The organism is Bradyrhizobium sp. GCM10028915 (assembly GCF_042666195.1).
Classification (GTDB): Bacteria; Pseudomonadota; Alphaproteobacteria; order Rhizobiales; family Xanthobacteraceae; genus Bradyrhizobium; species Bradyrhizobium canariense_D.
Genome location: NZ_JBHTFN010000071.1, coordinates 54065 through 165591 on the forward strand (window position 1 = coordinate 54065; position 111527 = coordinate 165591).

At 64.3% G+C, this 111527-nt stretch carries 107 protein-coding genes, 2 tRNA genes and 1 pseudogene (2 of these 110 running past the window's edge); 59 read left to right on the plus strand and 51 right to left on the minus strand.

The features are described from left to right. Both serA and ACFQX9_RS35885 read left to right on the plus strand, forming a co-directional pair. Nucleotides 1-783, plus strand: the final stretch of a protein-coding gene (serA, locus tag ACFQX9_RS35880) for a phosphoglycerate dehydrogenase (protein WP_247337608.1). It extends 807 nt beyond the left edge of the window; the window shows 783 of its 1590 coding nt (coding positions 808-1590); its start codon lies beyond the left edge, outside the window; the stop codon is at nucleotides 781-783. A gap of 151 nt (nucleotides 784-934) precedes the next feature. Further along, nucleotides 935-2107 carry a thiolase family protein gene (locus ACFQX9_RS35885; protein ID WP_377791876.1) on the plus strand — a complete coding sequence of 391 codons (1173 nt, stop codon included), beginning with the start codon at nucleotides 935-937 and terminating at the stop codon, nucleotides 2105-2107. Nucleotides 2108-2194: 87 nt separating this feature from the next. On the opposite strand, the gene ACFQX9_RS35890 is transcribed toward ACFQX9_RS35885, so the two are convergent. From ACFQX9_RS35890 to ACFQX9_RS35900, 3 genes are all read right to left on the minus strand, one after another. Next, nucleotides 2195-3100, minus strand: a complete 906-nt coding sequence (locus tag ACFQX9_RS35890) for a hypothetical protein (RefSeq protein ID WP_377791877.1) — start codon at nucleotides 3098-3100, stop codon at nucleotides 2195-2197. A gap of 570 nt (nucleotides 3101-3670) precedes the next feature. Then, the gene (locus ACFQX9_RS35895; protein WP_377791878.1) at nucleotides 3671-3898 is read right to left on the minus strand and encodes a hypothetical protein; all 228 of its coding nucleotides are present in this window, start codon (nucleotides 3896-3898) and stop codon (nucleotides 3671-3673) included. 42 nt (nucleotides 3899-3940) lie between these two features. Further along, a complete protein-coding gene (locus ACFQX9_RS35900; RefSeq protein ID WP_018453567.1) occupies nucleotides 3941-4129 on the minus strand; it encodes a hypothetical protein in 189 nt (62 codons plus the stop codon). Between the two features lie 151 nt (nucleotides 4130-4280). On the opposite strand from ACFQX9_RS35900, the gene ACFQX9_RS35905 reads away from it, so the two are divergent. Together ACFQX9_RS35905 and ACFQX9_RS35910 are read left to right on the plus strand one after the other, a co-directional pair. Further along, nucleotides 4281-5222, plus strand: a complete 942-nt coding sequence (locus ACFQX9_RS35905; RefSeq protein ID WP_377791879.1) for a BTAD domain-containing putative transcriptional regulator — start codon at nucleotides 4281-4283, stop codon at nucleotides 5220-5222. Then, entirely contained in the window at nucleotides 5108-6283 is a 1176-nt protein-coding gene (locus ACFQX9_RS35910) for a hypothetical protein (RefSeq protein ID WP_377791881.1), read from the plus strand. Before ACFQX9_RS35905 ends, ACFQX9_RS35910 begins: the two co-directional genes overlap by 115 nt. Before the next feature lie 3 nt (nucleotides 6284-6286). On the opposite strand, the gene ACFQX9_RS35915 is transcribed toward ACFQX9_RS35910, so the two are convergent. Continuing rightward, nucleotides 6287-6781 (minus strand): MAPEG family protein, encoded by a 495-nt coding sequence (locus ACFQX9_RS35915; protein WP_143273320.1) that lies wholly within the window; start codon nucleotides 6779-6781, stop codon nucleotides 6287-6289. Between the two features lie 90 nt (nucleotides 6782-6871). Here ACFQX9_RS35915 and ACFQX9_RS35920 point away from each other — a divergent pair. Next, a pseudogene (locus ACFQX9_RS35920) lies at nucleotides 6872-7018 on the plus strand (acetyl-CoA C-acyltransferase); the annotation flags it as partial. A 90-nt stretch (nucleotides 7019-7108) separates the two neighbouring features. On the opposite strand, the gene ACFQX9_RS35925 reads toward ACFQX9_RS35920, so the two are convergent. Then, a complete protein-coding gene (locus ACFQX9_RS35925; protein ID WP_377791882.1) occupies nucleotides 7109-8152 on the minus strand; it encodes an AI-2E family transporter in 1044 nt (347 codons plus the stop codon). Between the two features lie 316 nt (nucleotides 8153-8468). After that, nucleotides 8469-11879, minus strand: coding sequence for a PAS domain-containing protein (locus tag ACFQX9_RS35930; RefSeq protein ID WP_377791883.1), 3411 nt, complete (start codon nucleotides 11877-11879; stop codon nucleotides 8469-8471). Between the two features lie 523 nt (nucleotides 11880-12402). Between ACFQX9_RS35930 and ACFQX9_RS35935 the strand changes: the two genes are divergently transcribed. Both ACFQX9_RS35935 and ACFQX9_RS35940 read left to right on the plus strand, forming a co-directional pair. Further along, nucleotides 12403-12834, plus strand: a complete 432-nt coding sequence (locus ACFQX9_RS35935) for a phasin (protein WP_018453573.1) — start codon at nucleotides 12403-12405, stop codon at nucleotides 12832-12834. Nucleotides 12835-13028: 194 nt separating this feature from the next. Further along, nucleotides 13029-13105: transfer RNA gene (locus ACFQX9_RS35940), tRNA-His, on the plus strand. Between the two features lie 282 nt (nucleotides 13106-13387). Here ACFQX9_RS35940 and ACFQX9_RS35945 read toward each other — a convergent pair. Continuing rightward, complete coding sequence (locus tag ACFQX9_RS35945) at nucleotides 13388-14551, minus strand: Shedu immune nuclease family protein (protein ID WP_377791884.1); 1164 nt, start codon at nucleotides 14549-14551, stop codon at nucleotides 13388-13390. Nucleotides 14552-15061: 510 nt separating this feature from the next. Between ACFQX9_RS35945 and ACFQX9_RS35950 the strand changes: the two genes are divergently transcribed. The 3 genes from ACFQX9_RS35950 to tenA (ACFQX9_RS35960) all read left to right on the plus strand — a co-directional run bounded on the left by ACFQX9_RS35950 (nucleotide 15062) and on the right by tenA (ACFQX9_RS35960) (nucleotide 16904). After that, complete coding sequence (locus ACFQX9_RS35950) at nucleotides 15062-15358, plus strand: DUF4238 domain-containing protein (RefSeq protein ID WP_377791885.1); 297 nt, start codon at nucleotides 15062-15064, stop codon at nucleotides 15356-15358. A gap of 20 nt (nucleotides 15359-15378) precedes the next feature. Next, nucleotides 15379-16023 carry a hypothetical protein gene (locus tag ACFQX9_RS35955; protein WP_377791886.1) on the plus strand — a complete coding sequence of 215 codons (645 nt, stop codon included), beginning with the start codon at nucleotides 15379-15381 and terminating at the stop codon, nucleotides 16021-16023. A gap of 206 nt (nucleotides 16024-16229) precedes the next feature. Beyond that, nucleotides 16230-16904 (plus strand): thiaminase II, encoded by a 675-nt coding sequence (gene tenA, locus ACFQX9_RS35960; RefSeq protein WP_377791887.1) that lies wholly within the window; start codon nucleotides 16230-16232, stop codon nucleotides 16902-16904. Between the two features lie 108 nt (nucleotides 16905-17012). On the opposite strand, the gene ACFQX9_RS35965 is transcribed toward tenA (ACFQX9_RS35960), so the two are convergent. Beyond that, the gene (locus tag ACFQX9_RS35965) at nucleotides 17013-17417 is read right to left on the minus strand and encodes a nuclear transport factor 2 family protein (RefSeq protein ID WP_377791888.1); all 405 of its coding nucleotides are present in this window, start codon (nucleotides 17415-17417) and stop codon (nucleotides 17013-17015) included. A 490-nt stretch (nucleotides 17418-17907) separates the two neighbouring features. On the opposite strand from ACFQX9_RS35965, the gene tenA (ACFQX9_RS35970) reads away from it, so the two are divergent. Beyond that, a complete protein-coding gene (tenA, locus tag ACFQX9_RS35970; RefSeq protein WP_377791889.1) occupies nucleotides 17908-18582 on the plus strand; it encodes a thiaminase II in 675 nt (224 codons plus the stop codon). A 215-nt stretch (nucleotides 18583-18797) separates the two neighbouring features. On the opposite strand, the gene ACFQX9_RS35975 is transcribed toward tenA (ACFQX9_RS35970), so the two are convergent. The 4 genes from ACFQX9_RS35975 to ACFQX9_RS35990 form a co-directional block, all read right to left on the minus strand. Beyond that, the gene (locus tag ACFQX9_RS35975; RefSeq protein WP_085354353.1) at nucleotides 18798-19868 is read right to left on the minus strand and encodes a hypothetical protein; all 1071 of its coding nucleotides are present in this window, start codon (nucleotides 19866-19868) and stop codon (nucleotides 18798-18800) included. Nucleotides 19869-20105: 237 nt separating this feature from the next. Then, nucleotides 20106-21044, minus strand: coding sequence for an AEC family transporter (locus tag ACFQX9_RS35980; protein WP_377791891.1), 939 nt, complete (start codon nucleotides 21042-21044; stop codon nucleotides 20106-20108). 6 nt (nucleotides 21045-21050) lie between these two features. Beyond that, the gene (locus ACFQX9_RS35985) at nucleotides 21051-21980 is read right to left on the minus strand and encodes an HpcH/HpaI aldolase/citrate lyase family protein (RefSeq protein ID WP_377791892.1); all 930 of its coding nucleotides are present in this window, start codon (nucleotides 21978-21980) and stop codon (nucleotides 21051-21053) included. Next, complete coding sequence (locus ACFQX9_RS35990) at nucleotides 21977-23143, minus strand: CaiB/BaiF CoA transferase family protein (RefSeq protein ID WP_377791893.1); 1167 nt, start codon at nucleotides 23141-23143, stop codon at nucleotides 21977-21979. The genes ACFQX9_RS35985 and ACFQX9_RS35990 overlap by 4 nt, the downstream gene beginning before the upstream one ends. A gap of 323 nt (nucleotides 23144-23466) precedes the next feature. On the opposite strand from ACFQX9_RS35990, the gene ACFQX9_RS35995 reads away from it, so the two are divergent. Beyond that, nucleotides 23467-23841, plus strand: coding sequence for a hypothetical protein (locus ACFQX9_RS35995; protein ID WP_085348773.1), 375 nt, complete (start codon nucleotides 23467-23469; stop codon nucleotides 23839-23841). Between the two features lie 459 nt (nucleotides 23842-24300). After that, a complete protein-coding gene (locus ACFQX9_RS36000) occupies nucleotides 24301-24978 on the plus strand; it encodes a ParA family protein (RefSeq protein ID WP_007596685.1) in 678 nt (225 codons plus the stop codon). Nucleotides 24979-25107: 129 nt separating this feature from the next. Here the strand turns inward: ACFQX9_RS36000 and ACFQX9_RS36005 are convergent, their stop codons facing one another. From ACFQX9_RS36005 to trxB, 5 genes are all read right to left on the minus strand, one after another. Then, nucleotides 25108-25287, minus strand: a complete 180-nt coding sequence (locus ACFQX9_RS36005) for a hypothetical protein (protein WP_204512335.1) — start codon at nucleotides 25285-25287, stop codon at nucleotides 25108-25110. 96 nt (nucleotides 25288-25383) lie between these two features. Continuing rightward, a complete protein-coding gene (locus tag ACFQX9_RS36010) occupies nucleotides 25384-25530 on the minus strand; it encodes a hypothetical protein (protein ID WP_166517545.1) in 147 nt (48 codons plus the stop codon). 178 nt (nucleotides 25531-25708) lie between these two features. After that, entirely contained in the window at nucleotides 25709-26617 is a 909-nt protein-coding gene (locus ACFQX9_RS36015; protein ID WP_204512334.1) for a 4-hydroxy-tetrahydrodipicolinate synthase, read from the minus strand. Nucleotides 26618-27079: 462 nt separating this feature from the next. Next, the gene (locus ACFQX9_RS36020) at nucleotides 27080-28003 is read right to left on the minus strand and encodes a LysR family transcriptional regulator (RefSeq protein ID WP_007614700.1); all 924 of its coding nucleotides are present in this window, start codon (nucleotides 28001-28003) and stop codon (nucleotides 27080-27082) included. A gap of 5 nt (nucleotides 28004-28008) precedes the next feature. Then, nucleotides 28009-28974, minus strand: coding sequence for a thioredoxin-disulfide reductase (trxB, locus tag ACFQX9_RS36025; protein WP_377791894.1), 966 nt, complete (start codon nucleotides 28972-28974; stop codon nucleotides 28009-28011). 264 nt (nucleotides 28975-29238) lie between these two features. Here trxB and ACFQX9_RS36030 point away from each other — a divergent pair, with 264 nt between their 5' ends. Continuing rightward, a complete protein-coding gene (locus ACFQX9_RS36030) occupies nucleotides 29239-29718 on the plus strand; it encodes an Lrp/AsnC family transcriptional regulator (protein ID WP_007596676.1) in 480 nt (159 codons plus the stop codon). A 117-nt stretch (nucleotides 29719-29835) separates the two neighbouring features. Here the strand turns inward: ACFQX9_RS36030 and greA are convergent, their stop codons facing one another. The 3 genes from greA to ACFQX9_RS36045 form a co-directional block, all read right to left on the minus strand. Then, nucleotides 29836-30309, minus strand: a complete 474-nt coding sequence (gene greA / locus ACFQX9_RS36035) for a transcription elongation factor GreA (RefSeq protein ID WP_007596674.1) — start codon at nucleotides 30307-30309, stop codon at nucleotides 29836-29838. A gap of 212 nt (nucleotides 30310-30521) precedes the next feature. Continuing rightward, on the minus strand, nucleotides 30522-33986 hold the full coding sequence (carB, locus tag ACFQX9_RS36040) for a carbamoyl-phosphate synthase large subunit (RefSeq protein WP_085348771.1): 3465 nt from the start codon (nucleotides 33984-33986) through the stop codon (nucleotides 30522-30524). Between the two features lie 144 nt (nucleotides 33987-34130). Continuing rightward, complete coding sequence (locus ACFQX9_RS36045; RefSeq protein ID WP_377791895.1) at nucleotides 34131-35300, minus strand: MFS transporter; 1170 nt, start codon at nucleotides 35298-35300, stop codon at nucleotides 34131-34133. Between the two features lie 113 nt (nucleotides 35301-35413). Here ACFQX9_RS36045 and ACFQX9_RS36050 point away from each other — a divergent pair, with 113 nt between their 5' ends. Beyond that, entirely contained in the window at nucleotides 35414-35785 is a 372-nt protein-coding gene (locus ACFQX9_RS36050; protein WP_063993885.1) for a helix-turn-helix transcriptional regulator, read from the plus strand. Nucleotides 35786-36048: 263 nt separating this feature from the next. Here the strand turns inward: ACFQX9_RS36050 and ACFQX9_RS36055 are convergent, their stop codons facing one another. Further along, a complete protein-coding gene (locus ACFQX9_RS36055) occupies nucleotides 36049-36750 on the minus strand; it encodes a class I SAM-dependent methyltransferase (RefSeq protein WP_085360537.1) in 702 nt (233 codons plus the stop codon). A gap of 113 nt (nucleotides 36751-36863) precedes the next feature. On the opposite strand from ACFQX9_RS36055, the gene ACFQX9_RS36060 reads away from it, so the two are divergent. Continuing rightward, nucleotides 36864-37388 carry a Dps family protein gene (locus tag ACFQX9_RS36060; protein WP_377791896.1) on the plus strand — a complete coding sequence of 175 codons (525 nt, stop codon included), beginning with the start codon at nucleotides 36864-36866 and terminating at the stop codon, nucleotides 37386-37388. A 125-nt stretch (nucleotides 37389-37513) separates the two neighbouring features. On the opposite strand, the gene ACFQX9_RS36065 is transcribed toward ACFQX9_RS36060, so the two are convergent. Together ACFQX9_RS36065 and carA are read right to left on the minus strand one after the other, a co-directional pair. Further along, a complete protein-coding gene (locus ACFQX9_RS36065) occupies nucleotides 37514-38035 on the minus strand; it encodes a hypothetical protein (protein ID WP_377791897.1) in 522 nt (173 codons plus the stop codon). A 165-nt stretch (nucleotides 38036-38200) separates the two neighbouring features. Beyond that, nucleotides 38201-39391: a glutamine-hydrolyzing carbamoyl-phosphate synthase small subunit gene (gene carA, locus ACFQX9_RS36070; protein WP_026232561.1), complete on the minus strand. Its 1191-nt coding sequence runs from the start codon at nucleotides 39389-39391 to the stop codon at nucleotides 38201-38203. A gap of 146 nt (nucleotides 39392-39537) precedes the next feature. Here carA and ACFQX9_RS36075 point away from each other — a divergent pair, with 146 nt between their 5' ends. The 6 genes from ACFQX9_RS36075 (at nucleotide 39538) to ACFQX9_RS36100 (ending at nucleotide 44792) form a co-directional block, all read left to right on the plus strand. After that, nucleotides 39538-40266, plus strand: coding sequence for an alpha/beta fold hydrolase (locus ACFQX9_RS36075; RefSeq protein ID WP_085360533.1), 729 nt, complete (start codon nucleotides 39538-39540; stop codon nucleotides 40264-40266). Between the two features lie 33 nt (nucleotides 40267-40299). Further along, entirely contained in the window at nucleotides 40300-40755 is a 456-nt protein-coding gene (locus ACFQX9_RS36080) for a GatB/YqeY domain-containing protein (protein WP_018453597.1), read from the plus strand. 160 nt (nucleotides 40756-40915) lie between these two features. Beyond that, on the plus strand, nucleotides 40916-42052 hold the full coding sequence (locus tag ACFQX9_RS36085; protein WP_377792035.1) for an epoxide hydrolase family protein: 1137 nt from the start codon (nucleotides 40916-40918) through the stop codon (nucleotides 42050-42052). A gap of 127 nt (nucleotides 42053-42179) precedes the next feature. Continuing rightward, entirely contained in the window at nucleotides 42180-43790 is a 1611-nt protein-coding gene (locus tag ACFQX9_RS36090) for an acyl-CoA synthetase (protein ID WP_204512330.1), read from the plus strand. 9 nt (nucleotides 43791-43799) lie between these two features. Then, the gene (locus ACFQX9_RS36095) at nucleotides 43800-44267 is read left to right on the plus strand and encodes a MarR family winged helix-turn-helix transcriptional regulator (protein ID WP_018453600.1); all 468 of its coding nucleotides are present in this window, start codon (nucleotides 43800-43802) and stop codon (nucleotides 44265-44267) included. Between the two features lie 81 nt (nucleotides 44268-44348). Beyond that, nucleotides 44349-44792 (plus strand): hypothetical protein, encoded by a 444-nt coding sequence (locus tag ACFQX9_RS36100; RefSeq protein ID WP_018453601.1) that lies wholly within the window; start codon nucleotides 44349-44351, stop codon nucleotides 44790-44792. Here the strand turns inward: ACFQX9_RS36100 and ACFQX9_RS36105 are convergent, their stop codons facing one another. Continuing rightward, complete coding sequence (locus ACFQX9_RS36105) at nucleotides 44793-47021, minus strand: ATP-binding protein (RefSeq protein WP_377791899.1); 2229 nt, start codon at nucleotides 47019-47021, stop codon at nucleotides 44793-44795. Nucleotides 47022-47329: 308 nt separating this feature from the next. On the opposite strand from ACFQX9_RS36105, the gene ACFQX9_RS36110 reads away from it, so the two are divergent. After that, nucleotides 47330-48103 carry a DUF2189 domain-containing protein gene (locus ACFQX9_RS36110; protein ID WP_377791901.1) on the plus strand — a complete coding sequence of 258 codons (774 nt, stop codon included), beginning with the start codon at nucleotides 47330-47332 and terminating at the stop codon, nucleotides 48101-48103. A 27-nt stretch (nucleotides 48104-48130) separates the two neighbouring features. On the opposite strand, the gene ACFQX9_RS36115 is transcribed toward ACFQX9_RS36110, so the two are convergent. After that, on the minus strand, nucleotides 48131-48322 hold the full coding sequence (locus ACFQX9_RS36115) for a hypothetical protein (protein ID WP_377791902.1): 192 nt from the start codon (nucleotides 48320-48322) through the stop codon (nucleotides 48131-48133). After that, nucleotides 48322-49128 carry a transglutaminase family protein gene (locus ACFQX9_RS36120; protein ID WP_085349611.1) on the minus strand — a complete coding sequence of 269 codons (807 nt, stop codon included), beginning with the start codon at nucleotides 49126-49128 and terminating at the stop codon, nucleotides 48322-48324. The genes ACFQX9_RS36115 and ACFQX9_RS36120 overlap by 1 nt, the downstream gene beginning before the upstream one ends. A gap of 360 nt (nucleotides 49129-49488) precedes the next feature. Between ACFQX9_RS36120 and ACFQX9_RS36125 the strand changes: the two genes are divergently transcribed. After that, entirely contained in the window at nucleotides 49489-49713 is a 225-nt protein-coding gene (locus tag ACFQX9_RS36125; protein WP_007614662.1) for a hypothetical protein, read from the plus strand. Nucleotides 49714-49731: 18 nt separating this feature from the next. On the opposite strand, the gene ACFQX9_RS36130 is transcribed toward ACFQX9_RS36125, so the two are convergent. Genes ACFQX9_RS36130 through ACFQX9_RS36140 form a run of 3 tightly spaced genes read right to left on the minus strand, consistent with a single transcriptional unit; the run spans nucleotide 49732 to nucleotide 51018 of the window. Then, a complete protein-coding gene (locus ACFQX9_RS36130) occupies nucleotides 49732-50244 on the minus strand; it encodes an SRPBCC family protein (protein WP_377791904.1) in 513 nt (170 codons plus the stop codon). Further along, nucleotides 50241-50711, minus strand: coding sequence for an SRPBCC family protein (locus ACFQX9_RS36135; RefSeq protein WP_377791906.1), 471 nt, complete (start codon nucleotides 50709-50711; stop codon nucleotides 50241-50243). The genes ACFQX9_RS36130 and ACFQX9_RS36135 overlap by 4 nt, the downstream gene beginning before the upstream one ends. Further along, nucleotides 50704-51018: a helix-turn-helix transcriptional regulator gene (locus ACFQX9_RS36140; RefSeq protein ID WP_007614659.1), complete on the minus strand. Its 315-nt coding sequence runs from the start codon at nucleotides 51016-51018 to the stop codon at nucleotides 50704-50706. Before ACFQX9_RS36140 ends, ACFQX9_RS36135 begins: the two co-directional genes overlap by 8 nt. A gap of 111 nt (nucleotides 51019-51129) precedes the next feature. On the opposite strand from ACFQX9_RS36140, the gene ACFQX9_RS36145 reads away from it, so the two are divergent. Then, nucleotides 51130-51750, plus strand: a complete 621-nt coding sequence (locus tag ACFQX9_RS36145; RefSeq protein ID WP_085384410.1) for a LysE family translocator — start codon at nucleotides 51130-51132, stop codon at nucleotides 51748-51750. A gap of 11 nt (nucleotides 51751-51761) precedes the next feature. Here ACFQX9_RS36145 and ACFQX9_RS36150 read toward each other — a convergent pair whose 3' ends face one another. Beyond that, nucleotides 51762-52568 carry an N-formylglutamate amidohydrolase gene (locus tag ACFQX9_RS36150; protein WP_085360521.1) on the minus strand — a complete coding sequence of 269 codons (807 nt, stop codon included), beginning with the start codon at nucleotides 52566-52568 and terminating at the stop codon, nucleotides 51762-51764. A gap of 91 nt (nucleotides 52569-52659) precedes the next feature. Here ACFQX9_RS36150 and ACFQX9_RS36155 point away from each other — a divergent pair, with 91 nt between their 5' ends. Further along, nucleotides 52660-53571 carry a transglutaminase family protein gene (locus tag ACFQX9_RS36155; RefSeq protein ID WP_018453611.1) on the plus strand — a complete coding sequence of 304 codons (912 nt, stop codon included), beginning with the start codon at nucleotides 52660-52662 and terminating at the stop codon, nucleotides 53569-53571. Nucleotides 53572-53616: 45 nt separating this feature from the next. Further along, nucleotides 53617-54015: a gamma-glutamylcyclotransferase gene (locus tag ACFQX9_RS36160; protein ID WP_377791907.1), complete on the plus strand. Its 399-nt coding sequence runs from the start codon at nucleotides 53617-53619 to the stop codon at nucleotides 54013-54015. On the opposite strand, the gene ACFQX9_RS36165 is transcribed toward ACFQX9_RS36160, so the two are convergent. Beyond that, a complete protein-coding gene (locus ACFQX9_RS36165; protein WP_204512324.1) occupies nucleotides 54012-54575 on the minus strand; it encodes a chlorite dismutase family protein in 564 nt (187 codons plus the stop codon). The two genes, ACFQX9_RS36160 and ACFQX9_RS36165, sit on opposite strands and share 4 nt — an antisense overlap. Before the next feature lie 161 nt (nucleotides 54576-54736). Here ACFQX9_RS36165 and dnaG point away from each other — a divergent pair, with 161 nt between their 5' ends. From dnaG to ACFQX9_RS36180, 3 genes are all read left to right on the plus strand, one after another. Continuing rightward, the gene (dnaG, locus tag ACFQX9_RS36170) at nucleotides 54737-56749 is read left to right on the plus strand and encodes a DNA primase (RefSeq protein ID WP_247296168.1); all 2013 of its coding nucleotides are present in this window, start codon (nucleotides 54737-54739) and stop codon (nucleotides 56747-56749) included. A 377-nt stretch (nucleotides 56750-57126) separates the two neighbouring features. Continuing rightward, a complete protein-coding gene (gene rpoD, locus ACFQX9_RS36175) occupies nucleotides 57127-59277 on the plus strand; it encodes an RNA polymerase sigma factor RpoD (RefSeq protein WP_247296166.1) in 2151 nt (716 codons plus the stop codon). Between the two features lie 207 nt (nucleotides 59278-59484). Then, complete coding sequence (locus ACFQX9_RS36180; protein ID WP_377792036.1) at nucleotides 59485-59865, plus strand: thiol-disulfide oxidoreductase DCC family protein; 381 nt, start codon at nucleotides 59485-59487, stop codon at nucleotides 59863-59865. A gap of 18 nt (nucleotides 59866-59883) precedes the next feature. Here ACFQX9_RS36180 and ACFQX9_RS36185 read toward each other — a convergent pair whose 3' ends face one another. Next, nucleotides 59884-60120 carry a hypothetical protein gene (locus ACFQX9_RS36185; protein WP_007614643.1) on the minus strand — a complete coding sequence of 79 codons (237 nt, stop codon included), beginning with the start codon at nucleotides 60118-60120 and terminating at the stop codon, nucleotides 59884-59886. A 503-nt stretch (nucleotides 60121-60623) separates the two neighbouring features. Between ACFQX9_RS36185 and ACFQX9_RS36190 the strand changes: the two genes are divergently transcribed. After that, the gene (locus tag ACFQX9_RS36190) at nucleotides 60624-61430 is read left to right on the plus strand and encodes a lytic murein transglycosylase (protein ID WP_018453618.1); all 807 of its coding nucleotides are present in this window, start codon (nucleotides 60624-60626) and stop codon (nucleotides 61428-61430) included. Nucleotides 61431-61625: 195 nt separating this feature from the next. On the opposite strand, the gene ACFQX9_RS36195 is transcribed toward ACFQX9_RS36190, so the two are convergent. Continuing rightward, nucleotides 61626-62459, minus strand: coding sequence for an SDR family NAD(P)-dependent oxidoreductase (locus tag ACFQX9_RS36195; protein WP_377791909.1), 834 nt, complete (start codon nucleotides 62457-62459; stop codon nucleotides 61626-61628). Nucleotides 62460-62589: 130 nt separating this feature from the next. Here ACFQX9_RS36195 and ACFQX9_RS36200 point away from each other — a divergent pair, with 130 nt between their 5' ends. The 4 genes from ACFQX9_RS36200 (at nucleotide 62590) to ACFQX9_RS36215 (ending at nucleotide 66071) form a co-directional block, all read left to right on the plus strand. Continuing rightward, nucleotides 62590-62964 (plus strand): response regulator, encoded by a 375-nt coding sequence (locus tag ACFQX9_RS36200; RefSeq protein WP_018453620.1) that lies wholly within the window; start codon nucleotides 62590-62592, stop codon nucleotides 62962-62964. 56 nt (nucleotides 62965-63020) lie between these two features. Continuing rightward, nucleotides 63021-63632 carry a LysE family translocator gene (locus tag ACFQX9_RS36205; RefSeq protein WP_007596605.1) on the plus strand — a complete coding sequence of 204 codons (612 nt, stop codon included), beginning with the start codon at nucleotides 63021-63023 and terminating at the stop codon, nucleotides 63630-63632. A 566-nt stretch (nucleotides 63633-64198) separates the two neighbouring features. Further along, nucleotides 64199-65410, plus strand: a complete 1212-nt coding sequence (locus ACFQX9_RS36210; protein WP_377791910.1) for a GGDEF domain-containing protein — start codon at nucleotides 64199-64201, stop codon at nucleotides 65408-65410. A 34-nt stretch (nucleotides 65411-65444) separates the two neighbouring features. Continuing rightward, nucleotides 65445-66071, plus strand: a complete 627-nt coding sequence (locus tag ACFQX9_RS36215) for a peptidoglycan recognition family protein (RefSeq protein WP_085349601.1) — start codon at nucleotides 65445-65447, stop codon at nucleotides 66069-66071. A gap of 184 nt (nucleotides 66072-66255) precedes the next feature. On the opposite strand, the gene ACFQX9_RS36220 is transcribed toward ACFQX9_RS36215, so the two are convergent. The 3 genes from ACFQX9_RS36220 to ACFQX9_RS36230 all read right to left on the minus strand — a co-directional run bounded on the left by ACFQX9_RS36220 (nucleotide 66256) and on the right by ACFQX9_RS36230 (nucleotide 69018). Next, entirely contained in the window at nucleotides 66256-66597 is a 342-nt protein-coding gene (locus ACFQX9_RS36220) for a hypothetical protein (RefSeq protein ID WP_377791911.1), read from the minus strand. 296 nt (nucleotides 66598-66893) lie between these two features. Beyond that, nucleotides 66894-67793 (minus strand): RNA polymerase sigma factor RpoH, encoded by a 900-nt coding sequence (rpoH, locus tag ACFQX9_RS36225; RefSeq protein ID WP_007596598.1) that lies wholly within the window; start codon nucleotides 67791-67793, stop codon nucleotides 66894-66896. Between the two features lie 217 nt (nucleotides 67794-68010). Further along, a complete protein-coding gene (locus ACFQX9_RS36230) occupies nucleotides 68011-69018 on the minus strand; it encodes an RluA family pseudouridine synthase (RefSeq protein WP_026232566.1) in 1008 nt (335 codons plus the stop codon). On the opposite strand from ACFQX9_RS36230, the gene ACFQX9_RS36235 reads away from it, so the two are divergent. The 3 genes from ACFQX9_RS36235 to ACFQX9_RS36245 all read left to right on the plus strand — a co-directional run bounded on the left by ACFQX9_RS36235 (nucleotide 69017) and on the right by ACFQX9_RS36245 (nucleotide 70254). Continuing rightward, entirely contained in the window at nucleotides 69017-69361 is a 345-nt protein-coding gene (locus ACFQX9_RS36235) for a hypothetical protein (protein ID WP_018453628.1), read from the plus strand. The two genes, ACFQX9_RS36230 and ACFQX9_RS36235, sit on opposite strands and share 2 nt — an antisense overlap. Nucleotides 69362-69584: 223 nt before the next feature. Next, nucleotides 69585-69659 (plus strand) — tRNA-Glu (locus ACFQX9_RS36240). A 61-nt stretch (nucleotides 69660-69720) separates the two neighbouring features. Then, nucleotides 69721-70254, plus strand: a complete 534-nt coding sequence (locus ACFQX9_RS36245) for a 2'-5' RNA ligase family protein (protein WP_085349596.1) — start codon at nucleotides 69721-69723, stop codon at nucleotides 70252-70254. A gap of 62 nt (nucleotides 70255-70316) precedes the next feature. Here ACFQX9_RS36245 and ACFQX9_RS36250 read toward each other — a convergent pair whose 3' ends face one another. After that, nucleotides 70317-71270 (minus strand): alpha/beta hydrolase, encoded by a 954-nt coding sequence (locus ACFQX9_RS36250; RefSeq protein ID WP_085384409.1) that lies wholly within the window; start codon nucleotides 71268-71270, stop codon nucleotides 70317-70319. 992 nt (nucleotides 71271-72262) lie between these two features. On the opposite strand from ACFQX9_RS36250, the gene ACFQX9_RS36255 reads away from it, so the two are divergent. Together ACFQX9_RS36255 and ACFQX9_RS36260 are read left to right on the plus strand one after the other, a co-directional pair. Then, nucleotides 72263-73753 (plus strand): amidohydrolase family protein, encoded by a 1491-nt coding sequence (locus ACFQX9_RS36255; RefSeq protein ID WP_377791912.1) that lies wholly within the window; start codon nucleotides 72263-72265, stop codon nucleotides 73751-73753. Nucleotides 73754-73756: 3 nt separating this feature from the next. Then, nucleotides 73757-74722, plus strand: a complete 966-nt coding sequence (locus ACFQX9_RS36260; protein WP_085349593.1) for a GTP-binding protein — start codon at nucleotides 73757-73759, stop codon at nucleotides 74720-74722. A 10-nt stretch (nucleotides 74723-74732) separates the two neighbouring features. Here the strand turns inward: ACFQX9_RS36260 and ACFQX9_RS36265 are convergent, their stop codons facing one another. Continuing rightward, nucleotides 74733-75110, minus strand: a complete 378-nt coding sequence (locus ACFQX9_RS36265) for a tautomerase family protein (protein ID WP_377791913.1) — start codon at nucleotides 75108-75110, stop codon at nucleotides 74733-74735. A gap of 110 nt (nucleotides 75111-75220) precedes the next feature. Here ACFQX9_RS36265 and ACFQX9_RS36270 point away from each other — a divergent pair, with 110 nt between their 5' ends. Next, nucleotides 75221-75820: a TetR/AcrR family transcriptional regulator gene (locus ACFQX9_RS36270; RefSeq protein ID WP_094183489.1), complete on the plus strand. Its 600-nt coding sequence runs from the start codon at nucleotides 75221-75223 to the stop codon at nucleotides 75818-75820. Nucleotides 75821-75823: 3 nt separating this feature from the next. Here the strand turns inward: ACFQX9_RS36270 and ACFQX9_RS36275 are convergent, their stop codons facing one another. After that, nucleotides 75824-76297, minus strand: a complete 474-nt coding sequence (locus ACFQX9_RS36275) for a hypothetical protein (RefSeq protein ID WP_018453635.1) — start codon at nucleotides 76295-76297, stop codon at nucleotides 75824-75826. A 12-nt stretch (nucleotides 76298-76309) separates the two neighbouring features. Beyond that, a complete protein-coding gene (locus ACFQX9_RS36280) occupies nucleotides 76310-76660 on the minus strand; it encodes a hypothetical protein (protein ID WP_018453636.1) in 351 nt (116 codons plus the stop codon). Nucleotides 76661-77100: 440 nt separating this feature from the next. Between ACFQX9_RS36280 and ACFQX9_RS36285 the strand changes: the two genes are divergently transcribed. The 4 genes from ACFQX9_RS36285 to ACFQX9_RS36300 all read left to right on the plus strand — a co-directional run bounded on the left by ACFQX9_RS36285 (nucleotide 77101) and on the right by ACFQX9_RS36300 (nucleotide 84870). After that, nucleotides 77101-78783 (plus strand): methyl-accepting chemotaxis protein, encoded by a 1683-nt coding sequence (locus ACFQX9_RS36285; protein ID WP_085349591.1) that lies wholly within the window; start codon nucleotides 77101-77103, stop codon nucleotides 78781-78783. A gap of 12 nt (nucleotides 78784-78795) precedes the next feature. Then, on the plus strand, nucleotides 78796-79461 hold the full coding sequence (locus ACFQX9_RS36290) for an aspartate/glutamate racemase family protein (RefSeq protein WP_377791914.1): 666 nt from the start codon (nucleotides 78796-78798) through the stop codon (nucleotides 79459-79461). Nucleotides 79462-79583: 122 nt separating this feature from the next. Continuing rightward, on the plus strand, nucleotides 79584-82883 hold the full coding sequence (locus ACFQX9_RS36295) for a carboxyl transferase domain-containing protein (RefSeq protein WP_085349589.1): 3300 nt from the start codon (nucleotides 79584-79586) through the stop codon (nucleotides 82881-82883). Nucleotides 82884-82992: 109 nt separating this feature from the next. Further along, nucleotides 82993-84870, plus strand: a complete 1878-nt coding sequence (locus tag ACFQX9_RS36300) for a sigma-54-dependent Fis family transcriptional regulator (protein WP_018453640.1) — start codon at nucleotides 82993-82995, stop codon at nucleotides 84868-84870. A 190-nt stretch (nucleotides 84871-85060) separates the two neighbouring features. On the opposite strand, the gene ACFQX9_RS36305 is transcribed toward ACFQX9_RS36300, so the two are convergent. Then, on the minus strand, nucleotides 85061-85630 hold the full coding sequence (locus ACFQX9_RS36305; protein ID WP_018453641.1) for a flavin reductase family protein: 570 nt from the start codon (nucleotides 85628-85630) through the stop codon (nucleotides 85061-85063). A gap of 57 nt (nucleotides 85631-85687) precedes the next feature. Next, nucleotides 85688-86785, minus strand: coding sequence for an LLM class flavin-dependent oxidoreductase (locus ACFQX9_RS36310; RefSeq protein ID WP_018453642.1), 1098 nt, complete (start codon nucleotides 86783-86785; stop codon nucleotides 85688-85690). A 239-nt stretch (nucleotides 86786-87024) separates the two neighbouring features. Between ACFQX9_RS36310 and ACFQX9_RS36315 the strand changes: the two genes are divergently transcribed. From ACFQX9_RS36315 to poxB, 3 genes are all read left to right on the plus strand, one after another. Further along, nucleotides 87025-87939, plus strand: a complete 915-nt coding sequence (locus tag ACFQX9_RS36315; RefSeq protein ID WP_377791916.1) for a 2-dehydro-3-deoxygalactonokinase — start codon at nucleotides 87025-87027, stop codon at nucleotides 87937-87939. Between the two features lie 13 nt (nucleotides 87940-87952). Further along, complete coding sequence (locus ACFQX9_RS36320; RefSeq protein ID WP_085360497.1) at nucleotides 87953-88585, plus strand: 2-dehydro-3-deoxy-6-phosphogalactonate aldolase; 633 nt, start codon at nucleotides 87953-87955, stop codon at nucleotides 88583-88585. Between the two features lie 80 nt (nucleotides 88586-88665). Then, nucleotides 88666-90402: a ubiquinone-dependent pyruvate dehydrogenase gene (poxB, locus tag ACFQX9_RS36325; RefSeq protein WP_204512305.1), complete on the plus strand. Its 1737-nt coding sequence runs from the start codon at nucleotides 88666-88668 to the stop codon at nucleotides 90400-90402. Here poxB and ACFQX9_RS36330 read toward each other — a convergent pair. Beyond that, nucleotides 90399-90764, minus strand: coding sequence for a hypothetical protein (locus tag ACFQX9_RS36330; RefSeq protein WP_166517536.1), 366 nt, complete (start codon nucleotides 90762-90764; stop codon nucleotides 90399-90401). The genes poxB and ACFQX9_RS36330 overlap by 4 nt on opposite strands. 69 nt (nucleotides 90765-90833) lie before the next feature. Further along, nucleotides 90834-91742, minus strand: coding sequence for a PaaI family thioesterase (locus ACFQX9_RS36335; RefSeq protein ID WP_204512304.1), 909 nt, complete (start codon nucleotides 91740-91742; stop codon nucleotides 90834-90836). 148 nt (nucleotides 91743-91890) lie between these two features. Here ACFQX9_RS36335 and ACFQX9_RS36340 point away from each other — a divergent pair, with 148 nt between their 5' ends. After that, nucleotides 91891-92211, plus strand: a complete 321-nt coding sequence (locus ACFQX9_RS36340) for a hypothetical protein (protein ID WP_204512303.1) — start codon at nucleotides 91891-91893, stop codon at nucleotides 92209-92211. A gap of 38 nt (nucleotides 92212-92249) precedes the next feature. Here ACFQX9_RS36340 and ACFQX9_RS36345 read toward each other — a convergent pair whose 3' ends face one another. Together ACFQX9_RS36345 and ACFQX9_RS36350 are read right to left on the minus strand one after the other, a co-directional pair. Next, the gene (locus tag ACFQX9_RS36345; protein ID WP_085384401.1) at nucleotides 92250-93719 is read right to left on the minus strand and encodes an amidase; all 1470 of its coding nucleotides are present in this window, start codon (nucleotides 93717-93719) and stop codon (nucleotides 92250-92252) included. 124 nt (nucleotides 93720-93843) lie between these two features. After that, entirely contained in the window at nucleotides 93844-94956 is a 1113-nt protein-coding gene (locus tag ACFQX9_RS36350) for a ring-opening amidohydrolase (RefSeq protein WP_377791919.1), read from the minus strand. 298 nt (nucleotides 94957-95254) lie between these two features. On the opposite strand from ACFQX9_RS36350, the gene ACFQX9_RS36355 reads away from it, so the two are divergent. The 4 genes from ACFQX9_RS36355 (at nucleotide 95255) to ACFQX9_RS36370 (ending at nucleotide 100099) form a co-directional block, all read left to right on the plus strand. After that, nucleotides 95255-97591, plus strand: a complete 2337-nt coding sequence (locus ACFQX9_RS36355) for a Tex family protein (RefSeq protein WP_377791920.1) — start codon at nucleotides 95255-95257, stop codon at nucleotides 97589-97591. 190 nt (nucleotides 97592-97781) lie between these two features. Continuing rightward, entirely contained in the window at nucleotides 97782-98249 is a 468-nt protein-coding gene (locus ACFQX9_RS36360; RefSeq protein WP_085349581.1) for a hypothetical protein, read from the plus strand. A 97-nt stretch (nucleotides 98250-98346) separates the two neighbouring features. Continuing rightward, entirely contained in the window at nucleotides 98347-99039 is a 693-nt protein-coding gene (locus ACFQX9_RS36365; protein ID WP_018453654.1) for a response regulator transcription factor, read from the plus strand. Next, a complete protein-coding gene (locus ACFQX9_RS36370) occupies nucleotides 99026-100099 on the plus strand; it encodes a HAMP domain-containing sensor histidine kinase (protein ID WP_018453655.1) in 1074 nt (357 codons plus the stop codon). The genes ACFQX9_RS36365 and ACFQX9_RS36370 overlap by 14 nt, the downstream gene beginning before the upstream one ends. Here ACFQX9_RS36370 and ACFQX9_RS36375 read toward each other — a convergent pair. After that, on the minus strand, nucleotides 100096-100467 hold the full coding sequence (locus ACFQX9_RS36375) for a response regulator transcription factor (protein WP_007614569.1): 372 nt from the start codon (nucleotides 100465-100467) through the stop codon (nucleotides 100096-100098). The genes ACFQX9_RS36370 and ACFQX9_RS36375 overlap by 4 nt on opposite strands. Further along, entirely contained in the window at nucleotides 100464-101330 is an 867-nt protein-coding gene (locus tag ACFQX9_RS36380) for a S1C family serine protease (RefSeq protein WP_018453657.1), read from the minus strand. The genes ACFQX9_RS36375 and ACFQX9_RS36380 overlap by 4 nt, the downstream gene beginning before the upstream one ends. A 201-nt stretch (nucleotides 101331-101531) precedes the next feature. On the opposite strand from ACFQX9_RS36380, the gene ACFQX9_RS36385 reads away from it, so the two are divergent. From ACFQX9_RS36385 to ACFQX9_RS36400, 4 genes are all read left to right on the plus strand, one after another. Beyond that, complete coding sequence (locus ACFQX9_RS36385) at nucleotides 101532-102497, plus strand: VOC family protein (RefSeq protein WP_377791921.1); 966 nt, start codon at nucleotides 101532-101534, stop codon at nucleotides 102495-102497. Between the two features lie 63 nt (nucleotides 102498-102560). Beyond that, entirely contained in the window at nucleotides 102561-103436 is an 876-nt protein-coding gene (locus ACFQX9_RS36390; protein WP_018453659.1) for a dihydrodipicolinate synthase family protein, read from the plus strand. Nucleotides 103437-103604: 168 nt separating this feature from the next. Next, nucleotides 103605-104690 (plus strand): S1C family serine protease, encoded by a 1086-nt coding sequence (locus ACFQX9_RS36395; protein ID WP_018453660.1) that lies wholly within the window; start codon nucleotides 103605-103607, stop codon nucleotides 104688-104690. 124 nt (nucleotides 104691-104814) lie between these two features. Further along, nucleotides 104815-107139 carry a xanthine dehydrogenase family protein molybdopterin-binding subunit gene (locus tag ACFQX9_RS36400; protein ID WP_377791922.1) on the plus strand — a complete coding sequence of 775 codons (2325 nt, stop codon included), beginning with the start codon at nucleotides 104815-104817 and terminating at the stop codon, nucleotides 107137-107139. 107 nt (nucleotides 107140-107246) lie between these two features. On the opposite strand, the gene ACFQX9_RS36405 is transcribed toward ACFQX9_RS36400, so the two are convergent. Genes ACFQX9_RS36405 through ACFQX9_RS36415 form a run of 3 tightly spaced genes read right to left on the minus strand, consistent with a single transcriptional unit; the run spans nucleotide 107247 to nucleotide 110467 of the window. Beyond that, the gene (locus tag ACFQX9_RS36405) at nucleotides 107247-108443 is read right to left on the minus strand and encodes an acyl-CoA dehydrogenase family protein (RefSeq protein ID WP_377791924.1); all 1197 of its coding nucleotides are present in this window, start codon (nucleotides 108441-108443) and stop codon (nucleotides 107247-107249) included. A 15-nt stretch (nucleotides 108444-108458) separates the two neighbouring features. Next, on the minus strand, nucleotides 108459-109607 hold the full coding sequence (locus ACFQX9_RS36410) for an acyl-CoA dehydrogenase family protein (protein WP_377791925.1): 1149 nt from the start codon (nucleotides 109605-109607) through the stop codon (nucleotides 108459-108461). A 5-nt stretch (nucleotides 109608-109612) separates the two neighbouring features. Continuing rightward, nucleotides 109613-110467 (minus strand): enoyl-CoA hydratase, encoded by an 855-nt coding sequence (locus tag ACFQX9_RS36415; RefSeq protein WP_018453664.1) that lies wholly within the window; start codon nucleotides 110465-110467, stop codon nucleotides 109613-109615. A gap of 184 nt (nucleotides 110468-110651) precedes the next feature. Here ACFQX9_RS36415 and ACFQX9_RS36420 point away from each other — a divergent pair, with 184 nt between their 5' ends. Further along, nucleotides 110652-111260 (plus strand): LemA family protein, encoded by a 609-nt coding sequence (locus tag ACFQX9_RS36420; RefSeq protein WP_018453665.1) that lies wholly within the window; start codon nucleotides 110652-110654, stop codon nucleotides 111258-111260. Nucleotides 111261-111392: 132 nt separating this feature from the next. Then, nucleotides 111393-111527, plus strand: partial view of a YgcG family protein gene (locus tag ACFQX9_RS36425; protein WP_085349575.1) — the 5' portion only. The gene runs 774 nt beyond the window's last position; the window shows 135 of its 909 coding nt (coding positions 1-135); the start codon lies at nucleotides 111393-111395; its stop codon lies beyond the right edge, outside the window.

Here is a 111527-nt window from a genome sequence, read left to right on the forward strand (position 1 = left end):
GTGCTGTTCGGTCATCCCAACGTGATCTGCACGCCGCATCTCGGCGCGTCCACCACCGAGGCGCAGGAGAACGTCGCGCTCCAGGTTGCCGAGCAGATGTCGGATTACCTGCTCACCGGCGCGATCTCGAATGCCGTCAACTTCCCCTCGATCACGGCGGAAGAGGCGCCGAAGCTGAAGCCGTTCATCGCGCTCGCTGAAAAGCTCGGTTCGTTCGCGGGACAGCTCACCGAGAGCGGCATCCTCAAGGTCGAGATCACCTATGAGGGCCACGTGGCCGAGATGAAGATCAAGGCGATCACCTCCGCCGTGCTGTCGGGCCTGCTGCGGCCGATGCTGGGTGAGGTCAACGTCGTCTCCGCGCCCGTCGTCGCCAAGGAGCGCGGCATGGTGGTGGACGAGATCGTCCGCGCCGCCCAGAGTGACTATGAAAGCCTGATCACCGTCACCGTCACCACCGAGCGGCAGGAGCGGTCGGTCTCGGGCACGGTCTATGCCGACGGCAAGCCGCGCCTGGTCGACATCAAGGGCATCCGCGTCGACGCTGAATTTGGCAAGTCGATGATCTACGTGACCAACGAGGACAAGCCGGGTTTCATAGGCAAGTTCGCGAGCCTGCTCGGCGATGCCAAGATCAACATCGCGACCTTCCATCTTGGCCGCGTTGCGCCGGGCTCCGATGCCATCGCGCTGATCGAGGTCGACGGCGCGGTGCCGGCCGATCTGCTTGCCAAGGTGCAGGCTCTGCCGCAGGTCAAGCAGGTCAAGGCGCTGACGTTCTGATCCGCCGACATATTCCGACCCGCGGAACAACGCCCCCCTCTCGCGAGGGCGGCGTTTTTATTTCTCCCGCGACCGCCGGACATTGTGTACCAATGGCGCCGAGAAACCTCGACCGATGCTCCGGTCAAAATCGTTCGAAAGGGAGAAAACAATGCGTGAAGCCGTCATCGTTTCCTATGCACGCACGGGCCTCGCGAAATCCGGCCGCGGCGGGTTCAACATCACCCCGCCGATGTCGCTCGCGGCCCACGCCATTCACCACGCAGTCGACCGCGCCGGCGTCGAGAAGGACTATGTCGAGGATTGCTATCTCGGCAATTGCGCTCATGGCGCGCCGAACATCGGCCGCCAGGCCGCGCTGCTGGCGGGAATGCCGAAATCGACCGGGGGCGTCTCGGTGAACCGGTTCTGCTCGTCCGGTCTCCAGACCATCGCGATGGCCGCCAACTCGATCCGCTCGGACGGTTCCGACTGCATCGTCGCAGGCGGCGTCGAGAGCATCTCGATGCCGGGCGGCGGCACGCCGAAGGAATCGATCGATCCCGAACTGCTCAAGACGGCACCGGCGATCTTCATGGCGATGATTGACACCGCCGATATCGTCGCCGAGCGCTACAATCTCAGCCGTGAATATCAGGACGAGTATTCGCTGGAGTCGCAGCGCCGCATGGCCGCCGCGCAGCAGGCCGGCAAGTTCAAGGACGAGATCGTCCCGATGAAGACTAAGATGAAGGTGGTCGACAAGGCGACCAAGGCCGAGTCGATCGTCGATTACGTCGTCGACCGCGACGAGTGCAACCGGCCCGAGACCACGCTGGAAGGTCTCGCCAAGCTCGAGCCCGTCAGGGGCCCCGGCAAGTTCGTCACGGCCGGCAACGCCAGCCAGCTGTCGGACGGCGCCGCGGCCGTGGTGCTGATGGAAGCCAAGGACGCGGAGAAGCGCGGCCTCAATCCCATGGGCCGCTTCGTCGCCTGGGCGGCCGCGGGTTGCGAGCCGGACGAGATGGGCATCGGCCCGATCTTTGCCGTGCCGAAGCTGTTGAAGCGTCATGGCCTGAAGATCGACGACATCGATCTCTGGGAGCTCAACGAAGCCTTCGCCAGCCAGTGCATCTATTCGCGCGACAAGCTCGGAATCGATCCCGCCAAGTACAATGTCAACGGCGGCTCGATCGCGATCGGCCATCCGTTCGGCATGACCGGCGCGCGTCTCACCGGCCACATCCTCCAGGAAGGCAAGCGCCGCAAGGCCAAATGGGGCGTCGTGACGATGTGCATCGGCGGCGGCCAGGGCGGTGCCGGACTGTTCGAAATCTACAGCTGAGATCGAGCCTCATGAATGCGGAAGGCACGGCGCCGCAAGCGTCGTGCCTTTTTGTTTGAGCACCAGGTCAAGCGTGTACTCTTTGGGTCACCGGTTTTGTGGGATGAAGCGGCTGAAGGATGGTAGTCTAAGACAAAGCTTGATGATGAGGGGAAGCGCGAGGACCGGGATGACGCACGCAGCGACATAACCTTCCGCCAGCGACGGCAGACCGAAGCTCGCCGCTGCCCACACGAGCGTGACGTTGCGGTTTCCGCTCACGAGACCGATGGTACCGGCGGTTTGCCACCCCAGCCTCGCGAACGTCAGGGCAGCGAGGACGCACAGACCGAAATTGAACACGATCGCCGCGGCGAGCATCACGTCGAAACGCAGGGCGTTGCTGGTCCATTGCGCCCGTATGCCTTGCGAGGTGGCAAGCCCCACGATCATGAGCCCGACAACGGCGATCCCGGTGGCGGCGCTTTGATCGGGCAGAACGGGAATCACATGACGACGAAACCTCATGGCTAAGAAGGCCACCAGGCCTGCAGCGCCGATAATGCTGAAGAGCCGGATTGCCAGCCCGCCCATGTCGAATGCAATTCCAAGCCCGAGCACCGTGGCAAAACTCGGAATCGAGATCGGCGTGAGCAAGGTCAGTGCGATGGAAACGAGCAGTGCAAGACGTGGTCGCAAACCGAGCATTCCGGCGATCGCAGCGGCGCTTCCGACCGGCGGCGCCAGCAGTGAAAGCAGAACGCCGGCCCGCAGCGCAGGATCAAGCGGAGCAAAGGACAGCAGAATCGCAGCAGCGAATGGCAGCACCAGGCCAACCCAGGCAAGTACCACGCCCATCAGGAGCGGACGAATGCTGGCTTCAGAGGGGGCAAGACCCGCCGTAAGAAACGAGCCCAGCGTCAGAAGAAATGCCGAAAAAGGCAAAAGATCGTAGCCGAGATGAGCGAAGGGAGTGATCATCAGCCCTGCGCAAAGCGAGATCACCAGGAGCATAGGTCCTTGTCCGCCAAGCGTGGACAATATCCGGCCAACGTACATCTCAGCTCCTCAGGACTTGCGCATCGACGACGATGCGTCTTCAGATTTCAGTCATGTCGGCCACCATTGCGAACGTCAGAAGAATCCGGCGCTCAAATCCAGGCCGTAGGTTCGTGAGAGCACGAACACAAAGGCGCACGCTGCGCATAACAGGAGGGCGTGCTTCGCCAATTCGGCACCGATGACCGAGAGGACCGTGCGGGAAATCGTGCGTATGATTGCTGGCAATGTTGCCTCCTGGTTTTCAAATCCCATGAACCGGCTGCATGTGGCGGCCGTCAGTCGGTGTGCGAAGCGAGGATCAGGGGCGGATCACCTCGCTCGGTCGACGCGCGCTGAATGAGGATCGCGCCGATCACGTGAACGAGGCCGAATCCCAGCAGAACGAGAATCATCAGGCGCGTCTCGCCGCCTGTTCGCTTTCTGTCGTGCGATGCTGGAGATCTGGCCCGAATTGGAGACGCAGCACGGTTGTGATTGTTCACGATTGTCCTCATATGCTTTGCTGTCGCTCGTCCCGATCGCCTACGGCGCCGGCGGGTTCGAAATGTAGTGGGTAACGAAATCGTCGGAGGCCAGGTTGGCTTGGCGCTCTCGGGGCGCCTTGCTCATTGCCGCGAAGGCAATCACCAGCGCCAGGAGCGAGCCATAGAAGGCGACCACTCCAAGTCTCCACATCGCAACCAATCGCTGTTCTTGATCGGACGCGAGAAACCTCTGCGGTTGTCTTCCCTGCTGTGCGATGTCGGTCAATGCGACCTCCTGTTTGATGGCTGTTGTGATGCCGGCGTGCGATCAGTCGCCTCCGAAAAGGAGCGGTGCGACGGGCGGCGCCGACTGCGAAGCGGCCCTGAGTGTCGGGTGTGCAAAGGTCGTCAACGCTGCGTCGAATCCGGCGAGAACCACGAACAAGCCAACGACGATCATGATGAGGTGATGCGCGCGCACGCTGACTTCCGGATGAAATTGCTCCGCGTCGATCAACCAACCGGCATCTCGTCGCGATGCGATCTGAACCCACTGTCGTCGTCGCCGGCGTCACTCGGCCGTCACTGCAGCGTTAATATTGTCCGCTAAGGCGGCAATTCGTGTAGGATGTATATCCGTGAGCGCATCTGCTTATTTTTGAGGCGGAATGACCGAAACTGCACCCGCGCCCAGCCCAAGTTTTACTCTCGCACTTCTTGGACGTTTTGAACTGATCGGGCCGGACGGTGCCGTCAGCTTACCGAACAAGAAGCTCGCGGGATTGCTGGCCTATCTGGCCTGCATGGCACCTCAGCCTCAGCACCGCGAAAAACTCTCGACCTTGCTGTGGGGATCGCACTTCGAAGCGCAGGCGAAGCAAAACCTGCGACAGGCCCTGTTCAAGCTGCGTCAAGTTCTTGGTCAGAGTGCTCTCAGGAGTGACGGCGAATTCATTTCGTTGAATGCCGTTGTGATCACCTGCGATGTGCCGCAATTCGAGCGGCTTGTCAGAAAGGGCAGCCGTGACGCGCTGACCGCGGCGGCAGATCTCTATCGCGGGCGCCTCGTCGATGACATCGCGGTCAACGCTGAGGGCTGGAGCGAGTGGCTGGCCGGCGAACGCGAGCGGTTATCGGAGCTGGCTGTCGGCGCGATGGTAGCGCTCGGCGACCAGGAACTGTCCGACGGACGTGCCGGCGATGCCCTGCTCGCCGGCCAGCGCGCCAATGCACTCAACAGCATGCGCGAGGATGCGCACCGCCTGATCATGCGCGCGTTGTCCGCGGCCGGCCGCAACGCCGAGGCGCTCAAATATTATCAGGCCGTCGTTGCCTTTCTGAAGCAAGAGCTCGGCACCGCGCCCGATGCCACAACCAGCGCGCTGGCTGCGGAATTGCGCAAGGTCCAGGAGCAGAAGATCGTTCTGCCGGCAGCGGAGCCGACGGCAGACCTTTCGCACAGGCGGAGCACGTGTTCGGCAACGACAGGCCCTCCGTGGCGGTGCTTCCGTTCCGCAACATGGGTGATGAAACCGAACAGGACTACTTCGCCGATGGCGTCACTGCAGACATCATCACCGCTCTATCGCGCTTTCGCGAGCTGGTGGTGATCGCGGCCGGATCGAGCTTTGCCCTTCGGGACAAGGGAATGACCAGCCGGCAGATTGCGCAGCAACTCGGTGCGCAATACGTCCTGAGCGGTCATATTCGCAAGGCGGGCAACCGCATTCGCGTCTCGGCCGAGCTCACTCATACCGGAAGCGAGGCCCAGGTCTGGTCCAATCGCTACGATCGCCCCCTGGTCGACATCTTCGACCTGCAGGACGACGTCAGCAGCAGTGTTGCCGCAGTCGTCGATCCCGCCGTTCGTAGCGCCGAGATCGAACGCGCACGCCGCAAGCCGCCAACTGATCTTTCGGCCTATGATCTGTATTTGCGCGGCCTTCATCATTTATGGGGCGGCACCCGCGAAGGTATCGTCAAGGCCATCGATCTGCTTCGGCGGTCTCTGAGCCTCGATCAGGAGCGAACGGCGACGCTGGCGGCGCTGGCTTGGGGACTCGTGATGGCTCCGCCGCTCGGCGCCAACATGTCTGCGGATGCCGCGTCCGAGGCGGTCGGTCTGGCGCGCCGCGCCGTCGAGCAGGATAGTGGGGACGCTTTCGCCCACGCTGTCTATGGCTTCACGCTGTTTGGGCCCGCCGGCGACAACGATCAGGGGCGCATTCACGCCAGCGAAGCCGCAAGGCTCAATCCGAGTTCGGCTTTCGCATGGGGTGTACTCGGAATGATCGACAGCATGGGAGGCGATTATGCCAACGCACTCGCATGCCTGCATCGGTCTCTCGTCCTCAGCCCCGAGGACAGCATGCTCCATATGTGGATGACGGGATTGACCGCGTCCTACTTTGCCCTCGGGCAGTACGAGGAGGGCGTTGCCTGGGCGCGCAAGTCGGTTCGGCACAATCCGAGCAACGGCACCGGACATCGCATGCTCGCGGCCAACCTGGTCGGGGTCGGCCGGCTGGAGGAAGCCCGCGAGGTCACCCGGGTTCGCGATGCGGCACAAAAAACGACGATCCGCGATCTGCGCGCCATGCGCTTTTTCAAGCAGCACGAGGCGCTTGAACGCTACCTTTCGGCCCAGCAGATCGCCGGCGTGGCCGACTGAGCCTCAAGCGCCGAGTGCAACGAGCAGCGTGCGCACGGTCATGAAGACCAGGATGACCGAGCCGACGGTCCACAGCATTGCGCGAATGTCGTGAATTTGCCCGGTGAGATAGGCGAGAAAATGCAGCAGGCGTGAGGCAACGTAGCCGTAGAGCAGGCATTGCGCGAGAAGCAGCGACGGCTTTGTGAGAACATAAAGAAAGCCCGCGGCCAGGAAATACGGCAGGCTCTCGAGATCGTTCATCTGGATCCGGCGGATCCGCTCCACATCTTCGTTGGGAAGAAGCTGCGCCGGATCGGGTGCGGGATTCAGTGGTGTCTTCTTGATGTCCTCCGGCGAACGGTAGCCGCCCTGGGCCCTCACCATCCGGACCACGGTGAGCCACGACATCGCCACGGCCTTGAGGATGATCAAGCTGGCGGCAACGACATAGGTGGCGAAGAGGGGATCGTGAAGATTGATTCCGTCCAATTTGGTACCCCGCTCCGGCAGGGCCATACTACATGTCCGAGCGGGTTGCGCCACTACGTAAAGGCAGCCGCCAGTCCAGTCCCAGCCTGATCTCGCCTTATGCCTTCGCCAGCGCCGATCGGCCATCCGTTCGGCATGACCGGCGCGCGGCTCACCGGCCACATCCTCCAGGAGGGCAAGCGCCGCAAGGCGAAGTGGGGCGTCGTGACGATGTGCATCGGCGGCGGCCAGGGCGGCGCGGGACTGTTCGAAATCTACAGCTGAGATCGAGCCTCATGAATGCGGAAGGCACGGCGTCGCAAGCGCCGTGCCTTTTGCTTTCTGGCGTGTGCTTGGGGATACGCCCGCGGCAACTCAACCGTTCTTCTCGGGCGCGACAGGTCGGAACACCCACTCGCGCCAGACCACCAGCAACGCCGACATGATCACCGGGCCGAGAAACAAGCCCAGAAGGCCGAAGGCCGCCAGGCCTCCGAAGATCCCGACGAACGCGAACAGAAACGGCAGCCGCGCGGAGTCGCCGACCAGGGTCGGCCAGACGAAATGATCGCCGGCCAACATGACGATCGCGCCCCAGAAGAAGACGCCCGCGGCTGCGAAGCCGCTGCCTCCGCCAGAGACCAGCACCACCGCCGCAGCGGTGAAAGCGAGCCAGGCGCCGAACGGAAGCATGGCGAAGGCCGTGGTCAATATCGTGAATACGATGGCATGCGGCACGCCCGCGACGAAATAGGCCACGCCGATCAATAATCCCTCGCCTGCGGCGACCAGCACCGTACCGTTCACGGTGCCGCGGATCGCATCGACCATTTGCTCGGCGAGACCCTCTCCCGCCTCACCGAAAAGCCGATCGCAGGTTTCCAGCACGCGGTCCGAGATCGACCGGCCGTTGCGCAGCAAGACGAACAAGGCGATCAGCGAAAAGAACAGAAGAAACAGGCGATGAAGCAGCTGTCCGCCGAACGTTCGAAACAGTTCCGATGCGTTGTCTGCGTTGACGCTTTTCAGCCATGCGGTCGCGGCTTTGGGATCGGAAAGATTGCTGCGCCACCACTGCTCGATGGTCTCTGCGGCGATCGGAAGGCGGGCGAGCCAATCGGGCACTTCGATCCCGCTCTCTCCGGCCTGTTTCATCCAGCCCACGAGCAGATCGCCTTGTTGCGCGATCTGATAGACGGCAAGCGACATCGGCGTAAACAGGATGAGGGCGACGACGAGCGTGAAGACCAGCGGGGCCAGGCTGGAGCGGCCGGAGGTCACGCGTGCCGCAAACTTGGTGTAGAGAGGCCACAGGCTGGTTGCGAGAATCGCGGCCCAGATCACTGCGGGCAGAAAGCCCGCCGCCGTCCACAACGCCAGTGCAACCAGGGCGAGGGCAAGCACGACCCGTGCGTTCATGCGCGCGCCCGCGCCGGTAGGCAGCGGCTTTCGCTCAGTCGTGGTCGGGCCTCCGTCGCTCCGCACCGCCTCGCTCCGCTTGGGCGGACGCTGCTTCGATGCCACGGATTTCGCTCGGTCGGTCATTTGAAGTCGCTGGAGTGCGGAGCTGCAGTGTCGAACTGATCAGCAGGAGAAACGCTGGGTCCAGGCTTCAAGCCGCAACGAGGGGCTTCGGTTCCGCTCGGGAAGAAGTCGCAATGAGCTGGCGCCCTTCGCGGGGCGCGGCTCGGCCGAAGCCGCCCGTGCACCGCGGGCAGGAAATCGCGTTCGCCGCTTACGCCTGCGCCAGTGCCGGTGCGAACACCACCTCGATCAGCGAGCCGGAGTTCGCCGCGCTCTTGATGTTGAAGCGGGCGCGGTTGGCTTCGACCAGGGCCTTGGTCAGCGACAAGCTCAGCGCCGAACTGTCTTCGGCGTCGCCGGGCGGCGGCGTGCGGAACGGCTCCATCGCGGCGGCGACTTCGCGCTCGCTGAGGCCGTGGCCGGTGTCGCGGATGCGAAGTGCGACCTCGCCGTGGTCGGTGAGCGCGGTCGAGACGATGACCTGGCCGCCGGCGCTGGCGAGCCGGATCGAGTTCGAGATCAGGTTCATCGTGATCTGCCGCATCGCGCGCGCATCCGCGCTCACCTGCGGCAGCGCATGGCCGAGCGAGGTGCGGATGATGATGCGCTCGCGATTGGCCTGCGGCTGCATCACGACAACGCAGGCCTCGACCAGATCATTGAGGTTGAGGTTGGCGAAGTCGAGGTCGAGCTTGCCGGTCTCGATCCGCGACAGCTCGAGCAGGTCGTCGATGATGGCGATGACGCGCTCGCCGGAGGCGCGGATGTCCTTCATGTACTCGCCGTAGCGCTCGTTGCCGAGCGTGCCGAAGCGTTCCGAGATCATCACCTCCGAGAAGCCGATGATGGCGTTCAGCGGCGTGCGGATCTCGTGGCTGATCCGCGCCAGCATGTCGGCCTTGGCATTGGCCGCGCCGTCGACCAGACGTCGCGCCTGCGTCAGCTCGCTCTCGCCCTGCTTGCTGTGCGAGAGGTCGCGGAACACGGCGAAGAAGTTCGGGCCGTCGGGCCGGGTGCGGCCCATGATCATCGCGAGCGGAATGACGCCGCCCTTCTTCTCGCGCCCCAGCACCTCGCGGCCGTGGTCGAGCAGGCTCGCGATGTCCTGGCTCTTGAGGTTTTCCAGATAGTCGATCACGACATGCTGGCTCTCCGGCGCGAACAGCGTCACCAGATTCTGCTGCATCAGCGTCTCGCCGTCATAGCCGAACAGCGCCTCGGCGCTGCGGTTGCAGGCGTGGATGTTGCCTTCGGCATCGAACATCACGATGCCCTCGGCCGTGGTGTCGAGGATCGCGGCGAGATCTTCCGCGGCCGCCTCGCCGGCGTCGGGCTCCGGCGCGGTGGGGAAGGTCTCGGGGACAATGGTCTCGGCGGTGACGGTCTCGGCGATGACGGGCGCAGCGGGCGCTGCCTGCGGCAGCGCGCAGATCAGCGCATGCGCGCTCTCGCCGTCCCAGTCGATCGCGTGCAGATGCGCCTCGGTGGTCGGCAGCGGCGCTTCGCCATTGGCGAGCGTCGCGCTGATCGTGACCGGCGTGCCGGCTTGCGACGTGCTGCTGGCCGCGGACACGCCGGGCTCGACATAGAGTGCATCTAGCCCGCCGGCGTTCTCAAGTGCGCTCAGGCTGGCATAGCCCATGCGCGCGAGAAACGCGGGGTTGGCGTAGAGCAGGCGGTCGAGCCGATAGATCAGGATGCCGGTCGGCAGCAGGTCGAGCAGCGCGCGGTCGCGCGGGCTGTGGCCGTGCGCGGGCGGCGCGGGCGCGGTCAGCCATTCGGCCGGCGCGTGCGGCGTCTCAGGCTCCGGCGTCGGCGCCTCAGGCGTGATCTCGGCATCCGGCGGCTCGGACGATGCCGCGATGGTTTCCTTGTCGCGTTCGAGGCGCTCGGACAATTGGCGGGCGAGCTCGTTGAACGCGCTGTTCTCGACCGGCGTCAGCGTCGGCGATCGCGTGTCGCCGGGCGCTCGGAACGGCAGGACATTGGGAGGCGTTTCCACTGGCGTTTCCGGATCGGTTGGATGTGAATTCGCGTCGGTTGTGGGGTCGGTCAGTTCGGCTTCAGGCGCGGGCTCAGGTGCGGGCGGCTCGATCGGCGGAGGCGGCGGCTCTGGCTCAGGCTCCGGCTCGATCACATCGGCGGACAGGCTTTGCGGCGCCGCCGGTTCGGCCAAAAGCTCAAAACGCCTGAGCGCATCGAGCCGGTTGAGGCCGTCGAGATCGCGGCAGACGCCAAATCCCCTGAAGCCCGCGAAATTGCGCTCGCCGTCATAAACCGGAAGTCCGGCAAGCTCGACCGGCAGATGCTCGCCGCCATCGGCCGGCCAGTTCACGGTGATCCCGGCCCAGGTGTCCTTGCTGGCAAGCGCCTGCGCCACGCGGCCTTCAGGGTCGAGCGCGAAGGCGTCGGCGATCTCGCGCCAGGGGCGGTCGAAGCCGGCGGCCGTGCGGGGCCCGATCAGGTGGATGAATTCGTCGGAGAGAAGCACAAAGCGGCCCTCTGCATCCACCTTCCAGAGGAAGCGCAGCGGATGCTGACGCGGTGCGGGCGGCTCTTCGTGGCCCGACGGCGGCTCGACCATGCCGGTTACGGTCGGCGCGGCCTGCGGCGACACCATGGCTTCGGCCGAGTTTTCAACCGGAGTCTTCGGTTCGACCTCGGCGCGCGCTTCGGCCGCTTGCTCGAGGGCTTGCTGGATCGAGACGATCTCGGTCGCCGGCTCGCTTGCAGGCGGTTCGTGCGCGATCGTTGCTTGCGGCGCGTCGACCGGCTCGGCGAAGGCGTCGAACAGCGCGATCTCTGATGGCGCCTCGTGCGACGGCGCGGCTTGCACATCCTGCGGCACGGCGGCTGGAGCAGCGGGCGGCGCAGCCTCATGCTGAGCGATGTCTTCTCGGGCGATCTCTTCGCGCGCGACCTCTTCAGCGGCCTCGGGTTCGACCTCATCAGTCCCAGCCGCCGCCTGCTGCACGGCAGGCTCGATCAGCGCGACCAGGCCGACATCGGCCCCGCTGCCGACCCGCTGCAGCACCATCTGGCCGATGCCGATCGGCGTCTCGGCGCGGCCAAGGCTGAGCGCATCGCTGCGCGCCTGTTCGAGGCCGCCCTCGGTGAGGTCGCGGAAGCCGAGCAGGGTGCGGGCCGTTTCGCTGGCGCCGACGAACAGGCCGTCGGGTGCGAACGCCGCCATCGGCGTCTTGGCGCCGTCGACCAAACGAAGCAGCCGCTCGACCAGCGGCATGGTGCGCAAGCCGGGGTCCATCGCGGTGACCAGCACGGCGCGGCCACCATCGGCGAAGTCGAGCCGGGCACAGGCGCAGGTCATCAGCATGCCCAACCGCGCGCCGAAGCCGCGCAGCCGTTCGAGCCGAATGGCGCCGTTCGGAGGCAGCCGGCCGGCAAGCCGGATGATCTGGCGGCGGTGGCTGTCGGCGGGGCCGAAGGTCTTGTCTGCGAGCGCCGTGGCATGGGCCGCGCCGAACAGTCTTGCCCCGACCGGATTGGCCCAGAGCATGCGCGTGCCGTCGATCGACCACAGCCAGACGGGCAGCGGCGAGGTCGCGTGCACGGCCAGCCGGGGATCGCCCACGCCTCGCAACTGGAAATCCGAACTCGTCATCCGACCGGCTTCGCGTCCCGCTTGTGCGCATCAGGCTGCCGGGAATGACAGCCTTAAGAAAGGGTTAGTATCGCCCGCGTGCGCGGGCAGGTCCACGGCCCCAGCCTATGCGCCAAGGCCTAAAGCCGCGATAACCTTAATGTCCCTGACCCCGCAAGCCGTAGCCCGTTCGCATCCCCATCCTTCGAGATCCCCGCGTCCGCAGATACCCATGCCGCCCAGCCTCTTCCTGAGACCGCGCAGCGGTCGTCTTGAAGGACGAGGCGCGCGCTCAGGCACCACCTGATTACCTCAACCACCGGTTCCCCATCCCGGGAACCTCATCCTCCCCGCGATTAAATTTGCGCAATGCACCCCAAAACCCGTTGCGTTGCACAATGTTGACATCTTAGGCAGGCATGGTCTCCGCGCTGGGCGAGCCATCATTCGTTTTGTGTTTCCAGTCTTCGCACCCGTCACCCGGTTGGCCGGCGGGCGCGCCTGAAGGCTCACTCCGTTTTTTCATTAGTGTGAGGGACAAAGCATGACAGGTACGACTGATCCATTCTCCGCCTCCGTCATTCCGTTCGAGGTTCCGGAGCAGATGCGTGCGTTCGCCGAAAAGGGCGTGTCGCAGGCCCGCGAGAACTACGCCAAGTTCAAGGACGCCGCCGAGACCCACAACGGCACCGTCGAGGCCGTGTTCGCGTCCGCCCACAAGGGCGTGAGCGAATACACCGCCAAGCTGATGGAGTTCGCGAAGGCCAACACCAAGGCCCATCTCGACTTCACCCAGGAGCTGTTCAGCGTAAAGGCGCCGCAGGATGCGTTCGCGCTGTGGACCAACCATTCCAAGACGCAGCTCGAGACCTTCCAGGCCCAGGCCCGGGAGCTCGCCGAGATCACCCAGCGCGCGGCCACTGCCGCCGCCGAGCCGATCAAGGCTTCCGCCGCGAAGCTCTACCCCGCCGCTTGATCTGGCGCGGCCGTCTCAATTAAGAAACCCGGGCCTAGAGCCCGGGTTTTGCTTTGGAAATAACCTCGCTTGCGGGACGTTTTGAGGGTGTTGCGGCCTTGCCAAAAACGCCCGTTGCACCTAGTTTCCGCCCCGTCCAGCCCCCCTCGGTGACCGGCCCTTTCAAGGGCGCCCCTCGGGCGGCTCGCAAGGATGCAGTTGTAGCTCAGTTGGTTAGAGCGCCTGTCTGTGGAACAGGAGGTCGGTGGTTCGAGCCCACCCAACTGTACCAATCAAATCAACTATTTAGCATCGCTCACGGTTTGTTCGGAAGATCGTCGAAAAATCCCCTCACAACATTCAAAGCGTCCGGGTCGTCTATCAAAAGTTTTCGCACAGCGCTTTCGCAAAGAGTGCGACTTTTCAAGCCCAGCGCTTTTGCAATGCTGCTTAGGGCTCCGGTGTGACGAAGAGGATAGGGGCTCGATTAGAGCGTCTGTACCGCCCGTTCCGATGTCGGACGTGTAGGGACAGGACATCAAGTCCAGCGCGCTCTGTGCCGGCGCGGGGCGTGCTACTGACTCCGGGTAATGAAGCGTGCGCGTTCGAGTAGTTCATCAAATGTAACAATGTCGATGCTACGGCTTTCGCGGCGAAAGAGCTCGAAGGTGTCGCGCATTATGTTGGCTTCCCTTAGCCCGGCTGTTTTCGAGAACTCATCCCTCGATCCAATGACTAAGATGGTTTTGGCGTTTCGGGTGCGCGCAGTCAGATGCTCGGTCCCGGACCTGTTGTAGTGCTCCCCCGTTTGCGCGAAAGAAAGCCATTCAGCCTTCTGCTCGATAATTTGCGAGACGGCGCTCATGAAATCTCTACTGAACTCCCAGGTGCCCGCACGCCCACGGCGGCCTGTTGCGAAAATTGGCGTACTCGGAGTTTTGATCTCAACGAGGACTGTGTAATCGGTGAAGCTCATCAGGAAATCGATGACCGGCTTGTTCCTGTTGTCCGACCCTCCAGCTCCAACAGTCATCTCTCGGTCAAACTGGCGCATCATCCTATAGTCGAGACCATAACCAAATACCCACTGCTCGCGATCAAAAAAGTCCTGCCATTGTACCTCGCTCCAATCCAAGAGCTGAATATGCTCTTCGTACTCCTGAATTCCCTGCTTGCGACCGAGAAGGATATTGATTTCCTCCGGTGTCAGCGACTGTTGGAGCGTTTGAAGGAGGCTGTTTCGCTGCGCCTCAGTCATTGTCTTAATTCGGCTGACGATCTCGCGATCTGAGGCATCGATGATGGCTTTGGGGCCTGCCTTAGTTGAAATATCTTCGATCTGAAAATTTTCGCTGTTTGAGAGGTCGATAAACTCAATTTTATGAAGAAAGCTCAGGAGCCGGTTGAATTCGTCTGTGCGGAAGCTGAATTCCTCCTTTTCAACAGCTTCGATCCAATCGCCAGCGCGTGTTTTGAAGGTTTGCAGGGTCAATCGTTTTATTTTCTTATCATCTTGGGTGACGAGGGCGGAAACCTGGGTCTTTCGGACAGCGCCGGTCAAGCGAAGGCACATTACGCCGTCTATCTCGCCGAGATGCACCCGGTCGTTTCCTTCGATGACCATCCTAACTTGGCGAACGCACTCTGTATTCCAAGCGTTGAAACGGAAAACCTTAGTAATGTACGTCTTGGCTTGCCTCCGAAGCTTAAAGAAGTTGTAGTCGTCTTGGCCGTTCATATTCCGCCCCTTTGCACACGCGACCGGTGCTCAACACGGCCAAGCTAGCGATGGACCGTTTCGTTTAACCTTGGAGCCGATCGCGAAGCCGTATTCTTTTGCGAGCCCGACCCGACCTGAACGGGGCGGCTTGTGATATATACACAATTTCCCCGTTCCTTCTCCCGCTCACGTCCCTTGTTCGCGGGAGACTTTCGGACAGAGGTCGAGATCGTAGGCAATATCGAGACGGCAGATAACCGCTCGGAAGCGCGGTGAGAGTGTCGAAACTCCACATGAACCATAGCTGGGCAGTCGCAAGGGGCTGGGGAAGAAGCACTCGTTGCTGAGCGGCTTCGCTACGTCGTCGAGAATATGACGACGATAACGACCATCGCGGTTTAACCAAAAGCGCCGCTCTCAACCCGAGCTTTTATTCGTTAAGCAAGCAGGTATGCTTAAATCATAGTCCGGTTGAGTCGCCTAATTGGTTTGAGGCCGCGCCCTCTGAAATTCTCTAATAAACCTGCCATGCCTCTCGATCATTACGTTTCGCAGGTTCATCTGCGGCAGTTCTATTCGCCTGAACTTGACGGAAAGCAGATGTACGGCTTTCGCAAGCGCGATGGCCGTGTTTTCCCATGCAGTTCAAAAGATGTCTGCCGCGTGCAAAACGGCAGCACGAACGAATATCTACTGAACGATCGAGCGATCGAAGATTTCTTGAAAACAGTCGAACCCAACTACAATCCCGCAATCGCAGAATTGCGAACTGGAAAACCGAGTCGTGATACTGTCCACGTGGTTGCCGGCTTCGCGCCTACGTAACGAGCTGCTCGCCGGCAGCCATGCGGCTACATTCGGGACCTTTGAGGAGCACGGTTGAAGCCACGGGCAAGATCCTCGACGCAACGGGAGAGATTCCGAGAGCGCCGGAAGCTCTCGGAGGCAAGAGCTATACCGAGTTCATCGAGAGTGGGGTCATCAAAACAGCGATCGACGAGAAGTACCCTCAAGCCCTTGGCATCAGTGGAATCATGGAGCGGGTGAACATCTGGGGGAATTCCGCCTGGGATATCGTTGTAAACGAATACGCCAAGGATAGCCCCTTCTTTACGAGCGATTTCGCAAGTGGAATTGAGACGTCTAACGATCCAAGAATCATCAACAGGCTGGTGCCGCTAGCTCCCGACATTGCTTTACGTATTCGCCCCGATCTTGATGCGCGCGATCTAAATATGGACGCAACATTCAAGGCTTTTCGTTGCCGTCTGCTGACGCCTTCCCGGAACGAAGTCCGCGCTATAAATCAAGCCATTGCCAGATGCGGAGAAGAACTCATCTTTTTTCGCGACCATCACGAATGGGTCGAACCATTCCTAAATAAGCATCGGTCCTTTCGCGTTGAACCGGTAACCACCGAACTCAAGACGCCTACGGGATATGCCTTGATCTCAACCATTCGGGTCAAATCCATCAAAGACGGCGATTGAGCTCAAACTACGATGACAGTGCACTGAATTCTATCATGCAGGATTACAGTGACACTGCACAAAACTGTCGACGCGGGGAGTGCCCTGTCCGCAACGCTGCTCAAAGCCAGTTTTGTGACGCCGTCACCGTAGCTCCCCGGTCCGCAATGCGCTATCGGTAGCTTGCTAAAGACATTCATGCACAAGCAAGCCAGGCGAAAAACATCGTGAGTTTCTTCGAGCGTCTCAAGACAGAAGCATCCGTTGAGTGGCTGGCCTACACCGAGCATCCCTTCACGAACGGATTGGCGGACGGCTCGCTCCCCGAAGCGGCGTTTCGTCACTATCTCGTTCAGGACTATCTGTTCCTCATCGACTTCGCTCGCGCCTACGCGCTCGCAGTCTACAAGTCGCCCAAGCTCGCCGACATGCGTGAAGCCGCGGCCGGCCTGTCGGCCATCCTCGATGTCGAGATGAACCTGCATGTGAAGCTCTGTGCTGACTGGGGTCTATCGCCAACCGACCTTGAGCAGGCCCTTCCGGCGGCCGAGATGCTGGCCTATACACGCTACGTGCTCGACGCGGGAATGCGCGGCGACCTGCTGGCACTCAAGGTGGCGCTTGCCCCCTGCGTGATCGGGTACGCGGAGATCGCAACGCGGCTCGCCTCGCTCCCCCTCGCGGACGCCTCAGCGAACGCCTATCGCGTCTGGATCGCGGAGTATGCCGGCGCGCCGTATCAGGAGGTCGCCGCCAAAGCGCGGGCGCATATGGAGCATCTCGCCGATCTCTACGTCACGCCGGCCCGCGAGGCGGAGCTGATTGCGATCTTCAAGGAAGCCACCCGACTCGAGGCGGACTTCTGGCAGATGGCCTGGCGCGCGGGCCAGCGTGTTCAATAACTCTTTCGGCAGTCAGGTTCACAACCTGAACGTCATACAATTCGAATTACTATGACAGTGCACCAAACTCACCAACGTCAGGCGACACTAACAGAACCTCACCACGCGTCACGCAATCATCGCCTTGATCTGCGCAGTGTCCGCAAACTCGATCAGCTCGATGATCTTGCCGTCCTTAAATCTGAACAGATCCAGGATCTCGGTGCTTGAAGCCTGCCCGGTCGGGCGGTATCGAACGACGAGGCGGGAATGGACGGCGACGCGATCTCCGTCGACCAGCTCAGCCAGGATTTCGCGACCTTCGAAGCCGAATTCATCAATCAATCTACTGAAAGCTCCACGCAGGGTCTCATGTCCCTGCATAGTCCCTGTCAGTTCGAGCGCGCTCTTGTCGCCCATCAACGTGAACAAGCCCTCGGGATGAAAGGCCGTCACCAAGCCCTCGGCATTACCGCCGTCGCGTGCTGCGTAAGCGCTTCTGATCACTGCCAGTCTCTCTTCACGCTGTCCCATATCACCCTCCCTGCAGGACGTATCAAGTCAGCCTAGCGACCTTTGCGTGTAAACGCAAAATCATCGAGTTGAGGGGGGCGAAGGCTCAGCACGCCACGAAGCAGGATCGGTCGCTTTCGTTCCCCCATTTCGGGAGAAATCGGCGTCGGGCAACGCCGAACCTTTTCACGACCTTGGGTGTTTGTGTTGCGGCAGGACTGACAACGCTGAGGGAGCTGAGACATGAACGGACTTATCTATCTGGTCGGACTCGTCGTCGTGATTGGTGTGGTGCTCTCGTTCCTGGGCCTGCGCTGATTAGGTTTGGGAAGTGGTGCGGCGCACTCTCCAGCATTGCGGTGACAGTGCACCAAACTCTCGACGCGGGGAGTGTCCGCAACGCTGCTCAAAGCAAGCTTTTTGCGCACTCACCGTAGCTCCTCGGTTCGCAATGCGCTATCGGTAGCTTGCCAAAGACGTTCATGGACAAGCAAGCCGGGCGAAAAAGATCGTGAGTTTCTTCGAGCGTCTCAAGACAGCAGCATCGGTTGAGTGGCGGGCCTACACCGAGCATCCCTTCACGAACGGATTGGCAGACGGCTCGCTCCCCGAAGCGGCGTTTCGTCACTACCTCGTTCAGGACTATTTGTTCCTCATCGAGTTTGCTCGCGCCTACGCGCTCGCGGTCTACAAGTCGCCCAAGCTTGCCGACATGCGTGAAGCGGCGGCCGGCCTTTCGGCCATCCTCGATGTCGAGATGAACCTGCATGTGAAGCTCTGTGCTGACTGGGGCCTATCGCCGGCCGACCTTGAACAGGCCCCTCCGGCGGCCGAGATGCTGGCCTATACACGCTACGTGCTCGACGCGGGAATGCGCGGCGACCTACTGGCACTCAAGGTGGCGCTTGCCCCCTGCGTGATCGGGTACGCGGAGATCGCAACGCGGCTCGGCTCGCGACCCCTCGCGGACGCTGCGGCGAACGCCTACCGCGTCTGGATCGCCGAGTACGCCGGCGCGCCGTACCAGGAGGTCGCTGCCAAGGCGCGGGCGCATATGGAGCATCTCGCCGATCTCTACGCCACGCCGACACGCGAGGCAGAGCTGATTGCGATCTTCAAGGAAGCCACCCGACTCGAGGCAGACTTCTGGGAGATGGCCTGGCGCGCGGGCCAGCGTGTTCAATAACTCCTTCGGCAGGCCAGCAGCGTGCCCGGAGCCACCGCAACTGACACCGGGTTCACCCGCCGCTGATACTGCACGGCGAAGATGTACGTATTCGCGCAGGTCGGTCACCTGCAGTGGCTCGAGCGCGCATACCACCGGGATGCTCGGCTTCTCGCCCTCTCGAAGCACGAAGCCACAGCTCCGTCGGGAAATCAGTCTGCCAGCTACCCGCCCCATCACGGCGTCGGGGCGACCACATCCTTGAAGTCAGACAAAGCGCGAATGGCTGCCGTTCTGTTCAACACAAATCGCTTCACTTCCTCTTGCTGGCTCGAACTCAAATCCGTCCAGTGATGTTTTTCAGTTGGGAAGCTGATCAGAAGGCCTTCGCTGCGGTGCTGTGCGACTTGGACAGGAACGACGTCATCAGGTGTGTCGACGAGATACTGGTCTGACGGATGATTTTCGGCTTTGAGTGTTCCGGATTGCACCTGATTGGATACCTCGGGAATACCCAACGAGAAACCGAGCGCCTTCAGATCGAAGACCAATGAGCCGGGATGAGTATCGACGCTGACGAACTGGAGAAAGCTGGTCTGCGACTTGGTCACGCCGGTTTTAAGATGACCGTGAACGACCCGCACGAGCTGGCCTTCCGATCCGTTGATCCAGTCGTCGAAGTCCATGAGCGGTGTCGTGAACACGACCGGCTTGCCCACTTGCGCATCCCGCAATTGTTTGGGATCGAACTTGTCGAAGCTCACGGGCGACACCTTGGGCACCTTCTTGAACATGCCGGCTCCGATGGTCAGATCCCCGCCGATAATCGGCCCAAAAAGCGAAAGTTCGCGCCCTGTACTCAAGTTCTTGATCTTCACGCGGAGCAAGCTCGATTTGACGCCGATCCCCGAGGCGCCAAAGAGCGCTGCGATTTTCATCTCCCAGAAGGTGCTCGGCGCATAAACAAGCCGAGGCGGACGGTGCACCTTCTTGTAACCGCCCGTACCTGTCCAAACCAGGTCGACCATGAGGACGACACTGCGATCGATGGCGGCGTTATCTTCGCCGGCCGTCGGAAACGGTTCCGTGCTCCCGACTGCCTTTTGGCCAAGCGCGACGGGCAATCCCGGCAGCTGCATTTTGACGATGGGATCGACCTGGTCGAAGATCGTTTTCGCCCTGAATTCCGATAGGCGCTGATTCAGTGCGGACGCCGCCGCCTTCGTGCGGGCACCTCTCCAGCGTCGGCTGGCGTGACCAACGCATGTGATGCGGACCGAAACCGTCCCATCTTTGGGAATGCCCATGGAACTGCTCCTTTATTGCAGATCTCTTTTTGGTCAGTTGAGCGTTTCGACCGGTTCAATGCGCCGAAATGGATTTATCACGCGTGTGCTGTCAGGGGTTCCACGCAGATCACACAGCTTTGGACAGCGACGACAAGGTGTCGCCACGAACGCTGATATGCGGATTGCGTTCGATCCCAACAGCTGGATGACATCAAAGAAGTTTTGCTCCAAGCGAGTTATCGCGCACAGCCTGCCTCACCTCGCCACCACCCACACCACCACCGGCAACGTCACCGCCGCCAGCAGCGTGCCCAGCGCCACCGCGCCCGATACCGGGTTCACCAGCCGCTGATACTGTACCGCGAAGATATACGCATTGGCGCCGGTCGGCATCGCCGCAAACAGCACGACGACGCCGGCCGCGAGTGGCGGCAGGTCGAGCATCCTTGCCAGCGCGAAGGCGGCCGCCGGCATCGCCAGCAGCTTGAGCGCGCTCATGGCGAGGATGCCGAGCTTTTCGCCCTTGACCTCAAAGCGAAAGAGATTGATGCCGAGCGCGATCAGCGCCGCCGGCGATCCCGCCTGCGCCAGCAGCTCGACGGTCCGGTCGACGACGGGATGCAGGCCGAGGCCGGTGAGGCGCCAGACGAGGCCGAAGCCGATCGCGAGCATGATCGGGTTGCGGGCGAGATCGCGCAGCACCGGCAGGATCAGCGACGCGGCAGAGGCGGTCTGCTTGCGGTCGACCAGCTCCATCTGCAGCGTGCCGCAGAGCCACAGCAGCGGCGTGTTCACCGACAGGATCAGCGCCATCGGGCCCGCGGCCTCGTTGCCGAGCGCCGAGAGCGTCAGGGGAATGCCGAGCATCACGATGTTGCCGTAGACCGAGCCGATCGCGAACACGACGCCGTCCTCGCGATCCTCGCGCCGTTGCCGCAGCAGCGCCGACAGCGCCAGCGCCGCGATCCAGGTCAGCGCGAGCGCGCCGTAATAGGCGCCCCACATCCGCCACGGGCTGACGCCGGAAAATTCCGAGACGACGATGGTGCGGAACAGCAGCGCGGGAATCGCGATGCTGAAGGCGAATTCGGAGATGCCCTTGTGCGCGGTCTCCGAGACGAAGCGAAACAGCACCGCGGCATAGCCGGCCGCGATCAGCGCAAACACCGGCGCGACGATCAGCACGGTGGCCATGCGCCGCTACGACCCCATCTCGATGATCCGGCGCGCCATCCGCACATTGGCATAGTCGATCATCTTGCCGTCGAGCGTCACCGCGCCCTGGCCCTGCGCCTCGGCGTGCTCCATGGCCGCGACGACCCGCCGCGCGTGCGCGAGCTCGGTGTCGGACGGGACGAACGCCCGCAGCGTCGGCTCGATCTGGTCGGGATGGATCACCTGCTTGCCGTCAAAACCCATCGCAGCCGCCTTGAGCGCGCTGCTTTCCGTCAGTTCGCCGTCCCGGAACGCGCCGCACGGACCGTCGATGGCGCGCAGGCCGAACGCGCGCGCGGCCACCAGCAGGCGCATCATCGGATAGGCGAACAGATCGAGCGGGGCGGAGGCATAGCCGCTCTGGGCGGAGCCGACGTGGCGGTAGCCGTCCGGCGACGCGCCGATTTCCGAGGAGCGGGCGCCGATCGACGCCGCGAAATCGCCGACACCGAGATGAAGGGCCGCGACGCTGTCGTGCGCGGCGGCGAGCGCGTCGACATTGACGAGACCCAGCGCGGTCTCGATCAGCAGTTCGAGCGCAACAGGCGAGGGGCGATCGGGCGCGGCCGCACGCATCTGATCGGGAATGGCGGCGATGTCGCTCGCCCGCTCCGCCTTCGGCACGATCACCGAATCCAATCTGGGAAGCGCAGCGAGCGTGCCGATTTCCTGCGCGATGAAGGGGCTGTCGACGGCGTTGAGCCTGACCGCGACGACCTTGTTGCCCCAATCCAGCGAGGACAGCGCCCGCGCAGCTTCCTCCAGCGCCGCGCCCTTCTCGGACGGCGGGACGGCGTCCTCGAGATCCATGAATACCGCATCCGCGGCCGAGGCAGCCGCCTTGGCGACGAGACGGGAGCGATGCGCGGGAACGGCCAGATAGACCCGCGTCGGCCGCTGAGGGGCCATTGTCATGTCTCCTTTGCGAGACCGAGTTCGCTGAGGATGGATTGGTTGTGCTGCCCGACGTCAGGCACCGGATCCATCCGGGGCGACAGGCCGGGAATGGTGAGAGCCGGCAGGAAGCTCATCACCGGCCCGCACGGAGATCCCACCGTTTGCACCCGGGAGCGGGCGCGGAGCTGCTCGTGCTCCAGGAACGCCTCGACCGAATTCAGATGCGCGTTGGCGATCGAGGCCTCGTCGAGCAGCCGCAGCACCTCGTCGCTGGTCATCGCTGCAAAACGCTGCTCGATATGGACCTGCAAATCGTCCCTGTTCTGCATGCGCAGCGGATTGCTGCGGAAGCGGGGATGGTCGGCAAAGGCCGCGTCGCCAAGCACGATGGCGCACAGCGATCGCCATTCCCGATCGTTCTGGATGCCGAAGAAGATCGTGTCGCCGTCGCCGACGCGGAAAGGGCCGTACGGTGCTATCGTTGCGTGCCGTGCCCCGGTGCGCGGCAGCGGCCGGCCCGTGCTCTGCGTGTAGAAGGCGGGATAGCTCATCCAGTCCGTGATGGAATCGAACAGCGAGGCCTGGAAGGCGGTGCCCTTGCCGGTGCGCTCGCGGCGATACAGCGCCATCAGCACGCCGTTGAGGATGTACATGCCGGTGGCGATATCGACCACCGACAGCCCAACCTTGGCGGGCTCCGCCTCGGTGCCGTTGATGGCGAGGACGCCGGCCTCGCACTGCACCAGGAGATCGTAAGCCTTCTTGTTGCTGTAGGGTCCGCCCGCGCCATAGCCCGACACGTCGCAGGCGATGATCCGGGGAAACTTCCGCAGGAGCGAAGCGGCATCGAGGCCCAGCCGCTCCGCCGCACCGGGCGCCAGGTTCTGGATGAAGACGTCGGCCTGCGGCAGCAAGGCCTTGAGCACCTCCTGGCCATCAGGGCTCTTGATGTCGATGGCGAGGCTTTCCTTCGACCTGTTGGTCCAGACGAACTGGCTCGACATCCCGTTCATCACGTGATCGTAGTCGCGGCAGAAATCGCCGTCGCCCGGCCGCTCGATCTTGATGACGCGGGCGCCCCAGTCCGCAAGATGCCGGCTGGCCAGAGGAGCCGCGATCGCCTGCTCGAGCGAGACCACCGTCACGCCCGACAGCGGCAGCTCCGCCTCATGTCGCTCCATGCAATCGTCTCCGCTCCTGCTCACGCTTTTGTCCAGCGCAGGAGACAAGCCGACCACCCCACGCACGTTCTGTGATGATGGCATCATGCTCCTGTTTTGCCCGACGAGTCAAACGCGATTTCGTAAAATCCGCAAAAATGCGATCCGCAAAGTTCAATCGCCACATGGACTTGGCTACTGTGCATGGGGTTGTTTTCGCGTTTTTTGTTTTGGGGGTCCCTGTTGCCGAGACCGCACACGTCGCGGCTTTCGCATCTCCCCTCGGTTGCCAACGAACCCCCGTTCACCCACTATCGTCTCCGACTCGACATTTGGGGGGATCGATGCCGGCGTTCCGCTTTAAGAAATCCGTGAAGACATACACGGCTGCTGCGATCACGGGGATCGCCTTGGCCGTCCTGATCCAGCCGGGTGAAGGCTTTGCCTACTCCCAGGAGGAGCAGCAGGCCTGCACGCCGGATGCGATGCGGCTGTGCGGCGAGTTCGTTCCGAACGTCGATGCCATCACCGCCTGCATGATCCAGAAGAAGTCGCAGCTCTCGCCGCAGTGCCGGGCCTTCTTCCGGCCGGGACCGGAGCCGGGCATGGCGGCCGCGCCCCGCGCCGGCAAGCCGACCAGCATCGCGCCCAGGAGCTCGGCCCGGACGGCGAAGAAGAGCACCAAGCCGGCCAAGAAGAAGAAAGCCAGCGAAGGCTGAGCGCGGGCGCCGCGTTCCCTTTTTGAAACTCGATCATGCCCGGGCCACAGCGCGCAGTGCGTTTGAAGTCCCGGGCATTTGCGTGTCCAGCCCTCGTTCGCTCGCCCCTTGAGTCAAACTGACCCAGGCATCAGCCCCACACCAGCCACCGGACTCCTTTTGTTCGCCTCCGCGTGCGGACGCTTGCGATAAGGCAGGACGGAAACGGCTAGCGAAACGGATTGCGCGGCGAGGTTGCATTCCGCTTCGTCCTGCCAAGGCTGCTCAAAAAACGCACGATTGCTGGCGTGAAAGGTGTTGCGATGCAGCTCGCAGCCGTCGTCGCACGCAGTAGTGTGACTCAAAAGCCAACGCGCTTTGTTATTTCATGGCGCCAGCATAACTTATGATAAATTTTTCTTTCCCGAATCACCGCGGTGATTCATTTTCGCCGCCTGGGGTCAATCTGGAGGCAGAGGTATGAACGTTATTGTTTTTGCATCGCGTAAAGGTGGCTCAGGCAAGAGTACCCTGGCCGCGCATCTCGCCGCGCAGATCAAGGCGACCAAGCCGATCCTGCTCGTCGATGCCGATCCGCAAGGCTCGCTCACGCTGTGGCACAAGCTGCGTGGCACCAACGAGCCGCCGATCAAGTCCGCGGTGAACTCGGTCAGCGGCATCGTCTCCGCGGCCAAGCGCGACGGTTATGAATGGGTGTTGATCGACACGCCGCCAAACCTGTCGGCCGTCGTCGACGACGCCATCCGCAATGCCACCATGGTAGTGATTCCTGCCCGTCCCGGCGTGTTCGACGTCAACGCGGTGCAGGAAACCATCCAGATGTGCCGTGCGGCGCGCAAGCCCTACGCGGTCGTGCTCAACGGTGCGCCGGCGCGCCGCGACGAGTCCGAAAGCCCGATCGTCACCATCGCCCGCGAGGCGCTGGCGAAGTTCCGTGCTCCGGTGTGGGGCGGCCAGATCACCAACCGTTCGGATCTGCTGATGGCGCTGAGCCACGGCGAGGGCGCGCGGGAATATCAGGCCGAGAGCCGCGCGGCGCAGGAAATCGCAAGGCTGTGGGCGGCGATCGAACGTTCGGTGAAGGCTATTCGCGGCACGGCGTCGGCGTCCGGCGCAATGCACAAGCAGGCGGCGTAATCTTCATAAATCATTCCCCCGACGAAAAACGCGCGGATATCCGCGCGTTTTGCGTTTTCGGGCGAGCACGATCCGGAAAAGTGTGAAGCGGTTTTCCGATAAGATCGTGCTCAAGAAAGTGGATGAAAGTTATGCCACCATCAGCATGTAGAACACGATCACCGGCGACAGAGTGAGGATCACCGACCAGATGCCGGCGGCCCAGAGAATGTCCTCGGTGGTGAAGCCCTGCTTTCCAGCGTCGTAATGCGACGCCATTTCGTTATGACTATTCACAAACGCCCCCGCGATTTCTTCGCTTATGGGCATGAACGCTACACGGGATATTTTAAAATTCCGGGTCGCAGTTTCGCGCGCTTTTGAACACAGCTGCTACCACGAGTTAACCATCGCGACGCGCTGGCATCACGCCAGCCAGACTCGAAACACCAGCACCGGCATCAGGCCGAGCATCACCGCCCAGAAGCCGAACGACGACACCACCACAATTCCCCGCAAGAAATCAGCCGACGCGAACATGTCTGCCGCCGTCGGGCGGATGCGTTGCCCCATGATCATTCCCCCATTTGAAAAGACTTTGAATGAAGACGATAGGCGCGATTGCGTAAACGAGCCGTGGATGCGCCATGCGGCAGCAGCGAAGGCCGTTGGGGCGGGGTTAACCACGCGCACGCTCTATCACACCCTCTCCCCGTTCTTACGGGGAGAGGGTGGGGTGAGGGGCTATCAGCTACGCCGCGACTTGCATCCGCCGTTCGATCTCGCGGTCGAGCTGGACTGCGAGTTCGCTGCCGATCTCGACCATCGGCAGGCGCACTTCGGGGCTGTCGATCAAACCCGTGCGCCACAGCCAGTATTTTGCCGGCGCGGGACTGGGCTCGGTGAACAACAGGCGCGTCAGGTCCGCGACCTCCTGCCAGCGCGCCAGCGCTGCATCGTGATTGCCGCGCTTCAGCTCGGCATGGACAGCCGCGAACGTCGCGGTCTCGAGATGGGCTGACAGCACGATGCCGCCATCGGCGCCGTCGCTGAGCGCCTCGAAATAATTCGCATCCTCGCCGGTCAGCACGCGAAAGTCCGCAGGCCTGTCGCGCAGCAGCGCGATGGATTGCTCGCGGCTTGCGCCGCAATCCTTCAGGCCGATGATGTTCGGATGCCCGGCAAGCCGCAGCAGCGTCTGGTTGGTGATGTTGACCGAGGTGCGATAGGGGATGTTGTAGAGCGCGAGCGGCCAGGCGGCGTGATCGGCGAGCGCCTCGAAATGCGCCAGAAGGCCGCGCTGCGAGGGCCGCACATAATACGGGCTCGCGATCAGATAACCGTCGATCGGCCAGTCCGCGGTCTCGTCGAGACGCTCCTTCAGCCGCGAGGTGTCCGCGCCTGAAAGTCCGAGGCAGATCGGAAGCTTGCTGTGGCCGGTGGTCAGCTCGTCGCGCACGATGGCGACGAGGCGTTCGAGTTCGGCTTCGCGCAGCGTCATGCCTTCACCGGAGGTCGCCCCCAGGATGAAGCCGTCGACGGCCTGCCCGCTGTAATGCCGTGTCAGCCGGCGCAGCGACCTCTCGTCGAGAGCGCCGTCGCGAAACGGCGTTATCAGCGGCAGCCAGAGCCCGTGCAATTGTTCCTGTAGTCCGGTCATGTTCCATCTCCTTCTCGGGAAAAATCCTGAGACGGGGCACATGAAAAAACCCCGTCCAGGCGGCGGGGTTTTCGAAGTTTCGGCTCGCGATGACGAAGGCTGTTAGCGCGCGCAAAAATCCGAGGTCCCCAGATGGGGGCCTTTTTTCGAGGCGACTGCCTGCGAGGAGATTGCGCACGACTTCGTGATCATTCGCAAATGATGCGGGGTAAGCATGGAACTGTCAATACACGCGGAGGGCGATGGCCGGATTTGCCAAAAAAAAGCCGGGCTCGATCGAGCCCGGCTTAAGGTATTGGCCACGTGAGGCCGACACAATCACCTTCCAAGAGGGATTACTGAACTCCCGCGCCACTGGAGGAGGGGGACAAATGCGCAACGCGAAGGCTCAGCGTAGAAACATTATGGGCTAGCCTCGCGCCATGCATCAAGCGTCCAAGCCGCATGTCAGACATGCGGAAATCAGGACGGCCAGCGCTGCGCTTTGCTCACCACGAAGTCGCGGAACACTTGCACGCGCGCGACCGTCTTCAGCTCTTCCGGATAAACAAAATACGTATCGAGCTGGATCGAATCCGATTCGCCGAACAGCTGCACGAGGCGGCTCTGTTCTTCGATCAGATAGTCCGGCAGCGCCGCGATGCCGAGGCCCTGCTGACAGGCGCGGACGAGGCCGAGAATGTTGTTGACCCTGAAATAGGCTTCGCGCGGACCCGAGCCGTTGCGCCCCGCTTCGACCAGCCAGTTGCGGTTCTGAAGATGCGGGGCGAAGTTGCCGTCAGAGAGCGTGATGATGCGGTGGGAGTCGAGCTCCTCCAGCGTGCGCGGCGTGCCGAAGCGCTTGATGTAATCAGGCGAGCAATAGGCGTGGAAGCCCATCGCGAACAGCTTGCGCTGAATGAGATCCGGCTGCGTCGGCTTGCGGGTGCGGATCGCGACGTCGGCCTCCCGCATCGACAGGTCGAGCTCCTCGTCGGTGACGATCAGCGAGATCCGGATTTCCGGATAGAGCGCGGTGAATTCGCCGAGCCTGGGGATCAGCCAGTTGATGCCGACGCCGGGCGTGGTGGTGATCTTGAGATCGCCGCTCGGCCGCTCGCGGCTGTCGGTCAGTTTCGCGCGCGCCGCCTGCAGCTGCATGAAGACGTCATGGGCGGTGCGGAACAGGAGGTCGCCCTGTTCGGTGAGGATCAGGCCGCGGGCGTGGCGGTGGAACAGCGAGACCGAGAGCTCCTGCTCCAGTGCCGAGACCTGGCGTGACACCGCCGATTGCGACAGGCCGAGCTGCTCGCCCGCGTGCGTGAAGCTGCCCGCTTCCGCCGCGGCGTGAAACACCTTCAGCTTGTCCCAGTCCATATCCGTAAATCCGTCGCGTGTTCTTGCCATGATGTCTATTCCGCTGCCGCGCGCTCGCTGGCGCGCAGGGCCAAAAATCGTTCCGCCTCGAGCGCCGCCATGCAGCCGAGGCCGGCCGCCGTGACCGCTTGACGATAGGTCTCGTCGGCGACGTCGCCGGCGGCGAACAGGCCGGGGACCGAGGTCGCGGTCGAGTTCGGGGCGACCTCGACATAGCCCGACGGTTTCAGCTTGACCTGCCCAGCCACGAGCTCGGTCGCCGGGGCATGCCCGATGGCGATGAAGACGCCGTCGGTCGGCACATCGGTCAACGCGCCGGACTTGACGTTCTTCAGTCGCACATGGGTGACCTTGTTCGGGTTCTCGGTGCCGCAGATCTCGTCGACGGCTGAGTCCCAGACCACCTTGATCTTCGGGTGCTTGAACAGACGCTCCTGCAGGATGCGTTCGGCGCGGAAGTGATCGCGACGATGCACGATGGTGACCTGCGAGGCATGGTTGGTGAGATACAGGGCTTCTTCGACCGCGGTATTGCCGCCGCCGACCACCACGACTTGCTTGTTGCGGTAGAAGAAGCCGTCACAGGTGGCACAGGCCGACACGCCGCCGCCCTGGAATTTCGTTTCGGACGGCAGCCCGAGCCAGCGCGCCTGGGCGCCGGTGGCGAGGATCACGGTGTCGGCGAGATAGACGTCACCGCTATCGCAGGTGAGGCGAAAGGGTCGCTGCGAGGTGTCGAGCTTCGTCACCAGATCGGTCTTGATCTGGGTGCCCACATGCAGCGCCTGCTTCTCCATCTGCTCCATCAGCCAGGGGCCCTGGATCACGTCGGCGAAGCCGGGATAGTTCTCGACGTCGGTGGTGATGGTGAGCTGGCCGCCTGCCTGGATGCCCTGGATCAGGATCGGCTCGAGCATCGCGCGCGCGGCGTAGATCGCCGCCGTGTAGCCTGCGGGGCCGGAGCCGATGATGACGACCTTTGCATGGACAGCGGCGGACATTTCGACAGATGCCTTTCACGGGGGACTGCAGCGCGGGCGCGGAACGTGCCGGGAGGCCTCGCGGAGGCGCTGAAATATCAGAGGTAATCTAAGCCTTCTGGTGAGCTATGCAAGAATTGCATTCCCTATCGGCGGATTTTTCCAACAGGGAACAAAAGTCGATTGCGCTGCACGCGCAATAAAATTGCGCCGGTCGTGCGGTCTGGGCTATGAGGATTGCGACAAAGCCACCGATACCGCCGCAAGACCAGGAGTTCCAATCACGTGTCGCGGAACCTAGACGAGATCGACCTGAAGATTCTCACCGAGATTCAGGCCGACGGTCGAATCACGAATGTCGAGCTGGCCAAGCGCGTCGGCATTTCGCCCCCGCCCTGCCTGCGCCGCGTGCGGGCGCTGGAGGAGGAGGGGTATATCCACGGCTATCGCGGGCTTCTGGATGCACGCAAGCTCGGCTTCGACGTCACAGTGTTTGCCGCAGTGCACCTCTCCAGCCAGGCGGAGGCCGATTTGCGCGCCTTCGAGGAGTTCGTCCGCGCCGAGCCGCTGGTGCGCGAGTGCTGGATGCTGTCGGGCGAAGTCGATTTCATCCTGAAATGCGTCGCACCCGACATGGCCACCTTCCAGGATTTCGTCACCCACCTGACCGCCGCCCCGCACGTCCGCAACGTGCGGACCTCGCTGGTGCTGCACAATTCGAAATACGAGGCGGCCGTGCCGCTCGACGTGAGAGGAAGAAGGTAGTTCGTCCTCTCCCCGCAGGCGGAGCGAGGTGGAGTAAGCCGCACCCCCTCGGCAACACTAGATACAAAAGGCCGCGCATCGCGCGGCCTTTTCAAATCACGCGCGACGGCAAATCGTTTACCGCCACTCCACCTTGGTGATCTCATAAGCCTTGGCGCCGCCGGGTGCGTTGACCTCGACTGTTGAGCCCTTCTTCTTGCCGATCAGCGCGCGCGCGAGCGGCGAGGTGATGGAGATGCGGCCCTTCTTGGCGTCGGCCTCGACCTCGCCGACGATCTGCCACACCGTCTTCTTTTCGGTGTCCTCGTCGACCAGTGTCACGGTCGCGCCGAACTTGATGGTGTCGCCGGACAGCTTCGAGATGTCGATGATGTCGGCGCGCGCCAGCTTGTCCTCGAGCTCGGCGATGCGGCCTTCATTGTGGGACTGCTCTTCCTTCGCGGCGTGGTATTCCGCGTTCTCCGAAAGGTCTCCGTGCGAGCGCGCCTCGGCGATATGCTCGATGATCCGCGGACGGTCCTCCGACTGGCGCTTCTTCAGTTCTTCCCCGAGCGCGGCAAAGCCGCCCGCTGTCATCGGTACCTTTTCCATCTCTTCTCTCGTCCTTCGGTCGCGCGCGCCCTGAAAAGTCAGCGCGCACGCAACTTGATTCGTCAGTCTGTCCGGGGGCTCAACGCGCGTGCCGCCGAACGTTCATATGGGCTTGGCACCGGAACAGAACAACCATATGGCCGGACAGTTCCTCCGGCCATAGTGGCTTCACCGCCAATCACTTAACAGAAGGTTGGGCCTTCCGCTCGCGATCAGGTTTCCGAAAAGTAGCTCTGCAGGGTCCGAACCTCAAGGTCCCCGCCCAGATAGGCGCGGATGCCCTGCGCGGCCGCCACGGCCCCAGAAAGAGTGGTGTAATACGGCACTTTATGCAAGAGGGCCGCGCGCCGCAGAGAACGGCTGTCGGCGAGCGCCTGCGGGCCTTCGGTGGTGTTGAAGACGAGCTGGACGTCGCCATTGGTGATGGCATCGACGATGTGCGGCCGGCCCTCCAGCACCTTGTTCACCTTCTCGGTCGGGATCCCCTGGTCGGTCAGGAAGCGGGCCGTGCCCGACGTCGCCAGCACCTTGAAGCCGAGCGAATGCAGCTCGCGAACGGCCTCGGTGATGCGCGTCTTGTCGCTCTCGCGAACCGAAACGAACACCGTGCCCTTGCGCGGCACCCGCGTGCCGCCGCCGAGCTGGCTCTTGGCGAACGCCACCGCAAAGGAGCGGTCGATGCCCATGACCTCGCCGGTCGAGCGCATCTCGGGGCCGAGCACGGTATCGACCCCGGGGAAGCGGGCGAACGGAAACACCGATTCCTTCACGCCGACATGATCGAGGTTCGCCTTCTTCAGGTTGAAATCGGCGAGCTTCTCGCCGGCCATGATGCGCGCCGCGATCTTCGCCACCGGCGTACCGACCACCTTGGCGACAAAGGGCACCGTGCGAGAGGCCCGCGGATTGACTTCGAGCACGTAGATCTCGCCGTCCTTGATGGCGTATTGCACATTCATGAGGCCGACGACGTCGAGGCCGAGGGCCAGCTCGCGGGTCTGCCGCTCCAGCTCCTCGATCATCTTGTCGTCCAGCGAGTGCGGCGGCAGCGAGCAGGCGCTGTCGCCGGAATGGATGCCGGCTTCCTCGATGTGCTCCATGATGCCGACGATGAAGGTGTCCTTGCCGTCGCAGAGGCAGTCGACGTCGATCTCGGTCGCATCGGACAGATAGCGGTCGAACAGCAGCGGATTCTTGCCGAGCACGGTGTTGATCTGGCCGGTCTTGTCGTTCGGGTAGCGCGCCTTGACGTCGCCCGGCACCAGCTCCGGCAGCGTGCCGAGCAGGTAATCACTGAGCTGGTTTTCCTCGCGGATGATTTGCATCGCGCGGCCGCCGAGCACGTAGGACGGGCGCACCACCAGGGGCAGCCCGAGATCGGTTGCGACCAGGCGCGCTTGCTCGACCGAATAGGCGATGCCGTTCTTGGGCTGCTTCAGCCGCAGCTTGTCGAGCACCCGCTTGAAGCGGTCGCGGTCTTCCGCAAGGTCGATGGCGTCGGGCGAGGTGCCGAGGATCGGCACTTCGGCGGCTTCCAGCGCACGCGCGAGCTTGAGCGGGGTCTGGCCGCCGAACTGCACGATGACGCCGTGCAGCGTGCCGTTGGTGCGTTCCTTCGCGATGATCTCCAGCACGTCCTCGGCGGTGAGCGGCTCGAAATAGAGCCGGTCGGCAGTGTCGTAGTCGGTCGACACCGTCTCCGGGTTGCAGTTCACCATGATGGATTCGTAGCCGGCGTCGTGCAGCGCGAAGCAGGCGTGGCAGCAGCAATAGTCGAACTCGATGCCCTGGCCGATGCGGTTCGGTCCGCCGCCGAGGATGATGACCTTCTTCTTGTCGGACGGCGAGCTCTCGTCCGCAGGCGCGCCCGCGAACGGCGCCTCATAGGTCGAGTACATGTAGGCGGTGGGCGAAGCGAACTCGGCCGCGCAGGTGTCGATGCGCTTGTAGACCGGGCGAACGCCGAGCGCGTGTCGCTTCGCCGTGACCTCGGCCTCCGTCGTCTCTGCGATCACCGCGAGCCGGGCATCGGAGAAGCCCATGGCCTTGAGCGTGCGCATGCCGAAGGCGTTGCCCGGCAGGCCGTTCTTGCGGACCTTCGCTTCCATCTCGACGATGCCGCGCATCTCGCTGAGGAACCACGGATCGATCTTGCAGGAATTGAAGATCTCCTCGTCCGACCAGCCGAGCCGCATCGCCTGCCCGACCTGGAGCAGCCGGTTCGGTGTCGGCGTGCCCAGCGCAGCGCGGATCGCATTCTTGTCGTCGTCGCGGCCGAGGCCTTCGATCTCGATCTCGTCGAGGCCGGTGAGGCCGGTCTCGAGCCCGCGCAATGCTTTCTGAAGGCTTTCCTGGAAGGTGCGGCCGATCGCCATGACTTCGCCGACCGACTTCATCGACGTAGTCAGCGTGGTGGAGGCACCGGGGAATTTCTCGAAAGCGAAACGCGGCACCTTGGTGACGACATAGTCGATCGTCGGCTCGAACGAGGCCGGCGTGGCGCCGCCGGTGATGTCGTTGGCGATTTCGTCGAGCGTGTAGCCGACCGCAAGCTTGGCGGCGACCTTTGCGATCGGAAAGCCGGTGGCTTTCGAAGCCAGGGCGGAGGAACGCGACACGCGCGGGTTCATCTCGATGACGACCATGCGGCCGTCTTCGGGATTGACGCCGAACTGCACGTTGGAGCCGCCGGTCTCGACGCCGATCTCGCGCAGCACCGCCAGCGAGGCGTCGCGCATGATCTGGTATTCCTTGTCGGTCAGCGTCAGCGCCGGCGCCACCGTGATGGAATCGCCGGTGTGAACGCCCATCGGATCGAGGTTCTCGATCGAGCAGACGATGATGCAATTGTCGTTCTTGTCGCGCACCACCTCCATCTCGTACTCTTTCCAGCCGAGCACGGATTCTTCGATCAGCACTTCGTTGGTGGGAGACGCATCCAGGCCGCGCTCGATGATGTCGAGGAACTCTTCCTTGTTGTAGGCAATGCCACCGCCGGTGCCGCCCATGGTGAAGGAGGGGCGGATGATCGCGGGCAGGCCGATCTCGGACAGCGCCATCAGCGCCTGGCCAAGCGCATATTCCTGGTAGCGCTTGCGGCGGTCGCTTTCGCCGAGTGTCCATTGCCGCTCGAGTTCTTCGAGTGCAGCGCCCGATGCCTTGGCGCGTTCGGCCTGGTACTTGTCGCGGAAGGACTTCTTCAGGGCGGAGGCGTTGGCGAGCCGCGACTTAGGCGTCTCGAGCCCGATCTTGGTCATGGCCTCGCGGAACAGTTGGCGGTCCTCGGCCTTGTCGATCGCGTCCGCGGTGGCCCCGATCATCTCGACGTCGAACTTGTCGAGCGTGCCTTGCTGGCGCAGCGACAGCGCGCAGTTCAGCGCTGTCTGTCCGCCCATGGTCGGCAGCAGCGCGAAGCCGCCGGGAATGACGTGACGTTCCTTCTCGATGATTTTCGCGACGATCTCTGGCGTGATCGGCTCGATATAGGTCGCATCGGCCAATTCCGGGTCGGTCATGATGGTGGCCGGATTGGAATTGACGAGGACGATGCGATAGCCCTCTTCCTTCAGCGTCTTCACCGCCTGGGTGCCCGAATAGTCGAACTCGCAGGCCTGGCCGATCACGATGGGACCGGCGCCGATGATCAGGATGGTGGTGATGTCTGTACGTTTGGGCATCAACTCTCGCCAAAGTGGAATTTGGGCACAAAAAAAGGGCGCGCTGCTGCGCGTCCCTTTGGCCGAGAGCGCGGTGGTCCCCCCTCGCGCGCGGGGTGGGTCTTAGACCAGTTTTCGGGGCGGCGAAACCCCGAAAAACACCCATCAACCGGCAATTTTGACCGGTTTTGGCCGGGCCTGCCAACCGCGGGCGAGATGGACCAGAAGAGCCGCCGAAACGCTTAATCCGCCGACCCAGCCGAGATCGGCGGGGCTCCACGCCGCAAGCACCGCGCCGCCCAAGGCACCGCCGATCGCAAAACCGAGATACATGGCCGAGGCGTTGAGCGAGAGCGCGATCATCGAGGCCTGTGGCTCGATCCGGATGATGCTGGCGACCTGGGCCGGGTAGAACGCCCATCCCGAGATGCCCCAGAGGAAGATCGCGCCCAGCACCGCATAATGCGCCTGTCCCGGCATCAGCTTCAGGATCAGCGAATGCAGGATCAGCGCGCTGGCCATGCCGGCAAGTCCGAGACCTGCTGTGGCGAGCGTGCCGAGCCGGTCGGCCAGGACGCCACCGAGCATGTTCCCGATCGCGGCGGCGCCGCCGAACACCAGCAGCGCGAGGCTGATCTGCGACGCATCGAATCCAAGGCCGCGCAGCGGGACCGCGAAATAGGTGAAGACGGTGAAGCCACCGAGCGCCCATAAAATCGTGATCAGAAGCGCCGTCAGGACATTGCGGTGACGCGCCACTGCCAGCCGATCGCTGAGCGAGGCCGTGTTGCGTGGCAGGCCGCGGGGCAGACCGAGCAGGAGGCCGGCGAGCGCAACGGCGCCGATCAGGGCGACCATGGCAAAGGTCGCGCGCCAGCCGAGCAGGCTGCCGACGAGATTGCCGAGGGGAACGCCGATGACGGTCGCAACCGTGAGGCCCGAGGTGACCAGCGCCACCGCGCGGCCGCGTCGCTCCGGCGCGGCGACGGCCACCGATACGGCCAGCGCGGTCGGCATGCACAGCCCGGAGCCCAGCGCCATCAGCATGCGCGAGGCCAGCAGCAGGGCGTAATTCGACGCCACCATCGCCGCGAGGTTTCCGGCGATGAAGGTCGATAGCGCCAGGGCCAGCACGGTGCGGCGGTCGATATTGTTCAGTGTCACCGCCAGGATCGGCGAGCCGACCGCATAGGTGAGGGCGTAGGCTGTGACCAACTGGCCGGCGGCGGGGACGGAAATCGCCAGGTCCGTGGCGATCGACGGCAAAAGCCCAGCAATGACAAAGCCTTCCGTGCCGATCGCAAAGGCTGCCAGGGCCAACCAGAATACGCTCATCCGAGGAAATCCCTATGTTCAACGTTTATTGAACTATTGATGGGACCGGGTCAGGAGTCAATTGGTTCAAGAACTATTGAACATCCAGGCCATTTCGCTATGATCTTTGGACCATGAGCCGCACCCCACCCCACCCCACCCGCGAGCAGATCGAACTGCCGATGGTTCTGGATTGCCTGAGCGATCCGATCAGATTGGCGATCGTGTACCAGCTCGCGCAGCAGGAACGTGTCAGCGGCGAGCTGTGCTGTGGCGATTTCAACGGGCTCAGCGGCAAGTCGAATCTTGCCTATCACTTCGCCAAGCTGCGCGAATGCGGCCTGATGCAGACCCGCGTCGCCGGCACCAACCGCTTCGTGCGTCTGCGCCGCGAGGATCTGGACGCACGCTTTCCGGGCCTGCTCGATGCCGTCATCACCTCCGCGGCAAAGGATGCCGACCGGCTGCGGCTTGTGTCGGAATGTGAAGTGGTTGAGGCTGATTGAGGATTGGGCGGCCAGTCCCTCTACGCTTGCGCTTCGCTCCAGCTGCGCCGGACACGCTTCGCCCCTGCGGGTCTCGCGTGGCTGCGCCATGCGTAGCCCCGTGAGGGGCGAAGCGTGGAGACCCGGCCTGGATTTGAACCAGGATAAAGAGCGATGCATCGCCCTCGCGTAGACACTTCCGCCACCGGGCCGCGGCGATCATTACCGATCGGGGTGCGACAAGCCACCTCAGGCAGACGTTATGCTTAACGGATCCACCAAGCTCAACGGACCAGCGGCGGCCGCGCGACGAACGTCATGCGCCAGCTATTGTGGCCGATATTGCGGTGAGCGCGCTGGACCGCGAAGCCGGCTGCCTTGAGCTTGGCGGTGATCTCCTCCTCACTGTAGCGCTGTAGCCCGATGCGCGTGCGCAGCTGGCGGTAATCCGACAGTGCGGTGCTGATCAGCCCGATCAGCGCATCTTTCAAAAAGCCGTGACGCAGGCCGAAGCTGAGCAGCGCTGTGACGTCCCTGAACATGCCGACATTGGGCTGGAGGATATCGCCCAGCACGAGCTTGCCCGAGGGCTTCAGGATACGGGAGAAGTTGAGGAGCGCGGCGTCGAGCTCGTCCGGCGTCATGTATTGCGCGACCGAGTTCATTACGACGAGATCGATCGACTGCTCCTGCATCTTGCGCACATCGTCGAGCGAGCGGACGCGAATTTTCGTGTTCGGGGCAAACCGCGCGATCAACCGGCCGCGCACGCCGGGCGCAGGCTCGGCGAGGATCAGCTTGCCGCAGGCCGCCGCGACCTGGCTCGCCGACAGCGCCTCGCCGCAGGCATAGTCGAGCACGGTCGCCTCGGGCGAAGAGATGTAGCCGATGATGTCCCGCGCGATGATCTGGAAGTGCAAGTCGCGATGCAGCTTGCTGACATAGATCGTGTGCGTCGAGTCGTAATAATCGATCCAATCGTCCATGGTCGTCGAGGGCCCCGGCCAAACGGTTCCGTTGCAGGAACCGGCGCTGCCCGCCTGCGTTAGGGGTGCGGCGGCGCGCCGTCAATGTCTGCGTCCTAACAGGAAGGTTTCCCGTGAGCAAAGCTCCACAAAAGGTCTCGCCCGACCTCGACACGCCCACCGATCTGTCGTCCCAGGCGGTCAACGAGGTTTCGGAGGCACTCAACGTGCTTCTGGCCGACGCGTTCGCGCTGTATCTGAAGACCAAGAATTTCCACTGGCACATCAGCGGCCGGCATTTCCGCGACTATCATCTGCTGCTCGACGAGCAGTCCGACCAGATCTTCGCCACCACCGACCAGCTCGCCGAGCGCGTCCGCAAGATCGGCGGCACCACGCTGAAATCGATCGGGCAGATCGCCAAGCTCCAGACCATCAAGGACAACAACGAAGACTATGTCCCGCCGCGCGAGATGCTGCGCGAGCTGATGCAGGACAACAAGCATGTCGCCGCCGCAATGCGCAAGGCGCACGAGGTCTGCGACGACGCCGGCGACGTCGCCAGCGCCAGCATCCTCGAGAACTTCATCGACGAGACCGAGCGCCGCACCTGGTTCCTGTTCGAAGCCACAAGACAGGAAGGCGCGAACGAGGCGTAGGGGCACACTGTCGTAGGGTGGCCAAAGGCGCGCTCTTCGCGCGCCGTGCCCACTATCTCTCCGCAGTTCAAACTGTTTGGTGGGCAGGCTTCGCTTTTGCCCACCCTACTGCACCGTCTTTGTAGCTACCGCCACAACCGCATCAACGCCCCGTTCTTGCCCGTCACCGGATCGGCCGGCGGCCGCGCGACGTTTGGAATCGTCTTCAGCGCCTTGGCGTGGTTCTCCGGTGTTGCGCGGGTGACCTCCATCTTCGCGCCCGGCGGATAGGCGCCGATCACGCAGAAATCCGCGCTGGCCTTGATGCGTTGGTGACCTGTGCCGGCGGGCAGGATCGCGACGTCGCCGGCCTTGATCTCCAGCTCCTGGCCGTGGCCGCCGCCGAAGCGGACGCGCGCGCTGCCACGCGCAACGCCGAGCACCTCGTGCACCGTTGCGTGATAATGCAGATAATCGAACACGCCATTGCGCCACGTGCCGCCCCAGCCGTTCGCTTCGAACAAGCGTTCGATCGTCTCTTCCGGCTGTCTGGAATCGAGCTTCACCGCGGCCTGGTAGACCAGGAAGGGGAGGATATTGTTGGGCACGAGCCCGTCATCCTCAAATACGATGGCGAGCGGCTCGGCATTGTCGCGGACGACAGACATAAGAGGCTCCTGCGTGAGCGTAGCAGTGATCAACGAAGGGAGTTAAGCGGCGTTCCTCGTTCCGCTGTCATTCCGGGTTCGCGCTGCGCTGCGCCCGGAACGACAAGAGCCCGGGCGAAGGCCCGGGCTCGATGTCGTCAAAGCAGTTGCAGGAGAGCGCGCGCCCTACACGCTCTTGTTCTGCCGCATCAGATCGGCAAAGCGCTGGAACAGATAGTGCGAGTCGCGCGGACCCGGTGAGGCCTCGGGGTGGTACTGCACCGAGAACACCGGCTTGCCGTCGAGCTGGATGCCGCAATTGGAGCCGTCGAACAGCGAGATGTGGGTCTGCGTCGCGCCCGTCGGCAGGGTGCTCTCGTCGACGGCAAAGCCGTGGTTCATCGAGGTGATCTCGACCTTGCCGGTGGTCTCGTCCTTCACGGGATGATTGGCGCCGTGATGGCCCTGGTGCATCTTCTTGGTCTTGGCGCCGACGGCGAGGCCGAGCATCTGATGGCCAAGGCAAATTCCGAATGTCGGCGTGCCCGACTTGATCACGTCCTGGATCACGGGCACGGCATATTTGCCGGTCGCGGCCGGATCGCCGGGACCGTTCGACAGGAACACGCCATCCGGCTTCATCGCCAGGATATCCTCGGACGACGTCGTTGCCGGCACCACCGTTACCTTGCAGCCGACGCCGGCGAGCAGGCGCAGAATGTTGCGCTTGATGCCGTAATCGATGGCGACCACGTTGAACTCAGGCTTGTCCTGGCGGCCAAAGCCCTTGTCCCAGAGCCAGGGCGTCTCGTCCCAGGTGAAGCGCTGGCCTGAGGTGACCATTGGCACCAGGTCCATGCCCTCGAGGCCGGGCCATTCGCGCGCTTCTTCCTTCAAGCCGTGCAGGTCGAACTCGCCGTCCCTGGCGTGCGCGATCACGGCGTTGGGCATGCCCTTGTTGCGGATCAGCGCGGTCAGCGCGCGGGTGTCGATGCCAGAAAGGCCGATGATGCCGCGCGCCTTCAGCCACTGGTCGAGGTGCTTGGTGGCGCGGTAGTTCGAGGGATCGGTGATCGCGGTGCGCAGGATCACGCCGCGCGCGCCGGGCGTGGCGGCCATGTTCACCGTCTCGATGTCGTCGTCGTTGGTGCCGACATTGCCGATATGCGGGAACGTGAAGGTGATGAGCTGGCCGGCATAGGAGGGATCGGTGAGGATCTCCTCATAGCCGGTCATCGCGGTGTTGAAGCAGACCTCGCCGACGGCTTGGCCTTCGGCGCCGAGGCCAAAGCCTTCGAGCACCGTGCCGTCGGCAAGCACCAACAGCGCGGTCGGTTTGTGGTCCGGCCAAGCGTGATCGTTATCATGTTGTGTCATGAGCCCGGTTCATAGTCCCCGCGGGCGCTGCCGTCAAAGCGGAGATGCGCCGATTCACATGCGTTTTTGCATATTTGACAGGTCGGCTTGGGCCCCTAAGCTCCGCAGCATAATTTCCGGCAAATTCCGGGGCTCGGGAGGCAATAATGGACCAGACGACGCCGATTCTGCTGGTTCCGGGATTAGCCTCCTCGGCCCGGATCTATGCACCGGTGATCCCGTCGCTGTGGCAGTTCGGCCCGGTGATGGTCGCCAACCATATTCGCGATGACAGCATGGCGGCGATCGCCCGGCGGGTGCTGAGCGAGGCGCCGCCGCGCTTCGCGCTCGCCGGCCATTCCATGGGCGGCTACATCGCCCTCGAGATCATGCGCCAGGCGCCCGAGCGGGTGGCCAGGCTCGCGCTGATCAACACTCAGGCGCGGCCCGACACGGAGGAGGCGACCGCACGCCGCCGCGGCCTGATGGAGCTGGCCCGGCGCGGGGAGCTGCGTGCCGCGCGCGAGGAGATGTTTCCCGAACTGGTGCATCCGTCGCGCCGCAACGATGCAGGCATTCGCCAGCTCGTACACGAGCAGGGCGATGACGTCGGCGTCGAAGGCTATCTGCGGCAGCAGACCGCGATCATCGCGCGGATGGATTCACGGCCGACGCTTGCGACGATCAAATGCCCGACATTGGTGCTGACGGGCGATCAGGACAACACGATTCCCAACGCATTCTCGAAGGAGATGGCGGAGGGCATTGCCGGCGCAAGGCTCGTCGTTCTGGAGAATTGCGGACACCTGCCGCAACCGGAGCAGCCTGCGGCGACGGTGCGGGCGCTGGTCGAATGGCTGGGAACCCCGGTTGTCTCCGGGCTGCGAACGGCCTAGATCAGGCGTCGGATATTCTAGGGGATCACGATCATGCTGCGCGACGACATCAACAATGCGGTCAAGGAGGCCATGAAGGCCAAGGAAGAGCGCAAGCTGTCCACGCTGCGCATGGTCAACTCGACCATCAAGAACGCCGACATCGAGGCGCGCGGCAACGGCAAGCCGCCGCTCTCGGACGCGGACCTGCTCGGCGTGTTTCAGAAGATGATCAAGCAGCGCCAGGAATCGGTTGAGCTCTACGAGAAGGGCGGCCGTGCCGAACTCGCCGCGCAGGAGCGCGACGAGATCGCGGTGATCTCCGCGTACTTGCCGAAGCAGATGTCGGATGACGACGTCAAGAAGGTGATCTCGGACGCGATCGCCGAGACCGGCGCCGCCGGCATGAAGGACATGGGCAAGGTGATCGCCGTGTTGAAGACCAAGTACGCCGGCCAGATGGATTTCGGCAAGGCCTCTGGTTTGGTGAAGGCTGCTCTGACGGGCTAAGCGGCCGCGCCGAAGGTTTGCCAGGAGCTGACAGACTATCATCCTGGTCATGCCCGGCCTTGTGCCGGGCATCCACGTTCTTCAAAATGGAGAGAAAGAACGTGGATGGCCGGGACGAGCCCGGCCATGACGAGAACCTCCGATGAGCAGGGCCTCTCCCATGACCGCCATCAAGCCGTTCCGCATCGCCATCAGCGACGACGTCCTCACCGACCTCAAGTCGCGCCTCGCCCGCACGCGCTGGCCGGAGGCGGAGTTGGTCGATGATTGGAGCCAGGGCGCGCCGCTGGCATGGATCCAGGAAATCTGCACCTATTGGGCTGATGGCTACGACTGGCGCGCGCGCGAAGCAAAACTCAACTGCTTCGAGCAGTTCACCACCGAGATCGACGGGCTCGACATCCACTTCCTGTATGTGCGCTCGAAGGAGCCGTCGGCACTGCCGCTGATCATCACCCATGGCTGGCCCGGCTCGATCGTCGAATTCCAGAAGGTGATCGCGCCGCTGGTCGATCCTGTCGCGCATGGCGGCAATCCCGCCGATGCTTTCCACGTCGTCTGTCCGTCGCTGCCGGGCTTTGGGTTCTCCGGCAAGCCGAACACCACCGGCTGGGGCGTCGATCGTATCGCCGCGACCTGGGCCAAGCTGATGGACCGGCTCGGCTACGCGCGTTATGGCGCGCAGGGCGGCGACTGGGGCTCGGCGGTGACGACCTCGCTTGGCATGCAGGACGGCGAGCATTGCGCCGGCATCCACGTCACGCTCGCCTTCGACGCCGCGCCGAAAGTCGAGGGCGAACCGACGCCGGAAGACAAGCGCGCGCTCGCCGGCCTCAAGCATTATGTCGACCTCGACTCCGGCTATTCGAAGCAGCAATCGACGCGGCCGCAGACACTCGGCTATGGCTTGACGGATTCGCCGAGCGGGCAGGCGGCTTGGATTCTGGAAAAATTCTGGGCCTGGACCGATTGCAACGGTCATCCCGAGAACATCTTCACCAAGGACGAGCTGCTCGACAACGTCATGCTCTACTGGGCGACGGAGACGGCGACCTCGTCGGCGCGGCTCTATTGGGAAAGCTTCGGCAAGCGCCGGACCACGCCGGTCGTCAAGGTGCCGACGGGCGTGGCTGTCTTTCCCAGGGAGATCATCACGCCGGTGCGGCGCTGGATGGAGCCGAGCTTCCACAACATCACGCATTGGAGCGAGATGGAGAAGGGCGGCCATTTCGCCGCATTCGAGCAGCCGGAGCTCTATGTCGGCGACGTTAGAAAATTCTTCCGGACGGTGCGCTGAGACGCGTTCTCCGTCATGCCCGGGGCTTGTCCCGGGCATCCACGCCCTTAAACTCAGGCCAAACAAGAACGTGGATGGCCGGGACAAGCCCGGCCATGACGCCGAGACCGTGGAAACGCCCGCAGCCATGCTCACCGAAGCCAGCACCTATGACGAACTCTACGGCAATTTCCGCTGGGAGATCCCGGCGCGCTTCAACCTGGCGGAGGCCTGCTGCGATCGCCACGCCGACGGCACCGGCCGGCTGGCGCTGGTCTATCTCGATGAGAACGGCGCCATCACGCGCACATCCTTCGACGATGTCGCGGAGATGTCGCGCCGCTTCGCCAATGTGCTGAGGGCGGATGGCCTTGTCCGCGGCGACCGCGTCGCGGTGTTCCTGTCGCAGTCGCTGGAGCTGCCGATCGCGCACATGGCCGCGTTCCGTTCGGCGATGATCTCCATTCCGCTGTTCGCATTGTTCGGCGAAGACGCGCTGGAATTCCGCCTGTCGAACTCGCAAGCGAGGGCGATCGTCACCGACGAGGGTGGCTGGGAGAAGCTTTCGAAGATTCGCGACCGTCTGCCGGAGCTGAAGAAGGTCTACATCGTTGGCGAACGAACGCCGGCGGGTACGACATCGTTCTGGAATTCGGTCAAGGCTGCATCGCCCGACTTCAGGCTGGTGGACACGTCTGCTGACGATCCCGCGCTGATCATCTACACCTCGGGCACGACGGGCAATCCGAAGGGCGCGCTGCACGCCCACCGCGTCGTGCTCGGACATCTCCCCAATGTCGAGATGTGCCACAACTTCCTGCCGCGCCCCGGCGATCTGATGTGGACGCCGGCGGACTGGGCCTGGATCGGCGGCCTCATCAACGGCCTGTTCGCGTTCTGGTACCACGGCATTCCCCTGGTCGGTCACCGCGCGCGAAAGTTCGAGCCGCAAGCGGCGATGCAGATGATGGCCGATCTCGGCGTGCGTAATGTGTTCCTGCCGCCGACCGCGCTGAAGCTGATGCGGCAGGCCGGCGTGACGCATTCCGGCATCAAGCTGCGCAGCATCTTTACCGGCGGCGAGTCCCTCGGCGGCGAGCTGCTCGGCTGGGTGCGCGAGACCTTCGGCGTCGACGCGCACGAGGTGTTTGGCCAGACCGAATGCAATCTCGTGATCGGCAGCAACGCGAATCTGTTTCCGATCCGCCCCGGTTCGATGGGCAAGGCGACGCCGGGTTTCGACGTCCGCATCGTCAATGACAGAGGCGAGGAGCAGCCACGTGGCCAGCGCGGCATCATCGGGGTGCGCCAACCCTGTCCTTGCACGATGCTCGAATACTGGCGCAATCCGGAGGCAACGTCGAAGAAATATGCCGGCGAGTTCCTGCTCACCGGCGATCTCGGGGTGCAGGACGAGGACGGTTACTTCTGGTACGTCAGCCGCGAGGACGACGTCATCACCACCGCCGGCTATCGTGTCGGCCCGTCCGAAATCGAGCACACGCTGATGAAGCACCCGGCGGTGGCGATGGCGGCGGTGGTCGGCATTCCCGATCCGATCCGCACTGAATCGATCAAGGCCTGGATCGTGCTGCGCCCGGGCTTTGCCGCCAGCGACGCACTCGCGCGCGAGATCCAGGAGTTCGTCAAGGTGCAACTCGCCGCCCACGAATACCCACGGTTCGTGGAGTTCGCGGAGACACTTCCAATGACCGCCACCGGAAAGGTGCTGCGGCGCGAGCTGCGGACGAGGGGTTAGCTTCCTGCAATGGCAAAGACGTCTCAAGCCGCGGGGCTTCACCGCGCTTCACTTGCGAAGCTGAGCGAACTCGATGCGGCGCTGGAGCTCATGTATTACGGCTGGCGCGGCATGACACTCGAAGCCGACGCATATCTCGCCAAGCAAGGACTGTCGCGCCCGCACCATCGCATCCTCTACGTGGTGGCGCGCCGGCCCGATATCGCGATCGGCTCGCTGATCGAGATCCTCGGCATTTCCAAGCAGGCCCTGAACCGGCCGCTCAATTTGTTGCTTGAGCGCAAGCTCCTGACCTCAAAACGCTCGCCCGAGCAGCATCGCTCGAAGCTGCTGCGCCTGACGGCCGCGGGGCAGCGCATCGAGCAGCGCGCATCGGACCACGAGCGCAAGGTGCTGCGCGAGGCGTTCGATCGCGTCGGAGCGACAGGTGCGGCTGCGTGGATGGGCGTGATGGAGGCGATCGCCGACACCAACTGACGATTCCTGAAGTCAACATGGTTGACATGAGGAGCGGGCTTTGCCACTTTCCTGGCCAACGAGCCGTGGGAGGGCTCCGCCATGCGTCTTTCGGATATCGTGCTGCTCCTCAACGCGCTCTGGTTCGGCGGCGCCTTCATCCAGTTCAGCATTGCGCAAGCCAATACACTGAAGATTCTCCTGCCGCGGGAAGAGCGCACCAATCCGATCGCGCCGACATTGTCGGCCAGCGTGGCATTCCTTGGCGGCATCAATCTGCCGATCGGCCTTCTGTCGCTCTACCTTCTGGCAGCCCGTCCGGTCTTCTTCCAGCCGGTCGAAGCGCAGCTGGTGCTGTTCCTGTTCTTTGCCGCCTGCCATTTCAGCCAGTTCGCCTACAACCTTCCGGTCCTGCTGCGCGGAGGACGCGTCGGGGTCGCTTATTGGCCCGTGTTGAAAGGCCCGATGCTCAGGATCTTCGTCATCGACGCGGCCTTGTTCGTGGCCAATCTGGGTGCGGCGCTTCTCCTCGCGTCGCGCTCCTGACTACCGCGACGGCGTCGACAGCGCAGATCGCAGCATGGCGGCGAGGTCTCGCCGCCGGAACGGCTTGGTCAGGATGCGGGCATCGCCGATTGCGTCGGGCGCCGAGACCGGATTTTGGCTGTAGCCGGAGGTGAAGAGCACCTTGAGCCCGGGTCGCAGCTGGATTGCTTGCCGGGCAAGCTCCGGCCCGAACATGCCGCCGGGCATCACGACGTCGGTGAACAGCAGGTCGATATCCCCGGACTGGCGCAACAAGTCGAGCGCCGCCGGGCCGCTCGCGGCCGTGATGACGCGATAGCCGAGCGTCTTCAGCTCGCTTTCGACATAAGTCCGAACCATGTCGTTGTCTTCGACGACGAGAATGGTCTCGCTTCCTTCGCGCGTGACGATCCCTTCGGCGGGTGAGGCGTCCTCGTTTGGCGGTGTTGCCAGGCGGGGAAAGAACAGCCTGACGGTGCTGCCTTGTCTCGGTGCGGACTGCATCTGCACCAGCCCGCCGGACTGCCGCACAAAACCGTAGACCATGCTCAGGCCGAGCCCGGTCCCCTTGCCGACCTCCTTGGTGGTGAAGAACGGCTCGAACGCCCGGCTCGCCACCTCGGCGGTCATGCCGCTGCCGGTGTCGATCACGGCCACCATGACATAGTCCCCTGGTCGCGGTTCGCCATTGATGTCCAAGTCGGATTCACCGAGCGAGACGTTGCGCGCCTCGATGGTCAGCCTGCCGCCCAACTGCATGACATCGCGCGCGTTGAGCACGAGATTGAGCAGCGCAGTCGTGAGCTGGCCGGGATCGACGCTGATCAACCACAGGTCCGGTGCGAGCGCGAAGGTGCATTCGATGTGCTCGCCCAAGGGGCGGCGCAACAAGTGCTCCACCTCCTTAATCTTTTCGCCGATGTCGATGTCTCGCGGCCTCAGGGGCTGCTTGCGCGCGAAGGCGAGCAGGCTCCGCGTCAGGTCGGAGCCGCGTTCGGCAGCTGTCGCGATGTCGCCGGCGATCCGGTGCAACTCCTTGTTCCCCGCCAGCCTGTCGGCAAGGTGCTCCGAATTGCCGAGAATGACGGTGAGGAGATTGTTGAAGTCATGCGCCACACCGCCGGTGAGCTGACCCATGGCCTCCATCTTCTGGGATTGGCTGAGCTTCTGGTTGAGGTCCGCGATGGCCGCTCGTTGCTGCTCAAGCGATTCGGCAGTGTCGTTGAGCAGGGTCATCAATCCGCCCAGCTCGCCGCGCGGATGGGGAGGAGGAATTCGCGCGCTGAGATCGCCGAGCCCGAGTCTCTTCGCCATGTTGGCGAGCCGCCCGACCTGGCGCCCGACGCTCACGGTCGCGAGGATCCATACGCCGGCCAGCAGCAGCAGCAAGGCCACCGCGAGGATCGCCATATCCTCATAGAGCCGGCGATTCGCCGCCGCGACCAATCCGTCCTTGGACCGTCCGACCAGGATGTAGAGGCCGGCATCACGGATCGAAGGTGAGTGGGCGACGGCCCAGACCTGCGTGCGGCCGTCGCGATCGGTCACTTCCTGAAATGCCTTTTGATCGGGAGCCGTCGCGAAGCCGAGCAGGTCGGATCCCGCGATCGACGCGCCCACGGGCGCGGTCCAGCCGGCTCCCGAGGGAGCGACGAGAACGGTGCCCTTGCCGTCAATGAGCAGAATATCCTTCTCGGCGAGCAGCCGCTTGTGGTGATACTCGGCGAATTTGCGCAGGTTGAACGAGGCAAGCAGCACCAGCTTCAGCGCGCCCGCCTCCGATCGCACCGGATATGCGATCTGGAGCACCGATATTCCGGTCAGCCGGCCGAATACCGGCTCAACCACGACGTTGCGCGAGACCAGGGCCTGCTTGAAATAGGCGCGATCCCTCAGATCGAGGGTGCGGTTGGTCCGCAGCGAGTCGCAGAACAGGCTGCCGTCCGGATCGATGGTCAGGATTCCCGTGAACTGAGGGTATTCCTCGCGCACGTCCGACAGAAACGCCGAGCACGCCGCCTTGTCGCGCGTGTCGAGGTCGCGCGCGCGGGCCAGACCGTAGTGAAGCTGAGCGGTGCCCTGAATCTTCCCACCCAGATCGCTCGCAATGTCGTCGGCCGAGGCCGCCAGATTGGCCAGGGCGGCGTTGACTTCACTGCTCCGGTTCTGCACGAAACGCAGCCCGACGAGGCTCGCCGGCACCAGCATGGCCGCGATGACGAGTATCAGTAGCCGGGTACGCAAGCTCATCGGTCGGACGGTCCATTCGAGTCATCGCGCTCGTTCAAAGACCCAATTTGCGGCACCACCCGCCGCTCAGTCCATAGGCATCGGGTCGAAAAAGTCCCCCACGGGGAAAGATTTGGAGCCGCGGGCAGCGCGGATGAGCTTCCCGAAGGGAGCGCCGCCGTCGGCGCGGTGGTTCTCCCGGGTCTGTGCCGGCGGCTTCGAGATACCATCGTCCGGCCATCAACTCGCGCGTGCGCACCGGCCGCGGGGACGCTAAGATCGAGGTCCGCGTGCGACGGAGATCGCGCCGGCGAACGAGGAGGAAGCTGATGTCCATTTCGGGCAAGGTCGATCGGGTGGTGCGTCCCGTCGCGGCGACCGATATCGCCGAGGCGCTGGTCGAAGGCCTGCGGGATTTCCAGGCGCTGCCGCTTTACGGCCTCTGCTTCGGTACGCTCTACGCCGCCGGCGGCATCGCCATCATGCTGTGCTTCACTGCGTTCGGCATGGTCTATCTGGTCTATCCGCTGGCCGCCGGCTTCGCGCTGCTCGGGCCATTCGTGGCGATCGGGCTCTATGAAGTCAGCCGCCGTCGCGAGCGCGGCGAGCCCGTCTCGCTCGGCGCGATCTGGTCGGCCGTGCGCGCGCGCAGCGAGATCGGCTGGATGGCCTTCGTCACGCTGTTCGTGTTCGTGGTCTGGATGTATCAGGTGCGGCTTCTGATCGCGCTGCTGCTTGGCCTGCATGCCTCGTTCTCGAGCCTACAGGAGTTCATGACGGTGGTGCTGACCACGAACGAGGGCCTGCTCTTCCTCGGCATCGGCAACGCGGTCGGCGCGGTGCTGTCGCTGATCCTGTTTTCGCTGACCGTGGTGTCGTTTCCGCTGCTGCTCGATCGCGAGGTCGATTTCGTCACGGCGATGGTGACGAGCGTGCGCGCGGTCGTCGCCAGCCCGCTGCCGATGATTGGCTGGGCTGCGGTGATCGTGATGGTCCTGATCGTCTCGGCGCTGCCGTATTTTCTGGGGCTGGTCGTGACGCTGCCCGTGCTCGGGCACGCGACCTGGCATCTTTATCGGCGGATCGTGGTGCCGGTGGCGTAGCAGGAAGCCGGACGCAATGGCAGCGAGCTATTCGCCCATTGCCAGCAGGCGTTCGCCGGATGAGGTCAGTTCGAGTTCGCCGAGGCGCCTGGTTGCATAACCGAGGTTGGTCAGGCGCTCGCCGTGCGCTTGCGGGATTTCGCCTTGCGCCTTGCCCTTGCCGATCTCGGCCAAGGACGCAAATTCATCGGCGCTGAGCGCAACGCTGCTGTCTGTCATCAGGCAGCCTCGTCGGTCCATACCTTGAAATTGACAAGGGTATTCGGACCGAAGGTTTGGGTGATCGGGACGTCCGCGGCATCGCGTCCTTGTGCGATCAACACGCGGCCGATCCGCGGCGTGTTGTTGCGCGGATCGAACATGTGCCAGCTTCCGCCGAGATAAGCCTCGAACCAGCCGGCGAAATCTCCCACGGCCCAGGGCTTCGGCGTGCCGATGTCGCTGAGATAGCCGGTGCAGTAACGCGCGGGGATGTTCATGCAGCGGCAGAACGCGATGGCAAGATGAGCATAGTCGCGGCACACGCCCTTGCCTTCGTCGTAGGCTTCCCGCGCCGTCTTGGTCGCGCGCGCGTGCTCATAGCCGAAGGCGATGTGACGATGAACGAAATCGCAGATGGCCTGGACCCGCGCCCAGCCGGGCGGCGTGTGCTCGAACAACTTCCATGCGATATCCGACAGGCGATCGGTCTCGCAGTAGCGACTGCCGAGCAGATAGACGAGCGTGTCGGTCGGCAGCGCCTCGACGGCGTGCTGAGCCGCGTTCGGGAACACTGGGTCGGGCAGGCCGCTGTCGCTCACGACGCCGTCGCCGGCAAGGCGAAAGGCGCCAGCCGGCGCCACGATGCGGCTGCACCAATTGCCGAAGAGATCGCGATAGGGAGTGATCGGCACCGACGGTCTAGTGGTCAGCAGGTCGGGCACGATGACATCGGAGGCGCGGGTGAAGTGCGTGCCCAGCACCATGATCATAGGCGTGGGCTGCGGGAATTCGTACAGCATCTCAAACCCGACGCGGAGCTTCATACGATTTTCCCTTGGCTAAGCTCGTAACATGGCTACGAAGCGGCCGATCACAAGGCTTTGACGGCTTATTCGGTCGCGGGCGGCAATTGGCGCCTCAAAAGTGCGGCACGGGCGAGAAAATGATAGCTAATTGCGGCGATTGCGCGCACGGTGCGGGAATGTCGAAAGATCTGTCGTTTCTGCGCCTATGCAGCGCCACGACTATTCGCGCGACGTGAAGCGCCTCATTCCCTCGCACCGGCGGAGCCGACTCGTAGCGACGTCGTAACAGCGGTCGTCGCGCATATTGCCCACTCCAGCGGTGAGTTGGACGCGGCAGGCGCGTGCCGCGGACACCTGAAGGTTTCACCGCGATCGATCATGAGATCGAACGCCAACCGAAAGCACCCGATGCAAACTCAACCGATGCAAGCTCTCTCGCCACGGCACGTCAAGACAGAAGAAGCGCTCCGGCTCGGCGTCGAGTCGGGCTGGTACGCGATCAAGGTCAGCGGGACCTTTGTCTCGGGCCCGCACGACTCGGAAGCGGATTGCAGTCGCAAGATCGACGAAATCAATCCGCCTCCGGTGAAGAAGAAGCGATGACGACACGGAGTTCGCCCGCTACGGCGTCTTGATACCCATCGCCTTCAACGCTTCCAGCATCTGCGCCGGCGGCGCCATCTTGATCTGCGGCGCCTTGCCTGTTTCCAGCAGGCTCTTCAGCCCCGACAGGATTGCGGGCCAGCCGGTGCGGCCGCCGGAAAGGATGTCGTCGCTGAGCGGGCGGTCGTGGTGTTCGCTCATGGTGAGGCGGACGGCCTCGCCGGCTTGTTCAATCTCGTAAGTGACAAGCGTCGCGCCGAGCTTTGCGACGAGGTCGGGCCAGTTGACGTTCCACGTCACCGTCAGCTTGTTCGGCGGATCGTATTCGAACACATCTCCCGAAATGTGTTCCGAGCCATCAGGCGCGCGCACGACGAATTTGCCGCCGAGTCTTGGCTCCATCTCGACCGCAAAGCCGGAAAAGTATTTGCGGCTGAACTCGGTGGAGGTCAGCGCCTCCCACACCTGGTCCGGCGTCGCGGCGATGTAAATCGTGTAGACGGTGAGCGGTTTGAACTGATCTAAGTTCATTTTGCATCGAATCCCTTGTTGAGGGCTGCGTGCGGAATGGCCAGCACCTTGCCGCTTTCCAGCAGGCTCTTGAGCCCGGACAGGATCGCCGGCCACCCGTTGGAAACGGCGCCAAAATATTTGCCGCCTTCGACGAAGCCGTCATGCAGCACCGTCAAACGCACGAGCGAGCCGAACGGTTCGATGGTAAAGACCACCCGCGAGATCGGCTCACCGCGCAGCTCCTCGTATTTTTGGTGCTTGAAGCTGTAAGACAGCCGCCGCGGCGGATCGGCTTCGAGGATCTCGCCGGAATCGGTGGTCTCGCCGTCCAGCAGCAGCGCGAAAGGGGAGCCGATTTTCCAGTCGGACCTGACCTCGGCGCCGAACCAGTATTGCTTGGTGAACTCGCTCGATGTCAGCGCCTCCCACAGCCTCGTTGGCGTTGTCTCGATGTAGGTGACATAGACGAATTGCGGCTTACTCATCACGCTTCTCCAACTGGCGTTTCAACTCGCCGAGTGCGGCGAGCTTGCCGCGCTCGAATTTCTTGATCCAGCGTTCGCCGATCTGATGGATCGGAACCGGATTGAGATAGTGCAGCTTCTCGCGGCCGTGCCTGATGGTCGTGACCAGATTGGCCTCTTCCAGAATGGCAAGGTGCTTGGTCACGGCCTGGCGCGTCATCGCGAGGCCTTCACAGAGTTCGTTCAGCGTCTGGCCGTTCCTGGCGTGAAGCCTGTCGAGCAGCGACCGTCGTGACGCATCGGCGAGCGCTTTGAAGACCTCATCCATGGCGGCGATAATAGGCAACCAAATGGTTGCATGTCAAGGGCAAGGTCGTGACTTCCGTTCCCGCCCTCGCCATGCATTAATGCCGCAAACCGCTCCCAGCGAGTCCTCCCCATGATGTCTCTGCAAGCCTATCTCGCCTTCCTTGCCGCCTGCATCGCGCTCGCGCTGTTGCCGGGGCCGATCGTCACCCTCGTCATCGCCAACGGGCTGCGCCACGGCACGCGCGCGGCGCTGACCAATGTGGCCGGTGCGCAGGCCGGCCTCGCCATCGTCATCGGCATCGTCGCGGTCGGACTGACCTCGCTGATGGCGACCATGGGGTATTGGTTCGACTGGGTGCGCTTTGCCGGCGCCGCCTATCTGGTCTGGCTCGGCATCAAGCTGATCTGGGCGCCGGTCGAGGGCGTCAATGTGGATGAGCCGCCGGCGCCGCCGCGCGGCGGATTCTTCCTGCAAGGTTTCCTGGTGCTGCTGTCGAACCCGAAGGTGCTGGTGTTCTTCGGCGCCTTCATCCCGCAGTTCATGGACATGAACCGCGACCACTTCCCGCAGGTCGCGCTGCTGGGAGCCACCTTCATGGTCACTGCGGTGATGACGGACGCGCTCTACGCCATCGCCGCGGGGCGGGCCCGGAAGTTCTTCTCGGCTCGCCGCACCCGCATGATGTCGCGCATCTCCGGCGGCTTCATGATCGGCGGCGGCATCTGGCTGGCGCTGACCAGGGCGAAATAACCGCCGTCGGGCTAATCGACCAGCCTTTCCGCCCGCAGCTCAACCTCGATCTCTGCAAAAATCCGCGCCAGCCGCTCGGCCCATTGTTGCTGGCCAGACTGGTCGGCGATCAGATCCTGGCGGATCTCGATGCCGGTATTGGCGAGGCCGCGAGCTTCGCCGTGCACGGGGATGGTGTAGTCGGTGAGGTCGTTCACCGCATAGGGCTCGTTGTCGCCCACGACGAGATCGCCCTCGCTGCGGAGATGCCTGAGCAGCAGCTGCGGCAGCACGGTGTCGCGATTGTAGAGCGCGCCGATGTGCCAGGGACGCGCGACGCCGGCATAAACGGGCGTGAAGCTGTGCAGCGACACCAGCACCGTCGGCCGCTTGTCGTGCACGCGGCGGTCGATCGCGGCATGGATATGCCGGTGATAGGGCTCGAAAATCTCGCGGCGGCGCGCTTTGCGCTCCTGCTCCGAAATTCCCTCGTTGCGCGGGATCGCGGTTGCTTCGGAAATCAGGGGAATCGAGCTCACGGCGGCGGGCGGGCGGTTGCAGTCGATCACCAGCCGCGAATAGCGCTGGGCGATCAGATGTGCGCCCAGCATCTCTGCCAGCCGGTCGGCGACACCCCCAATGCCGATGTCCCAGGCGATATGCCGCGTCAGCTCGTTCTCGGCGACGCCAAGATCGCCAAGCGCAGCCGGCAGGACCCGTCCGTAGTGGTCCGAGGTGAGCAAAAAAGGCGATGTCCCTTGCGCATTCACCTCGTGCACCGGGGGGACGTCACCCTCGCTGAGGAGTTGATTGGTCGCCCCGATTGTGTCTAAAGCCATCCTGATTGCCTAATGAAACAGCAGTCACCCCGAAGAATCGGGCGGGATTGCTATAGATTGGTCCGCCCGACATCACCATGATTGCCTGACGATGCCGTTGCTGACGATTCATCACAAGACCGAATATCGCTACACCCGCCCCGTGGCGTTCGGCGAACACAGGATCATGCTGCGGCCGCGCGACGGGCATGATCTGCGCGTGCTCGACTCCAGGCTCGAGATATCGCCCGAGCCGATGTCGCTGCACTGGATCCACGACGTGTTCGGCAATTCCGTCGCGATCGCGAATTTCGACGAGCGCGCGGACGCGCTGATCTTCGACTGGCACGTCACCGTCGAGCACAATCCGGTCGAGGAGTTCGCGCTGACGCCGGACGACTCGGCCTATTTCTATCCTTTCGCGTATGACGATGAGGAGTTTCCCGACCTCGTCCACTACATCACGCCGCAATATACCGATCCCGATGGCGAGATCGCGGAATGGGCGCGCGGCTTTCTCGACGAGGACGCGCCGACGCCGACCTTCAAGATCCTGAGCGGCATGACCCACGGTATCCGCGAGCGGTTCAAGTACCGCAAGCGCCACGAGCTGGGCACGCAGCATCCGCTCGACACCTTGCAGTCCGGTAGCGGAACCTGCCGCGACTACGCTCTGTTCATGATCGAGGCGCTGCGTCATCTCGGAATCGCCGCACGATTCGTCTCCGGCTACATCTTCCTGCCGGAGGATATCGAGCAGCGCCATGTCGGCGGCGGTTCGACGCATGCCTGGGTCCAGGTCTACCTGCCCAGCGCGGGCTGGATCGAGTTCGATCCGACCAACGGCATCGTCGGCACCCGCGACCTCATCCGCGTCGCGGTCGCCCGCGATCCGCGCCAGGCAATCCCGCTGCACGGCGTCTATATCGGCCCTGCCGGCGCGTTCGACGCCATGGACGTGACCATCAGGGTGGTGTCGGACGAGCAATGCAGCGGCGAGACACTCGAGGCGGAGGTTTTGTAGATCCGCTGCGATTTGCACGCTGCCGATTGATGGTTATAGAAGGCCATGACCTCCAATCGTCTCTTCGTCTACGGCACGCTGATGCGCGGCTTCGACCATCCCATGGCGCGGTTGCTTGCGGGCCACGCGGATTTTCTGGGTGAAGCGACCTGCCGCGGCCGGCTCGTTCTGGTGAAGCATTATCCGGGGCTGCTGCTCTCCGATGTGCCGTCCGACCGCGTCCACGGCGAACTCTTTCACCTGCGCGTGCCCGACGAACTCTTGCGCGAGCTCGACATGTACGAGGCCTGCGGCGAGGGCTTTCCGGAGCCGACCGAATATCTGCGCCAGCTGGTCGACGTGACAGGTGCAGACGGGGTGACGGCACCGGCCTGGACTTACATCTACAACTGGCCCGTCGCCGATCTGCCGCGCATCGAATCCGGCCGCTTTCTTGGGCTCTAGCCCGACAGCACTTCCTTCACTGCGCGCACGTCGACCTCGCGCTCGACATAGCTCCACTCCTCGGTTCGCCTGAGCATTGCGACCAGCTCCTCGAACAGCGAGGCGTGCGCGGGCGCGAATTCGAACCAGGTCAGGAAGTCGAAGGGCCCGCCGAGGTCGCGGCAATGATAGAGCTGCCGCGCAATCGCAGGCAGGAAGCGCAGGCTATTCGCGATGTGATGCGACTTGTCCTCGAAGATCCTGCGGCGCTCTTCCTGGGTCAGATCCCACCAGGCCTGCGACTTGCGGATCGGGATCAGCGCCGCACTGGTTGCTTCCAGCCGGCCGAGGCCGGCCTGCACGGCAGTGAGTTGCTGCTTCTCCGGGCGCTCGGTGTAGCGCAAGCTGCTCGCGATACCGACCAGGCGCCAGGCATTGCGCGAGGGCACCAGCGGCAACGCGATGGCCTCGCTGTCGGTGACCGACAGCGTTGGCATGAAGGCGAGGGGCTCGCCCGTCACCGGCGAAATCGAGGTGATGCGCCAACCCCCGCTCTGGCCGCCTCGGAAGGTCCTGAACATGGCCCCCATGGAAGCGTGGAACCGGGGCGGGTTCAAGCTTTCCGTCGAATCTTCGACCTGTGAATAGCCGGGAGAAGCCCTAAGTGCATCGTATTTCCCGGGGGCATCCTTATATGCCTATTCGTTGGCAAAACGCCCGACTCACCCCAGAAATCAACCTGATGCGCTTCACGCCCCAATTCCTCGACGAGCTTCGGGCCCGGCTTTCGGTCTCCGAAGTCGTGGGCAAGCGCGTCAAACTGAAGAAGGCGGGGCGAGAGTGGAAGGGGCTGTCGCCGTTCCAGCAGGAAAAGACGCCGTCCTTCTACGTCAACGACCAGAAGGGCTTTTACCACGACTTCTCCTCCGGCAAGCACGGCGACATCATCAGCTTCATGATGGAGACCGACGGCCTGCCGTTCGCGGAGGCCGTGGAGCGGCTCGCCAATATGGCGGGCCTGCCGCTGCCAGCGGTGACGCCGGATGCGGCGCGTCAGGAGCAGCGGCGCCGCTCGCTGCATGACGTCATGGATCTCGCCGCCAAGTTCTTTGCCGAGACGCTGGCCTCGCGCGTCGGCGCCAAGGCGCGCGGCTATCTCGCCGACCGCGCGATCTCGCCGGCGACGCAATTGCAGTTTCGGCTGGGCTATGCGCCACCTGATCGCTTTGCGCTGAAAGAGCATCTCGGCAAGCTCGGCGTCTCCGTCGACGACATGGTCGAAACCGGCATGCTGGTGGCCGGCAACGACATCCCGGTGCCCTATGATCGCTTCCGCGATCGCGTGATGTTTCCGATCATGGATCTGCGCGGCCGCGTCATCGCCTTCGGCGGGCGCGCGCTGGAGAAGGACGTTCCGGCCAAGTACCTGAACTCGCCGGAGACGCCGCTCTTCCACAAGGGCGACAATCTGTACAACCACCAGACCGCGCGCAAAGCCACCCATGACGGCAGCCCCCTCATCGTGGTCGAAGGCTATGTCGACGTCATCGCCATGGTCACCGCGGGCTTTGCCGGCAGCGTGGCGCCGCTCGGCACCGCGCTCACTGAAAACCAGCTCGCGCTGCTCTGGAAAATGGCGGACGAGCCGATCCTCTGCTTCGACGGCGACCGCGCCGGCCAGAAAGCCGCTTATCGTGCCGCGGATCTCGCCTTACCCTTCCTCGCGCCCGGCAAGAGTCTGCGCTTCGCCCTGCTGCCGGAAGGGCAGGACCCCGACGATCTCGTGCGCTCCGGCGGTCGTGGCGCGATCGAGGAGGTGATCGCGGCGGCGCGTCCGCTCGCCGAGATGATCTGGTCGCGCGAGCTCGAAGGCGGCAATTTCGCCACGCCCGAGCGCCGCGCCGCGCTAGAGGCGCGCATCAAGGAGCTCTCCAACGGCATCCGCGACGAGGTGGTGCGGCGCTATTACCGGCAGGATCTTGCCGAGCGGCTTCAGCGCGCCTTTGCCCCCGAAGGCGCACGCGGCGGCTTCGGCGGCGGCCGTGGCAATTTCCGCCCCGGCTCGGCCGGCCGTCAGTTCCAGCCCCGCGGTGGGGGAGGCGCGAATCGATTCGGCGGTCAGGGATTTGGAGGCCGCCGCGGCCCACCCGGGCCCATCCAGCTGCCCTCCGGACCCTACCAGGCGGCGAGCGCGCAGCTCGCGGCAAGCCCGATCATGCGCGGCCAGCGCAGCGCCATCTCCCGCCGGGAGGCCCTGATCCTGCAAATCCTGATCAATCACCCCTGGCTGCTGCACGATCATCTCGAGGAAGTCGCGGCCCTGGAGCTCGCCCATCCCGAGGTCCATAAGCTCCGGGCCGGCATCATCGCCGCCTTTGCCAACGACCATCACCATTCGCCGGACCCCGGCGAGCTCGCCGAGAAGATGCGCAGCGATCTCGAGAAGGGCGGATTTTCGCAGGCTCTTCAAAGGGTTGAGAGCGGTATCACGACCGCGGCGGTGTGGGGCGCCCGTGAGGGCGCCGCACGGGACGACGTTCTCTCCACCTGGCATCAGCTGGTCGCCTTGCATCGGCAGTACCATTCACTACTTAGAGAGCTGAAAGACGCCGAGCTGGCCTTGGGGGATGATCCCAGCGAGGCCAACATGGCGTGGCTGCGCGACGTCAAGGCTCGGATAGGCGAAGTCGACGGCACCGAGGCCCTGATCGAGGGTTTTGGCGAGCTGTCGGGCCGGTTCCAGAAGAGCGTGTGATGAAAGAATCATGCGGACGGCCGGGACCGGAACCGCTAAAAGACTCGCCAAATCCGAGGTTTGGCGGCAAAAACAGGGTTAATCGAGGCTTAACGGTCTTGTAGCACTTTGGCCACCAGGCGGCCGCAGGCAGAACAGACGCGTCAGGAATGAATCCGCGCAATTGCTGTTGGCACTACACCTGTATCCGCTGCGACAAAGAGGCTCTACGAAGCGTTAGGCAAATCCGGCGAGTGAAAGGTCGGGGGTGGCGACAAGAGGTCCGCGCCGCCCTTTCCGTGTCGAGATCTGACGAAGCGAGAGCATCGAGCAACAGATTCAAGTGATTTTGCGCGGGCGCGGCGAACGTCTGTGTGAAACGCGTTTAGGAGCAATGGATGGCCACCAAGGCAAAGACGCTGCAGGCGAAGGACAAGGAAAAAGACGACAAGGCAGCGGACGCGCCGGAGAAGGACTCCCAGGACGCGCCCTCGCCGTTGCTCGATCTGTCCGACGCGGCCGTGAAGAAGATGATCAAGCAGGCCAAGAAGCGCGGCTTCGTGACCTTCGATCAGCTCAACGAAGTTTTGCCGTCCGACCAGACCTCTCCCGAGCAGATCGAGGACATCATGTCCATGCTCTCGGACATGGGCATCAACGTCACCGAAGCCGACGATAGCGAAGGCGAGGAGGACAAGGACGAGGGCGGCGAGGACGAGACCGACAACGAGCTCGTCGAAGTCACCCAGAAGGCCGTCACCGAGGTCAAGAAGAGCGAGCCGGGCGAGCGCACCGACGATCCCGTGCGCATGTATCTGCGCGAGATGGGCACCGTCGAGCTGCTGTCGCGCGAAGGCGAAATTGCGATTGCGAAGCGCATCGAGGCCGGCCGCGAGGCGATGATCGCAGGTCTGTGCGAAAGCCCGCTGACCTTCCAGGCCATCATCATCTGGCGCGACGAGCTCAACGAAGGAAAAATCTTTCTTCGTGACATCATCGATCTCGAAGCCACCTATGCCGGGCCCGATGCCAAGGCCGGCATGAACAATGCGATGATCGCCGGTCCGAACGGCGAGACCGGTGAAGCGACGGCCGAAGGCGGCCAGGCCACCGGCGCCGCGCCCGCGCATGTCGCGCCGCCGGCCGCACCGCCGGCGCCGACCCCGTTCCGCGCCGCGCCTGCGCCCGGCAATGTCGGCGACGCCGCGAAGGATCCGGCGGAATCCGCCGCCGAAGCCGACATGGACGAGGACGACGAGTTCGAGAACCAGATGTCGCTTGCGGCGATCGAGGCCGAGCTCAAGCCGAAGGTCGTCGAGATCTTCGACAAGATCGCCGACAGCTACAAGAAGCTGCGCAAGCTGCAAGAGCAGGACATCCAGAACCAGCTCGAGAGCACCTCGCACGGGCCCTCGCTCTCGCCGCACCAAGAGCGCAAATACCGCAAGCTCAAGGACGAGATCATCGTCGAGGTGAAGTCGCTGCGCCTGAACCAGGCGCGTATCGACAGTCTCGTCGAGCAGCTCTACGACATCAACAAGCGCCTCGTCTCGCATGAGGGCCGCCTGATGCGCCTTGCCGACAGCCACGGCGTCGCGCGCGAAGACTTCCTGCGCAACTACACCGGCTCGGAGCTCGATCCGCGCTGGCTCAACCGTGTCTCGAAGCTGTCGGCCAAGGGCTGGAAGAACTTCGTCCATCACGAGAAGGACCGCATCAAGGACCTCCGCCACGAGGTGCATCAGCTCGCGGCGCTGACCGGCTTGGAGATCATCGAGTTCCGCAAGATCGTGCACTCGGTGCAGAAGGGCGAGCGCGAAGCCCGCCAGGCCAAGAAGGAGATGGTGGAAGCCAACCTCCGTCTCGTGATCTCGATCGCCAAGAAATACACCAACCGCGGCCTGCAGTTCCTCGACCTGATCCAGGAAGGCAACATCGGTCTGATGAAGGCGGTCGACAAGTTCGAGTATCGCCGCGGCTACAAGTTCTCGACCTACGCCACGTGGTGGATCCGGCAGGCGATCACCCGCTCGATCGCCGACCAGGCGCGCACCATCCGCATCCCCGTGCACATGATCGAGACGATCAACAAGATCGTGCGCACCTCGCGGCAGATGCTCAACGAGATCGGCCGCGAGCCCACTCCTGAGGAATTGGCCGAAAAGCTCGGCATGCCGCTGGAGAAAGTGCGAAAAGTCCTCAAGATCGCCAAGGAGCCGTTGTCGCTGGAGACGCCCGTCGGTGACGAAGAGGATTCACACCTCGGCGATTTCATCGAGGACAAGAACGCGATCCTGCCGATCGACGCCGCGATCCAGTCGAACCTGCGCGAAACCACCACGCGCGTGCTGGCCTCGCTCACCCCGCGCGAAGAGCGCGTGCTGCGCATGCGCTTCGGCATCGGCATGAACACCGACCATACGCTGGAAGAAGTCGGCCAGCAGTTCTCGGTGACGAGAGAGCGTATTCGTCAGATCGAAGCGAAGGCGCTGCGCAAGCTGAAGCACCCGTCAAGGTCGCGGAAGCTGCGGTCGTTCCTGGATAACTAGTTCAAACGCCGCCACTTGGCTGTTGAAACAAGAACGGCGGGCGAAAGCCCGCCGTTTTCGTTCATGCCTAGTTCGACAGCGTTCAGCCCAAAGAGGCTCATGCTTTTCCAATCGAATATACATCCGACGAGAGAGGCGCATCGATTCTGGAATTCCGGGTGGATGGCTCTAGCCTCGACGTCGCAAGGATCGAACATCTATGCTTTGATGATGCCGGCTCACCTCACCGTCTGGTACAACACCCGTTGCCCTGTCTGCGATGCCGGCATCGACTGGCAGCGCAACAAGCTGTTGGCGCTGGTGCGCGCGGGCACGATCGAATTCAGGGATATCAACGAGCAGCCCGATGCGCTGGGGCACTTTGGCGCCACGCTCGACGACATCAGGCGCCGCCTGCATGCGACCGACGAGACCGGCCAACTCATCGTCGGTGCGGATGTCGCGATTGCGCTCTGGACGCTGACCCCGGGGGAGGGGTGGCTTGCGGGGTTGTTCGGCAATCGCGTGGCGCTGCCGTTCACCCGGTTCTTCTATGATCGGTTTGCCGATCTGCTGTTTGCCTGGAACAGGCGGAGCGGGCGCTGGTGAGCGCCTGCCTGGGTCGACCTATTTCTTCTTCGCGCCGACCCGCTCGAGGTTCTTGATCTCAAGCGCCGGGCGGCCGGATTTTTCGGCGATCTCGCGGTCCTGCTCCATGATATAGGCGCGGGCCGGCTCGTCGCCGTCGAGGCCGCCGAGCAATTCGGCGGGCACGCGCCGGTTGGAGCGTTGTGAGCCGTCTTCATAGAAGACGTTGAAAAAGGCGAATTCGCCCTTGGGATTGGTTCCGGGTTTTTTGGCCATGGCCGGCTTTTCGTCGATCAGGGGGCCATAGTCAAATGACTTTGGCAGGTTTCCGGTGGCTGGGCGCGGACCCTGCAGCGGCAGAACCAGCTGCGCGATCGATCGACGAACCCATTTACGAGGCGCCTCGATGTCGAGCGGAAGAGTCCAACGCTTCGTAAAACCCGATGCGCTCCTTAGGAGATCCTTGCCTCACCCTTGCCTCAACAAACGGCGGGCCGCGAAGCCCGCCGTTTATTTTGGTCTTCAGCGTCGCCCGGGGCTGGCGGGGCGACAACCTAGAATAGAATGTTATAACCGGCGCCATGCCATGGCAAGGCAAATCGCTGGCGCTGCGATGCCGCAGCGAGCGCATGAGATATGCAGTGGTCGCGACATCGGACTTCATTCGTCGAGCCAGGATGCGATTGGTTCTGGTGAGGATTTGCCGCTTTGACGCGAATCTGGTTCCCGGGCATGATCGCGCGCCGCTCTCCCGCCCATTCCCTGTAGGATTCATCCGAATGTCGAAATACGCCTTGGCCATCGCCTTCATCGCCTGTCTGGCCGGCGGATCGGCGCAAGCCGCGCGCTGCGGCGGCGACTTCAACAGCTTTGTCGCCAGCATGGCCTCGGAAGCGCAGGCCGCCGGCGTCTCGGCGAGCGTGACCAGCGCGGCGCTCAGCGGCGTGCAGCAGGACGGCGCGGTGCTCGCCTTCGACCGGCGCCAGCGCTACACCTTCAACAAGAGCTTCGAGCAGTATGTCTCGACCCGCGTCGGCCCCGGCCGCATCAATGGCGGCAAGGCGCTGTTGCAGCGCCATGCCGCGCTGCTCTCACGCATCGAGCAGCAGTTCGGCGTGCCCCGCTATATCCTGGTTGCGATCTGGGGGCTGGAGAGCGATTTCGGCAAGGGCGACATCGGCAAGCTGCCGGTGGTCCGCACGCTGGCGACGCTCGCGCATGACTGCCGCCGCACCGAGCTATTCCAGGGCGAGCTGCTCGCGGCGCTGAAGATCGTGCAGCGCGGTGACCTGCCGCTGCGCGACCTGATCGGCGCCTATGCCGGCGAGATCGGCCAGACCCAGTTCCTGCCCTCCTCCTACATCAAGTACGGCGTCGATTTCGACGGCGACGGCCACGTCGATCTCCGCCACAGCGTCCCCGACGTGCTCGCCTCGACCGCGAACCTGCTCCACACCAGCGGCTTCAAGATGGGCCAGCCCTACAGCGAAGGCACCGCCAATTTCGAGGCCATGCGCGAATGGAACAGGGCGGTGATCTATCGCAAGACGATCGGGTATTTTGCCGATCGGCTGGCGGGGCAGTGAGGGGAGCCAAAGAGACGGAGCACTCGCGCACATACTTGGTGTCATCGCCCGCGAAGGCGGGCGATCCAGTATTCCAGAGACCGCGCGAGAATACGGAGAGGCTGCGGCGTACTGGATTCCCCGCCTTCGCGGGGAATGACAACGGAGAGGTCCGTGAACGCTCGCCAGGACGACGGTTTAATTCGACGGCGCCCTTCACTCCGTCCCCTTCGCCATCCTCTCCAGCTTGCGCTGCAACGGCGCCCAGTACGTTGCCGGGCGGAAGCGCTGCAGGAGATCCATGAAGCGGGCGTCGTTGCCGATCAGGATGCGCGGCTCGTTTCTCTCGATGCCCTTGATGATGCGCAGCGCGGCGTCCCGGGGCGTGGTCCTTGCCGCGTTCTCGAACCGCTCGATCGATTGCGACCGGCGTGCGTTGTCGGTGACGCCGACCCCGGTGCGCGAGTTGCGGGCGATGGCGGTGGCGACGCCGCCAGGATGCACGACCGACAGCCTGACAGGGCTGCCCGCCATGGCCAGCTCATGCCGCACGCTCTCGGAAAAGCCGCGCACCGCGAATTTCGCCGCGGCATAGGCCGACTGTCCCGGCGAGGCGATGATGCCGAAGATCGAGGACAAATTGACGATGTGCGCCTCTGGCCTCGTCCTCAGATGCGGCAGGAAGGCGCGCGTGCCGTGCACCACGCCCCAGAAATTGATGTCGAACAGCCAGTCCATCTGCGCCTGGTCGATCTCCTCGAACGATCCCATCAGTGCAACGCCGGCATTGTTGATGACGATGCCAAGTGCGGGATGCGCGGTGGCCGCCTCACGCGCGAATTGCGCGATGTCGTCGGGCTCGCTGACATCGACGCGATTCAGGCTGAGCTTGCTTGCGGCGCCGATCTCGGCCGCGAGCGTCTTCAGCCCGGGCTCGTCGCGATCGGCGAGCGCGAGATCGCAGCCGCGCCGTGCAAGTTCGATCGCCAGTGCGCGGCCGATGCCGCTTGCCGCTCCGGTGATAGCGGCGGCGCCGCGGATTGCAGTCAAGATGATCCCCCCGTCGAGCCACTTGAGCGGAACTATGATTTACATTTTTTCATATTGGAACCGAACCGCATGGCGGTTCCCACCTTAACCTACGTTACTTGATGAAGACAGGCAGCATTGGGAGCCGCCGATGGGACAAGCAAAGCCGTTTCGAGCCACCGCACTGATCGTGGAAGACGACCTCATGCAGAGGGAGATGCTCAGTCTTCTTCTCGAAGAAAGCGGCTACGACGTCATTCAATGCGAGAGCGCCGAGGCGGCCGAGCTTGTGCTGGAGAAGAGCGCCGGCGCGCTCTGCCTGATGATGACCGACGTTCAGCTTGCCGGCCGCATGAACGGCGTCGAGCTCGCGCATGTCGCCAAGGACCGCAACCCGAAGCTCGACGTCGTCGTCACCTCCGGCCGGCCCTTGATGCAGGCCTTGCCGAACGGCGCGAAGTTCTGGGCCAAGCCATGGGCGCCGCTCGACGTGCTCCGCGAGGCCGAGATCGCGCAGCTGTCCTGAGGGTCGATCCGGCAGGCCGGCTTTCGTGGTCCGCGGCGCGGTGATAAGGTCGGTCCATGACCTTGTCCTTCCTGCTCACCTCGCTGATCGTCGTCGCCTCGCCCGGCACCGGCGTGCTCTACACGCTGGCGGCCGCGCTGACCCGCGGCTCGCGCGCGAGCATCGCCGCTGCCTTCGGCTGCACCCTCGGAATCGTGCCGCACATGACGGCCGCGATGCTGGGGCTCGCCGCCGTGCTCCACACCAGCGCGCTCGCCTTCGCCGCGCTGAAATGGTGCGGTGTCGCCTATCTGCTCTACATGTCCTGGCAGGCGCTGCGCGAGACCGGGGCGCTGGCAGTCGACGGCGAGATCCGCGAGCGTTCGGTCGGTCGGGTGATCGTGACCGGCTTCCTGATCAACATCCTCAATCCAAAACTGTCGATCTTCTTCCTGGCTTTCCTGCCGCAGTTCATCGCCGCGGACGAAGCCCATGTGCTGGCGCGAATGCTGGAATTGAGCGGCGCCTTCATGGCGATGACGTTTGCGGTGTTCGTGGTCTACGGCCTCTGTGCGGCATCGGTGCGCGAGCGCGTCATCTCCCGCCCGCGTGTCATGGCCTGGCTGCGCCGGAGTTTTGCCGCCGGCTTCGCCGCGCTCGGCGCCAAGCTGGCGTTCGCGGAGCGATAGCTTCTCCAGCCAACAAAAAAGCGGGCCTTGCGCCCGCCATCTTCCAACTCAGAACTCCCACCCGACGCCCGGGCGGAGCGTGCTCCACCCGGGCAAAGAATAAGAAGCCTCGCTACTTCTTCTTCGCTGCCTTCTTGGCCTTCTTCTTCGTCGCCTTCTTCGCCTTCTTCGCTTTCTTAGCCATAGGATCCTCTTCAGGGTTAATGGTGAAACGCGACACGAGGGATGCTCGGCGGAGGGCCAGCCTCGCAACATCCTCGATGACAAGCTCAGCAGATTCGCGCGCTTCTGCCCCGCGCTGTCAGATCCGTGTCATCGCGTTATCCACAGCTCAGATGCATTTTCGGGTGATTTTAGCTCACGAATCCGCATCGCCGGGATGCCTAACGATCCGACAATGCGCCAGCCGTTCATGAATCCAAAACCAAAGTCATGCTTTCGCGGATCGCAGTGAGACTCCGTTAAGCGCGGCGGCGGCATTGTCCCCCCAAAGAAAACGGGGACGGGATCATGGACGGTCAGCTGGCAGGGACGGAGGGCGCGACGCTGCGCGCGCCGCGTGCGCCATGCTGAACGTGCCGACACTCTGGACCGTGTTCGTCGTCAACTTCCTGGCGCTCGGCCTGATCTGGGCCTACGTGATGCGCACCTATCCGAAATTCGCGGCCGCGCGGTTCTGGATGGCATCGTCCTTTATCGGCGCGACCGGCGCGATGACGGCCCTGCTGCGCCTGTTCGTCGCGTCTCCATTGCCGCTCCTGCTTGGCGCCGCCGGCGTCATCGCGGCGAGCTGCCTTGCCGCCATGGGCATTCAACGCTTCTATCACCGGCCGGTCTCATGGCGCGTCATGATCGCAACAGCAGGCTTAAGCCTCGCCGGCGTCGTGTTCTTCCTGGTCGGCTTCGACAACATGCAGCTGCGCATGCTCTGCTACACGCTCGGTCAGGCCGTGCCGCTGGTGCTGGCGCTGCGTCTGTTGCTGTCGCCGCCGGAAGGCCGCGTCAGTCCGGGCGCCCGGCTGTCCGGCATCGTTATCCTCGCCATTATCGCGATCCTCGTCGTCCGCACGGTGGGCAATCTGCTCGGCGGCGATTTCTCGGCAAGCGCCGGCGGCCAGGCTCATGGCGTCATGGTGCTGGGTCTCCTGTTCCTGTCCATGACGCTCAATTTCGGCTTCCTGCTGATGGCGATGGACAGCTTGCGCAACGAGGTCGCCGACCTCGCGCTACTCGACGATCTCACCGGCGTCGCCAACCGGCGGCATCTGTTGCAGCGGCTGAGCGAAGAATGCGCCCGCTCGGAGCGCAGCAGCGAGCCGTTCTCGCTGCTGGTCATCGATCTCGACGGCTTCAAGACCATCAACGACACCCATGGCCATGCCGCGGGCGATGCCTGCCTCCAGCACTTCACCCTGATGGCGCAGACGCGCTTGAGGCCCGGCGACATGCTTGCCCGCACCGGCGGCGACGAATTCTGCGTCGTGCTGCCCTCGTCGACCTTGCGCGAGGCGGCTGCGATCGCCCGCCGCGTGCTCGAGGTCTGCCGCCAGGATGCCGTCACCTGCACCGGCGTCGACATTCCGATCGCGATCTCGATCGGGGTAGCGCAGTGGGACCGCGGCGTCGGCCAGTTTCCGGACCGCCTGATCGCGCATGCCGACCACGCGCTCTATGCGGCCAAGAAGAACGGCAAGAACGACTTTGCCGTCCACGATCCGGCGCCGCCGCTCATGCCTGACCCGATCGGTCCAGGCGAGGCCTTGCGCAAATTCGCGTAAGGGCGTGCTAACGTCAGGTCCGCATTGGACCCGCATGATGATCTCTCGCCTGCTCGCGGCCGTTCTCGCCGCTCTCACTCTGATCGCACCTGCCGCTGCGACCGACGCCGAGCTCGCAAAGCTCGCGCGCGCCTCCGGCACGCCCGACATTCCCGGCCTGAAGATGGTGTGGCTGGCGCCATGGGGTGACGTCGGCAACGCAAAACCGTGGCGCAACATCATCGTGCACCAGACCGAGGGACCGGCCGGCTCGGCGCGGGGCGGTGCCGAGGTGCAAGCGAAGAACCCCACGCGTCGCGGCGTCACATTGTGGGTCGAGACCGACGGCACCGTCTATTGGGCGGTCGCGGAAAACCTGGTGCCGACCCACGGCGATGGTGCCAACCGCAACGACAACAAGTACATCGACAACAAGCCGACCTATCGCCAGGTGGTGCGCGACAATTCGATCGGCGTCGAGTTCGCCGGCAACTATCCCGACGTCACGACGGGCCCGACCGCGGCGCAGGTCGCGGCGTGGAAGATCCTCGTCCAGATCCTGCGCGCGCGCTACGGCATCCCGCTCGACCGCGTCTATGCGCACAACTGGATCGACTACAAGGACGCCCGCTATTGCGAAGGCTGCTGGCTCGCGACGCTGGCGCGGACATGGGAGGAGTGAGCGAAGCGCCGACGATGCGCTCTTCCCTTCTCCCCTTGCGGGAGAAGGTGGCGCGAAGCGCCGGATGAGGGGTTGTCTCCGCGAATGACGATGTGAGAGACGTGCTCGCGGAGACAACCCCTCACCCGTCTCGCCGCTATCGCGGCGAGCCACCCTCTCCCGCAAGGGGAGAGGGGAAGATCAATCACACCGGCTCCGACATCCACCCGAACAGCCGCCGGATTAAGCCCGGTCGCCGCGGCAGTTCCGGCGGGCCGTCCGCGGCCAGCACGCGCTTGAAGAAGTAGTCCAGGAACACCATGTCGTTCGGCTCGGTGACGGTGAATGTCTCGTCGCCGAAGTAGACGCTGTAGTTGAAGAAGAACGGACCCATCAGCGGGATCGTCGCGGTCGAGGCGTAGTCCTTCGAGATCACGAACTCCGACGGCTCGAGCCCGTGGTCGCGCATCGCCTGCTCGACCAGCGGCAGCTTCCGCATGAACTGGGCGGAGAAACCGCCGACGGTGGATTGCAGGATGATCGACACGGTGCGTGTCCGTTCTCTTGATGCTGTCGGCCCGATGCTTTTGGTCGGTCGACCGGCAGCGCGGGTTCAAGGCAGAGCCACAACCCCGCTGTCATCGCCCGGTTTAGCCGGGCGATCCAGTATTCCGGAGGCCTGCATTGGAGACCTCGCTCTTGCAACAAGCGCCGCGGCGTACTGGATGCCCCGCCTTCGCGTGGCATGACGGCGAGAGTTGCGTCCAAACAAAAAAGCCGGCGTTGCCGCCGGCTTTCTGTCACTTGTCGATCCGCCAAACTCTGGCGCTAAAAACCTCGCGCTTAGAGCGCGGCTTCCAGCGCGGCCTGTTCGGCCTTTGCGATCGTGCCCTTGACCGCGGACTGCACCTTCTCGAAGGCGCGGACCTCGATCTGGCGGACGCGCTCGCGCGACACGCCGAACTCGGCAGCCAGGTCTTCCAGCGTCATCGGCTCATCGGCGAGGCGGCGCGCCTCGAAGATGCGGCGTTCGCGCGGGTTGAGCACGCCCATGGCGCCGTTCAGGGCGTCACGGCGGTGATCATACTCCTCGTGCTCCGCCAGCATGGCTTCCTGGTTGGGCGAATTGTCGACCAGCCAGTCCTGCCATTCGCCGGCTTCGCCGTCGTCGCGGATCGGAGCGTTGAGCGACGCGTCGCCACCGAGGCGGCGGTTCATGTCGACCACGTCCTGAGCCGTGACGCCGAGACGCTTGGCAATGATGGCCACCTGGTCGGGGCGGAGATCGCCTTCGTCCAGTGCGGAAATCTTGCTCTTCGCCTTGCGCAGGTTGAAGAACAGCTTCTTCTGGTTCGCGGTGGTGCCCATCTTCACGAGCGACCACGAACGCAGGATGTACTCTTGAATCGACGCCTTGATCCACCACATCGCGTAGGTTGCGAGACGGAAGCCCTTCTCGGGCTCGAACCGCTTCACCGCCTGCATCAGGCCGACATTGCCTTCCGAGACGACCTCGGAGATCGGCAGGCCGTAGCCGCGATAGCCCATGGCGATCTTGGCCACGAGACGGAGATGGCTGGTGACGAGTTGGTGCGCGGCGTCGCGATCATCGTGCTCGCGCCAACGCTTGGCGAGCATGTATTCCTGCTGGGGTTCCAGCATCGGAAACTTGCGGATTTCGCCGAGGTAACGGGAAAGGCCGGATTCGCCATTAAGGACCGGCAGGGTAGCTGTACGGGCCATAGTGCGCCCTCCAAACAGGTTCAGGCCCCCGATAGCGGCGGGCCAGGCAGACGACCGCTTGGTTAAAGCCGATCGGTGCTGCGATGTTCCGCGTTGGTCTTCAACGCAAGCGCAATATACTCCATCGGAAGGCAAAAAGGGAAGGATTGCTGACGTCACGTCCCCGTGTGGCAGCTATAACTTTTTGTAATGTAAAGCATTTCTGAAGCGGCCTGCGTCATAGCGCCGCTTTGAGGGCCCCCTGAAGGAGAAGCAAATCCTCCGGCAGAGGCGTCTCCCAGTGAAGTAATTCTCCAGTCCTCGGGTGCTCCAATACCAGCAGGTAGGCGTGCAGCGCCTGCCGCCCCAGCGCGGCGAGGGCGGCCTGCGACTCGGGGCCCAGCTGGTTCGCCTTGGTCTTGAAATGCGGGCCGTAGACGGCGTCGCCCATCAGGGGGTGGCCGATATGGGCGAGGTGGACGCGGATCTGATGGGTGCGTCCGGTCTCGAGTTCGCAGGCGAGCAGCGTCGCGATCGGCTTGCCGTCGCGTCCGGCAAAACTCTCCAGAAGCTCCCAATGCGTCACGGCCTCGCGGCCGCCCTGGCGCACCGCCATTTTCTCGCGCGCATGCGGGTGACGGTCGATCGGCGCGTCCACGGTGCCGCGATGGCGGCCCGGCAGCCCCCAGGCGAAGGCCATGTAGCCGCGCCGCATCGGCCCGGTACGGCCGTGATCGGCGAATTGCGCGGTGAGCGAGGCATGCGCGAGGTCGTTCTTGGCGACCACCATCAACCCGGTGGTGTCCTTGTCCAGCCGGTGCACGATGCCGGGCCGGCGCACCCCGCCGATGCCGGAGAGCGAGCCGCCGCAATGGGCGATCAGCGCATTGACCAGCGTACCGGTCTCGTGGCCCGCCGCGGGATGCACCACCAGCCCCTTCGGCTTGTTGAGGACGACGATGTCGTCGTCCTCGAACACGATGTCGAGGGCGATATCCTCGCCTTTCGGCTCCGGCGCGGCCGCTTCCGGCACGTCGATTGTGATCGTATCGCCGGAGGCGACGTGATAAGCGGGGTCCCGGATCGCGGCGTCCCTGAGGCTCACCGCGCCCCCCAGAATCAGGGCTTTCAGCCTCGATCGCGATAGCTCGGCAAGGTGCAGCGCCAGCACGCGGTCGAGCCGGGTCGAGCCCTCGGAGCCTTCGACGACAACCTCCAACCTTTGCGCAGAGCCAGAATTTTCCATGACGACGTCTGATACCGTTGTTCCCGAACCGAGCCCCGAGCAGGCCGCGCTGTTCGCGCGGGTGCGGCGGATGATGCTGATCGCGGGGTTGACCACGGCGCTGGCAATCTGCGCCGTGCTGATCGCGGTGGGCTACCGCCTTTTCAAGTCCGAGGGAAGGGCGCCCGAGCCGGCAGGCGACGTCACCGCGACTCTCCCGAAGGGCGCCAAAATCGTCTCGAGCGGCGTCGCCGGCGACCGGCTCGTGATCACGCTCGACATCGGCGGCGTCACCGAGATCCGCACCTTCGATGCCCACACGTTGAAGCCGGCTGGAAAGCTGAAATTCGCCAATGAGCCGTGAGTACGGCCTCGGAACTCGCCGCCATCGTCGTCTTGGCGAAGGCCAGGACCCATAACACCGGCTGGTGTGGTTGCGGGGACTGGTGGTTGGCACTTCGCCCACAACCACGCCTTGGGGTAATGGGTCCTGCATTCGCCAGGACGACAGCGGAGAGCGAGCATCCGAAACCCCTCGATCCCCGCTTGCCGCCGGCAAAATTCGAGGCTATGTCCTCTCCCTCAACGCTCCCTTCGTCTAGCGGTTAGGACGCGGCCCTCTCAAGGCTGAAACAGGGGTTCGATTCCCCTAGGGAGCGCCATTGTCTTGAAGCCAGCCTTCCCCTGATCTCGATTTGATTGTTCCGCCCCTTGGGTGCGCCTGTGGCATTGGCGATCAATATCCGGTCTGACAACGATTCAGCAGGCGAGATCGTGCGGCTGTGGCATCAGGTTGCCGTCTTCGAGGCCGAGCCCTCGATGCGTGCCCTTGGCTACCGGCCTCATTTTACGTTTGCCATCTACGATTCCCCGGCGGCTCACGAGAAGGCTGCGTGCGATGCGATGCTGGCAGCTAGTTCTGGCGAGAGGCAACTGCGGATCAGGTTCAAACGAATTCGCTGGTTCGAAGCTTCTCCGCTTGTCCTCTGGGCGGAGCCGGAGGCCAACGAATCCCTGGCTCGCATCCACGGCATCATCAGCGCGGCAATCGATCCAGCGCATTGTCGTCCTCACTACCGGCCCGGCGCTTGGACGCCCCATTGCACGCTCGGCACTGCTATTGCCGATGAACGCCGCGATGATGCGATGGACTTCGCGCACGCGTTTGACCGCAACATTGAAGTGTTGTTCGACGTGGTGGATTGCGTCGCCTTTCCGCCTGTGCGGATCATCGCCGAGCGAAAATTGCCATTGTAGTTGGTTGTCGCTTCGGTGTCATTGATCGCGACGCATCAAACTCATGCCGCGCGGGCGCTCTCCTAAGCGATCGTGCCGTCGATCGAGCGGCGGATCACCCGCTGTACTTCTGCATTCGACAGAAAAAGATCGTGGTTGATGATGCCCCAGCCTTCCGCTGACGCATCGACCACGCGTACGCCGAGGCGCGCGATGACGGCTTTTTCGGCGGCGCCGACCCTGGTCATTCCACCTGCGATCTGTCCCGACAACGCCAGTGCGCGATCGTTCGTCGCGGCGATCACGGTGATTTTGCCCGCAAGCGGACCGATGCGCTGGATCGCTGACGAGAACACGTCCATGTCGATATCGGGCGCGGCAAACACCACGGCGCCGATCTTGCTCGTCACTGTGTCGCCGTATCGCGCATAGAGCTGACGCAGGCTTTCGAGCGACAGCATGGTTCCCATGCTGTGCGCAACGATGTTCACGCGGCCGGTGCCTGGCGCCGACACGAGTGTGGAGAGCACGCGCTCGAACTCGTCGCGGGACCACATCGCACTGTCGCGGTCATAGGCATAGTCGAACAGTCCTGCCTTGGAGGGCCAGGAGAACACCATGGTCCGGCCGCGGAACTTGATCCCATCGGAGAGATGGGCGCCATCCAGCACCGCCGTCTCGAACGTCTGCTTGAAGCCGTGCACATAGATCAGCACGTCTCCTCCGCCGGCCTGCGCAACGAGATCGCCAACGTCGGCCGACACCGGTTCGACCCGGTCAAGGCGCCAATCGCCAAGTCCAACCGAGGCCAGAGAAAGGCGGCTCTCGTCCGGCGCCCCCAGCTTCGCCCGCGCGATTGTCATGGTCGTCGCGCGCTCCGGCCCGAACCAGGGCTTCGTGCGACCGCCGTTCACCGGCTTGCGCGTGGTGGTGACGAGCAATGTGGGGTCAAGGGATAGCGATGACGCGTCGAAACGCGCCCCGGTCGCACCCAAGCCGGCGCATCCGCCAAGCGCGAGGGCGGTCCCCGCCGACATAAATCCGCCGAGGAGAGCGCGGCGCGAAATAGAATGACGAGGGTCGCGTTGCAGGAGACGTCGAGCGATCACACGAAACCTTTGGGAACTTTGCCCACCGTAGCGCCCCGCTACATCTCTGAATGACAATGGGGGCGAGAAGACGGCGGAGCTGCTCTGCGGTCCATTGCATGGTCGTGCAGTCCATCGTCTCCGCCGGTAGAGCGAAACAGCCGCAAACGCAAGTCAATCCCTCTCCGCAAAAATATTCCAGTTTACCGAAATTCGGAAATATCGTATGTGTCGGCCATCCCAGCCCACAAAAGGGGCGGTCGTACGTCGTCACGAACGCGGGTTGGGAGTTGCGGTGGACGCGGGCGGCGTTAAAGGCGGGCTTGTGCGTGCAGGGCGAGATGAACCTCGTGAGCATGGCACGAACCGCATCGACGGACGGCGCTCAGACCTCGCGAAGCCTCTGGCGAAGCAGGGCCATGTCCTGCGAAGCTTGGGCGAAGCAGGATGCCTGCGTACGGCGAAACCGTGTGGTCTTGGCCGTCGTTGCTACGGTCAAGCCTTTGCGAAGGCGTCATCGCGTCAACCGGCGCGGTGCCGTGCATTTCGCGGAGGTGACGGAGGCAAGAAGGAACTCGTCTCCGGGGAGAGCGCGGCATAGGCCGTCAAACCATCGCGCAGGGAAGGCCTGGTCTCGGCTGCCCTGTGTCTCCCCTGTGCATTGCGTGTGCAATCAGTTCGCATGGGGGTTTTTATGGGTGCCAGCCGGCGCCCGGTCTTCCCTGCGCCCTTTCTTTTCGAGGGGGTGAAGCGAGAAGCATAGCTCGGGCAAAACATGCCGCGAGGCTGCGAGCGCATGTCCGCGACCCGCATGCAAACTGACCTCCCTTTCGAGCCTCCCTTTCGAGCTTCCTTGCGAGCATGATGCGTCGGCATCGGTGGAGGTGGTCGTCCCTCCCGGAATCTGCCTTGATGCGAATTCAGCGCGGAGGAATTTTGACATGAGCGGCTTGGTGATCTCTGGCGGCCGGGTGGTGGATCCCGCCAGCGGAATGGACGCCATCGGGGATGTGGCGGTCGTGGACGGCAGGATCGCCGCGGTTGGCGCCTCGCTCGGAAGCGCCGAGCGGACAATCGACGCGACGGGGCTAGTGGTCGCCCCCGGCTTCATCGACCTGCACGCGCATGGCCAGTCGCTCCCCGCGGATCGGATGCAGGCGTTCGACGGCGTCACGACGACGCTCGATCTCGAAGCGGGCGTGCTGCCGGTCGGGTCCTGGTATGAGCGCCAGGCGCGGAAGGGGCGCGTGTTGAACTACGGCGCGGCCACCAATTGGGCTTTCGCGCGTATTGGCGCGATGACGGGCTCCAATGCGGAGAGCTCGCTGGAGGCGTTCGGCAACGCCATGCGCGATCGCCGCTGGATGGACAACGTCGCGAGCGATGCGGAGGTTGCCGGCATCCTCGAGCGCCTTTCGCGCGGCCTGAACGAGGGCGGCATCGGCATCGGGATCTTGAACGCCTCTGCGCCGGGCGCCGGCGTGCAGGAGCTGACCGCGGTCTGCCAGCTCGCGGCCGCGCAGGACGTGCCGACCTTCACCCATGTCGCCTACATGTCGCGCATCGATCCCGAGAGCGCGGCGGAAGCCTATATCCGCCTGATCGGCTATGCCGGAGCCACCGGCGCGCACATGCACATCTGCCATTTCAACTCGTCGAGCAAGACCGACGTCGAGCGCTGCCGCGTGCTGATCGCGAAAGCGCAGGCGCAGGGCCTGCCCATCACGGTCGAGGCCTATCCCTACGGCACCGGCTCGACCGTGCTGGCGGCCGCCTTCTTCAGCGACCCCGAATTCGTCGAGCGCAACGGCACCGGTTACGATTCCGTGCAGCGGGTCACCGACGGCCATCGCTTCAGCGATCGCGAGGAGCTCCTGAAGGCGCAGGCGGAAGAGCCGTCCTCGCTGGTGCTGTGGCACATCCTCGACACCGAGAACAATGCGCATCACCGCGACCTCCTCGACATGTCGGTGCTCTATCCCGGCGGCGCGATCGCCTCCGACGCGATGCCGTGGACGACGTCGGACGGCAAGACCTACACCGGCGATGCCTGGCCGCTGCCGGATGACGCCACCTCGCATCCGCGCTCGGCGGGCTGCTTCACGAAATTCATCCGCGAATGGGTGCGCGAGCGCAAGACCGTGTCGCTGCTCGAAGGCGTGCGCAAATGCGCGCTGATCCCGGCGGAGATCCTGTCGCAGAGCACGCCCGCGATGCGCGCAAAAGGTCGGCTCGCGAAGGATGCCGATGCCGACATCGTCGTGTTCGACTACGAGAAGCTCTCGGACCGCGCGACCTTCACGGCGATGAACCGTCCCTCCGAAGGCGTGCGGCATCTGATCGTCAGCGGCCAGCCGTTAATCACAGATGGTGTGCTGGACGTCGCGGTGCGGCCCGGCCGTCCCGTGCGCCGTCCCGTCGTCGGGAGCTGAGACATGCCGGTCCCCATTCTCCTGGTGACGGGCTTTCTGGGGGCCGGCAAGACCACTGTCGTGAACCATCTGCTGGCGCATGCGGAGGGGCGGCGAATCGCCGCTGTGGTCAACGATTTCGGTGCGATCAACATCGATGCCGAGCTGATCGCGGGCGCGAGCGACGGCGTGGTCAGCCTCGCCAATGGCTGCATCTGCTGCTCGCTCGAAGGCGACCTGCTGCGCACGCTTGCGACGCTGCTGCGGCGTGATCCGAAGCCGGAATACATCGTCATCGAGACCAGCGGCGTCGCCGATCCCGCCGAGATCGTCCGCAATTTGATGGATCCCGTGATCCTGCGCGAAGCGCCGTTGGAAACGGTGCTCTGCGTGATGGACACGGCGACACCGCCGGCCGCTCTCGACGACGCGCTGCACCGTTCGCAGCTGCGCGTCGCCGACATCGTGGCGCTGAGCAAGCTGGATCTGGCGGATGAGGGTGCGGGCGCGCGTATCCGCGAGGCCATCCGCGCGCAGCGCGTTCCTGCCGTGGTGGTCGACGCGCAGCACGGCGAGATTCCGTCCGCGCTGCTGTTTCCCGCGACCGTCGATCGTGCGCCCGCGCCGCGCAAACCCGGACCGAAACGTCCGGCAGAGCAACGCTTCGAAACCCTGAGCTGGACCTCGGACCAGCCACTTTCGCTCGCCCGCTTGCAGCAGGCCATCGGCCGCCTCGCGCCAAAACTCGCGCGGGCAAAAGGCCTGTTGGAGACCGTCGAGCAGCCCGGGCGCCGGATGGTGTTTCAATTCGCGGCCGGCCGCGCCACGCTCGCCCCTGCAGATGCCGCGCTCGCCGTTAGCGATGCCGCGCTCGCCGTTGGCGATGCCCCGGCTCTGCCGTGCGCGCGGATTGTCTTCATCGTCGAGCTAGGCGTGCTCTCGAAGGCGGAGCTCGACGGGATCATGGAGACCTGCGTTGCGGATCGTTGAAGCTGCCGCTTCAGGCGAATTGTGCGATGCCGTTTCCAACGGACCAATTCTCCGCGGGCGCATCGAGGACGTTGACGAACACGTCCTCGGGGCGGAGGCCCGGTTTTTCGCCGAGCAGGTCCGCGATCCGCCGGTACAGGGCCTTCTTCTGCTCGGGGGTGCGCGAGGCGAACACGGTGATCTGGATCAGCACGGCATCGTCGCTGCGCGTGACGCCGTAGGCATTGCCGCAGCGGAAGTTCGCGGGCGAAAGCTCGCTGATGATCATGAACTCGTCGCCTTCAGGGACGTTCAGCGCTTCGCGCATGGCGCGGTAGAGGCCGTCGAGGATCGCCTGCCGGTAGACTTCCGGCTTTCCGGCGCGCATCGAAATGTGGAGGAGAGGCATCGCGAAATCCTCATTGACGAAAGGGCGCATCGGCCCCAGTTTGTTTTTGACGCGGCGTCAGGAAATCATGTTTTTGACATCGTGTCAAATATGCTTGGTAGGAGCAAAGCTTGAGGCCGCGCGAGTTCGACCACGACGATGTCCTGCGTATCGCCTTCGACCAGTTCTGGCGCAAGGGCGTCCGCGGCACCTCGCTGTCGGATATCGCGCGCGACGCCGGTGTCCAGCGCGGTAGCCTCTACAACGCCTTCGGCAGCAAGGAGGCGCTGTTCCTCCAGGCCTACGAGCGCTACGCGGGCGATTATCTCGTCGCCCTGCAAAAGGCGCTGGGTGCGGGCTCATTGCGAAAACGCCTCACCGCGTTCTTCGACCTGACCATCAGCAACTTCCGCGCCGGCACGCCCCCGCGCGGATGTCCGACGACGCGCGGGCTGATGGAGCTCGGCGCGGCCGAAGGCGAGGGGCTCGACGAGGAGGCGCGGCAGGCCTTCGCGAACCTCATCTCGCGCATCACCGTTCTGGTTCAGGAGACGTTGTCGGCGGGTGCGGCGCGCGGTGAATTCAACGGCAATTCCGCGTCCGCAGCGCTGCACATCATCACGGTGACGCGCGGCCTCGCCGTGCTCGAACGTGCCTTCGGCGACGAGCCCCAGCTGCGCAAGATCGCGTCCCACACCATCGATCTCGTGCTCGGCAGGAAGGGCGGCTAGGGGTCAGCAGACCGCGAGCGCGTTGACCGCCCGCGTCGTCACGGTCTCGTTCTCGTTGCCGACGAACTGGCAGACGACAGTTTGGAGCTCGCCCGGCTGCTTGCCGCGTGCGACCGCCAGCAGCCGCATCAATTCCGCCTCGTCCTTCGACAGGCGCCGGCACGATGGCGGCATGAAGCACAATTGGCAAGGCCGGCCGCTGCGCAGGATTCTGACCAGCGCGGCAACGCGTGCGACCAGCAGCGGACTGTCGGTGATGCCAGGCGCCTCGTCGGCAAAGCGATAGGCCGCCTCCCAGCAATCGGACGCGCCGGTCGCATAGGCGGCAGCGATGAACCGGAACAGCGAGAGCGTGACGCGGCCAAAATCATCGTAACTCTCGACGTCAGGCCGCGTCGCAAGCGCGGCCTGAAGCGGACAGAGCCGCGCCTGGCCGGCTTCCGTGACAGGCACAGAGCCGCAACTATCCTGCATCATGCGCGATCCCGGTCAGTGCAACGTGGGGCTTCCGACCAGCCAGCTCTTCATCGCCATCGTCTGGTCATGGTCCAAAGACGGAACGTGCCGGTCGGGCAGGATGAGACCCGCCATGCGGAAGATCGTTGCAAGCCCCCGCACGGGTGCGAGAGCCCAATCGGCGCCGACCGGCGGCAGCCAGCATTCGAACTGCTCGCGCGCGATATCGTCGCGCTCTTTCTGCGCGGCCGCGATCGCCCGTAACATGCTGTGCTCGCTGTCGGACATGCGGGGGCAGGTCGGGCAGTGCACCGCGATGGCCGTATGCGCCGTGCAGGCAAAGATCTCGATGATGGATTCCAGCGAAGGCACGGCGTCGCCCACGCCAAAATGGTCGTCACTTGCTGGATGTCGGCCGCGGTCGGAACGGCGCTTCCGCTGCGCGCCTTGGCCCGAAATCCCCAAATGAAGAGCCGCTCCGCTGCGCTCAGCGCCGGAAGGTCGAGAGACCCTGTCGATGTCGATTGGTGCATTGAGCCTCTGGCCTCCGGCTGCGCCCATGCCCCGGCTGGCGCCGATGATCTGCGCCGATCGTTCCGTCAGAGCCCCCTGCAAGTCAACGCTCGGAGGGGCGATGTCGAGGTCTTCTAGTTTTGAAGAGTTCGCATCTCGGATGCAGCCAGCCTCGCGAGCCTGCGAGCCGTCTGCGGCATGCCGGTAGGATGCATGGAGTTTTGCGGGGTGGGGGAACCCGAATGCTTAAAGCTTTGCTAAGGGGCGCGGGATAAACTGGCATATCAGCCTTCCAAATCTTGCGAGCACCAATGTTTTTCTCCCGCATCAGTTTCAAGCTGGTCCTGATTGTCGGCATCAGCCTCCTTGGCATGATCGCGCTGGCGCCGATCGCGCTTTCGACCTTGCGCGCGCAGATGATCGCCGATCGTCAGGCCAAGACGCAGCACTTGGTCGACGTCGGCTACGGCATCCTGGCGCACTACCAGAAGCTCGAGAGCGAAGGAAAACTCCCGCGCGAGCAGGCCCAGGCCGGCGCGATCGCGGAGATCAAGAGCCTGCGCTACGACAAGGTCGAGTATTTCTGGCTGAACGACATGACCCCCAAGATGGTCATGCATCCGATCAAGCCCGAACTCGACGGCAAGGATCTCTCCGGGATGAAGGATCCGTCCGGCAACGCGCTGTTCGTCGGCTTCGTCGACGTCGTCAAAAAGCAGGGCGCGGGCTTCTACAGCTACCTCTGGCCGAAGCCCGGCTTCGACCAGCCGGTCGGGAAAATCTCCTATGTGAAGGGCTTTGCGCCCTGGGGCTGGATCATCGGCACCGGGATCTATCTCGACGACGTCGACGCCGTTTTCCGCCAGAATGCGATGACCTTCGCCCTGGTGTGCCTGGTCGTGTTCGTGCTCGTGCTCGGCGCCTCCTTCGTGATCGGCCGCAGCGTGACCCGGCCGCTGGCGAAGATCACGGCACTGACCGACCGCCTCGCCGCCGGCGACAGCGCGTTCGACGTGCCCCATACCGATCGTCGCGACGAGATCGGCGGGCTCGCCAAGGCGCTCGCCGTGTTCAAGGACAATGCGTCGGCGGTCGGCCGCATGCACGCCGAACAGCAGGAGACGAAGCAGAAGGCCGACGAGGAGAAGCGCAAGACGATGACCGACCTCGCCGGCAAGTTCGAAGCGAACGTTCAAGCCGTCGTCCGCGACGTGTTCAAGGAGGCGCGCGCGATGCAGCAGGCCGCGCAGGGCATGTCCGAGACCGCCGACAAGGCGACCGACCGTGCGAGCCTCGTCGCCACCGCCTGCCAGCAGGCATCGAGCAACGTGCAGACGGTGGCCTCCGCCGCCGGGCAGCTGTCGTCCTCGATCGCCGAGATCAGCCAGCGCGTCGCGCAGGCTGCAAGCGTGGCCGACAAGGCCGCCGCCGACGGTCAACGCACCAACGACACCGTGCAGGGACTTGCTGCAGCCGCGCACAAGATCGGCGAGGTCATCGACCTCATCAACCAGATCGCCTCGCAGACCAATCTGCTCGCGCTCAACGCCACCATCGAGGCGGCGCGCGCCGGCGAGGCCGGCAAGGGTTTTGCGGTGGTGGCAAGCGAAGTGAAGTCGCTGGCGAGCCAGACCGCGAAGGCGACCGACGAAATCGGCGCGCAGATATCGGCGATCCAGGCCGAGACCAACCAGGTGGTCGGCAACATCGACAGCATTCGCAAGACCATCATGGAGGTCAACGAAATTTCCTCGTCGATCGCCGCAGCCGTCGAGGAGCAGGGCGCCGCGACGGCGGCGATCGCGCACAGCGTACGGGAGGCCGCCTCCGGCACCGACCAGGTTTCGCAGAACATCTCGGGTGTGACCGACGCGACGGCGGAGACCGGCCAGGCCGCCGGCCTCGTGCTGCAATCGAGCGGCCGGCTGTCGCAGAAGCTGCAATCGCTGGAAAACGAAGTCAGCGCTTTCGTTGCGGGGGTACGGGCGGCCTAGTATAGCAGAAGGATGAGCGCGCGCATCCTTCTGATCAATCCGAACAGTTCTGTGGCGACCACAGCGATGATGGTCGCCATCGCGAGGTCAGCCGCCGTGGACGGCTTCGACATCGACGGCGCGACCGCAACGCGCGCGCCGCAAATGATCGTGACGCCGGATGCGCTGGATGCAGCTTCCACCGAAGTTCTGGAGATCGCGCAGTCACACCGGCATGCATGCGACGGTATCATCGTCGCGGCGTTCGGCGATCCTGGGTTGGCCGGGATCAAGGCCGCGATGAAACTGCCGGCGGTCGGCATCGGCGAGTCCTCGATGCTCGCAGCTGCCGAGAACAGCCGCCGCTTCGGCGTGGCGACCACGACGCCGCTGTTGGAAGGGAAGATCGACGCCGTGCCGGAAGCGCTGGGGTTGCGATCGCGTTATACCGGCGCCCGCTTCGCCAAAGGCGATCCGCAAGACCTGATGCGCGATCCGGCGCGATTGCGCGCAGCACTCGCCGGCGCGGTCGAGGCTTGCATCGCGCAGGATGGCGCGGAGGCGGTCGTCATCGGTGGCGGTCCGCTGGGCGAAGGCGCGCGCGAGCTTCAGCCGATGTTCACCGTGCCGATCATCGCGCCGATCCCGTCTGCCGTGGCGCGGATTATTCGCCTCATCACGGCGCGCGCGACCGATTGAAATTCCGGCCCGCGGGAACGGTCGTCGCAACCGGCGTTCTTGCCCTTGACGGCCTCGGTTAAAGTGACGAAGCAGAAGGACCTGCCGACCCGCGCTTGGGCACGCGGGCATGGAGACGCTGCATGTCGTTCAAGAAGCTCCTGATCGCCAATCGCGGCGAGATCGCCATCCGCATCGCGCGCGCCGCAGCCGATTCCGGCCTCGCAACGGTCGCGATCCATCCCGCGGACGATGCGCTGTCGCTGCATGTGCGGGTTGCCGACGAGGCCGTCGAAATCCCCGGTCGCGGCGCGCGGGCCTATCTCGACATCGAGGCCGTGGTCAAGGCGGCGAAGAGCGCAGGCTGCGACGCCGTGCATCCCGGCTACGGCTTCCTCAGCGAGAACGCTGCGTTCGCGAAGGCCTGCGCCGATGCAGGCATCGCCTTCGTCGGGCCCCAGGCCGCGGCGCTCGAGTTGTTCGGCGACAAGGTGGCGGCACGGCAACTGGCAAAGCGCTGCGGCGTCCCGATCATCGCCGGCACCAGCGGGCCGTCCTCGCTGGAGGACATCGCGGCGTTCTTCACCTCGCTCGGCAGCAACGCGGCAATCGTGATCAAGGCAATGGCCGGCGGCGGCGGGCGCGGCATGCGCGTGGTCGAGCGCGCTGCCGATCTCGCGGAGGCCTATGCGCGCTGCCAGTCCGAGGCCAAGGCCGCGTTCGGCTTCGACGGCGTCTATGCCGAGCGGTTGATCCGGCAGGCGCGCCATATCGAGGTGCAGATCATCGGCGATCGCGACGGCGCGATCTCCCACCTCTGGGAGCGCGAATGCACCATTCAGCGCCGACACCAGAAGCTGATCGAGGTGGCGCCGAGCCCGTCGCTCAGCGACGGCTTGCGTGGCCGTATCATCGCGGCGGCGAAGCAACTCGCCGTGGCCGCGTCGTACGACAATCTCGGCACGTTCGAGTTCCTGGTCGACGGTGCCGCCGAAGACAGTTTTGCCTTCATCGAGGCCAACCCACGGCTTCAGGTCGAGCACACCGTGACGGAAGAGGTGCTCGGCCTCGATCTCGTCCGCGCCCAGCTCGCGGTCGCCGCCGGTGCCTCGCTTGCCTCGCTCGGCCTGGCGCAAGGCTCGATCCCGAAACCGCGCGGCTATGCCATGCAGCTCCGCGTCAACATGGAGACACTGGACGAGCTAGGCGCGACGCACCCGACCGGCGGCGTGCTCGCCGTGTTCGAACCGCCGTCGGGCCCCGGCGTCCGCGTCGATAGTTTCGGTTATGCCGGCTACAAGACCAGCGCCGCCTTCGACTCGCTGCTGGCAAAGGTCATCGTGCATACGCCCGGAGAAGCCTGGCACGACGTCGTCGCCAAGGCTTCCCGCGCCTTGCGCGAGTTTCGGATCGACGGCGTCGTCACCAACATCGCCTTCCTCCAGGCCGTGCTGGCGCATCCCGATTTCAGGGCCAACCGCATCGCAACCGACTTCATCGATCGCAAAATCGGCAAGCTCGTCGAAGCCGCGGATGGCGCGGCCAAACCACTCTATTTCGCGGCGACGGAGCGAACCGGTGGCACCGAGGCGCATGCTGCACAAATCGTGCCCGAAGGCACGGTAATGGTCGCAGCACCCCTGCAAGGTACCATCGTCACTGTTCAGGTGAAGGAAGGCGAGATCGTGCGCCCGGGCCAGCAGCTCGCCGTGATCGAATCCATGAAGATGGAGCATCTGGTCATGGCCGAGCAGGGCGGCCGCGTCACGAAGCTACTCGCCGGCGACGGTGTCACGCTGATGCATGGCGAGCCGATCATGTATCTGGAGCCGCTCGACGTTGCGGCGGACGCGTCGGCAACGGAAACCGATGTCGATCTCGACCACATCCGACCCGATCTCGCCGAACTGATCGCGCGCCAGGCCAACACGTTCGACGAAAATCGCCCAGCCTCGGTCGAGCGCCGCCGCAACACCAATCAGCGCACCGCGCGCGAGAATGTCGCGCAGCTCGTCGACGACGGCTCGTTCATGGAGTACGGCAGCCTTGCGATCGCGGCGCAGCGGCGCCGGCGCAAGCTCGACGATCTCATCAAGAACACGCCGGCCGACGGCCTCGTCATGGGCGTCGCGACCGTCAACGCCGGGAAATTCGGTCCCGAAGGCGGGCGCTGCATCGTCGTGGCCTACGACTACACCGTGCTCGCGGGCACGCAAGGCCACATGAACCACAAGAAGATCGACCGCATGCTGACGCTCGCGGAAGACTGGCGTGTGCCGCTGGTGTTCTATGCCGAAGGCGGCGGCGGCCGGCCCGGCGATACCGACCGGCTCGGCATGACCGGGCTTGATGGTCCGTCCTTCGTGCAGTTCGCAAGGCTCTCGGGTCTGGTGCCGGTTATCGGCATCGTCTCCGGCTATTGCTTCGCCGGCAACGCCGCGATGCTCGGCTGCTGCGATGTCATCATCGCAACCAAAAACGCCTCGATCGGCATGGGGGGCCCCGCGATGATCGAAGGCGGCGGGCTCGGTGTCTATCACTCGGCCGAGGTCGGTCCTGTTACGTTCCAGTCGCCGAACGGCGTGATCGACATCCTCGTCGAGGACGAAGAAGAGGCAACATCCGTTGCGCAAAAATATCTGTCCTATTTCCAGGGTGCGGTGACGGACTGGCAGGCCGCCGACCAGCGCCTGCTGCGCCGCGCGATCCCCGAGAACCGCCTGCGCGTCTACGACATCCGCAGCGTGATCGACCTCGTCGCGGATAAGGAGTCCGTGCTGGAGCTGCGCCGCGACTACGGTGTCGGCATGATCACGGCGTTGATCCGTGTCGAGGGCAAGCCGTTCGGCCTGATCGCCAACAATCCGCGGCATCTCGGCGGTGCGATCGACGCCGATGCCGGCGACAAGGCCGCGCGCTTCCTCCAGCTCTGCGACGCCTTCGATCTGCCGATCGTCTCGCTGTGCGACACGCCCGGCTTCATGGTCGGCCCGGAAGCCGAGAAGACGGCGATCGTGCGTCACGTCTCGCGCATGTTCGTGACAGGCGCGAGCCTGACTGTGCCGTTGTTCGGCATCGTGCTGCGCAAGGGCTATGGGCTGGGTGCACAGTCGATGATCGGCGGCGGCTTCCACGCCTCATTCTTCACCGCGGCGTGGCCGACCGGCGAGTTCGGCGGCATGGGCCTGGAGGGTTACGTCCGCCTCGGCTTCCGCAAGGAGATGGAGGCGATCGCCGACCCCGTCGAGCGCGAGACTTACTATCGCAACAAGGTCGCCGAGCTCTATGCCAACGGCAAGGCGGTCTCGATCGCCTCCGTGTTCGAGATCGACAACGTCATCGACCCCGCCGAGACCAGGCGCTGGATCATGGCAGGCCTGCGCTCGGTGCCGAAGCCGCCGGCGCGGACTGGGAAGAAGCGGCCCTGTATTGATACGTGGTGAGGGCGGTGCAGCAATTCTGATTGCGCTTCGCCGCGTTCCCGGTTCCCGATTGACATCCCCGCCTGCGGTGCCAGACTTTGCACAATAATGCAGGGTGGAGACGTCCGCGATGGCCAGCCTTTCGGCCTCGAACCATGTCGCCCGTGTCTTGTCCGTCGCCAATCAGGTTACAGACCGCTTGGCCGACGTCGATGCCTCTTCGCGCATTGCCAATTCCTGGCGGCGCTGCCTGGTCAGCCACAAGCTCGATCCCGGCCGTCAGGGGCCGCCGCAGACGCTCACCGAAGCCGAGATCCGTCACGTCGCCGAACCCATGGAGGAGACGATCCGGCTTGCAACGCCGGAGCTCGACGACCTCGCCCGGGTACTGCGCGGTGCCGGCTATTGCGTCAACCTGGCAGACGTGAACGCAACCATGCTGTTCAGCCGCCTGCCCGGCGAGGCCGACGCACGACTATTCATGGACTGGAAGATCTACACAGGCTCGAATTTTTCCGAGGCCTCCGAAGGCACCAATGGGCTCGGCACCGCGCTCGCCGAGCAGAAGCCGATCCTGGTGCATCGCGACGAGCATTTTCGCGCGCAGTGGCACATGTTTTCCTGCGCCGTGACGCCGCTGTTTGACCAGGCGGGACGGCTCGCAGGCGCCGTGAACATCACCTCCTGCCGCGAGGACCTCGAACGCACCGCGCATCAGCTTGCGCTCGCGGTGACGATGGAGGCAACGCGGCGCATGGAGGGCGCGATCTTCCGCAGTCATTTCCGCAACGCCTGGATCGCGACCGTGCCGGGCGACGGCGGCAGCGGCCTGCTCGCCTATGACGACGATCGCCGCATCGTCGGCGCCTGCCGTTCGGCGCGCGCACTGCTGGGTCTCACCGACGGCTTGATCGCAGCCGGCATCGATCTGTCGCGCTATGTCAAATTCGACCATCCCGCCGCGCGCGACGCAGACGATCTCGTCGAGCTGCGCCGGGCCGATGGCAGTTCACTAGGGCACGGCCATGTCGCGCCGCCGCTGCGGGCGAGGGCCTCGACCCGTCCGCTCGCGCCGCGCCGCGATGCACCGGTCGATCGCTTCGATGCGCTGCAGCGGCTCGCCGGACGCGATCCCAGCCTGATCAGGAGCGTGAAGCGACTTAGAAGCATCGGCGATCGCAATCTGCCGGTGCTGCTGCATGGCGAGACCGGCGTCGGCAAGGATGTGTTCGCCCGTGCCATTCACGCAGCCGGCAATCGCGCACGCCACAACTATGTCGCGCTTAACTGCGCGGCGATGCCGGAAAGCCTGATCGATGCCGAGCTGTTCGGCTACGAGGCCGGCGCCTTCACCGGCGCACGCCGCGACGGTTCGAAGGGCCTGATCGTGCAGGCAGACGGCGGCACGCTGTTCCTCGACGAGATCGGCGACATGCCGATCGCGCTGCAGACGCGGCTGCTACGGGTGCTGGAGAACCGCGAAGTCTGGCCGCTCGGCGCGCTGAAGCCCGTGCCGGTCGACATTCGCCTGATCAGCGCCACCCATCGCGATCTCGGCCGCATGGCCGAGGAGGGCGCCTTCCGCACCGACCTCTATTTCCGTCTGCGCGGCATGGAGGTGCGGCTGCCGGCCTTGCGCGAGCGCGCCGACCGCGACGACGTCATCCGCCAGATCGCTCACGAGGAGGCGCCGAATTGCTCGCTCTCGGACGAGGCCTGGGCGCGGCTCGCGGCCTATCCCTATCCCGGCAACATGCGCCAGCTTCGGCATGTGCTGCGGCTCGCCGGCTGCACGGCGGAGGACGACGTCATCACCGATGCCGACCTCGATCTGCCGCCGTTTGGTGGAAGGGCGGAGCCGGATCTCGCAGCGGCGGAGCGCGCGGCGATCGTCGAAGCCTTGCGCAAGCATGGCGGCCGCGTGACGGAAACAGCGCGCGCGCTGAAGCTGAGCCGCGCCACGCTGTATCGCAAGATCAAGCAGTTGAAGATCGAGACGACGCAGTAGCGATCTTTCTTCCCTCTCCCCTTGCGGGAGAGGGCGGCTCGCCGCGAACGCGGCGAGACGGGCGAGGGGTATCTCTCCGCACTTGACTCTCTTGCTTCTGAGTCCGCGGAGAGATACCCCTCATCCGGGGCTTCGCGCCACCTTCTCCCGCAAGGGGAGACGGGAGCGGCAGCGAGCCTGCTGGCGCTCTCTACGAAAAATCGCTCCAGCTCAGATGTCGCGAGTCGAGGTCGCCGACTGTCACGGTGCCGCGGATTTCGCGCGGGGCGTGGAAGCTGCTGCGCAGATACACGAGCGGCGCCGCGCCGTCGGAATGCGATGCGCCGCGCACCTCACCGACGAAGATCGAATGCGTCGTGGTCTCGAATTCCTGCGCCAGCACGCAGTCGAACGCAGCGACTGCGTCCGTCAGCACCGGCGCGCCGGTCACCCCGCGCGTCCATTCCCCGAACGCAAAACGGTCGTCGCCATTGACGCCCTTCTGGCCACTGAAGGTAAGCGCCAGGAGGGCGTGGTCCTCGTGCAGGAAGTTGATCGCGAACGCGCCTTCCTCGCGGATGCGCGCGTGCGCACTGGCGTTGCGGTTGACGCACACGATCAGGGATGGTGGCGAGTCCGACAGTGAGCAGGCCGAGGTCACCGTCAGCCCCGTGCGCTTGCCGTGCTCGGCGCCGACCGTCACCAGCGCGACCGCGCCGGCGCACTGGCGCATCGCCTGCTTGAAATCCTTAGCGTCGAAAGCACTGGCGTCCACCGTCACGCGGAAATCTCCGAAATGGATGCGGGTGCGGCACGATCGCGCTGCACCCGCGTCGGGTCAAGCCGCCTTCTTCGCGGAGCCGAGATGCTTCAGGCGCGGCATCACCTCGTTCTTCAGCAGCGACAGCGAGTGATGCCAGGCTTCAGCCTTGTGCTTGTAGTCGAAGCCGAACACCAGCAGCACGCCGAAGCCGCCGACCTCCTCGTAGATCTTCTCGATTTTCTCGGCGACGGTCGCTGGCGAGCCGACGATCCAGTTCCGCTTGGCGCAATATTCGACGGTGACGTCGCTATCGGGCACGTCGGGCGCGTGCTTCAGATAGTCCTTGAAGCCGAAATGGCCGAGCAGCGGCAGGAAGTACTCGCCCATCATCCGGCCCATCATGTCGCCGGTCGAGAGCCGCCACGCTTCCTCGTCGGTATCGGCGACGAACACCTCGCGCACCAGCCGCCAATCGGCCCGGTCCGGCTTGCGCCCGGTCTTGGCGGCGCCGGCTACAACCGAATCCCAATGACTGCCGACATAGGCCGGGTTCAGGTTGAGGCTCATTGGAATGAAGCCGCGCTCGCCGGCGAGCTTCAGCGTGTCCGAGTTCTTCGAGAGCCCAGCGACGCCGATCGGCGGGTGCGGCGTCTGCAACGGCTTGATGTGGGGTTTCAAGAAGTCGAACATCGTGTCCGGCTTGGTCACCGTCCAGAATTTGCCCTTGTAGGTCCAGGGCGCGGGATCGCTCCACATCTTCAGAATGATCTCCAGCGCCTCGCGCGTCATGTCGCGGTTCTGTCCGCTCATGCCGTCGACATTGAACATGGCCCAGTCGCTCGGCAGGCCGCTCGCCGCGACGCCGAAATTGAGCCGACCTCCCGAGAGGTGATCGAGCATGGCGACGCGGTTGGCGAGCTCGGCCGGGTGGTGATAGGGCAGCAGGAAGCCGCCCGGCCCGATACGGATATTCTTGGTCTGCATCAGCGCCTGCGCGATCAGCAGATCGGGCGTGGGATTGGGTTCCCAGGGCGCGGTATGGTGCTCGCCGACCCAGGCCTCCTGATAGCCGAGCTCGTCGAGCCAGCGCATGACCTGCAGGTCCCAGTCGTTCCCTTCCTTCAGGCCGCACTCCGGCGGGTGCGAAGGCATCGTGAAATAGCCGATCTCCATGGGTTTCCTCATCTGATGTTGACGCGTCTTATTGCGCGGTTCACGGACGTGAGCAGGGTTGCTTGAGCAAGCGGTGTGCCACCGCTCCGCAAGCGGTGTGCCAGCGCTACAGCGGCTCAGTCCCGCGAGAAAACGCTGGTTTGCGGCGGCAATAGCCGATATCCCGTGGCGAATTTGCGGGCCGTCGTCTCATTGTCGCGAGACGGCGTCTTGCCGGTGAGACGAGGACGAGAACCGAGATGACCGAACCCGCTTACGTCGCGGTGGACTGGGGCACCAGCAGCTTCCGGCTCTGGTTGATCGATCGTACCGGCGTAGTGCTGGCCGAACGCCGCAGCGGCGAGGGCATGCTGGCGGCGGCAAAGACCGGCTTCGCGGCCGTGCTGCAATCCCATCTTGCCGCCGTCGAAGCACCAGCTCATCTGCCGGTTCTGGTCTGCGGCATGGCCGGCGCCAAGACGGGCTGGGTCGAAGCCGGATATGTCGATACACCCGCGCCGCTCGCGGCCGTCCTGGAGCAGGCCGCGCACGTGCCGGGCGAAGCACGCGATATCCGCATCCTGCCGGGTATCGCGCAGCGCGATACAAGAGCGCCGGACGTGATGCGCGGCGAGGAGACGCAGCTGCTCGGCGCGCTTGGTCTCGATGCCGCAGGTGAGGCGCTGGTCTGCATGCCCGGCACGCATTCGAAATGGGTACGCCTGAAGGACGATACGATCGCGCATTTCTCCACCTTCATGACCGGCGAGCTCTTCAGCGTTGTGTCGCGCGAGACGATCTTGTCGCTTGCGGTCGCAGGCGCCGAAGACGCCGAGGACGTCGCGAGCTTCAAGGCGGCGGTGAGAGCTGCGTATGAGGCGCCGTCGTTCGCGGCCAATTTTCTGTTCGGCGCGCGCTCGCGTCAGCTTCTGTTCGGGAGCACACCGGCCGCGGCGCGCGAAACGCTGTCGGGCACTTTGATCGGCATCGAGCTGGCCGCCGGGCTCTCCGGCGCCGTGCCGAAAGCAGGCATTACGTTGATTGCCTCGGGGCGGCTCGCGATGCTGTACAAGTTGGCTTTCGATGCGTTGTCGGTCACCGTGAACCCCGTCGATGCCGATGAAGCGGTCCGCCGCGGTCTGTCGATGGCGGCTGCCGCGATCTGGACGAAATGAGAGGACTGTTGAAATGAGCGTTCCCTTTCCGGCGATGAAGCGGCCACTGCTCGCGATCCTGCGCGGCGTGAAGCCCGAGGAAACGCAGGCCATCGTCGGCGTGCTGATCGAGGCCGGCATGACCGCGATCGAGATCCCGCTAAACTCGCCCGATCCGTTCCGCTCCATCGCCACCGCCGTCAAGCTCGCGCCGGCCGGCGTGCTGATCGGCGCCGGCACGGTGCTGACCACAGCGGATGTCGATCGGCTCAACGATGTCGGCGGCAAGCTGATGGTCTCGCCGAATGTCGATACGCAGGTGCTCACACGTGCGCACCAATACGCCATGGTCACGTTGCCGGGCGTGTTTTCGCCGACCGAGGCGCTGCTGGCCGCGCGCTCCGGCGCCTCTGGCCTGAAGTTCTTTCCGGCAAGCGTGCTCGGCGCGTCCGGCATCGCCGCGATCCGCGCCGTGCTGCCGGCCGGCGTGATGATCGCCGCCGTCGGCGGCGTCTCCGACCAGAATTTCGCGGAGTACATCGAGGGTGGCGCGACGGCGTTCGGGCTGGGCTCCAACCTCTACAAGCCCGGCATGACGGTAACGGACGTTGCCGCTCGCGCAAAATTGACGATCGCGGCCTACGATCGGGCGATTGCGAAAGACTGAAGCAGCAATAAACAAGCCGTGATGCCGTCACGGTTGCGCGTTATCCTATCTTGCCGCAGAGGCGAGATCAGGAGACCGACATGGCAATCAACAACGTGGCCGATCTGTTCGTGGCAACGCTCGAACAGGCTGGCGTCAAGCGCATCTACGGCATCGTCGGCGACAGTCTGAATGCGCTGACCGAAGCGCTGCGGCGGCGCGGCACGATCGAATGGATCCATGTCCGGCACGAGGAGGTCGCGGCCTTCGCCGCCGCCGGGGAAGCGGAAATGACCGGCAGCCTTGCGGTGTGCGCGGGCTCGTGTGGTCCCGGCAATCTGCATCTGATCAACGGCCTGTTCGACGCCCATCGCAGCCGCGTTCCCGTGCTTGCGATCGCCGCGCAAATTCCGACCGCCGAGATCGGCAGCGGCTATTTCCAGGAGACGCATCCGCAAAACCTGTTCCGCGAGTGCAGCCATTATTGCGAGCTGGTCTCCGATCCGAGTCAGCTTCCCTACGTGCTGGAAAACGCGATCCGCGCGGCGGTCGGCATGCGCGGCGTCGCCGTTGTCGCCATGCCGGGCGACGTCGCCTTCCGCAGCCCACCCAAGCGCGCGCTGTCGACGGCGCGTGGCCTTGCGCTGTCGGCGCCGAAGGTTGTGCCGCAGGCGGATGAGTTGAAGGCGCTTGCGGATCTCCTGAACGGCGCCGAACGCATCACCCTGTTCTGCGGTCGCGGCTGCGCCGGCGCGCATGCGCCGCTGATGCAGCTTGCGGAAGCCTTGAAGAGCCCGATCGTGCATGCGCTGGGCGGAAAGGAGCATGTCGAATACGACAATCCCTACGATGTCGGCATGACCGGCTTCATCGGCTTCTCCTCCGGCTATGCCGCCATGCACGCCTGCGACGCGCTGGTGATGCTCGGGACCGATTTTCCCTACAAGCAGTTCTTCCCGACCGATGCCAAGATCGCGCAGATCGACATCCGTCCGGAAAATCTCGGGCGCCGCTGCAAGATCGACCTCGGCCTGGTCGGCGACGTCAAGCTCACCCTCGAGGCGCTGCTGCCGCTTCTGAAATCCAAGACGCAGCGCAAGCACCTCGACGATGCGATCGCGCATTACAAGAAGGCGCGCGAAGGCCTCGACTCGCTCGCCAAGGGCACGCCGGGCAGCAAACCAATCCATCCGCAATACCTGGCAAAGGTCATCAGCGACCATGCGAGCGATGATGCGGTGTTCACCGCCGATGTCGGCACGCCGACGGTGTGGGCCGCGCGCTATCTCGAGATGAACGGACGCCGCCGGCTGATCGGCTCGTTCGTGCACGGCTCGATGGCCAACGCCATGCCGCAGGCGATCGGCGCGCAGGCCGCGCAGCCCGGCCGGCAGGTGATCTCGCTCTCCGGCGACGGGGGCTTCACCATGCTGATGGGCGATCTGATCACGCTGACGCAGATGAAGCTGCCGGTGAAGGTGGTCATCTTCAACAACGGCGTGCTCGGCTTCGTCGCACTGGAGATGAAGGCGGCCGGTTTCGTCGACACCAATGTCGATCTGGAGAATCCGGACTTCGCGGCGATGGCGCGCGCGATGGGTATCTTCGCAAGGCGGGTCGAGGATCCCGGCGAGCTTCCAGGTGCGATGAAGGAGATGCTGGCCCACCACGGACCGGCGCTGCTCGATGTGGTCACCGCCAAGCAGGAGCTGTCGATGCCGCCGACCATCACGCCCGAACAGATCAAGGGCTTCAGCCTCTGGGTCTTGCGCGCCGTGATGAACGGCCGCGGCGACGAGGTCGTCGATCTCGCCAAGACCAATTTGCTGCCGCGCTAGCCGCGCTTGACCGATGGCACGGGCAGCCGCTCATGGCGGCGCTGGAAGCGTTGCCAGTGCAGCACGATCCCGATCAGCAGCGCCGGCACGAAGCCGAGCGCGATCAGAAAGTGGGGCAGCTGCGTTGGCGAGATGAACGCGATGCCGATGTCGGAGATCAGCCAAAGCGCGGCGAACATCACCGCGAAATCGGTGCGCGGGCAGCGCAGATAGTAGAACACGGCGGTGATGACGACGGCGGGTCCGATGGCGATGCCGATCATCACCGTCGTCAGCTCCTTCGGCGTCAGCGCGTCGAGCACCATCGCTGCCAGCAGCCAGAGCGCGGCGAACATGGCGATGATGTCGAGCGGATGCCGCAAGCCAATACCTCTCGTGAGGGGACGCGCTATCGTTGTGGCCCAGACCTTGGCCGTCAAGGGAAAATGCGCCTATTCCTCGTCGTTTCCGGGCGTCGGCCGCAGCATGAAATGGCCGAAGGCTGTGGCGATCGGCTTGTTCGCATCGTCCTGCCAGGCCCGTGCCTCGAAGGCGACGATGCGCCGGCCCTGTTTCACGATCGAGACGTTGGCGAACGTGTCGAGCGCGCGGCCGGAGCGCAGATAGTTGACGGTCAGTCCGATCGGCTTGGGCAGTGCGGTGGCGCCGAGTTCACGGGCCACTCCGAAGATCGCGGTGGTTTCGAGGAAGGCGCCGGTCATGCCGCCATGGATCGCAGGCAGAATCGGATTGCCGATGATCTTTGGCGAGAACGGCATCGTCAGTGTGCCGTCGTCGTTGACGCGAATGCCGAGGCAGCGTGCGAACGGGCTGTTGGCGAACGGGCCTTCCGGATCGTCCGGCGCCTCCAGCCTCGGGATGCCGGGCGAATCCATCCTGCGATCCGCGAGCATGTTGGTGCGGTTGGCGCCGATCATGAAACAGGCGGTCGCGGTCGCGACCGGATCGTCCTCGGACTCCTGATAGGCGGTGGAGCGCACGAAGGCAATCGAACGCGTGGTGCGGTAGCAGACCGAATGCGCCTTGATGTCGAGGCCCGGCGTTGCCGGCTTCTGATAGTCGATGCGCAGATCGAGCGTCGCGATCGCGCTTGTGCCGTCCAGCGCGAGTTGCACCGCCATGCCGCAACTCTCGTCCAGCATCGCGGTGACGACCCCGCCATGCAGGACGCCGGTCTCGGTGTCACCGACAAAGACCGGCCGGTAGGGCAGGCTGGACCAGGCTTCGCGCGGTGCGAAGCGGTCGAGCTGGAGCCCGCTGATCTGGCCGTAATCGGAGCGGCGACCCTTGATCGCCTCGGCGAGGTCCTCGAACGAAAGTGTGGTCGGTGAGCTGGACATGAGGACGTTCTAGACCAGTGGCGGGCGCGGCGCAAAACCCCGAATGCGCGTCCCACGGTGGGTGCCGGGGGCGGTTTGGCCTCGACAGGGCGGGCCGAAGCAACGATGGTGGGCGCCTCGTTCGTTCGACCAGCCGTAAGGAGTGCCCATGGCCGATCCCGAAACGCCCGTCACCAGCCAGGGGCCCGTCATCATTTCGACATCGAGCTCGGAGCGGGCGCCGATCATCTATTTCGACGGTGCATCCTGCTTCGGCCACCACAACGGCGCGATTCAAATCGAGCTTGCGGCGAACCTTCTGATGCCGGTCGGCGCCGCCGTCAGGGTTGACGTGGTCCAGACCGCGCATCTGCGTTGCAGCGTGGCCGCGGCGCTGGCTCTGCGCGAAGCGCTCGAAAAGGCGCTGGCAATGTACCAGCAGGGCCAGCAGCAGCCCCGGCCGGAGGAAATTCCCTCGGTGAAGAACTGAGGCCGTTCGCGGATCGCAAGTTAATGCGATCAACTCGCTCAGCTCACATGCACCTTCGGCTTCCTGCCGTCGTTCCACTTGCCGTCGAGCGCGCGCTCGATCTGGGCGGCGAGTTGCAGCAGGAGGCCGTCATTGGCCTGTTTCGCAATCGCCTGGATGCCGAGCGGCAGGCCGTGGTCCTGCGTGGCCATCGGCATCGAGATCGCCGGCATGCCGCAGAGATTGGCGAGCGGCGTGAAGGCGAAGAAGCGCCAAAGATTGCCGAACCAGTCGAGCACGTCGGGGTTGTCGGAGATGGTGAGATATTCCCGGGTGCCGACCTTCGGCGTCGGCAGCGCCGTGATCGGGGTCAGGATCACGTCCCACTGCTCGAAGAAGGCGCCGAAGGCGCGCGAGGTCGTGTTGAACACGCCTTGCATCTTCGCCCGCTCGGCGAAGCTCGTATGCCGGCCGGCTTCCCAGATCCGGATATTCATGGGTTCGATGAGATCTTCCGGCGGCCGTTCCAGTCCGCGCGCGGCGAGCATGTTGGAGATCACCACGGCAAAATTCGAGATGTAGCAGGTGGTCTGCGCCTCGAACGCGGCGCGGAAGTCGAGTTCGGGCAGGGCGTAGTCGACGTGATGGCCGAGGCCTTCGAGGAAGCGGCCGGCCTTCGCCAGCTCGGCCGCGATCTCGGGCGTCGCGGTGTAGTCGCCCCAGGTGTGCGACAGCGCGATACGAAGCTTTGACGGATCGCGCTTGATCATCTCGGAATAGGGCTGCGCTGTGGTCCAGAACGGCATGAATTCGCCGGGCGCCGCTCCCCTTGCATGATCGACGAAGGCGGCGGTGTCGCGCACCGAGCGCGACTGGCAGCCCTGGATCGAGACGAGGCCGGTGAGATCGGACATGTGCGGTGCGAGCGAGAACACGCCGCGCGAGACTTTCAAGCCGATATTGCCGTTGACGCCGGCGGGAATGCGGATCGAGCCGCCGCCATCAGTCGCGTGTGCGATCGGCACCACGCCGGCCGCGACCATTGCGGCGCTCCCGGCCGACGAGCCGCAGGTGGTGTAGTCGGTGTCCCAGGGATTGCGCGTGACATAGACGGCCGGATTGTCGGCCGAGCTGCAGACGCCGAACTCCGGTGTCGTGGTGCGTCCGATCAGGTTCAGTCCGGCCTGGCGGAATTTGCCGGTCAGGAACGTGTCGGCGCTGGCGCGATTGCCGCGCATTAACAGCGAGCCCATCTCCTGGAGCCGGCCCTTCATGGTCGGGCCGAGGTCCTTCATCAGGAAGGGCAGGCCTGCGAACGGGCCGGCGAGATTGGCGCCGTCCTTGGCCGGATCGGCGATCACGTCATCGAATAGCTCGACCACGCCCGACAGTGCCGGGTTGACCTTGGCGACGCCCGCGGCGGCCTGGCGCGCCAACTCCTTTGCCGTGAGCTCGCCCTTGCGGACGCGCGCGGCCAGCCCCACGCCATCGTGCTGCGCCCATTCGTTCCAGCTCATCGGGAAAGTCATGCGATCCAAACCTCTTCGTGCGCCGCCATCTTAGTTTCGCACAGGAACACTTTAATCAACTGAGCGGCGCGAAGGGCAGGGTTGCGCCGGATGGAGAGGTAATCCCGAATTGCATGCGCCCGCATCAATTGGAGAACTTTGCGATCACCGCGACCGGCCCGCCGCCGGCTGGGCCCTGATGCTCGGCGCCGCCGGAGACGTAGACCGCACCAGTGCCGGCGAGGCCGGCAATCAACCCGCCAACGGCAGCCCGGGCGTGGCGTGTCGAGCTGATATCGGTATCTTCGAGCATGGTGTGGCGGAAGCCGCGCACGCTGCCATCAGGGGAGGCCTCGGCCTTAGCGAAGATGTTGACAAGCTTGCTGCCGGTCGGCGTCTGTTGCCCGGCACGGAGCCCAACGCTCTCCAGCGCCGCAAGCACCGCGGCGGCGTCGATCGCATCGCTCATCACGGCATGCCCGATCTCGAATTCGCTCGTCGAGGACATCGAATTGCCGAGCACGATGACGACGTTATGCATGAGCTCGATCCCGGACGAGGTCGAGGCGACGTTCGAGAACAGATCGTAGCGTCGCAGCACGTCCTCATCACGAACGCCGGTTGCGATCTCGCCGAGCGCGACCGCAACGCCGAGCGCGGAAGCGCCGCGCGAATAGGCCATCGAACTGTAGGCGCTGGTCGTCGCTGTCTTGTGACCGCGCGCATTCGCCGCTTCGACGCGCTCGCTGGTGAGCAGCGGGCATTTGATCTGCACGAAATGGACGTCGGCGGGATCGGCGATCCCGGCATCCGCCATCGCGGCCTTCACGGCCTTGGCTGTCTCCGTGATCTGAGCGGAGCGGCCGAGCTCTTCAGGGAGAAAATCCCGCGTGTGCGCCATGCCGATGCTCAGGCGCTTGCCGGAGAGGCCTGCCGGGCGCTGTAGAATGTCCTGGCGCGTGAACACCGTGATGTGCGGGCTGAGCACGCCCTCGGTGCCGCCCGACATCACGAAGGCGATGCGTTGCTCGACCTCCTGCGGCGACAGCCCGAGCTGCGGCGCCAGCGCCGTGCACAGCGCGGCAACGGCATATTCCCGGGTAAAGTCATTGACGCCGCCATTGCCTTCGGTCTTGCCGAGGATCGCCAGGATGGATGCCGGATCGATCGCGCCGGAGCCGATCATGCTCATCAATCCGGAGACGTCGCCGGGGCCTCTGGTGGCGACCTTGAAGACGCCGACCGATGTCGTCCGCATTATAATCCTCACATGAAGTTCAGGAGTCCGGCAGACAAAACAGCCGCTGAACCGGGGCGCCTGTCAAGGTGTCGAGGCAATCCCCATTGTCGTCCTGGCGAAAGCCAGGACGACAGCAGGACGTGCGCCGTCTGCGTAGCACCCACGATTGTGGCGAGATCGCATCGCTTCGACAAAAAATCCCTTGTCGACGGTCGTCCGCCGCACCTTGATGAATCAACCCTGATTGGTCCATAAGCGGCGTCCCGCAGCCGGTGGTTCGCCTCCGCGATGCGTGCTTGGATAGAGGGGTTCTCGCGTGGCAAATATCAACCAGAAAATTGCGCAGGAGCTTGGGGTTCGGGCGGAGCAGGTCGAGGCGACAGTGGCGCTGCTCGACGGCGGCGCCACGGTTCCCTTCATCGCCCGCTACCGCAAGGAAGCGACCGGTGCGCTCGACGACGCGCAATTGCGCACGCTGGAGGAGCGCCTGGGTTACCTGCGCGAGCTCGAGGACCGCCGCAAGGCCATCCTCGAATCGGTCCGCGAGCAGGGCAAGCTCGATGCCGCGCTGGAGGCCTCCATTCTCGCTGCCGACAGCAAGGCGCGCCTCGAAGACATCTATCTGCCGTTTAAGCCGAAGCGCCGCACCAAGGCCGAGATCGCCAAGGAAGCCGGGCTCGAGCCGCTCGCCTTTCAGCTCATGGCCGAGCCCAACAACGATCCGAAGGTGGTCGCTGAAGCCTTCGTCAATCCCGAGAAGGGCGTTGCCGATGCCGCTGCGGCACTCGATGGCGCCCGCGCCATCCTGGTCGAGCGATTCGACGAAGACGCCGACCTGATCGGCGCGCTTCGCGAGGAGGTGTGGACTAATGCGCGCATGACCTCCAAGGTGCGCGACGGCAAGAAAACCGAGGGCGAAAAGTTTGCCGACTATTTCGAGTTCTCCGAGCCGCTGACCAAGCTGCCCTCGCACCGAATCCTCGCAATGTTCCGCGGCGAGAAAGAAGAAATCCTCGATCTCCAGATCCAGGCCGAGGCCGAACCATCGCCGCCCGGCGTGCCGAGCGTCTATGAACTGAAGATCATGAAGCGGTTCGGCATCGCCGACCTTAAGCGCGCCGGCGACCGCTGGATGATCGATACCGTGCGCTGGGCCTGGCGCACCAAGATCCAGGTGCATCTCAACATCGACCTGCGCATGCGGCTGTGGAATGCGGCCGAGACAGAGGCCGTGCGCGTGTTCGCCTCGAATCTGCGCGACTTGCTGCTCGCGGCGCCCGCCGGCACCCGCGTCACCATGGGTCTCGATCCCGGCTTCCGCACCGGGGTCAAGGTCGCCGTCACCGACGCGACCGGCAAGGTGGTGGATACCGCCGTGATCTATCCGCACGAGCCGCAGCGGCAGTGGAACGAGGCGCTTGCGATCCTCGGCAAGCTCGCGCTGAAACATCGTGTCGAGCTGATCGCGATCGGCAACGGCACCGCCTCGCGCGAGACCGACAAGCTCGCGGCCGACCTCGTCAAGGGCCTGCCCGACTTGAAGATGACCAAGATCGTGGTGTCGGAAGCCGGCGCGTCGGTTTATTCGGCCTCGGCGTTCGCCTCGGAGGAGTTGCCGGGCCTCGACGTCACCCTGCGCGGCGCGGTGTCAATCGCGCGGCGGCTCCAGGATCCTCTCGCCGAGCTCGTCAAGATCGAACCCAAGGCGATCGGCGTCGGCCAGTACCAGCACGACCTAGGCCAGGCCAAGCTCGCCAAATCCCTCGACGCCGTGGTCGAAGACTGCGTGAACGCCGTCGGCGTCGACGTCAACACCGCGTCCGCTCCGCTGCTCGCGCGCGTGTCGGGCGTCGGCTCCGGCCTCGCCTCGAGCATCGTGGCACACCGCGACGCCAACGGGCCGTTCAAGTCGCGCAAGGCGTTGAAGGACGTGCCGCGGCTCGGCCCCAAGGCGTTCGAGCAGTGCGCGGGCTTCCTGCGCATCCTCGGCGGCGAGGACCCGCTCGACGCCTCCGGTGTGCATCCGGAAGCCTATCCGGTGGTGCGCCGGATTCTCAGCGCCACCAAGAGCGACATCAAGGCGCTGATCGGCAGCAGCGACATCGTTCGCACGCTGAAGCCGAAAGACTTCGTGGACGAGACGTTTGGTCTGCCGACCGTCACCGACATCCTGCGCGAGCTCGAGAAGCCCGGTCGCGACCCGCGTCCGGCCTTCAAGGCAGCTGTGTTCATGGACGGCGTCGAGGAGATCAAGCACCTCAAGAAGGGCATGATCCTCGAGGGCACCGTAACCAACGTCGCGGCGTTCGGCGCCTTCGTCGATATCGGCGTGCACCAGGACGGCCTCGTGCACATCTCGGCGATGTCCAAGACCTACATCAAGGATCCGCGTGAAGTGGTGAAGCCCGGCGACATCGTCAAAGTGAAGGTGCTAGACTTCGAGGTCGCGCGCAAGCGTATCTCGTTGACACTACGGCTCGACGACGAGGTCGGCGCCAAGAAGGACGCGCCCGGCATGCAGCGGGATAACAGCTCACGTAACCCGTCCCGCATGACGTCGTCGGCCCCGCGCCAGCAGGAGTCTTCCGGCGGCGGTGCGCTCGCCGAAGCGCTGCGCCGCGCGGCCGAGAAAAACGGCGGCAAGCGGGCGTAGCTTCTAACCTCTCCCCGCTCTCACCCCACCCTCTCCCCGCAAGAACGGGGCGAGCGAGTGAGAGAGCAGCGTCTCCCTAACTTCCGCGTCAGAATCTGGCGCGTTTGTAAGTTGAAGGCGCCTGTCCCTTCCTCTCATCTGATCCTCCTCGCGCGGCAGAATATTGTCGCGCAGCACGGAGGATGCTTCGATGGACAACAGGATTCTCAAAGGCCTCACCGCGGTGACGATCGCAGCGGTGATGGCGCTCGCTTCACCGGTGCTTGCCAGAGGCGGTGGCGGTGGCGGTGGCGGTCATGGCGGATTCGGCGGTGGTGGGCATTTCGGTGGCGGCGGCATGCACACGGGAGGCTTCGGCGGCGGCATGCACACCGGTGGCTTCGGTGGTATGCGCGTCGGCGGCATGGGCGGCGCCCGTTTCGGCGGCCCGGGCTTTGGCGGTGCACGTTTCGCGCATGCGGCGATCGGGCCGCGCTTCGCTGGCTCCGGCTGGCACGGCAGGCCCTTCATCGGCCGCCATGCCTTCTTCCGGCAACACCATCGCTTCTTCTTCGGAGCACCTTTCATCTATGCCGGCTACTATGACGGCTGCTGGCGCAGGAGCTTGACGCCCTATGGGTGGCAATGGGTCAATGTGTGCGGAGACTCTTGGTACTAGCATCGCCGTACCGCACCATTGTCGCGATCGTCATCGGACGGTTCCGCTCAGCCCCGGAACGGGATAGTCTGGTGGCGATCGTCGCGCGGAGTTTGTCATGACCGGAGCTCACCGCCGCATTCTGGTCGTCGAGGACGACGCGGAAACCGCAGGCCAGCTCGTCGAGGAGCTGACGACTTCCGGCTACGACGTCGATCTCGCCGCCACCGGGCGCGAAGCGCTCAGCCATGGCGCCGCGCGCGACTATGCCGTGATCACCATCGACCGCATGCTGCCCGATATCGACGGCATCAGCGTGATGCGCCAGTTGCGCGACGACGGCATCGCCGCGCCGTTCCTGATCATTTCCGCACTTGGCGAGGTCGACGACCGCGTGCGCGGCTTGCGGGCCGGCGGCGACGATTATCTCGTCAAGCCGTTCTCCTTCACCGAATTGCTGGCGCGGCTGGAGGCACTCGGCCGGCGCAGCGACACCGTCGCCAAGGAGACGATCCTGCGGGTCGGCGATCTCGCCATCGACCTGATCGCACGCAGCGCGAGCCGCCGCGGCCGGAAGATTCCGCTGTTGCCGCGGGAATTCCAATTACTCGAATATCTGGTCCGCAACGAGGGCCGCGTCGTCTCGCGTGCGATGCTGCTCCAGCATGTCTGGGATCTGCATTTCGATCCCTCCACCAACATCATCGACGTCTATGTCGGACGCGTCCGTCGCAAGGTCGATGATGCCCAGGCCTATCCGCTGATCCACACCATCCGCGGCATCGGATATTGTCTCCGTGCTCCTGGCTAAAACGCTCCGCTCCTCGACCTTCCGCCTTGCGCTGATCGCGATCGCGGCGTTCGGGTTGATCGTCGCGGCGATCATGGCCTATGTCTATTTCGGCACGATCGCCTATGTGCAGAGCCGTGTCGGCGATGCCGGCGACCACAGCGGCTTCACCGCGATGATCGAGCTCGCAATGGCCGCTGTCGCCGTGCTGATGCTGGTGCTCGCCGGGCTCGCCGCGGTGCTGGTGACGCGCCGCACGGTCGGGCGGATCGAGGAGATCAACGCCACCAGCCGCGCCATCATGATGTCGGGCCTCGACCAGCGCATTCCCTTGCGCGGCAGTCACGACGAATGGGACCGGGTCGCCGAAAACCTCAACCAGATGCTCGACCGCATCGAGACTTTGATGGGAGAGGTCAAGCAGGTCAGCGACAACGTCGCCCATGATTTGCGTACGCCGCTGACGCGCATGCGGGGTCGGCTGGAAAAGGCTTATCACGCCTCGCGCAATGGCGAGGCCGACGCGGCGCTGATCGGTGACACCATCGCCGATCTCGACGCCGTGCTCGGCATGTTCGCCTCCATCACGCGCATCTCGGAGATCGAGACCCGCGCCCGCCGTAGTGCGTTTCGCACCCTCAATCTCGCCGAAATCGCCGGCGAGGTCGTCGAGCTCTACGATGCCGCCGCCGAACAGGTTGCGACGCGGCTCAGCCTCGGCGGCGATCGCGAGGTGGCGATTATTGGCGATCGCGACCTGCTGTTCGACGCTATCGCCAATCTCGTCGACAACGCGATCAAGCACGGCTGCAAAGGCGGGCAGGTGACCGTCACCTGCAGCAGCACCGACGGCGGTGCGACGATCGCGATCGCCGACGACGGCCCGGGCATTCCGGCGGATCAGCGCGATCACGTGTTCAAACGCTTCTACCGGCTCGAGCAGAGCCGCTACACCCCGGGTAACGGCCTTGGCTTAAGCCTGGTCGCCGCGGTCGCTCGCCTCCATGGTGCCGAGATTGCCCTGCACGACAACGCGCCGGGCCTGACGGTCCAGCTCAGCTTCCCGCCGCACCCGACCTAGAGCTCGATCACGCCGCGGCGGGCCGCATGTGCCACCGCATCGGTGCGGCCGGTAGCGTCGAGCTTGTCGAGCAGCGAGCCGACATGGAATTTCACCGTGTGGACGGAAATGCCGAGCTGACGCGCGATCATCTTGTTGGAGCCGCCTTCCGCCATCAACGCCAGCACGTCGAGCTCACGTTGCGTCAGCGCAATGTCCTCAGGCATGATGCGCGGATCGCGAGTGACAATCGTCGCGGCGGCTTTCTCGCCGGGTTCGGCGAGGCGAAGCCCGGCGATATTGCCGAGCAGAGCAGCCAGGCGATCGGCGAGGGCGGGATCGTCGATCTCCAAAGCCAACACGATCTCGGGCGCGATGTCCTCGCTCACGCCGCCGGCCTCTCGCCGATCGTGACCTTGAAGCTGACCGGCTCGCCGCCGCGGCGCGCCGCGATATCGACCACCGCGCCCACGCTCGCCGGACCCAGCGTCCGCGACAGCGCGCGCACGCCGGACAGCTTCTGGTCGTTGACCGCGACGATGACGTCGCCCTGGCGGATGCCGGCCGCCGCCGAAGGGCCGGCCTTGTCGACATTCATCACCATCGCGCCGACGCCGTCGTCGAGCCGGACCGGCTGCAGCCCGAGGCCGAGATATCCGCGTGCGATGCGGCCGCGCGCCTCTAACTGGGCCGCGACCCGCTCGATCGTCGCTGTCGGGATCACTAGCACACGCCTCGGGCCGAGCACGGCCATGCCGAAGGCTTCGCCCGATGCGTCGAGCGCGAGGCCGCCCTGCTGGCTGGAGCGCAAGCGGACGTCGAGCTCGATCCGCGCGTCGATGTCGCCGCCGCGCAGGGAGCGCCAGCTCTTGCCGGACTGCGACACCATCGCGAGCGCGGCGCTCGGCGTATCGCGGTTGGTGGCGACGACGACCGACAACGCGCCAAGGGGCGGCACAATTGTGGCCAGCTTGACCGGGGCAATCGCCGTATCGGCGCGCAGCAGTGCGATATCCGTCGTATGGTCGCGGCCGGCGATCGTGGCGGCCGCGGTGCTGCCGTCGGGGAGGCCGATCTCGACGTCGCCCTCGTCGGCCAGCGCCTCGTCGGCGGTGACGATCAGGCCGGGTTTCCAGACGAAGCCGGTGGCGCGGGAACGATGCGAATGGACGGCGACGACGGACGGCGCGGTGCGGGACACCATATCCGCGAGCGCGGACGACAGCGAAGTCAGGGGAGTTGAGTCGGTCATGGCAGGCTCCTGTAAAGCTGTCCTCAATCTGGGATGTCGCGGGCGATCGCGTAACTGGCCGCATGGCCAGGAAATAAGCAGGGAAGCTGGTCCGTAAGAGCACGGCCGACGAACATGTGATTGGAGCCGCTCACGGGAACGTGTAGCAATCGGCTCGACCTTGTGCCGTACGGCCTCAAGCCTTTTTGCGAGCCCTGATTGATGACCATCGACCTTACCCGCCGCACCCTGCTTCAACTCGCCGGCGCCAGCTCGCTCGCAATGGCGGCTGCGGGCGCGGCGCGCGCCGAGGGCACACCGCAGGGCGGCGGTCCGACCTATGCCAGCCGCACGCCGATGCGCGTCGGCATGGTGACGCTCCTGGTGAAGAATCTCGACAAGGTTGCGAACTACTACCGCGACGTGATCGGGCTCACCGTGATGGAACGCTCGGCGAGCGCCGCCAAGCTCGGCACGGCCGGCATCGCGCTGCTGGTGCTGGAGGCCCGTCCTGATGCCGAGATCGAGCCGCGCAACGCCGCCGGCCTCTATCACACCGCCTTCCTGATGCCGACCCGCAAGGACTTGGCCCGCTGGCTGGTAGCAGCCGCTTCGCATCGCGTGCCGCTGTCGGGCTTTGCCGATCATCTCGTCAGCGAATCCGTCTATCTCGACGATCCCGAAGGCAACGGCATCGAGGTCTATGCCGACCGCGATCCCTCGCAATGGCAGTGGAGCGAAGGCAACGTGAAGATGGCGGCCGACGAGCTCGACATTCCCGACCTGCTGTCGCTGACCAATACGCGCGTGCCTGATTATGCCAAGGCACCGGACGGAATGCGCATCGGCCACATGCATCTGCGCGTCGGCGACCTCGCGCAGGCGCAGAATTTCTACCACGGCACGATCGGACTCGACCCGACCCGCAGCCGCAACGGCGCCGCGTTCCTGTCGTCGGGACGCTACCATCATCATCTCGGCATAAACGTGTGGCAGAGCGAGGGCGCCGGCCAACGCGACGATCAGACAACGGGGCTCGCCTGGTTCTCGCTGGTGACAGCTAAGCAGGATCTGCTCGCCGCACAGGAAGAGCGCCTGCGCAAGGGCGGCGCGAAAGTCACGGCGCTAGCGGACGGCGTTGAGGCGATCGATCCCTGGGGCACGCGGGTGCGGCTGATCAGGATTTGATCGCCGGCACGAGCGTTGGTAAGACCGTCAGGCGCTAGCCAGTTTCCGGGATTCACACCTGACATGTCCGATTTTCGCGGCGTCTTCCCTTATCTCGTCTCTCCCGTCGCTGCCGATGGCGCGGTGCGGACGAACGTCCTCGCAAAGCTCTGCGACGATCTGATCGGCGCGGGCGTCCACGGTCTGACCCCGCTCGGCTCGACCGGCGAGTTCGCCTATCTCAACGCCGCCCAACGCACCGCGGTCGTGCAGACCACGATCGAGGCGGCAAGGGGACGTGTGCCTGTTGTCGCGGGCGTCGCCTCCACCTCGACGGCAGATGCGGTGGCGCAGGCGAAGGCGTATCAGAAGCTCGGCGCCGACGGCATTCTGGCGATCCTGGAAGCGTATTTCCCGCTCGCCGACGCCCAGATCGAATCCTATTTCCGCGCCATCGCGGATGCCGTGGACATCCCCGTCGTCATCTATACCAATCCGCAATTCCAGCGCTCCGATCTCACCCTCGAAATCATCGCGCGCCTCGCCGAACATCCGCGCATCGGCTACATCAAGGACGCCTCGACCAACACCGGCCGGCTGCTCTCGATCATGAACCGCTGCGGCGATGCCTTGCGGGTGTTCTCCGCCTCCGCCCATATCCCGGCCGCGGTGATGCTGATCGGCGGCCTCGGCTGGATGGCGGGCCCCGCCTGCATCATTCCGCGCCAGAGCGTCGCGCTCTACGACCTCTGCAAGGCCGGCCGCTGGGACGAGGCGATGGCGCTCCAGCGCAGGCTGTGGCGCATCAACGAAGCTTTTGCCCGCTTCAACCTGGCGGCCTGCATCAAGGCCGGCTTGGCCATCCAGGGGTACGACGTCGGCGATCCTGTCCCGCCGCAGGCCGCTCTCACCGCCGATGCGCGCAAGGTCGTAGAAGCGGCATTGCGGGAGCTGGCGTAGCGGTTTGTCACGCGGCAATGGGCCCCGGCACGGGCAGCGGAACCGTCCTTAGCTGCCCGATTCGAGAAACTTCCATTCATTTTCGACGTTGCTGCGTGAGCTGGCTCTGTCACCTCCCGGCATGTGCATTCGAGAGATCGTCTTCAGCATACGACACGGTGATCACTGATGAATCGTCGCTACGCAATCATTGCGGCGGCTTTTGCCGCCCTGCTGCTCGTGGTAACTGCCGTGAAGGTCCAGCATGCGCCATGGACAACCCCCTCCGCGCGCGCCGTCGAGCAACGTGGTCCGCTGTCCGAGGCCGAAAGGGCCACCATCGACATCTTCGAACGAGTGTCGCCCTCGGTTGTCCAGGTTGCGGTGAGATCGGCCGCTACTCCAGTCATGGGAGAGGAGGGGCAGGGCGGCGCTTCCGGCACGGGATTTGTCTGGGACCGCGACGGGCATCTCGTCACGAACAACCATGTCGTGGCCAATGGCGGCGAGATCGCGGTCCGCTTTGCGTCGGGAGAGGTGGCTCGGGTTGATCTGATCGGCACCGCCCCCAATTACGATCTTGCGGTCCTGCGGATCCGCAGCGTGCGCGAGCTTCCACCGCAGGTGGCTCTCGGCAGTTCGACCGACCTGAAAGTCGGGCAATCCGCGTTTGCGATCGGCAATCCTTTCGGGCTAGATCAGTCGATGACGAGCGGCATCATCAGTGCCCTCAAGCGGAGGCTTCCGACCCATGGCGGCCGGGAGATTGCCAATGTCATCCAGACGGATGCCGCAATCAACCCGGGCAATTCGGGCGGGCCGCTGCTGGACTCCGCCGGCCGGCTGATCGGCGTCACGACTGCGATCATATCGCCGTCCGGCTCGAATGCAGGCATCGGTTTCGCGGTGCCGGTGGACGTCGTGAACCGGATTGTCCCCGAGCTTATTCGCAATGGCCGCGTGCCGACGCCCGGCATCGGCATCGTCGCCGCCAGCGAGGATGTGTCGACGCGGCTTGGCGTCCAAGGGGTGATCGTGGTCCGGACAGCCCCCGGCAGCCCTGCGGAACAGGCGGGGATTCGCGGTGTCAACTTGTCGACTGGAACGGTCGGAGACATCATCACCGCGGTGGAAGGCAAGCCGGTGCGGCGGCTCTCCGACCTGACTGATGCGCTCGAGCAGGCCGGTGCCGGTAAGACCGTTCGCCTCACGGTAAAGCGGGATTCGGACACCCGTGATATCAATGTGGGCATCATCGACATAGAGCGCTCCTGACCCGGCAATCTGCGGCCAGAGCGGGCGTGACACGCAATGCAGATGTGCCGCGGCTCGGTTGTATCGACCGCAAAATCGGCTAAAACCCCCGCGGTCGTTTTCTGGGTTTCAAGGACATGGTGGAATGAACATTCTTCCCGGCAATTTGCGTTTCGGAGCGGGGCAGCCCGTCAAGCGTTTGGAAGACCAGCGACTGCTCACCGGGAAGGGGCAGTTCATCGACGACAAGCCGGAAGATGGCGCGCTGTGGTTGTACCTGCTGCGCTCGCCGCATGCCCATGCGAAGATCGTCTCGATCGACACCAGCGCCGCCACGGCGATGCCCGGCGTGACCGCGGTCTATACCGGCGCCGACCTCGTCAAGGACGACATCGGCGTTATCCCGACCTTGAGCATCTTCAAGCGCCCCGACGGCAAGCCGATGACGGTGCCGCCACGCCGTCTGCTGGCGCACGACATCGTGCGCTATGCGGGCGAGGCCGTGGCTGCCGTGGTGGCCTCCTCGCGTGCCGACGCGCAGAGCGCAGCCGAAGCGATCGTGGTCGAATATGACGTGCAGCCGGCGGTGGTCGATCCCGTCGAGGCGGTCAAGCCCGGCGCGCCCGTGGTGTGGCCGGAGGCCCCCGACAACATCGTCGGCGCGATGGCTTACGGCGATGCCGCCAAGGTGGACGAGGCTTTTGCCAGGGCGGCGCATACCGTCGAGCTCGATCTCGTCAGCCAGCGCCTGGTGCCCTCGGCGATGGAGCCGCGCTCGACCATTGCCGAGATCGACAAGACGTCCGGCCGTCTCCTGCTGCATGTGCAGTCGCAGACGCCTGCCTCGACCCGCGACGTGCTGGCCGAGGCCGTGCTGAAGCGTCCCAAGGACAGCGTTCGCGTGCTGGTCGGCGATATCGGCGGCGGCTTTGGCCAGAAGACCAACCTCTATCCCGAGGACGGCATCGTCGCCTATGCCGCAACCAAGCTGAACAGGAAGATCCGCTGGCGCGGCGACCGCACCGACGAATTCGTCGGTGGCACCCACGGCCGCGATCTTACCTCGACAGCTTCCTTTGCGCTCGACGAGAAGGGCAAGGTGCTGGCCTACCGCGTCAGCTCGATCGGCTGCACCGGCGCGTATTCCTCAGGCGCGGCCAACATCATCCCGCTGGTGCTGGGGCCGTTCGTGCAGACCGGCGTCTACGATTTGCCGCTGGTACATTTCGAGGTGAAGTCGGTGATGACCCACACCGCGCCGGTCGGCGCTTATCGCGGTGCGGGCCGCCCGGAGGCCGTGTTCATCGTCGAGCGCCTGTTCGACGCGGCTGCACGAAAAATCGGCATGGATCCGCGCGCGATCCGGAAAGCGAATTACATCAAGCCGGCGCAACTGCCCTATACGAATGCTGCGGGGCAGGTTTACGATTCCGGCGCCTTCGCGCACATGCTCGATCGCGCCGTGAAGCTTGCGGATTGGGACGGCTTTGCCGCGCGCAAGAAAGCGGCGAAGAAGAAGGGCCTGCTCTACGGCCGCGGGCTCACCTCCTATATCGAGTGGACCGGCGGCCGCGCCCACACCGAGAAGGTCAGCCTGCACGCGACCGCGCAGGGCCGCGTCGTCCTGCATTCCGGCACCATGGCGATGGGGCAGGGGCTGCAGACCACCTACACCCAGATGATCTCCGACACGCTCGGCATCCCCATGGACAAGATCGACGTGGTCCAGGGCGACACCGATCTGGCGACGGGCTTCGGCAGCGTCGGCTCGCGTTCGCTGTTCGTCGGCGGCACGGCGGTCGCGGTCTCATCCAACGATCTGATCCAGAAGGCGCGCGAGAAGGCGGCGAACGTGCTGGAGACCTCGATCGAGGACATTGAATATCAGGGCGGCATGCTCACCGTGGTCGGCACCGACCGCCGCATCAGCCTGTTCGACATTGCCGAGAAAGAAGGCGGCGCAAAGCTCAGCGTCGATTCCGAAGGCGAGGTGGACGGTCCGAGCTGGCCGAACGGCACCCATATCTGCGAGGTCGAAATCGATCCCGAGACCGGCGTCTCCAAGGTCGTGCGCTACACCACGGTCGACGACGTCGGTGTCGCGGTGAACCCGATGCTGGTGACGGGACAGATCCATGGCGGTGTGGCGCAGGGTATCGGCCAGGCGCTGTATGAGAGCGTGTCCTATGATGCCGACGGACAGCTGCTCACCGCGAGCTACCAGGACTACTGCATCCCGCGCGCCGACGACGTTCCGCCGATCGTGGTGACGCTCGACGATTCCGCGCCCTGTCGCACCAATCCGCTCGGCGCCAAGGGCTGCGGCGAATCCGGCGCCATCGGTGGCCCCCCTTGCGTCACCAACGGCGTGATGGATGCGCTCGCCGAGTTCGGCATCACCCAGCTCAACACGCCCCTGACGCCGCAGAAGATCTGGCAGGCGATCCGGGATGCGAAGGTGGGCGGTTAGCGGCCATTGTCGTGCTGGCTGTCGCCACAAATCCAACTCGTCGTCCCGGCCTTCGCCGGGACGACAGTGAGACCGGGACGACAGTGAGAATGTAGCGCCAGTGCCCCTCAGATCCCCAACATCATCTTCGCAATAATATCGCGCTGGATCTCCGAGGTGCCGCCGAAGATCGTATAGGCGCGGCCGTTGAGATATTCCGGCATCACCGTCAGCATCTCCTCCGGCATCGCCGGCTCGTGGTTGAGCTTGTAGAGCGGGCGCATCGGCTCGACCGCGAGGGCGTCATGGCCGATGACGTCGGCGCCGAGCCGGGTCACGGCCTGGCGGATCTCGCTGTTGCGCAGCTTCAGGATCGACGACACCGCACCGGGATTCTGTCCGGTCTGCAGCGCCGACAGCACGCGCAGCTCGGTCATCTCCAGCGCGTCGATGTCGACCTCGACTTCGGAGATGCGCGTCGCGATGTCGGGACTGTCGATCGCGCGGCCCGTCAGATCGGACTCGGCAAGCTCCGCGATCGCCTTCAGCCCCTCGCGCAGCTTCGCCGAGGCGATGCCGGAGCCGCGCTCGAACTCGAGCAGATACTTGCCGTAGGTCCAGCCCTTGCCTTCCTCGCCGACGCGGTTCGCCACGGGAACGCGCACGTCGTCGAAGAACACCTGGTTGACCTCGTGGTCGCCGCCGATGGTGAGGATGGGGCGCGTCGTGATGCCCGGTGTCTTCATGTCGATCAGAATGAAGCTGATGCCGTCCTGCTGCCGCGGGCCGTCGCTGGTGCGCACCAGCGCGAACATGCGGTTGGCGTGGTGGGCATGCGTCGTCCAGATCTTGGTGCCGTTGATGATGTAGTCGTCGCCATCGCGCACGGCGCGCGTCTTCAGCGAGGAGAGGTCGGAGCCGGAGCCCGGCTCGGAATAGCCCTGGCACCAATAATCCTCACCGGACAGAATGCGCGGCAGGTAGAAGTTCTTCTGCTCGGGCGAGCCGAAACCGATGATGACGGGCCCGACCATCTTCACGCCCATCACATTGACATTGGGCACGCCGGCCCGCGCGCTTTCAGTCTCGAAGATCCAGCGCTGCGCCGGGGTCCAATCCGGCCCGCCATGCTCGACCGGCCAGCCCGGCGCGCCCCAGCCTTGCTTGTGCAGCGTGCGCTGCCAGGCCATGCCGATATCGGGGTCGGAGAACACCGACGGCGTCAGCGCGGTCGCGCGCTTCATCTCCTCGGTGAGGTTTCTGGCAATGAAGCCGCGCACCTCGTCCTGGAAGGCGCGCTCCTCGGCATTGAACGACAGGTCCATGATGCGCTCCTTGTGTCAGGGCGGCACGGTGGGGCGGCCAAGCAGGGCGTGGCGGCCATAATGGTGCGCGCTGCCGCCGAACAACGTGTCGAACGCGACCAGCCGCTTGAAATAAGCGCCGACCTCGAGCTCCTCGGTGACGCCCATGCCGCCGTGAAGCTGGATCGACTGCTCGCCGACGAAACGCGCGGATTTGCCGATCTTCGCCTTCGCGCCCGATGCGGCCCGCGCGCGCTCGACCGGATCGGCGTCGACCTTCAGCGCGGCGCGCAGCGCAATCGAGCGCGCTTCGTCGACCTGGACCGCCATGTCGGCAAGGCGGTGGCGGATCACCTGGTTGGCGGCGAGCGGCCGGCCGAATTGCTTCCGGATTTTTGTGTACTCCAGCGTAGTATCCAGCAGTACCTGCATGATGCCGACGGCCTCGGCGCCAAGCGCAGCCATGGCGCGATCAACAGCCCATTCGATTGCCGGCAGCGCGTCATGCCCGTTGCCGAGCAAGGCATCCTCCGGCAGTTGCACGTCCGACAGCTCGATGTTGCAGGCCCGCCCGCCGCCGAGGCGCTCGTAGTCGGAGATCGCAACACTCGGAGTTGTCGCCGGCACCAGGAACAGGCCGATGCGGCCGGAGGAGCCCTGATGATCATGGATATGCGCGGAGACGATGATCTCGTCGGCGGCGTGGCCATCGAGCACGGCAATCTTGCGACCGGCCAGGCGCCAGCCTTGCGCCGTGCTGTGGGCGGTGGTTGCGACCTTGGCAAGATCGAACCGCGCCGCGCGCTCGGAATGCGCGAGCGCGAGCTTCAACGATCCGTCCGCGATCTTCGGCAGGATGGCCTGCTTCTGCGCCATGCTGCCGCATCGCTCGATCAACGCGGCGCCAAGCACGACCGACGCGATATACGGCTCCGACACAAGCCCGCGGCCGAAGGCTTCCATCAAAATGCCGATCTCGACCGCGCTGCCGCCGAGCCCGCCACACTCCTCCGCGATCGGCAGCGCCAGCCAGCCCAGTTCTGCGAATTGTTTCCACACCGCCGGACTGAAGCCGAGCGGATCGTTCGCCATCTTGCGGCGGTGATCGGCATCGTAGCTTTCGGCCACGAAGCGCTCCGCGCTTTCGCGCAGCAGGCGTTGCTCGTCGCTGAGATTGAGATCCATCCTGTCTACTCCGCGGCGGCCGGCGGCTTGCGGACGGAGGGGTGTAGGCCCGATGGATCGACGATCATGCCGAATTCCTGAAGATTATGCGCGTGACAGAGCTGATGCAGCGCAAAGGCCTGGTCGATTGCAGCCGGTTGGCCCATCACGTCAACCGAACGATTCACGGCTTCCTTGGTCAGCTTCAGCGCAAAGGACGGTTTTGACGCGATTTTGCGCGCCAGCGCCAGCACGGCGGATGACAGCTCTGCGCGCGGCACGACCCGGTTGACCATCCCGAGTTGATGCGCCTCCTGCGCGCTCCATGCGTCGGCCGTGAACAGAAATTCCTTGGCCTTGCGCGGGCCGAGCTCCCAGGGATGCACGAACCATTCGACGCCGCAGACACCCATGGTGACCACGGGATCGCAGAACTGCGCATCGTCACTCGCGATGATGAGATCGCAGGCCCAGGCCAGCATCAGGCCGCCGGCGATGCACTTGCCGTGAACCTCTGCAATGGTCGGCTTGGCGAGGTTGCGCCAGCGCCGGGTGATCTGGAGATAGATCTCCTGCTCGCGCGCGAAGCGGCCATGGGCGTTTGCTTCGGCGAAGCCGCCCCAATTTCCGATCGGCGGAAAATCCACGCCCGCTTCATTCTTGCTGCCGGGTCGCAGGTCATGGCCTGAGGAGAAGTGCGGACCATTGCCGGCGAGAATGATCACCTTGACCGCGTCGTCCTGCACCGCCTCGTCGAAGGCGGCGTTGAGATCGTAGGTCATTTGCAGGTTCTGCGCGTTGCGCGCGTCGGGCCGGTTCATCACGACCCGGGCAATCGCCGGCTCCGGCCTCTCCACGAGGATGGTCTCGAACGAGCTCATCGCGTTCCCCTGGCGTTCCCGACCTGGCATTATTGTTCCCTCAAGTTGACTATTACAGCCAGGATTAAGCAAGAGGCTTGCGTACATCGGCTGCTTTTCACAGGCCACGGCCGGGACGCAAGATGTCTGGCATCTCGCGCGCGCAATCTGGTAGCTTGCGCCCGATTCCACCGGGAGAAATTTGATGCGCAAGATCCTGACCGTGCTGGCGGCGCTGGCCTCGTTGAGCCTCACCAATTGCGGCTATAACGCGATCCAGAGCGAGGACGAGCAGATCAAGGCCAATTGGTCCGAGGTCGTGAACCAGTATCAGCGTCGCGCCGATCTCGTGCCCAACCTCGTCAACTCGGTGAAGGGTTTTGCGCAGCAGGAGAAGGACGTGCTGCTCGGCGTCACCAATGCCCGCGCCAAGGTTGGCAGCATCCAGGCGACGCCCGAGGTGCTGAACGATCCCGCCGCATTCCAGAAATTCCAGGCCGCCCAGGGCGAACTCTCCGGCGCGCTGTCGCGGCTGCTCGTGGTCACCGAGAACTACCCCCAGCTCAAGTCGGATGCGCTGTTCAAGGATTTGATGTCGCAGCTCGAAGGCACCGAGAACCGCATCACGGTGGCGCGCAACCGCTACATCAAGGCGGTGCAGGACTATAACGTCACCATCCGTTCGTTCCCGAGCAACGTCACGGCGATGATGTTCGGCTACAAGGAAAAGCCGAACTTCACGGTCGCGAACGAGAAGGAAATCTCGACCGCGCCGAAGGTCGATTTCAATCCGGCGCCCGCGCCGTCGAAGTAAGTGCCTTCGACCCCGATGCATGCCCCACCCACCACCGTCATTCCCCGCGAAAGCGGGGAATCCAGTACGCCGCGGCTTCACGGTTCAATCACTGCTGCCTCTGGAATACTGGATCGCCCGCCTTCGCGGGCGATGACAACGATGTTGTGGCGTGCCGTTTTGGGCTTCTCAGCATTCGTCCTCGTCTTCGCGCTCCTGTTCACCTTTGCGCTCCCCGCCTCAGCCGATGTCGCCGTGCCGCAACTGACCGGCCGCGTGGTCGATCAG

Excerpts from the sequence above, each read along its gene's own strand:
- ACFQX9_RS36055 (WP_085360537.1), bottom strand. The coding sequence starts at position 36,750 with ATGGACGATTGGATCGATTATTACGACTCGACGCACACGATCTATGTC.
- ACFQX9_RS36300 (WP_018453640.1), top strand. The coding sequence starts at position 82,993 with ATGGCCAGCCTTTCGGCCTCGAACCATGTCGCCCGTGTCTTGTCCGTC.
- rpoD (WP_247296166.1), top strand. The coding sequence starts at position 57,127 with ATGGCCACCAAGGCAAAGACGCTGCAGGCGAAGGACAAGGAAAAAGAC.
- ACFQX9_RS36165 (WP_204512324.1), bottom strand. The coding sequence starts at position 54,575 with ATGTTCAGGACCTTCCGAGGCGGCCAGAGCGGGGGTTGGCGCATCACC.
- carB (WP_085348771.1), bottom strand. The coding sequence starts at position 33,986 with ATGCCCAAACGTACAGACATCACCACCATCCTGATCATCGGCGCCGGT.
- ACFQX9_RS36150 (WP_085360521.1), bottom strand. The coding sequence starts at position 52,568 with ATGGCTTTAGACACAATCGGGGCGACCAATCAACTCCTCAGCGAGGGT.
- ACFQX9_RS36320 (WP_085360497.1), top strand. The coding sequence starts at position 87,953 with ATGAGCGTTCCCTTTCCGGCGATGAAGCGGCCACTGCTCGCGATCCTG.
- ACFQX9_RS36285 (WP_085349591.1), top strand. The coding sequence starts at position 77,101 with ATGTTTTTCTCCCGCATCAGTTTCAAGCTGGTCCTGATTGTCGGCATC.
- ACFQX9_RS36100 (WP_018453601.1), top strand. The coding sequence starts at position 44,349 with ATGCGTCTTTCGGATATCGTGCTGCTCCTCAACGCGCTCTGGTTCGGC.
- ACFQX9_RS36020 (WP_007614700.1), bottom strand. The coding sequence starts at position 28,003 with ATGGCAAGAACACGCGACGGATTTACGGATATGGACTGGGACAAGCTG.
- ACFQX9_RS36380 (WP_018453657.1), bottom strand. The coding sequence starts at position 101,330 with ATGACCGACTCAACTCCCCTGACTTCGCTGTCGTCCGCGCTCGCGGAT.
- ACFQX9_RS35905 (WP_377791879.1), top strand. The coding sequence starts at position 4,281 with ATGACCGAAACTGCACCCGCGCCCAGCCCAAGTTTTACTCTCGCACTT.
- ACFQX9_RS36185 (WP_007614643.1), bottom strand. The coding sequence starts at position 60,120 with ATGGCCAAAAAACCCGGAACCAATCCCAAGGGCGAATTCGCCTTTTTC.
- ACFQX9_RS36395 (WP_018453660.1), top strand. The coding sequence starts at position 103,605 with ATGAATCGTCGCTACGCAATCATTGCGGCGGCTTTTGCCGCCCTGCTG.
- ACFQX9_RS36365 (WP_018453654.1), top strand. The coding sequence starts at position 98,347 with ATGACCGGAGCTCACCGCCGCATTCTGGTCGTCGAGGACGACGCGGAA.
- ACFQX9_RS36350 (WP_377791919.1), bottom strand. The coding sequence starts at position 94,956 with ATGCGGACGACATCGGTCGGCGTCTTCAAGGTCGCCACCAGAGGCCCC.
- ACFQX9_RS36045 (WP_377791895.1), bottom strand. The coding sequence starts at position 35,300 with ATGAGCGTATTCTGGTTGGCCCTGGCAGCCTTTGCGATCGGCACGGAA.
- ACFQX9_RS36200 (WP_018453620.1), top strand. The coding sequence starts at position 62,590 with ATGGGACAAGCAAAGCCGTTTCGAGCCACCGCACTGATCGTGGAAGAC.
- ACFQX9_RS36005 (WP_204512335.1), bottom strand. The coding sequence starts at position 25,287 with ATGCCCATAAGCGAAGAAATCGCGGGGGCGTTTGTGAATAGTCATAAC.
- rpoH (WP_007596598.1), bottom strand. The coding sequence starts at position 67,793 with ATGGCCCGTACAGCTACCCTGCCGGTCCTTAATGGCGAATCCGGCCTT.
- ACFQX9_RS36125 (WP_007614662.1), top strand. The coding sequence starts at position 49,489 with ATGAGATCGAACGCCAACCGAAAGCACCCGATGCAAACTCAACCGATG.
- ACFQX9_RS36095 (WP_018453600.1), top strand. The coding sequence starts at position 43,800 with ATGGCAAAGACGTCTCAAGCCGCGGGGCTTCACCGCGCTTCACTTGCG.
- ACFQX9_RS35995 (WP_085348773.1), top strand. The coding sequence starts at position 23,467 with ATGCCGGCGTTCCGCTTTAAGAAATCCGTGAAGACATACACGGCTGCT.
- ACFQX9_RS36400 (WP_377791922.1), top strand. The coding sequence starts at position 104,815 with ATGAACATTCTTCCCGGCAATTTGCGTTTCGGAGCGGGGCAGCCCGTC.
- ACFQX9_RS36135 (WP_377791906.1), bottom strand. The coding sequence starts at position 50,711 with ATGAGTAAGCCGCAATTCGTCTATGTCACCTACATCGAGACAACGCCA.
- ACFQX9_RS36205 (WP_007596605.1), top strand. The coding sequence starts at position 63,021 with ATGACCTTGTCCTTCCTGCTCACCTCGCTGATCGTCGTCGCCTCGCCC.
- ACFQX9_RS36315 (WP_377791916.1), top strand. The coding sequence starts at position 87,025 with ATGACCGAACCCGCTTACGTCGCGGTGGACTGGGGCACCAGCAGCTTC.
- ACFQX9_RS35930 (WP_377791883.1), bottom strand. The coding sequence starts at position 11,879 with ATGACGAGTTCGGATTTCCAGTTGCGAGGCGTGGGCGATCCCCGGCTG.
- ACFQX9_RS35945 (WP_377791884.1), bottom strand. The coding sequence starts at position 14,551 with ATGAACGGCCAAGACGACTACAACTTCTTTAAGCTTCGGAGGCAAGCC.
- ACFQX9_RS36360 (WP_085349581.1), top strand. The coding sequence starts at position 97,782 with ATGGACAACAGGATTCTCAAAGGCCTCACCGCGGTGACGATCGCAGCG.
- ACFQX9_RS35950 (WP_377791885.1), top strand. The coding sequence starts at position 15,062 with ATGCCTCTCGATCATTACGTTTCGCAGGTTCATCTGCGGCAGTTCTAT.
- ACFQX9_RS36250 (WP_085384409.1), bottom strand. The coding sequence starts at position 71,270 with ATGTCGGCGGGGACCGCCCTCGCGCTTGGCGGATGCGCCGGCTTGGGT.
- ACFQX9_RS36000 (WP_007596685.1), top strand. The coding sequence starts at position 24,301 with ATGAACGTTATTGTTTTTGCATCGCGTAAAGGTGGCTCAGGCAAGAGT.
- ACFQX9_RS36335 (WP_204512304.1), bottom strand. The coding sequence starts at position 91,742 with ATGTCCAGCTCACCGACCACACTTTCGTTCGAGGACCTCGCCGAGGCG.
- ACFQX9_RS35955 (WP_377791886.1), top strand. The coding sequence starts at position 15,379 with ATGCGGCTACATTCGGGACCTTTGAGGAGCACGGTTGAAGCCACGGGC.
- ACFQX9_RS36080 (WP_018453597.1), top strand. The coding sequence starts at position 40,300 with ATGCTGCGCGACGACATCAACAATGCGGTCAAGGAGGCCATGAAGGCC.
- ACFQX9_RS36345 (WP_085384401.1), bottom strand. The coding sequence starts at position 93,719 with ATGACTTTCCCGATGAGCTGGAACGAATGGGCGCAGCACGATGGCGTG.
- ACFQX9_RS36230 (WP_026232566.1), bottom strand. The coding sequence starts at position 69,018 with ATGGAAAATTCTGGCTCTGCGCAAAGGTTGGAGGTTGTCGTCGAAGGC.
- ACFQX9_RS36255 (WP_377791912.1), top strand. The coding sequence starts at position 72,263 with ATGAGCGGCTTGGTGATCTCTGGCGGCCGGGTGGTGGATCCCGCCAGC.
- ACFQX9_RS35890 (WP_377791877.1), bottom strand. The coding sequence starts at position 3,100 with ATGCTCCTGGTGATCTCGCTTTGCGCAGGGCTGATGATCACTCCCTTC.
- ACFQX9_RS36085 (WP_377792035.1), top strand. The coding sequence starts at position 40,916 with ATGACCGCCATCAAGCCGTTCCGCATCGCCATCAGCGACGACGTCCTC.
- ACFQX9_RS36215 (WP_085349601.1), top strand. The coding sequence starts at position 65,445 with ATGATGATCTCTCGCCTGCTCGCGGCCGTTCTCGCCGCTCTCACTCTG.
- ACFQX9_RS36260 (WP_085349593.1), top strand. The coding sequence starts at position 73,757 with ATGCCGGTCCCCATTCTCCTGGTGACGGGCTTTCTGGGGGCCGGCAAG.
- ACFQX9_RS36420 (WP_018453665.1), top strand. The coding sequence starts at position 110,652 with ATGCGCAAGATCCTGACCGTGCTGGCGGCGCTGGCCTCGTTGAGCCTC.
- ACFQX9_RS36130 (WP_377791904.1), bottom strand. The coding sequence starts at position 50,244 with ATGAACTTAGATCAGTTCAAACCGCTCACCGTCTACACGATTTACATC.
- ACFQX9_RS35985 (WP_377791892.1), bottom strand. The coding sequence starts at position 21,980 with ATGACAATGGCCCCTCAGCGGCCGACGCGGGTCTATCTGGCCGTTCCC.
- ACFQX9_RS35975 (WP_085354353.1), bottom strand. The coding sequence starts at position 19,868 with ATGGGCATTCCCAAAGATGGGACGGTTTCGGTCCGCATCACATGCGTT.
- ACFQX9_RS36065 (WP_377791897.1), bottom strand. The coding sequence starts at position 38,035 with ATGTCTGTCGTCCGCGACAATGCCGAGCCGCTCGCCATCGTATTTGAG.
- ACFQX9_RS36340 (WP_204512303.1), top strand. The coding sequence starts at position 91,891 with ATGGCCGATCCCGAAACGCCCGTCACCAGCCAGGGGCCCGTCATCATT.
- ACFQX9_RS36235 (WP_018453628.1), top strand. The coding sequence starts at position 69,017 with ATGACGACGTCTGATACCGTTGTTCCCGAACCGAGCCCCGAGCAGGCC.
- ACFQX9_RS36275 (WP_018453635.1), bottom strand. The coding sequence starts at position 76,297 with ATGATGCAGGATAGTTGCGGCTCTGTGCCTGTCACGGAAGCCGGCCAG.
- ACFQX9_RS36265 (WP_377791913.1), bottom strand. The coding sequence starts at position 75,110 with ATGCCTCTCCTCCACATTTCGATGCGCGCCGGAAAGCCGGAAGTCTAC.
- ACFQX9_RS35915 (WP_143273320.1), bottom strand. The coding sequence starts at position 6,781 with ATGGCCCTGCCGGAGCGGGGTACCAAATTGGACGGAATCAATCTTCAC.
- carA (WP_026232561.1), bottom strand. The coding sequence starts at position 39,391 with ATGACACAACATGATAACGATCACGCTTGGCCGGACCACAAACCGACC.
- dnaG (WP_247296168.1), top strand. The coding sequence starts at position 54,737 with ATGCGCTTCACGCCCCAATTCCTCGACGAGCTTCGGGCCCGGCTTTCG.
- ACFQX9_RS36010 (WP_166517545.1), bottom strand. The coding sequence starts at position 25,530 with ATGGGGCAACGCATCCGCCCGACGGCGGCAGACATGTTCGCGTCGGCT.
- ACFQX9_RS36190 (WP_018453618.1), top strand. The coding sequence starts at position 60,624 with ATGTCGAAATACGCCTTGGCCATCGCCTTCATCGCCTGTCTGGCCGGC.
- ACFQX9_RS36140 (WP_007614659.1), bottom strand. The coding sequence starts at position 51,018 with ATGGATGAGGTCTTCAAAGCGCTCGCCGATGCGTCACGACGGTCGCTG.
- ACFQX9_RS36110 (WP_377791901.1), top strand. The coding sequence starts at position 47,330 with ATGTCCATTTCGGGCAAGGTCGATCGGGTGGTGCGTCCCGTCGCGGCG.
- poxB (WP_204512305.1), top strand. The coding sequence starts at position 88,666 with ATGGCAATCAACAACGTGGCCGATCTGTTCGTGGCAACGCTCGAACAG.
- ACFQX9_RS36015 (WP_204512334.1), bottom strand. The coding sequence starts at position 26,617 with ATGACCGGACTACAGGAACAATTGCACGGGCTCTGGCTGCCGCTGATA.
- ACFQX9_RS36120 (WP_085349611.1), bottom strand. The coding sequence starts at position 49,128 with ATGAAGCTCCGCGTCGGGTTTGAGATGCTGTACGAATTCCCGCAGCCC.
- ACFQX9_RS36410 (WP_377791925.1), bottom strand. The coding sequence starts at position 109,607 with ATGGATCTCAATCTCAGCGACGAGCAACGCCTGCTGCGCGAAAGCGCG.
- ACFQX9_RS36415 (WP_018453664.1), bottom strand. The coding sequence starts at position 110,467 with ATGAGCTCGTTCGAGACCATCCTCGTGGAGAGGCCGGAGCCGGCGATT.
- ACFQX9_RS36295 (WP_085349589.1), top strand. The coding sequence starts at position 79,584 with ATGTCGTTCAAGAAGCTCCTGATCGCCAATCGCGGCGAGATCGCCATC.
- ACFQX9_RS36310 (WP_018453642.1), bottom strand. The coding sequence starts at position 86,785 with ATGGAGATCGGCTATTTCACGATGCCTTCGCACCCGCCGGAGTGCGGC.
- ACFQX9_RS35965 (WP_377791888.1), bottom strand. The coding sequence starts at position 17,417 with ATGGGACAGCGTGAAGAGAGACTGGCAGTGATCAGAAGCGCTTACGCA.
- ACFQX9_RS36160 (WP_377791907.1), top strand. The coding sequence starts at position 53,617 with ATGACCTCCAATCGTCTCTTCGTCTACGGCACGCTGATGCGCGGCTTC.
- ACFQX9_RS36405 (WP_377791924.1), bottom strand. The coding sequence starts at position 108,443 with ATGGACCTGTCGTTCAATGCCGAGGAGCGCGCCTTCCAGGACGAGGTG.
- ACFQX9_RS35990 (WP_377791893.1), bottom strand. The coding sequence starts at position 23,143 with ATGGAGCGACATGAGGCGGAGCTGCCGCTGTCGGGCGTGACGGTGGTC.
- ACFQX9_RS35885 (WP_377791876.1), top strand. The coding sequence starts at position 935 with ATGCGTGAAGCCGTCATCGTTTCCTATGCACGCACGGGCCTCGCGAAA.
- ACFQX9_RS36290 (WP_377791914.1), top strand. The coding sequence starts at position 78,796 with ATGAGCGCGCGCATCCTTCTGATCAATCCGAACAGTTCTGTGGCGACC.
- ACFQX9_RS36390 (WP_018453659.1), top strand. The coding sequence starts at position 102,561 with ATGTCCGATTTTCGCGGCGTCTTCCCTTATCTCGTCTCTCCCGTCGCT.
- ACFQX9_RS36050 (WP_063993885.1), top strand. The coding sequence starts at position 35,414 with ATGAGCCGCACCCCACCCCACCCCACCCGCGAGCAGATCGAACTGCCG.
- ACFQX9_RS35935 (WP_018453573.1), top strand. The coding sequence starts at position 12,403 with ATGACAGGTACGACTGATCCATTCTCCGCCTCCGTCATTCCGTTCGAG.
- trxB (WP_377791894.1), bottom strand. The coding sequence starts at position 28,974 with ATGTCCGCCGCTGTCCATGCAAAGGTCGTCATCATCGGCTCCGGCCCC.
- ACFQX9_RS35925 (WP_377791882.1), bottom strand. The coding sequence starts at position 8,152 with ATGAACGCACGGGTCGTGCTTGCCCTCGCCCTGGTTGCACTGGCGTTG.
- ACFQX9_RS36385 (WP_377791921.1), top strand. The coding sequence starts at position 101,532 with ATGACCATCGACCTTACCCGCCGCACCCTGCTTCAACTCGCCGGCGCC.
- ACFQX9_RS36145 (WP_085384410.1), top strand. The coding sequence starts at position 51,130 with ATGATGTCTCTGCAAGCCTATCTCGCCTTCCTTGCCGCCTGCATCGCG.
- ACFQX9_RS36210 (WP_377791910.1), top strand. The coding sequence starts at position 64,199 with ATGCTGAACGTGCCGACACTCTGGACCGTGTTCGTCGTCAACTTCCTG.
- ACFQX9_RS36075 (WP_085360533.1), top strand. The coding sequence starts at position 39,538 with ATGGACCAGACGACGCCGATTCTGCTGGTTCCGGGATTAGCCTCCTCG.
- ACFQX9_RS36180 (WP_377792036.1), top strand. The coding sequence starts at position 59,485 with ATGATGCCGGCTCACCTCACCGTCTGGTACAACACCCGTTGCCCTGTC.
- ACFQX9_RS36115 (WP_377791902.1), bottom strand. The coding sequence starts at position 48,322 with ATGACAGACAGCAGCGTTGCGCTCAGCGCCGATGAATTTGCGTCCTTG.
- greA (WP_007596674.1), bottom strand. The coding sequence starts at position 30,309 with ATGGAAAAGGTACCGATGACAGCGGGCGGCTTTGCCGCGCTCGGGGAA.
- ACFQX9_RS36155 (WP_018453611.1), top strand. The coding sequence starts at position 52,660 with ATGCCGTTGCTGACGATTCATCACAAGACCGAATATCGCTACACCCGC.
- ACFQX9_RS36090 (WP_204512330.1), top strand. The coding sequence starts at position 42,180 with ATGCTCACCGAAGCCAGCACCTATGACGAACTCTACGGCAATTTCCGC.
- ACFQX9_RS35980 (WP_377791891.1), bottom strand. The coding sequence starts at position 21,044 with ATGGCCACCGTGCTGATCGTCGCGCCGGTGTTTGCGCTGATCGCGGCC.
- ACFQX9_RS36105 (WP_377791899.1), bottom strand. The coding sequence starts at position 47,021 with ATGAGCTTGCGTACCCGGCTACTGATACTCGTCATCGCGGCCATGCTG.